This window comes from Mucilaginibacter sp. KACC 22773, assembly GCF_028736215.1.
GTDB lineage: Bacteria > Bacteroidota > Bacteroidia > Sphingobacteriales > Sphingobacteriaceae > Mucilaginibacter.
In genome coordinates this window covers 5,996,260-6,111,602 of sequence record NZ_CP117883.1, presented here as the reverse complement: position 1 = coordinate 6,111,602, position 115,343 = coordinate 5,996,260, and the positions used below count along the sequence as shown (strand labels likewise).

Annotated in this window: 97 protein-coding genes (2 of these 97 only partly in view); 50 read left to right on the top strand and 47 right to left on the bottom strand. The window is 44.1% G+C overall.

The features are described from left to right. From PQ469_RS25345 to PQ469_RS25335, 3 genes are all read left to right on the top strand, one after another. Nucleotides 1-979: the 3' portion of an NAD(P)-dependent alcohol dehydrogenase gene (locus PQ469_RS25345; protein ID WP_274210172.1), read on the top strand. Its footprint begins 80 nt before the window's first position; 979 of the gene's 1,059 nt are visible here — the last part of the coding sequence; the start codon falls outside the window, past its left edge; its stop codon occupies nucleotides 977-979. A gap of 196 nt (nucleotides 980-1,175) precedes the next feature. Then, nucleotides 1,176-1,754 (top strand): flavodoxin family protein, encoded by a 579-nt coding sequence (locus tag PQ469_RS25340; protein WP_274210171.1) that lies wholly within the window; start codon nucleotides 1,176-1,178, stop codon nucleotides 1,752-1,754. A gap of 10 nt (nucleotides 1,755-1,764) precedes the next feature. Beyond that, a complete protein-coding gene (locus PQ469_RS25335; RefSeq protein ID WP_274210170.1) occupies nucleotides 1,765-3,201 on the top strand; it encodes a carboxymuconolactone decarboxylase family protein in 1,437 nt (478 codons plus the stop codon). Nucleotides 3,202-3,509: 308 nt separating this feature from the next. On the opposite strand, the gene PQ469_RS25330 is transcribed toward PQ469_RS25335, so the two are convergent. From PQ469_RS25330 to PQ469_RS25290, 9 genes are all read right to left on the bottom strand, one after another. Next, nucleotides 3,510-4,631: an XdhC family protein gene (locus PQ469_RS25330; RefSeq protein ID WP_274210169.1), complete on the bottom strand. Its 1,122-nt coding sequence runs from the start codon at nucleotides 4,629-4,631 to the stop codon at nucleotides 3,510-3,512. Between the two features lie 43 nt (nucleotides 4,632-4,674). Continuing rightward, nucleotides 4,675-5,658 (bottom strand): GTP 3',8-cyclase MoaA, encoded by a 984-nt coding sequence (gene moaA / locus PQ469_RS25325; protein ID WP_274210168.1) that lies wholly within the window; start codon nucleotides 5,656-5,658, stop codon nucleotides 4,675-4,677. Between the two features lie 249 nt (nucleotides 5,659-5,907). Next, the gene (locus tag PQ469_RS25320; protein ID WP_274210167.1) at nucleotides 5,908-6,261 is read right to left on the bottom strand and encodes a cyclophilin-like fold protein; all 354 of its coding nucleotides are present in this window, start codon (nucleotides 6,259-6,261) and stop codon (nucleotides 5,908-5,910) included. Nucleotides 6,262-6,519: 258 nt separating this feature from the next. Further along, nucleotides 6,520-7,269 (bottom strand): SDR family NAD(P)-dependent oxidoreductase, encoded by a 750-nt coding sequence (locus tag PQ469_RS25315; protein ID WP_274210166.1) that lies wholly within the window; start codon nucleotides 7,267-7,269, stop codon nucleotides 6,520-6,522. Between the two features lie 130 nt (nucleotides 7,270-7,399). Next, nucleotides 7,400-9,994 (bottom strand): TonB-dependent receptor, encoded by a 2,595-nt coding sequence (locus PQ469_RS25310; RefSeq protein WP_274210165.1) that lies wholly within the window; start codon nucleotides 9,992-9,994, stop codon nucleotides 7,400-7,402. 144 nt (nucleotides 9,995-10,138) lie between these two features. Continuing rightward, complete coding sequence (locus PQ469_RS25305; protein WP_274210164.1) at nucleotides 10,139-10,474, bottom strand: winged helix-turn-helix domain-containing protein; 336 nt, start codon at nucleotides 10,472-10,474, stop codon at nucleotides 10,139-10,141. A gap of 435 nt (nucleotides 10,475-10,909) precedes the next feature. Further along, entirely contained in the window at nucleotides 10,910-12,085 is a 1,176-nt protein-coding gene (locus PQ469_RS25300; RefSeq protein WP_274210163.1) for a PQQ-dependent sugar dehydrogenase, read from the bottom strand. A gap of 562 nt (nucleotides 12,086-12,647) precedes the next feature. Continuing rightward, nucleotides 12,648-13,649 carry an aldo/keto reductase gene (locus PQ469_RS25295; RefSeq protein ID WP_274210162.1) on the bottom strand — a complete coding sequence of 334 codons (1,002 nt, stop codon included), beginning with the start codon at nucleotides 13,647-13,649 and terminating at the stop codon, nucleotides 12,648-12,650. Between the two features lie 48 nt (nucleotides 13,650-13,697). Continuing rightward, nucleotides 13,698-14,588, bottom strand: a complete 891-nt coding sequence (locus PQ469_RS25290; protein ID WP_337993768.1) for a helix-turn-helix domain-containing protein — start codon at nucleotides 14,586-14,588, stop codon at nucleotides 13,698-13,700. Between the two features lie 159 nt (nucleotides 14,589-14,747). Between PQ469_RS25290 and PQ469_RS25285 the strand changes: the two genes are divergently transcribed. The 4 genes from PQ469_RS25285 to PQ469_RS25270 all read left to right on the top strand — a co-directional run bounded on the left by PQ469_RS25285 (nucleotide 14,748) and on the right by PQ469_RS25270 (nucleotide 18,033). Next, entirely contained in the window at nucleotides 14,748-15,653 is a 906-nt protein-coding gene (locus PQ469_RS25285) for an MBL fold metallo-hydrolase (protein ID WP_274210160.1), read from the top strand. A 52-nt stretch (nucleotides 15,654-15,705) separates the two neighbouring features. Next, nucleotides 15,706-16,704: an alpha/beta hydrolase gene (locus PQ469_RS25280; protein ID WP_274210159.1), complete on the top strand. Its 999-nt coding sequence runs from the start codon at nucleotides 15,706-15,708 to the stop codon at nucleotides 16,702-16,704. A 29-nt stretch (nucleotides 16,705-16,733) separates the two neighbouring features. Next, nucleotides 16,734-17,129: a putative quinol monooxygenase gene (locus tag PQ469_RS25275; protein ID WP_274210158.1), complete on the top strand. Its 396-nt coding sequence runs from the start codon at nucleotides 16,734-16,736 to the stop codon at nucleotides 17,127-17,129. A 151-nt stretch (nucleotides 17,130-17,280) separates the two neighbouring features. Beyond that, the gene (locus PQ469_RS25270) at nucleotides 17,281-18,033 is read left to right on the top strand and encodes an SDR family oxidoreductase (RefSeq protein ID WP_274210157.1); all 753 of its coding nucleotides are present in this window, start codon (nucleotides 17,281-17,283) and stop codon (nucleotides 18,031-18,033) included. Nucleotides 18,034-18,206: 173 nt separating this feature from the next. Here the strand turns inward: PQ469_RS25270 and PQ469_RS25265 are convergent, their stop codons facing one another. The 8 genes from PQ469_RS25265 to pxpB all read right to left on the bottom strand — a co-directional run bounded on the left by PQ469_RS25265 (nucleotide 18,207) and on the right by pxpB (nucleotide 28,641). Beyond that, nucleotides 18,207-19,166 carry an arginase gene (locus PQ469_RS25265; RefSeq protein WP_274210156.1) on the bottom strand — a complete coding sequence of 320 codons (960 nt, stop codon included), beginning with the start codon at nucleotides 19,164-19,166 and terminating at the stop codon, nucleotides 18,207-18,209. A 6-nt stretch (nucleotides 19,167-19,172) separates the two neighbouring features. Further along, nucleotides 19,173-20,432, bottom strand: a complete 1,260-nt coding sequence (rocD, locus tag PQ469_RS25260; RefSeq protein WP_274210155.1) for an ornithine--oxo-acid transaminase — start codon at nucleotides 20,430-20,432, stop codon at nucleotides 19,173-19,175. 720 nt (nucleotides 20,433-21,152) lie between these two features. Next, nucleotides 21,153-21,728, bottom strand: coding sequence for an RNA polymerase sigma-70 factor (locus PQ469_RS25255; protein WP_274210154.1), 576 nt, complete (start codon nucleotides 21,726-21,728; stop codon nucleotides 21,153-21,155). A 671-nt stretch (nucleotides 21,729-22,399) separates the two neighbouring features. After that, on the bottom strand, nucleotides 22,400-24,964 hold the full coding sequence (locus tag PQ469_RS25250) for a M1 family metallopeptidase (protein ID WP_274210153.1): 2,565 nt from the start codon (nucleotides 24,962-24,964) through the stop codon (nucleotides 22,400-22,402). A 12-nt stretch (nucleotides 24,965-24,976) separates the two neighbouring features. Next, nucleotides 24,977-26,158 carry an NRAMP family divalent metal transporter gene (locus tag PQ469_RS25245; protein WP_274210152.1) on the bottom strand — a complete coding sequence of 394 codons (1,182 nt, stop codon included), beginning with the start codon at nucleotides 26,156-26,158 and terminating at the stop codon, nucleotides 24,977-24,979. After that, nucleotides 26,159-26,920, bottom strand: a complete 762-nt coding sequence (locus PQ469_RS25240) for a LamB/YcsF family protein (protein WP_274210151.1) — start codon at nucleotides 26,918-26,920, stop codon at nucleotides 26,159-26,161. A 6-nt stretch (nucleotides 26,921-26,926) separates the two neighbouring features. Then, the gene (locus PQ469_RS25235) at nucleotides 26,927-27,919 is read right to left on the bottom strand and encodes a 5-oxoprolinase subunit C family protein (RefSeq protein ID WP_274210150.1); all 993 of its coding nucleotides are present in this window, start codon (nucleotides 27,917-27,919) and stop codon (nucleotides 26,927-26,929) included. Continuing rightward, a complete protein-coding gene (gene pxpB, locus PQ469_RS25230) occupies nucleotides 27,910-28,641 on the bottom strand; it encodes a 5-oxoprolinase subunit PxpB (RefSeq protein ID WP_274210149.1) in 732 nt (243 codons plus the stop codon). The genes PQ469_RS25235 and pxpB overlap by 10 nt, the downstream gene beginning before the upstream one ends. Before the next feature lie 990 nt (nucleotides 28,642-29,631). Between pxpB and PQ469_RS25225 the strand changes: the two genes are divergently transcribed. Next, complete coding sequence (locus PQ469_RS25225; RefSeq protein ID WP_274210148.1) at nucleotides 29,632-30,210, top strand: sigma-70 family RNA polymerase sigma factor; 579 nt, start codon at nucleotides 29,632-29,634, stop codon at nucleotides 30,208-30,210. 752 nt (nucleotides 30,211-30,962) lie between these two features. On the opposite strand, the gene PQ469_RS31450 is transcribed toward PQ469_RS25225, so the two are convergent. Then, nucleotides 30,963-31,049 (bottom strand): FISUMP domain-containing protein, encoded by an 87-nt coding sequence (locus PQ469_RS31450; protein WP_490356163.1) that lies wholly within the window; start codon nucleotides 31,047-31,049, stop codon nucleotides 30,963-30,965. Between the two features lie 137 nt (nucleotides 31,050-31,186). On the opposite strand from PQ469_RS31450, the gene PQ469_RS25220 reads away from it, so the two are divergent. The 12 genes from PQ469_RS25220 (at nucleotide 31,187) to PQ469_RS25165 (ending at nucleotide 50,879) form a co-directional block, all read left to right on the top strand. Then, entirely contained in the window at nucleotides 31,187-32,158 is a 972-nt protein-coding gene (locus PQ469_RS25220) for a FecR family protein (protein WP_274210147.1), read from the top strand. A gap of 173 nt (nucleotides 32,159-32,331) precedes the next feature. Further along, nucleotides 32,332-35,691 (top strand): SusC/RagA family TonB-linked outer membrane protein, encoded by a 3,360-nt coding sequence (locus PQ469_RS25215; RefSeq protein ID WP_274210146.1) that lies wholly within the window; start codon nucleotides 32,332-32,334, stop codon nucleotides 35,689-35,691. Between the two features lie 5 nt (nucleotides 35,692-35,696). Beyond that, nucleotides 35,697-37,076, top strand: a complete 1,380-nt coding sequence (locus tag PQ469_RS25210) for a RagB/SusD family nutrient uptake outer membrane protein (RefSeq protein ID WP_274210145.1) — start codon at nucleotides 35,697-35,699, stop codon at nucleotides 37,074-37,076. A gap of 58 nt (nucleotides 37,077-37,134) precedes the next feature. After that, nucleotides 37,135-38,571 (top strand): redoxin domain-containing protein, encoded by a 1,437-nt coding sequence (locus tag PQ469_RS25205; RefSeq protein WP_274210144.1) that lies wholly within the window; start codon nucleotides 37,135-37,137, stop codon nucleotides 38,569-38,571. Nucleotides 38,572-38,765: 194 nt separating this feature from the next. After that, nucleotides 38,766-40,508 (top strand): trypsin-like peptidase domain-containing protein, encoded by a 1,743-nt coding sequence (locus PQ469_RS25200; protein ID WP_274210143.1) that lies wholly within the window; start codon nucleotides 38,766-38,768, stop codon nucleotides 40,506-40,508. After that, nucleotides 40,505-42,214 carry a trypsin-like peptidase domain-containing protein gene (locus PQ469_RS25195; RefSeq protein WP_274210142.1) on the top strand — a complete coding sequence of 570 codons (1,710 nt, stop codon included), beginning with the start codon at nucleotides 40,505-40,507 and terminating at the stop codon, nucleotides 42,212-42,214. The genes PQ469_RS25200 and PQ469_RS25195 overlap by 4 nt, the downstream gene beginning before the upstream one ends. A 234-nt stretch (nucleotides 42,215-42,448) precedes the next feature. Next, nucleotides 42,449-43,498, top strand: a complete 1,050-nt coding sequence (locus tag PQ469_RS25190; RefSeq protein WP_274210141.1) for a PLP-dependent cysteine synthase family protein — start codon at nucleotides 42,449-42,451, stop codon at nucleotides 43,496-43,498. Nucleotides 43,499-43,593: 95 nt separating this feature from the next. Beyond that, the gene (locus PQ469_RS25185; protein WP_274210140.1) at nucleotides 43,594-44,043 is read left to right on the top strand and encodes a protein-disulfide reductase DsbD domain-containing protein; all 450 of its coding nucleotides are present in this window, start codon (nucleotides 43,594-43,596) and stop codon (nucleotides 44,041-44,043) included. A 53-nt stretch (nucleotides 44,044-44,096) separates the two neighbouring features. Further along, a complete protein-coding gene (locus tag PQ469_RS25180; RefSeq protein ID WP_274210139.1) occupies nucleotides 44,097-46,946 on the top strand; it encodes a M16 family metallopeptidase in 2,850 nt (949 codons plus the stop codon). Nucleotides 46,947-46,977: 31 nt separating this feature from the next. Beyond that, nucleotides 46,978-48,612: a protein-disulfide reductase DsbD family protein gene (locus PQ469_RS25175; protein ID WP_274210138.1), complete on the top strand. Its 1,635-nt coding sequence runs from the start codon at nucleotides 46,978-46,980 to the stop codon at nucleotides 48,610-48,612. A gap of 327 nt (nucleotides 48,613-48,939) precedes the next feature. Further along, nucleotides 48,940-49,950, top strand: coding sequence for a thioredoxin-disulfide reductase (trxB, locus tag PQ469_RS25170; RefSeq protein WP_274210137.1), 1,011 nt, complete (start codon nucleotides 48,940-48,942; stop codon nucleotides 49,948-49,950). A gap of 470 nt (nucleotides 49,951-50,420) precedes the next feature. Then, nucleotides 50,421-50,879: an Lrp/AsnC family transcriptional regulator gene (locus PQ469_RS25165; RefSeq protein WP_274210136.1), complete on the top strand. Its 459-nt coding sequence runs from the start codon at nucleotides 50,421-50,423 to the stop codon at nucleotides 50,877-50,879. 58 nt (nucleotides 50,880-50,937) lie between these two features. Here the strand turns inward: PQ469_RS25165 and PQ469_RS25160 are convergent, their stop codons facing one another. Continuing rightward, a complete protein-coding gene (locus PQ469_RS25160) occupies nucleotides 50,938-52,344 on the bottom strand; it encodes a TlpA disulfide reductase family protein (RefSeq protein WP_274210135.1) in 1,407 nt (468 codons plus the stop codon). Between the two features lie 179 nt (nucleotides 52,345-52,523). Between PQ469_RS25160 and PQ469_RS25155 the strand changes: the two genes are divergently transcribed. From PQ469_RS25155 to PQ469_RS25120, 8 genes are all read left to right on the top strand, one after another. Then, nucleotides 52,524-52,751, top strand: coding sequence for a hypothetical protein (locus PQ469_RS25155; protein ID WP_274210134.1), 228 nt, complete (start codon nucleotides 52,524-52,526; stop codon nucleotides 52,749-52,751). A 205-nt stretch (nucleotides 52,752-52,956) separates the two neighbouring features. Beyond that, nucleotides 52,957-53,421, top strand: a complete 465-nt coding sequence (locus PQ469_RS25150) for a DUF1772 domain-containing protein (protein ID WP_274210133.1) — start codon at nucleotides 52,957-52,959, stop codon at nucleotides 53,419-53,421. A gap of 385 nt (nucleotides 53,422-53,806) precedes the next feature. After that, the gene (locus PQ469_RS25145; RefSeq protein ID WP_274210132.1) at nucleotides 53,807-54,784 is read left to right on the top strand and encodes a FecR family protein; all 978 of its coding nucleotides are present in this window, start codon (nucleotides 53,807-53,809) and stop codon (nucleotides 54,782-54,784) included. Between the two features lie 185 nt (nucleotides 54,785-54,969). Next, complete coding sequence (locus PQ469_RS25140) at nucleotides 54,970-58,371, top strand: SusC/RagA family TonB-linked outer membrane protein (protein WP_274210131.1); 3,402 nt, start codon at nucleotides 54,970-54,972, stop codon at nucleotides 58,369-58,371. A gap of 12 nt (nucleotides 58,372-58,383) precedes the next feature. Then, a complete protein-coding gene (locus PQ469_RS25135; protein WP_274210130.1) occupies nucleotides 58,384-59,772 on the top strand; it encodes a RagB/SusD family nutrient uptake outer membrane protein in 1,389 nt (462 codons plus the stop codon). Nucleotides 59,773-59,845: 73 nt separating this feature from the next. Then, nucleotides 59,846-61,333: a redoxin domain-containing protein gene (locus tag PQ469_RS25130; RefSeq protein ID WP_274210129.1), complete on the top strand. Its 1,488-nt coding sequence runs from the start codon at nucleotides 59,846-59,848 to the stop codon at nucleotides 61,331-61,333. A gap of 161 nt (nucleotides 61,334-61,494) precedes the next feature. Then, nucleotides 61,495-61,941 carry a protein-disulfide reductase DsbD domain-containing protein gene (locus PQ469_RS25125; protein ID WP_274210128.1) on the top strand — a complete coding sequence of 149 codons (447 nt, stop codon included), beginning with the start codon at nucleotides 61,495-61,497 and terminating at the stop codon, nucleotides 61,939-61,941. A gap of 411 nt (nucleotides 61,942-62,352) precedes the next feature. Next, nucleotides 62,353-63,780: an L-serine ammonia-lyase gene (locus PQ469_RS25120; protein WP_274213849.1), complete on the top strand. Its 1,428-nt coding sequence runs from the start codon at nucleotides 62,353-62,355 to the stop codon at nucleotides 63,778-63,780. A 119-nt stretch (nucleotides 63,781-63,899) separates the two neighbouring features. On the opposite strand, the gene PQ469_RS25115 is transcribed toward PQ469_RS25120, so the two are convergent. The 8 genes from PQ469_RS25115 to PQ469_RS25080 form a co-directional block, all read right to left on the bottom strand. Continuing rightward, nucleotides 63,900-64,292, bottom strand: coding sequence for a DUF2255 family protein (locus tag PQ469_RS25115; protein ID WP_274210127.1), 393 nt, complete (start codon nucleotides 64,290-64,292; stop codon nucleotides 63,900-63,902). Between the two features lie 23 nt (nucleotides 64,293-64,315). Further along, complete coding sequence (locus PQ469_RS25110; RefSeq protein WP_274210126.1) at nucleotides 64,316-65,050, bottom strand: carboxymuconolactone decarboxylase family protein; 735 nt, start codon at nucleotides 65,048-65,050, stop codon at nucleotides 64,316-64,318. Nucleotides 65,051-65,092: 42 nt separating this feature from the next. Next, on the bottom strand, nucleotides 65,093-65,581 hold the full coding sequence (locus PQ469_RS25105) for a (R)-mandelonitrile lyase (protein WP_274210125.1): 489 nt from the start codon (nucleotides 65,579-65,581) through the stop codon (nucleotides 65,093-65,095). A 278-nt stretch (nucleotides 65,582-65,859) separates the two neighbouring features. Next, entirely contained in the window at nucleotides 65,860-66,216 is a 357-nt protein-coding gene (locus PQ469_RS25100) for a hypothetical protein (protein WP_274210124.1), read from the bottom strand. A gap of 71 nt (nucleotides 66,217-66,287) precedes the next feature. Next, entirely contained in the window at nucleotides 66,288-66,689 is a 402-nt protein-coding gene (locus PQ469_RS25095; protein WP_274210123.1) for a putative quinol monooxygenase, read from the bottom strand. A 314-nt stretch (nucleotides 66,690-67,003) separates the two neighbouring features. Further along, on the bottom strand, nucleotides 67,004-68,794 hold the full coding sequence (locus PQ469_RS25090; RefSeq protein ID WP_274210122.1) for a RagB/SusD family nutrient uptake outer membrane protein: 1,791 nt from the start codon (nucleotides 68,792-68,794) through the stop codon (nucleotides 67,004-67,006). 38 nt (nucleotides 68,795-68,832) lie between these two features. Continuing rightward, nucleotides 68,833-71,925 (bottom strand): SusC/RagA family TonB-linked outer membrane protein, encoded by a 3,093-nt coding sequence (locus PQ469_RS25085; protein WP_274210121.1) that lies wholly within the window; start codon nucleotides 71,923-71,925, stop codon nucleotides 68,833-68,835. 225 nt (nucleotides 71,926-72,150) lie between these two features. Then, nucleotides 72,151-74,229 (bottom strand): beta-galactosidase, encoded by a 2,079-nt coding sequence (locus PQ469_RS25080; protein WP_274210120.1) that lies wholly within the window; start codon nucleotides 74,227-74,229, stop codon nucleotides 72,151-72,153. 528 nt (nucleotides 74,230-74,757) lie between these two features. On the opposite strand from PQ469_RS25080, the gene PQ469_RS25075 reads away from it, so the two are divergent. Further along, nucleotides 74,758-77,943 (top strand): ligand-binding sensor domain-containing protein, encoded by a 3,186-nt coding sequence (locus tag PQ469_RS25075; RefSeq protein WP_274210119.1) that lies wholly within the window; start codon nucleotides 74,758-74,760, stop codon nucleotides 77,941-77,943. A 14-nt stretch (nucleotides 77,944-77,957) separates the two neighbouring features. Continuing rightward, the gene (locus PQ469_RS25070) at nucleotides 77,958-78,731 is read left to right on the top strand and encodes a response regulator transcription factor (RefSeq protein ID WP_274210118.1); all 774 of its coding nucleotides are present in this window, start codon (nucleotides 77,958-77,960) and stop codon (nucleotides 78,729-78,731) included. A 73-nt stretch (nucleotides 78,732-78,804) separates the two neighbouring features. Here PQ469_RS25070 and PQ469_RS25065 read toward each other — a convergent pair whose 3' ends face one another. Next, on the bottom strand, nucleotides 78,805-79,251 hold the full coding sequence (locus PQ469_RS25065) for a hypothetical protein (protein ID WP_274210117.1): 447 nt from the start codon (nucleotides 79,249-79,251) through the stop codon (nucleotides 78,805-78,807). A gap of 476 nt (nucleotides 79,252-79,727) precedes the next feature. On the opposite strand from PQ469_RS25065, the gene PQ469_RS25060 reads away from it, so the two are divergent. After that, on the top strand, nucleotides 79,728-79,898 hold the full coding sequence (locus PQ469_RS25060; RefSeq protein WP_274210116.1) for an SDR family NAD(P)-dependent oxidoreductase: 171 nt from the start codon (nucleotides 79,728-79,730) through the stop codon (nucleotides 79,896-79,898). Nucleotides 79,899-80,132: 234 nt separating this feature from the next. Here PQ469_RS25060 and PQ469_RS25055 read toward each other — a convergent pair whose 3' ends face one another. The 4 genes from PQ469_RS25055 to serC are packed head-to-tail and all read right to left on the bottom strand — an operon-like array spanning nucleotide 80,133 to nucleotide 84,389. Further along, a complete protein-coding gene (locus PQ469_RS25055; RefSeq protein WP_337993747.1) occupies nucleotides 80,133-81,002 on the bottom strand; it encodes a sigma-70 family RNA polymerase sigma factor in 870 nt (289 codons plus the stop codon). Then, nucleotides 80,999-82,051: an NAD-dependent epimerase/dehydratase family protein gene (locus PQ469_RS25050; RefSeq protein ID WP_274210115.1), complete on the bottom strand. Its 1,053-nt coding sequence runs from the start codon at nucleotides 82,049-82,051 to the stop codon at nucleotides 80,999-81,001. Before PQ469_RS25050 ends, PQ469_RS25055 begins: the two co-directional genes overlap by 4 nt. Next, the gene (locus PQ469_RS25045; RefSeq protein WP_274210114.1) at nucleotides 82,026-83,237 is read right to left on the bottom strand and encodes a DUF1015 family protein; all 1,212 of its coding nucleotides are present in this window, start codon (nucleotides 83,235-83,237) and stop codon (nucleotides 82,026-82,028) included. Before PQ469_RS25045 ends, PQ469_RS25050 begins: the two co-directional genes overlap by 26 nt. A gap of 3 nt (nucleotides 83,238-83,240) precedes the next feature. Continuing rightward, nucleotides 83,241-84,389, bottom strand: coding sequence for a 3-phosphoserine/phosphohydroxythreonine transaminase (gene serC, locus PQ469_RS25040; protein ID WP_274210113.1), 1,149 nt, complete (start codon nucleotides 84,387-84,389; stop codon nucleotides 83,241-83,243). A 264-nt stretch (nucleotides 84,390-84,653) separates the two neighbouring features. On the opposite strand from serC, the gene fbp reads away from it, so the two are divergent. Together fbp and PQ469_RS25030 are read left to right on the top strand one after the other, a co-directional pair. Continuing rightward, the gene (gene fbp / locus PQ469_RS25035) at nucleotides 84,654-85,685 is read left to right on the top strand and encodes a class 1 fructose-bisphosphatase (protein ID WP_274210112.1); all 1,032 of its coding nucleotides are present in this window, start codon (nucleotides 84,654-84,656) and stop codon (nucleotides 85,683-85,685) included. Between the two features lie 4 nt (nucleotides 85,686-85,689). Beyond that, nucleotides 85,690-86,160 (top strand): Lrp/AsnC family transcriptional regulator, encoded by a 471-nt coding sequence (locus PQ469_RS25030; protein ID WP_274210111.1) that lies wholly within the window; start codon nucleotides 85,690-85,692, stop codon nucleotides 86,158-86,160. 318 nt (nucleotides 86,161-86,478) lie between these two features. Here PQ469_RS25030 and PQ469_RS25025 read toward each other — a convergent pair whose 3' ends face one another. From PQ469_RS25025 to PQ469_RS25015, 3 genes are all read right to left on the bottom strand, one after another. Next, on the bottom strand, nucleotides 86,479-86,814 hold the full coding sequence (locus PQ469_RS25025; RefSeq protein ID WP_274210110.1) for an RNA recognition motif domain-containing protein: 336 nt from the start codon (nucleotides 86,812-86,814) through the stop codon (nucleotides 86,479-86,481). A gap of 89 nt (nucleotides 86,815-86,903) precedes the next feature. Continuing rightward, the gene (locus tag PQ469_RS25020) at nucleotides 86,904-87,224 is read right to left on the bottom strand and encodes a hypothetical protein (protein WP_274210109.1); all 321 of its coding nucleotides are present in this window, start codon (nucleotides 87,222-87,224) and stop codon (nucleotides 86,904-86,906) included. A 127-nt stretch (nucleotides 87,225-87,351) separates the two neighbouring features. Further along, the gene (locus PQ469_RS25015; RefSeq protein ID WP_274210108.1) at nucleotides 87,352-87,603 is read right to left on the bottom strand and encodes a hypothetical protein; all 252 of its coding nucleotides are present in this window, start codon (nucleotides 87,601-87,603) and stop codon (nucleotides 87,352-87,354) included. Between the two features lie 571 nt (nucleotides 87,604-88,174). Here PQ469_RS25015 and PQ469_RS25010 point away from each other — a divergent pair. The 16 genes from PQ469_RS25010 (at nucleotide 88,175) to PQ469_RS24935 (ending at nucleotide 97,710) form a co-directional block, all read left to right on the top strand. Next, nucleotides 88,175-89,296 (top strand): adenine nucleotide alpha hydrolase family protein, encoded by a 1,122-nt coding sequence (locus tag PQ469_RS25010; RefSeq protein WP_274210107.1) that lies wholly within the window; start codon nucleotides 88,175-88,177, stop codon nucleotides 89,294-89,296. 404 nt (nucleotides 89,297-89,700) lie between these two features. After that, the gene (locus tag PQ469_RS25005; RefSeq protein WP_274210106.1) at nucleotides 89,701-90,093 is read left to right on the top strand and encodes a single-stranded DNA-binding protein; all 393 of its coding nucleotides are present in this window, start codon (nucleotides 89,701-89,703) and stop codon (nucleotides 90,091-90,093) included. A 48-nt stretch (nucleotides 90,094-90,141) separates the two neighbouring features. Further along, nucleotides 90,142-91,203, top strand: coding sequence for a DUF932 domain-containing protein (locus PQ469_RS25000; RefSeq protein WP_274210105.1), 1,062 nt, complete (start codon nucleotides 90,142-90,144; stop codon nucleotides 91,201-91,203). Between the two features lie 42 nt (nucleotides 91,204-91,245). After that, complete coding sequence (locus tag PQ469_RS24995) at nucleotides 91,246-91,488, top strand: SAM domain-containing protein (protein WP_274210104.1); 243 nt, start codon at nucleotides 91,246-91,248, stop codon at nucleotides 91,486-91,488. Between the two features lie 12 nt (nucleotides 91,489-91,500). Next, nucleotides 91,501-91,878, top strand: coding sequence for a hypothetical protein (locus PQ469_RS24990; protein WP_274210103.1), 378 nt, complete (start codon nucleotides 91,501-91,503; stop codon nucleotides 91,876-91,878). Between the two features lie 9 nt (nucleotides 91,879-91,887). Continuing rightward, nucleotides 91,888-92,355 carry a DUF1281 family ferredoxin-like fold protein gene (locus tag PQ469_RS24985; protein WP_274210102.1) on the top strand — a complete coding sequence of 156 codons (468 nt, stop codon included), beginning with the start codon at nucleotides 91,888-91,890 and terminating at the stop codon, nucleotides 92,353-92,355. Continuing rightward, nucleotides 92,352-92,645 carry a hypothetical protein gene (locus PQ469_RS24980; protein ID WP_274210101.1) on the top strand — a complete coding sequence of 98 codons (294 nt, stop codon included), beginning with the start codon at nucleotides 92,352-92,354 and terminating at the stop codon, nucleotides 92,643-92,645. The genes PQ469_RS24985 and PQ469_RS24980 overlap by 4 nt, the downstream gene beginning before the upstream one ends. 2 nt (nucleotides 92,646-92,647) lie before the next feature. Next, nucleotides 92,648-93,322, top strand: coding sequence for a DUF8835 domain-containing pootine (locus PQ469_RS24975; RefSeq protein ID WP_274210100.1), 675 nt, complete (start codon nucleotides 92,648-92,650; stop codon nucleotides 93,320-93,322). Between the two features lie 4 nt (nucleotides 93,323-93,326). Further along, a complete protein-coding gene (locus PQ469_RS24970) occupies nucleotides 93,327-93,917 on the top strand; it encodes a PRTRC system protein E (RefSeq protein ID WP_274210099.1) in 591 nt (196 codons plus the stop codon). Nucleotides 93,918-93,929: 12 nt separating this feature from the next. Then, nucleotides 93,930-94,148, top strand: coding sequence for a PRTRC system protein C (locus PQ469_RS24965; RefSeq protein WP_274210098.1), 219 nt, complete (start codon nucleotides 93,930-93,932; stop codon nucleotides 94,146-94,148). A 4-nt stretch (nucleotides 94,149-94,152) separates the two neighbouring features. Beyond that, entirely contained in the window at nucleotides 94,153-94,326 is a 174-nt protein-coding gene (locus PQ469_RS24960) for a hypothetical protein (protein WP_274210097.1), read from the top strand. Between the two features lie 11 nt (nucleotides 94,327-94,337). After that, the gene (locus PQ469_RS24955) at nucleotides 94,338-95,306 is read left to right on the top strand and encodes a hypothetical protein (protein WP_274210096.1); all 969 of its coding nucleotides are present in this window, start codon (nucleotides 94,338-94,340) and stop codon (nucleotides 95,304-95,306) included. Continuing rightward, a complete protein-coding gene (locus PQ469_RS24950; protein WP_274210095.1) occupies nucleotides 95,303-96,022 on the top strand; it encodes a PRTRC system protein B in 720 nt (239 codons plus the stop codon). Before PQ469_RS24955 ends, PQ469_RS24950 begins: the two co-directional genes overlap by 4 nt. Beyond that, nucleotides 96,019-96,873, top strand: coding sequence for a PRTRC system ThiF family protein (locus PQ469_RS24945; RefSeq protein ID WP_274210094.1), 855 nt, complete (start codon nucleotides 96,019-96,021; stop codon nucleotides 96,871-96,873). Before PQ469_RS24950 ends, PQ469_RS24945 begins: the two co-directional genes overlap by 4 nt. A gap of 4 nt (nucleotides 96,874-96,877) precedes the next feature. Continuing rightward, the gene (locus tag PQ469_RS24940; RefSeq protein ID WP_274210093.1) at nucleotides 96,878-97,060 is read left to right on the top strand and encodes a hypothetical protein; all 183 of its coding nucleotides are present in this window, start codon (nucleotides 96,878-96,880) and stop codon (nucleotides 97,058-97,060) included. A 137-nt stretch (nucleotides 97,061-97,197) separates the two neighbouring features. Further along, nucleotides 97,198-97,710 (top strand): hypothetical protein, encoded by a 513-nt coding sequence (locus PQ469_RS24935; RefSeq protein WP_274210092.1) that lies wholly within the window; start codon nucleotides 97,198-97,200, stop codon nucleotides 97,708-97,710. A 365-nt stretch (nucleotides 97,711-98,075) separates the two neighbouring features. Here PQ469_RS24935 and PQ469_RS24930 read toward each other — a convergent pair whose 3' ends face one another. The 7 genes from PQ469_RS24930 to PQ469_RS24900 all read right to left on the bottom strand — a co-directional run bounded on the left by PQ469_RS24930 (nucleotide 98,076) and on the right by PQ469_RS24900 (nucleotide 108,723). Next, the gene (locus tag PQ469_RS24930) at nucleotides 98,076-98,648 is read right to left on the bottom strand and encodes an RNA polymerase sigma factor (RefSeq protein ID WP_274210091.1); all 573 of its coding nucleotides are present in this window, start codon (nucleotides 98,646-98,648) and stop codon (nucleotides 98,076-98,078) included. 816 nt (nucleotides 98,649-99,464) lie between these two features. Beyond that, nucleotides 99,465-100,616, bottom strand: a complete 1,152-nt coding sequence (locus tag PQ469_RS24925) for a TlpA disulfide reductase family protein (RefSeq protein WP_274210090.1) — start codon at nucleotides 100,614-100,616, stop codon at nucleotides 99,465-99,467. Nucleotides 100,617-100,634: 18 nt separating this feature from the next. Then, on the bottom strand, nucleotides 100,635-102,071 hold the full coding sequence (locus PQ469_RS24920) for a RagB/SusD family nutrient uptake outer membrane protein (RefSeq protein ID WP_274210089.1): 1,437 nt from the start codon (nucleotides 102,069-102,071) through the stop codon (nucleotides 100,635-100,637). An 11-nt stretch (nucleotides 102,072-102,082) separates the two neighbouring features. Then, nucleotides 102,083-105,553 carry a TonB-dependent receptor gene (locus PQ469_RS24915; protein ID WP_274210088.1) on the bottom strand — a complete coding sequence of 1,157 codons (3,471 nt, stop codon included), beginning with the start codon at nucleotides 105,551-105,553 and terminating at the stop codon, nucleotides 102,083-102,085. Between the two features lie 288 nt (nucleotides 105,554-105,841). After that, nucleotides 105,842-106,972: a FecR family protein gene (locus tag PQ469_RS24910; RefSeq protein ID WP_274210087.1), complete on the bottom strand. Its 1,131-nt coding sequence runs from the start codon at nucleotides 106,970-106,972 to the stop codon at nucleotides 105,842-105,844. Nucleotides 106,973-107,581: 609 nt separating this feature from the next. Beyond that, nucleotides 107,582-108,388 (bottom strand): hypothetical protein, encoded by an 807-nt coding sequence (locus PQ469_RS24905; RefSeq protein ID WP_274210086.1) that lies wholly within the window; start codon nucleotides 108,386-108,388, stop codon nucleotides 107,582-107,584. A 35-nt stretch (nucleotides 108,389-108,423) separates the two neighbouring features. Further along, nucleotides 108,424-108,723 (bottom strand): hypothetical protein, encoded by a 300-nt coding sequence (locus PQ469_RS24900; RefSeq protein ID WP_274210085.1) that lies wholly within the window; start codon nucleotides 108,721-108,723, stop codon nucleotides 108,424-108,426. Nucleotides 108,724-109,134: 411 nt separating this feature from the next. On the opposite strand from PQ469_RS24900, the gene PQ469_RS24895 reads away from it, so the two are divergent. Further along, on the top strand, nucleotides 109,135-110,535 hold the full coding sequence (locus PQ469_RS24895; RefSeq protein ID WP_274210084.1) for a hypothetical protein: 1,401 nt from the start codon (nucleotides 109,135-109,137) through the stop codon (nucleotides 110,533-110,535). A 57-nt stretch (nucleotides 110,536-110,592) separates the two neighbouring features. On the opposite strand, the gene PQ469_RS24890 is transcribed toward PQ469_RS24895, so the two are convergent. The 5 genes from PQ469_RS24890 to PQ469_RS24870 form a co-directional block, all read right to left on the bottom strand. Next, on the bottom strand, nucleotides 110,593-111,405 hold the full coding sequence (locus PQ469_RS24890; RefSeq protein ID WP_274210083.1) for a hypothetical protein: 813 nt from the start codon (nucleotides 111,403-111,405) through the stop codon (nucleotides 110,593-110,595). Further along, the gene (locus PQ469_RS24885; RefSeq protein WP_274210082.1) at nucleotides 111,356-111,718 is read right to left on the bottom strand and encodes an HNH endonuclease; all 363 of its coding nucleotides are present in this window, start codon (nucleotides 111,716-111,718) and stop codon (nucleotides 111,356-111,358) included. Before PQ469_RS24885 ends, PQ469_RS24890 begins: the two co-directional genes overlap by 50 nt. A 126-nt stretch (nucleotides 111,719-111,844) precedes the next feature. Further along, complete coding sequence (locus tag PQ469_RS24880) at nucleotides 111,845-112,141, bottom strand: STAS-like domain-containing protein (protein ID WP_274210081.1); 297 nt, start codon at nucleotides 112,139-112,141, stop codon at nucleotides 111,845-111,847. A 29-nt stretch (nucleotides 112,142-112,170) separates the two neighbouring features. Further along, entirely contained in the window at nucleotides 112,171-113,097 is a 927-nt protein-coding gene (locus tag PQ469_RS24875) for an ATP-binding protein (protein WP_274210080.1), read from the bottom strand. 378 nt (nucleotides 113,098-113,475) lie between these two features. Beyond that, nucleotides 113,476-115,343: the 3' portion of a glycosyl hydrolase gene (locus tag PQ469_RS24870; protein ID WP_274210079.1), read on the bottom strand. It continues 1,096 nt past the right edge of the window; 1,868 of the gene's 2,964 nt are visible here — the last part of the coding sequence; its start codon lies beyond the right edge, outside the window; it ends in the stop codon at nucleotides 113,476-113,478.

Here is a 115,343-nt window from a genome sequence, read left to right as displayed (position 1 = left end):
ACCAACCCCAAAGGACGTGGAAATTGAAATTCTGTATTGCGGCGTTTGCCATTCGGACCTGCATACAGCAAGGAATGACTGGGGCTTTTCCGTTTATCCGACTGTTCCGGGGCACGAAATTGTAGGAAAAGTAACCCGGGTAGGAAGTGATGTTACCAGATACAAAGCAGGAGATACCGTTGCGGTTGGCTGCCTGGTAGACTCCTGCCGGACCTGCAGCAGTTGCGAACATGACCTCGAACAGTATTGTCTTACCGGATTTACAGGCACTTATGGCGGAACTGATAAACACTTAGGAGGAAAAACTTATGGCGGTTATGCCGAAAAAATAGTGGTTGACGAACACTTTGTTCTGCAAGTGCCTGATAATCTGGATTTAGCAGCCGTAGCGCCACTGCTTTGCGCCGGAATTACCACTTGGTCGCCGCTAAAACATTGGAATGTCGGAGAAGGCAGTAAAGTAGGAGTAGTGGGTTTGGGCGGCCTGGGACACATGGCTATCAAATTGGCAAAAGGACTTGGAGCAGATGTAACACTGTTTTCAAGAACACCCGATAAAACACAGGATGCTAAAGACCTCGGCGCTGACCATGTCGTAATATCTACCGATGAAGATCAAATGGAAGCCGTTAAAGGGAACTTTGATTTAATCATAGACACTGTACCTTATATACACAATATCAACCCGTATGTTGCTACTTTAAGCATTAGCGGAACGATTGTGCTGGTAGGATATTTAGGTGATCTGAACCCTATGCTCAATACCATTCCGATGATCATGGGAAGAAAATCAGTGGCAGGTTCTCTTATAGGAGGCATTGCGGAAACACAGAAAATGCTGAATTTCTGCGGCGAACATAATATCGTTTCCGAGATTGAAATGATAAAAATGCAGGATATAAATGATGCCTACGAAAGAATGCTGAAAAGTGATGTTCGCTATCGTTTTGTAATTGATATGGCGTCGCTTAAAAATTAATTACCAGCAGATATGTCCTGATACAGCGGATATACAATCACACTTTCCTTGATCGGCAGGCCTGCCGGATTACCGGTGGTCCTGCTTTTCTAAACAATTCCCGGAGATAACGAAACTACGCCTGGAATTATACAGCAATGCTCAAAAAACTATTTAGCATTACGCTCCAACGGACTAAATAAAAGTAAATACAATCATGTCAAATATATCAATCATTTACTTCAGCGGCGCAGGGCACACTGCAAAATTAGCTGAAGCTATCAGCAAAGGGGCGATCTCGGTTGCCGGTGTCAAAACGAATCTTATTCCCATTGACGGAAACGATATCATCAATGGTCGCTATGAAAATAATGCAATCATCAGCGCGCTGGATGCCAGCGATGCCATCATATTCGGCAGCCCAACCTATATGGGCGGACCTGCAGCGCAATTTAAAGCCTTTGCCGACGCTACCGTAGATAGCTGGTTCGGACAGAAATGGCGCGATAAACCGGCGGCAGGTTTCACCGTTTCGGGTACACCAAGCGGTGACAAATTCAGTACGCTGCAATACTTCCATACGCTGGCTATGGAACATGGGATGATCTGGGTTGGCCTGGGTGAAATGCCTATGCAGCCCAACGGCGTAAATCGCCTCGGAAGCTGGGGTGGAGCTATGGGTCAGGCCCATCAGGAACCGACAGACATTGCGCCAAACGAAGATGATAAATTAACAGGTGAAGTGCTCGGCAAACGGGTCGCGGAATTTGCAGTAAAAATGAAAGCCAGCTCTTAAAACAAAACATATGATGAAAGAAATCATAAACTACAAGCCTGTATTATGTGTGGTTACAAGCAACAGTGTAAAAGGTAAATCCGGCCAGCCTACCGGCTTCTGGCTTAGTGAACTCACCCATCCGCTGGCAAAGCTGGAAGCCGCCGGTGTGAAAGTGGAACTGGCTTCCATCAAAGGCGGAGAGCCGCCGATTGACGGCTTTGATCTGGCCGATCCTATCAACGCCCGTTTTTGGAACGATGAAAACTTCCGCGAAGCACTTCGGACAACGCAAAGCCTTGATGATGTAAATCCATTCATTTATTCAACGATCTTCTTTGCCGGGGGCCACGGAACAATGTGGGATTTCCCTGAAAGCTCCGCTGTACGCCGTGTAACACGTCAGATTTATGAAAACGGAGGAGTTGTTTCAGCCGTATGTCACGGCCCAGCAGCGTTGGTCAACGTTGTGCTGAGCGATGGCAGCTATCTGGTTTCAGGAAAAAGAGTAACCTCGTTTACAAATGACGAAGAGGCAGAGGTTCAGGCTACAGACGTCGTTCCTTTTTTACTGGCCGATGCATTGGCTGCCCATGGAGCCGTTCACTACCCTGCGCCCAACTGGAATTCTAATGTGATCGTTGACGGACGCCTGATCACCGGTCAGAATCCTGCATCAGCGGCCGGCGTAGGGGAGGCTATTCTCGGTTTGTTAAAAACCTACGCCCCTGCAACGCAGGTTGCGGAACAGTCGGCTGCTCCGCACTCCGCAATAACACCAGAAGATGTAAACAGGGTATCGCCGGCCCTTGCGAAATATACGCATGACGCAATTGTCAATGATTTGTGGAAACGTCCGGATCTGTCTCTCAGGGATCGCAGCCTGGTTACGCTTTCTTCGCTCATTATGGGAAACCGGATAATAGGGATGCTCCATTATTTTAATCTGTCACTTGACAATGGCGTTACGCCGGCTGAAATATCTGAGATCATTACGCATCTTGCGTTCTATGCAGGCTGGTCAAATTCTTTTTCAGCTATCGCCATGTTAAAAGATATCTTCGACCAGCGCGGAATTGGAGCTGATCAGCTTCCGAGCGCGTCGCCGGAACTTGTTCCGATCGAACTGGCTGTGCCGGATGAAGAGGCCCGTGTGGCATTCATTCACCAGAACATAGCCCCGGTGGCTCCTGGATTGGAACAATACACAGGCGACCTGCTATATCATGAAGTGTGGCTGCGCCCTGGCCTTACCCCCCGGGATAGAAGTCTGGTGACTGTCAGTGCGCTGATGGCTTCCGGATACACGCAGTTTCTTCCGTTCTATCTTAGCCGGGCAATAACGCATGGTTTAACGAAAGCTCAGATAGCTGAAATACTTACACATCTGGGTTTCTATTCAGGCTGGCCTAACGCCCTGTCGTCGACACTGGTTGTGAAGGGCTTCTTTGAAAGTACAGCGAACTAAAGAAAAAGGATCATAGCCCTTATAAACTATTAGGGCGATTGTGAGGTTGTCCATAAACGCAAAATTGCAGAATTTAAATAGACAGAAGGCTCTTTGGATAAATTCCAAAGAGCCTTCTGTCTTGGCTTTGATGGCGAAGCTGATAAATGACATTATTACCTAAGCAAATGAGTCTCCCGCTTGCCATCTATCCATTATCTCCCGCTGATTTTTTGTTTTCCAAATGGCAGATTGCGCAGGTATGAGCACCACGCTGAATAACATGATATCCTATTATATTCTAAATTCCAGGCAGGGCAGCTTCTGTGCTAATTATCCCGGTCATGAATTACCTGTTTGTTATACAACGGGCTTCCGTCCCTGTTATTGATGACCGATTGAATTTGCGCCAGTATAGAAAGCGCGATCTCTTCGGGATTTTCTGAACCAAGGTCTAATCCTGCCGGCCCGTAAACATGCTGCAATTGCTCCTGTGGAATTACGCGCACAGCATTTAATTCCTCCAGCATTCGCGTCAACCGCTTTTTTGGACCGAGTACGCCGACAAACGGCAGCTGTTCCGGGAGCAGATGCTCCAGCAAAGCCATATCATAGTTATAGTTATGCGTCATGAGCATAAATACGGTGCGCTTATCAAGGTTTAACCGGCCCGTTACTTCATTCGGTTTTGCAGCGATCAGCTGATCGGCCTGCGGGAAGCGCTCCGCTGTAATATAATTGGCACGGCCGTCAACCACCGTTGTCCGCCAGCCCAAAACCTTAGCCATTTGCGTTAAGGGTATAGCATCGTTACCTGCTCCGACAACGACGAGGGATAGGGCGGGCTGCAATAATTCAATAAAACAAGTGTAGCTGTTCTGGTAGACGTATGTTTTCGTCGCCGTGTTGCCGTTGTGCAGCACATCAAACGCATCAGACAGGATCAAATCGCTCATACCATGGTCAGGAGGCGAACCTAAGGTATGTCCGGCTTCATTAATTAACAAACAGGTACCATATTGTGGCGCACGCTTGTCGGTCATGTTAAAGACGGTAACCAGGACAACCGGTTCCCGTTTACTTAAAAACAACCTGAAAAAGGCCATGGGGTTAAGTGCCTGCTCCGGCATAATGGGCTCGATCAGGATGTTTATAATACCGTTGCAGCCCAACCCGACACCTAATTTGGCATCGTCGTCATCTGTCGTGTCGTAGGTGACCAGCATAGGCTGCTGCTGAACGATTACCAGCCGGGCTTTTCGCAGCGCGTCACCTTCCAGGCAGCCGCCGCTGATCGCACCGGTTAACTGCCCGTCTTCAGTGATCAGCATACGGGCTCCGGCCCGGCGATAGGAAGAGCCGTCTACATGAACTACAGTAGCCAGTGCCGTTTTCTTTCCCAGCGCGTCAGCCTTGTCAAAGGCACTTATAATCGCTTCTAATTCTTTCATCTTCCTTTTGATTGGCATGTCAATAACATGCAGATAATGAATGTTAACCCCCTAATGCCGACATGGAAGTACTGACCTGTCCGCCGCTTAACGCTTCGGCCTCGAAACCATCCCGTACCCGCCGGCTGACGGCTGCTAAAATTTCCTGTTCCAATATTGCCTGTGGCTTTCCGCTGCGCAGAAGATCACGAAGATTCAGTACCGGCGGCCCGTAAAGGCAGGTGCGCAGATCTCCGGTCGCCGATAAACGGATACGGTTACAGGTGCCGCAAAATGTGCGGCTGAACGAGGGGATAATACCAAAGGTTCCTTTATAACCGCTTATGCGGTAATTTACGGACGTGGAACTGACCGTATTGAACATCGGGATGATTTCGTTGTAATGCGCGCTGATATGGTCATAAATCTGCCGGTGATCCCATAGGACCCCGGCAGATTTATGACTGTTCCCGTTAAAAGGCATTTCCTCCAGAAACCTGACGGACAGCTGGTGATGTCTGGTCAGCTCAACAAAGGGAATAATGTCCTGAATATTCTTATTTTCGGCAACCACACAATTGAGCTTGATATCAAATCCGTCGTCCAGCAGTTTAAAAATACCGGCATAAACACTTTCAAAACTATCCCTGCGGGTAATTTGCGCGAACCGCTCGCGGGTTAATGAATCAAGACTGATGTTGATCCTGCGGATACCCATTTGCAGCAATTCCGCCTGGTATCGCTCCGACAAGGTGCCGTTGCTGGTTACCGTAATTTCACTCAGTCCTCCGGCAACATTCAGCTTTTTCAAAAAGGGCATAATACCGGCACGTAAAAATGGCTCACCGCCGGTAATACGGATCTTGGATACACCCAAACCGCAGAAAACAGATGATAACTGCAGCATCTCGTCAAAGCTCATCAGGTCCGCGCGCCGTGCAAAATCAATGCCTTCTTCTGGCATACAGTAGTAACATCTGAAATTACAGCGGTCCGTTACCGAGAGTCTCAGGTAATCCAGCTTTCTGCCGTATTGATCGATCAGCATAACCGGGGGGATAAATGGATTGTGTCAATCATAGTCTGCTGGTCTGTGTTCTGAATGCAGTCCGGCTATTGACGGACCACTAAAAATGAATACCAATGATGTTAAAATAAATTTCTTCTCTCCGCTCTTTATTTCAGGCAATTATCGCAAATACAGGCATTGAATTATCTGCCCTTTCCCTGAAAGCATATGTTGCCGGATAACACAGGGCTTTCCTGTATTCAGGAGCCGGCCTTGAAGACTTTGCGTTTAGTTCTCTTTTTTTACCATGTCAAAATTTACAGTTACACCTTTTGAACCTAATGCCGCAGCCAGTCCGGTAATATCATCGATATGTCCGATCCGGGTATAGCTGTATGGCGTAGAAAAGGTTTTATAGAAAAGAACCAATGTATTCGAACCATACAGCATCAGGTCACCGGCATGGATAGTTCCCGGATTAGACGCGTTTCGTACAAGATCTTCTGAGAGGTCAAAATATTTCTCGTTTCCGTTCAGCTCATTCATATTAATGGTCATAGGCAGCATCGCTTTGAATGCCGCCGCTGTTGGATTTTCAAGGAGTTTGGCTGTGAACGTCCTGGATGCTATGGTAATTTTCATTTGATCAGCTGATTTATTATTCTTAATGGCAAACCGATTGTTGCGTATCTCGGTCTTATCGGAAATAACTAAGCTTTCTTTACCGCATAAAGCAAACACCATCAAAAAAGCTGTTATCTTAAAATCAATTTTTAATACCTGTGTCATTTCCTTTTTGTTTATAATATTTTCACACCAGTCTGTCCGGCTGGTACAAGTGTTTACCTGCTGACGAATCCTGCACGGCTGAATACCCGGCTTCTCTGTCAAATTCCCGCGCTAAACAATTGTAAAGCCTCCGTCAACAGCAATTGACTGACCAACTATAAAACTTGCTGCAGGGCTGCAAAGCCATAGTACAGCTGCAGCCACTTCCTCGGCATGTCCAAGTCTTCCGATAGGCATTAACTTAATGGCCTCATCCAGGGGTAAATCTCCTGAATCGATCATTTTTTGTACCATAGGCGTTTCTATAGTACCGGGACATACCGCATTGATCAGTATTCCTTTTGCCGCATACTCCGCCGCTGCACTCTTGGTCATACCCAAAACACCGTGTTTAGCGGCGTGATAGGCTGCGCGTCCGGGCAAACCGATCAGGCCCCCTATTGACGAATTGTTTACTATAGCCCCGCTGCCCTGTTTTTTCATTTGTTGCAGCTCATATTTCATGCAAAGCCACACACCTTTAAGATTGATGTCCATAATACGGTCGTATTCATCTTCTTCCAGATCGGCTATATCGGTTGCAGGACTTTGAATCCCTGCATTATTAAATGCCGCATCTATCCTCCCGTAGATTTCTACCGCTTTATCAACCATCGACCGTACCTGTTCTGCATCTGTTACGTCGCACCGGACAGCTATGGCAGCCTGGCCTTTTGCGTTTATCTTCTGCGCCACAGCTTTTGCAGCTTCCTCATTGACATCTGCTACTACAACTGATGCACCTGCCTGAGCAAACATGATCGCTGCCGCTTCTCCCATGCCGCTTCCGGCGCCCGTTACTAATGCTACTTTACCATTCATGTCAGACTCTTTTTTGTTTTTACCTGTATTGACGATACAAAGTTACCGATTGGAGATTCCCACCGTTAAAACCATTCAAACAGAAAATTTAACATATCAAACAATTTGTAAAAAATGACTTTTACGCTGATCACAATCTGTAGGTCAGTGTGGTATAATACAATCCGCCTATTGACGGGCCTCCTAAAAATGAATAATAGTAGTGGTTAAGTAAGTTGGTAGCACCGATCTTGATATTCAGGTGATCATTGTAAAAATCGTAATTCGCCTGTGCATCGATATTACCATAGGCTTTAACATTGCCGTTTACCAGGAATGATTGCCAGTAAAAACCGCATTGATGCTTGTAAGTGACATTAAAACTGAGACTTTTAACGACGTGCTCACCGCCAACTGAAAAATTCATGATCCACTCAGGCGTATTAAAACCATCTTCAAACCCGTCATTGTTATCAGTACGGCTTAATTTAGCGTAGGAAACATTGCCGCCCAGCGTATAATGGTTGAGCAGCAAATAACTTAACCCCAGGCTGCCGCCATAATTGTATACTACGCTTCGCGAGTTGGTATAAATCCGGTAACGGCTTTGCTGGCTCCGGTTATTCAGATAGTATGGTATCGAATCAGGTTTGGTCGTGCCGGGTACATTCATCTCTACCTGGGCAATAAAGTTATTGTATTTATTATAATAAAAATCAGCATCCACTTTCAGGGTCCGGGCCAAAAACAAGCCTTTGTAGCCCAACTCAAATGAGTTGATATGTTCCGGTTGTAAATAGCTGTAATGATTTTTAACCAGCAGCCCTTTTTCCTTTTCAATTGCCGCAGCGGTGGACAAGCCGTTGTTATTAAAGTCATTGGTCACTGCCGCCTGGAACCGGTCAATCGAACTGCGCAGATAAGCGTTCTCAAACACGCCATCAGACATTACTTTTAAACCGCCGACCCTTCTCACTCCGCCGCTGTTAACGTTAGAAAATGCTTCAAATATACTCGGGAACCGGGAACCGCTCTGGTAAGACATCCTGATACTCTGGTGATCATCAGGGGTAACAACAGCAGTAAACCGCGGGTTAAATTTAGTATCGAAATAATCGTTTTTATCAGCTCTCAGAGTAGCAGTCAGTTTCAGCAGGTCATGGAATAAATTTTTGCCTGCCTGAACAAGGCCTCCTGTTTTCCCATAGGTAAAAGTCTCAAATGTTTTGCCCTGTGCCGGATTAATAAAATAATTACCGTCAGGCTGGATGATATAAGACTGATAATCGGCTCCGGCGAGAAGTTCCAGTCCGGTTTGCTGTTTGAACCGGTTGCCGATAGCTTTTGCAAGGTCCACCTGTGCCTCTCCGTGAACAAGATCATCCTTTACCCGTAATGCCGAACCGACATCCCAGTTATTGACATCAGCAAGCTCATTCAATGTATTTTTGAAGGCCGCGGTACCGGGTTGCAGCCTGCCCCTGTCAGCCGCCAGACGGGCCTGATTCAGCGCCTGTACAGTAGATGTGCCGGTCACTCCTATGGCGCTGTTAAAGGCATTGGTGTAATCGGCATACCAGTTGTCGTCAGACTTGAAGTGCCGGTCCTGGTTTTCGGCGGCCGAACGCAAGTTGTATGATTTGCCGGTATTTTCACTGGTGAGGAATGCTCTTGCCTGGAAGATATCGTTTTTGACTTCGACCGCATGCTGCTGCAGAATATAGTCTTTTAATGCAAAGCGGTTGGCACGCTGGTACACATTGTCCAGATCTGCAAACCGGTAGGTATAACTCAGGGTGGTTTTTGGGCTTAACTTATAATATAAGCCCAGATCTGCTTTAATATTCTGAATATTGTAATCCGTCACGTCCTTTTCCGCATATCCCGTCCTGGCTACAACATATCTCCTGCCCTGCATGGTAATCGTACGACGGTCGGAGGATTCATTGCCATAACCGTTAACGGGGTCGTAACCGGGGTTGTTAACACCGCCCGCGATCCCTACGCTGGTATTGGCACCGGCATTCAGGTCCGTCCGGTTATCCGCGATCCAGTCATACCCTTTGGTATAAGTGGCATTAATCTTAATGGCAAAGCGTTCCGACAGCTTTTCCGCGATCCTGAAACCGGTTTCAGAAAAAGGTTTTGCTTTTGAATTATTATCGCCGAGATGGTTAATGCCGGTTCTTTGCTGTACGGTGACCCCGGCGCTGGTAAAAGGATCTTTGGTAATAAAGTTAGCCAGGCCGTTAACGGCGTTCAAGCCATAGAGCGCTGAGGTTGTACCCGGAATGATCTCCACACGTTCGATATCGAGGTCACCCGGCCCCATCGCATTGCCTATCGGGGCTCCGATGTGCGGTGCCTGGTTATCGATGCCGTCAACCAGCTGCGTGAACCGCACATTGGTAGTATTGGCAAAGCCCCGGGTATTAATGATCTTGAAACCCAGGCTGGGCGTAAGCATTTGTACCCCCTTTACATTTTCAAGCGCGTCAAAAAATGAGGGAGACCCCGAACTCTTGAAATACTTGCTGTTCACATTTTCGATACTTACAGGAGACTTGAGTATACTTTCAGCAGTGCGTGATGCCGAAATAACGATTTCCTGCAGCGTATGGGTCCTGATGGAATCCACCCGCCTGGTGGTGTCTTTCACCGGCTTTGTCTGAGCAAACACTGCAGGTGACGTAATAAGCAATAAAAAATATAATGTGATAAAAAATGACCGGGTAATAATCAGCATAGGTTTGCAGTGTTAAAGCTTGTTTATATAGATAAATTATTGTTAGCGGTTAAATACAACCGGTTGTTTTCGTTTAAAACCAATCGTTATTCACAATAATGAATAACGAAAATCACACCATTCCGAAATCCGGGGTCAGCCTGTTTACAGGCTGATTTGCCTGCTGCTTTCTTCCAGAAACTCGTGAAATTTCTTGTAAAATACCTTGAACTCACCGATGACCTTCAGGCCTTTCGGCGTAACCTCGGCTTTGCCTCCGCCTTTTCCGCCGCGGACCGAAATCACTACAGGATCGCCCATATTCGTATTCATATGGTCGATGAACTGCCAGGCTTGACGGTATGACATATTCATCTGCATGGCCGCCTGCCTGATCGAACCTGATTCCTTAATTCTTTCAAGGAGTTCTACTCTTCCGGGCCCGATTACACGCTCCCCGTTAACCTCGATATATAATTTGCCGGTATACTGATAATCCATACAATAAATTTAAAGGATTAAAATCAAATCGCCGAAGCATAAATCCATATGGCAGTTTGCTCAGTGCTATTCCTTTAACAGGCAGTTTTTAGCTTAACTCCGGAAGTCCGTTTAACCGGAAAATAATCAGTTCAAAATTATGGCATTAAGGTTCTTTTTTGTAAAAGATATCAAACAGAAAATTAACGAAATCAAACTACATTTCTATCGCCGGTCAGATACCTGCGCAACCTTTAAATTACCTAATTAAGGGATGCTTAATTTGCGCAGTTTATACGCCCCGCTGCAGTGAGAAGTAATTCTTATTATAAAACCGGGTAATTTTTTAACCTGGCACCATTGTTTAGCGTTGTGTTTCCGGTAGTTTCCGGCGCGAATTATAAAACTCACTAAGTATTCCAAGCTATGATTTTATATACTCAACTTATGACTTCTTTATTGCCGGTCAATCCTGTATAGCCGCCCCTGGTCGGTAACCGCATATAATGCACCGTCCGTTCCCTGGGTAATATCTCTGAACCGCTGGTTTTGATCAGTCAATAACCTTTCTTCGCCCGCAACCCGGTTGTTCTCTATGACAAGCCGGACGATGTGCATTCCGCTCAACGCTCCGACAAAAAGGTTATTTTGCCATTCGGGAACACGGTTGCCGCTGTAGAACGTCATGCCGCTTGGCGATACTACCGGGTCCCAGTAATAGACAGGCTGCTCCATGCCCTGCTGCTGCTGGATACCCTGTCCCACAGGTTGCCCGCTATATTCGATACCGTAAGTAATAACTGGCCAGCCATAGTTGAACCCGGCCTGTATGCGGTTAATTTCATCACCTCCGCGGGGCCCCATTTCGCTTTGCCATACCTCACCGGTTACCGGATGAACAGCCAGTCCCTGCGGGTTTCTGATGCCCATGGCATAGAGCTCGGGGAGTGCGCCGGCCTGCCCGAAAGAGGGGTTTCCGGGAGCGGGTTGCCCGTTAGTAGTAATGCGCACGATTTTCCCTAAGGCTGCCGTAACAGACTGTGCAAGAGGTCGTGTGGCCATATCCGAACCTTCGCCGGTACTGACCAGCAGATTACCGGTCTGATCAAAAACGATACGCCCCCCGTAATGGGCACTGCTGGAACGTGCGGGATTGGCCCGGTAAATTATCGTCGCGTTTTCGATGGTTGTCTCATTATTGGATAACCGGCCTTTGGCTACTGCCGTAACATTGCCGCCGGAGACGGCTTCGGAAAAGACCCAGTACACCATACGGTTTGAGGTAAATCCCGGATCAAGGCGCAGGCCAAGCAGTCCGCCCTGCCCGGCCGGATTCACCTGCGGTATGCCGCCGATCGGCGCACTTACTGCTCCGGCAGCGGTAACAATTCGCATGGTGCCTGCTTTTTCGGTAACCAAAAGCCGCCCGTCAGGTAATCCGGTAATGCCCCATGGACTGGAAAGTGCAGTGGTTATCGGCACCGCCTCATAGGCGGTTGTGGTGTGCACACCATTCACACGGGTCTGCCCTGCGAACGCAGGACGATAAGCCGCGTTGGGACTATTGGTCTCAACCGATTGAGGATTTGAGTTTGCAATTGGATGAGCATCGCGGCTGCAGGCTGCAAACAAAAAACAACCAGCAGCAAATACCGCAAAAGAAAGCGTGTTTTTCATAATGACGATTTAAGAAAATAATTACTTCGCAGTTTTCATATCGATCACATAACGGAACCTGACTTAACAAAGTTAGTTACTGCTGCGTCCGTAAAATAATGACATTCAAATAGAATGTTAAGGATATCAAACATATCCTATAACAATTTTGCTATAGCTGATTGATTGTCTGGGTTAGGGTGAAGGGGTCGCAGTATCTATCCGGTTCATTTACAGCCGGATCGGAAAACCGATTTGACGACCATACGAAATGCATGCCATATCTGCTTTAATTCTATTTTAGAATTGCTCAGGCAGGTCCTCTTTTGAACAAGATTGTTTGATTTCTCTAATCATCTGTTTGATCGGTTTTTGTACCCGACCTTTCGGGCAGGTACTTTTATCTCATAACTAAATGATGGCTTAAGGAAGTAAGAAAGGTAAAGGCATGCGGCATAAATATTGCCTCAATTCTGTCAAATGATAATTTGAGTTATCATTGTTCTTGTATCAATTTTTCAATTTTATTTTTTTGCGCTTACCGGCCAACAAGTTTCGCCTGTTCTTCAGGATAACGGGCTCCCTGGATTGTGATCTTCGATGCTGCTTCTTGTATCTGGGTAAGATCTTCCGATGTCAGTTCAACTTCTGCTCCGCCAATATTTTCTTCCAGACGATGCAGTTTGGTAGTACCGGGAATAGGTATGATCCATGCTTTCTGAGCTAATAACCACCCCAGTGCGACCTGTGCCGGGCTTACTTTTTTTTGAGCGGCTATTTGATTAATCAGGTCAATCAATGCCTGATTCGCTTTTAAATTCTCAGGATTGAAACGCGGTACGGTACTACGAAAATCAGTCTTATCAAAAGTAGTGCTTTCATCCATCTTTCCGGTAAGGAAACCTTTACCAAGCGGGCTAAAGGGAACAAAGCCTATGCCGAGTTCTTCCAGCATCGGGATTACATCCTTTTCAGGTTCCCTCCACCAAAGGGAGTATTCGCTCTGCAATGCTGTAACCGGCTGAACGGCGTGTGCGCGGCGGATTGTATCTATGCCCGCTTCGGATAAACCAAAATACCTGACTTTACCTTCCCCGATCAAATCTTTTACTGTACCTGCTACATCCTCAATCGGCACATTCGGATCAACCCGGTGCTGGTAATACAAATCGATCACGTCTGTTTGTAATCTTTTCAGTGACCCCTCTACTACCTTTCTGATGTGTGCAGGGCTGCTGTCCAATACAGACCATCTGGAATTGGCCTCGGCTTCTGATGCCGGTTTGAGGCCGAATTTAGTAGCAATGACAACTTCGTTGCGGAAAGGCACGAGGGCTTCGCCAACAAGTACCTCGTTAGTGTGCGGGCCATACACTTCTGCGGTATCAAAAAAAGTAACACCCTTTTCGACTGCCGCACGGATAAGACCGATCATTTCCTTTTTGTCTTTAGCTGCTCCATAAGACCAGCTCATACCCATACAGCCTAATCCGAGTGCTGATACTTCTAAACCGCTGCTGCCTAATTTTCGTTTTTTCATGTCTGTATATTCCTGCATTATGGAAATCGTGTCTGATTCTTCTTCAATTTAATTCAATAGCCTGTAATCATGCGGCGACTGCCCGACCCATTGTTTAAATACCCGGGTGAAATGCTGAGGATATTTGAAGCCCATTTCATAGGCTATCTCGCTGATTGACTTGCCGGCATCAGACATCCTTTCCTTAGCCACGTCTATTAATTTGCGCTGAATGTATTCCTGAGCTGATTGGCCTGTTTCCTTTTTCACCAGGTCACCAAAATACTTTGCTGATAAATGAAGTTGTTCGGCGCAGTAAGCCACAGAGGGCAAGCCAAATGCCGTTGGTTTATCCGTAGTGAAATAGTGATCCATTAATTCTTCAAACCTGGTCAGTATATCTTTATTAAGATGTTCGCGGGTAATGAACTGTCTGTCATAAAAACGTTCGCAATAGTTAAGCAGCAGTTCAATATTGCTGGCGATCAGTTTTCTGCTGTGTTTATCGATGGGATGTTCCAGCTCATATTTCACTTTACCAAAACATTGCAGCAGTATCTCTTTTTCCCGCGCAGAGACGTGGAGTGCTTCCATGACATTGTAAGAGAAAAAATTATAATCCCTGATGAGCTTGCCAAGCGAGGTTCCCCTGATAAAGTCAGGGTGAAAGGCCAGCGCCCAGCCGTTTGGCTGTATCAGTGTATCTTCTTCATCGAAACCGGCTACCTGACCTGGTGCTATAAAGATGAGCGATTCTTCCTGGTAATCATAATGATTGCGTCCATACCGCAGATCGGCGCATTTTTCATTCTTCAGAAAAACAACGTAGAGCTCCGAAATAAAACGCGCCGGCCTGATTTGTTTTGATTCGGACTGATCCAATACGGTCACCAGCGGATGCAGGGTTTCCTGGCCTCTTTCGGTATTAAATTGTGTTACACTTTCCAGTTTTTTAATCATTTCCACGGCCCTCCGGTTAAGTCCAATCAAAATTACTACAAGAATTTGATGGAATGCCCCTTTCGCCTCATAATCAGGAATAATGGTAAGTAATTCAGGAATACGTATAAGTTGCTGACGGCAAATTAACAGGACCTTTGGGTTACCAATCATTAGATTATGAGAACAAAGCTTTTTGCAGTACTGCTTTTAATGCCTGTTATTACCACGATCTGCGTACATGCGCAGACAGGCGCTGACAGCACCGAAAAAAAAACGGTAAAAAAATATCAGGCGAAAGCTCCTCCAACTCAATCCTTCGGAGCGGAGGCTTTTAAGCCATCAGGCAAGACCGTCATCCGATGGATGGGCATGGGCGGATGGTTTGTTAACAGCCGGGGTACAGTCTTCATGGTTGATCCGTTGCTGGAAGGATTCGATATGAAGGTCATGATCGATTTTCCTATTGCTCCTAAGGATATCCCTCGTCTCGATGCAATTTTTGTAACACACAGCGATAATGATCACTACAGCATTCCGACCTGTAAAGATCTTTCCGCAGTGACCAAAGCTTACCATTCGACTGTCTATGTAGATTCTCTGATGAAAAACCAGGGGCTTCCTTCATCAGGTCATAATATTGGTGACCTGTTTACTATAGGAACGGTAAGTATCAAATTAACGCCGGTAGATCACGACTGGCAAAATTCTTTTAAAGGGGCAAGTACACGTCATTTTAAAAAAGAAGATGCCTGTGGCTTCTGGATCGAAACACCGGATGGCAGTATTTGGGCCACCGGCGACTCCCGTTTGATGCCGGAACACCTGCAGATGAAGACACCCGATGCCATATTCTTTGATTTTTCGGACAGCGAATTTCATTTCGGCCTGGCAGGAGCAGTTAAACTGGCCAATGCCTACCCCGACACCCCGCTGCTGCTTTCTCATTGGGGATCGGTGGATGCCCCTGACTTCACTCCATTTAATGGTGACCCTGCCAAGCTGGCCAAATTGGTGGTCAACCCGGATCGGATTAAAGTACTTGCACCCGGCGAGCCATATATTTTAAAACGGCTCAAAAAGTAGCCTCCTGATTCTTTTAAAATCATCAAACTCATTAAAGATAAAATCATTTAATATGTCACATTTCCTGTTAAAAACCGCATCTGTTTTATGTTTTACGATAACAAGTTCTATTGCTTTCGGGCAGGCGGACAATGATCATAAAATAGCCGATTCACCGCAGCTACCATCTTATATTGAGAAGCCGGCGGATGCATCGGGCATTTTTGCCATTTACCCGGCACACGGTATACCGCCCGGTTCCGAAAAATGGAACTGGCACGAACAGTCATCACAGGCATTGGGCGATAAAATGGTAAGGAATGTGGTTATTCCGACCGTAACTGTATTTGAACCGGCAGCCGGAACCGCGAACGGAACCGCTGTAATCGTAGCACCGGGCGGAGCATTTCATTTTCTGATGATGGAGAATGAGGGCTATCAAATGGCACGATGGCTGTCAAAGCTGGGTATTAAGGCCTTTGTGCTTAAATACCGGGTGCAGCATACACCCGCAGATGATACTGAATGGCGGAAATTTTCGGCAACCTTATTCAGTGAATTGCCAAGGGTCAGCCAGGGAGAGATTTACCCGCCAATGAGCCATCCGGGCGCCGAAGAGGCCAGGTTATGGGGAGAAGAAGATGCCAGGCAGGCCGTCCGTTATATCCGAACCCACGCTAAAAACTTTTCTATCGACCCCGGTAAAATTGGGATAGTAGGCTTTTCCGCCGGCAGCGGAATTGCGGTAAATGCGGGAACGCGATTTGATTTAACCAGTCGCCCGGACTTTATCGGGGCGATCTATGCAGGATACAGAATAGTCAGCCCGGTACCGCAAAATGTACCTCCGCTTTTTATCGCTATCGCAGATGACGATAAGAGCGTTGCGCCCATATCTTCCGCGCGGCTATTTGAAGACTGGCATAAACTGGGCAGACCCGTGGAATTGCATATTTTTTCGAATGGAGCCCATGGCTTTGGAACAAAACAACAAAATAAACTAACAGATCAATGGCTTGGCCTATTTAAAAACTGGATGAATATGGAAGGTTTCCTTCCTGCTGTCAAATAATTAAAATCTAAATCGATAAATTAATAACTATGAAAAATACGCTGCTTTTATCATTTGTTGTTTTGATGACATTTACATTTCTAAATATTGCAGATGCAAATGCCCAAAGTAAGGAGCCAATCGTCAGGCTGGCAAAAATTGACGTGGACCCCGCTCAATTGGATAATTACAAAGCCTTCCTGAAAGAAGAGATCGAAACTTCGATACGGATTGAACCCGGCGTTATAACGTTGTACGCTGTTTCCGAAAAGATTAATCCTACTCATATTACAATCTTTGAAACCTATGCTGATAACGATGCTTATCTGGCTCACCTGCAGCGACCGCATTTTTTAAAGTATAAGGCTGCGGTTAAGGACATGGTTAAAAAACTGGAACTTGTCGAAGTAACCACTATTGCATTGGATGGTAAGCCCAAAAGCTGACCGCATATATTCATGAAGAATATATTTACTCTCACGCAACCATTGGACTGATCTGGACTGTAATTATTTGAAATCATTACTTAATTATTTGATAACCTTTAACAGTCGAGCTCCCGGCAAGGGTAATTTTGCTTCATTAAAACATCTGACTATGGAAACAATGAAAGATCAGGTCGCACTTGTTACAGGCGCGGCAAGCGGTATGGGGCTGGCAGCAGCCAAAGCGTTTGCGGAGGCTGGTGCTACGGTCGTATTGGTGGACATCAATGAACCTGCAGCGCAAGCGGCACAAATCGTCGCAGCAGGTCACAAAGCCATTGCTATACGTTGTGATGTTACCGATGAAAAAAATGTGGAAGCCACAATCGGAAAGGTTGTGTCCACTTTCGGCCGGCTTGATGCCGCCTTTAACAACGCAGGCATACAAAGTCAGGCAATGGAACTTGCTGATGTAAGCGGCGAGGAATATGACCGCATTCTATCCGTTAATCTGCGTGGTGTATGGAATTTCATGAAATATGAACTTCAGCAAATGCGCAGGCAGGGAAGCGGTACTATCGTTAATAATTCCTCGTTGGGCGGTCTGGTCGGTGTGCCCGGACGCGCAGCCTACCACGCTTCCAAACACGGTATCCTTGGCCTTACCAAAAGCGCCGCCCTGGAATATGCAACCAAAGGTATCCGTATCAATGCCGTTTGCCCCGGAATTATTGCAACACCCATGGTTGAAGATATGTTGGCCAATGAAGCGGACGCTATGCAGGAAATGATGAAAGTCGTACCTATGGAGAGGCTGGGCCGTCCCGAGGAAGTAGCCGCTGTTGTGCTTTGGCTTTGCAGCCCGGCAGCCAGTTTTATCATAGGGCAGGCCATCGCTGTTGACGGCGGCTATACTGTGCAATAAAGGCAAATAAAAACAGCTCTATGAAGGCATTAATCACATTTGGTACCCGCTATTCTTTTTGTAATTGATATGGCATTGCTTAAAAAGTAAACTATAATCTTGAAAGTTTATCACCTACACTGTTTTGGATAAAAAAGTGTAGGTGATCTGTACATGGGGCGTTTTTTTATAGCCTACGGCTGAAGGTCAATAGCTATGGAGGTCTGCTCCAAAACTTCAAATGCCGTCTCTGCCATTTTGTTTCCCTTGTTATCCAGCAGAGGATTAACTTCAACTAGTTCGACACATACTACTTTTTGTGAACCGATGAGCTGTTTCATAATCGCCATTACTTCATACTGATCGAATCCTTTAGATACAGGTGTACCCGTACCCAGTGAAATGAGGTCACAATCCATACTATCAACATCAAAAGAAATATAAATCATGTCACAAACTGTTAATTTGTGTAGCGCTTCATCCACACATTTCACTAATCCCCTGAAACGTATTTCCTCAACCCTGTAATTTTTGATGCCCAAAGATTCTATGAGCCTGTCCTCTGCTTCTTCTGTATCGCGCACACCAAAATAAATTAAGTGTTCAGGCGTCAACTTAGCATCAGGAGTTCCGATTTTTTTGAGATCATTCCAAAAATGTCGGATCTCACCTTGGATGGGGTTTACCTGGCAATTCAAATTATCATTAGCCAGTGCCGCTGCTAAGGGCATTCCGTGTATATTTCCTGAAGGGGAAGTATAGGGTGAGTGCAAATCTGCATGGGCATCTATCCACACTACGCCAAGTGTTTTATCAGGAAAGGCCGTTTTAATTCCGCTAATTGTCCCCAAAGCTGAAGAATGATCGCCACTTAAAACCAGCGGAAAATATTTCTCAGACATGGTTCGGTTTACTGCCCCGGCGACCCTTCTGCATTGTTGCAAGACATGTTCAATTCTTTTAGCAAACGTGCTTCGGTCCTTATTGTATATCGTTTCATTATGTGTTTCGACATCGATAAATGGGAAAGTGTTAAAGTATTCACTTCCCTTATTAATGGCTGCGATTTCAATAGCGTCAATTCCTAAATCAGCACCTCTTGTCCCTGCGCCAATATCAGAACGATTTTTTACCAACTTGATCGATTTTTTCATAAATCTTTAAGCAAAGTTTAGCAACGATTTTTCGATGATCAATAGACATTCGTTTATTTGAGCTTCTGTGATGACCAAGGGAGGAGCCAGGCGGATTTTGTTGCCGTGCGTGGGCTTTGCCAATAATCCATTTTCCTTAAATTTCAAACAAATGTTCCAGGCCATGTCAGAATTTTCCGTGCTGTTTATGACAATTGCATTAAGAAGCCCTTTTCCTCTCACTTCCCGTATCAGGTTTGTTCGCTTAGCGATATCTTTAAGCCCTGATCTGAATATCCGGCCAAGCGTAAACGCATTATAAGCCAGATTCTCATCAACAACAACCTGTAAAGCCTCTTTTGCAACCGCGCATGCCAAAGGGTTTCCGCCATAAGTTGACCCATGCTCGCCGGGTTTGATTGTGAGCATGATCTCGTCATTCGCTAAAACAGCAGAAACCGGTATCACCCCTCCGGAAATTGCTTTTCCTAAGATTAATATATCCGGTTGGTCAGTTTTTTCCGCTGAATTTATATCGTAAGAAGCTACCATACTTCCAGTCCTTGCAATACCGGTTTGAATTTCATCTACAATAAATAGCACATTAAATGCCTTACACAAAGCTCTGATACGTGATAGGTAATCGCTATCAGGAACCACGATACCTGCCTCACCCTGGATGGGTTCTATGATAAATCCTGCTATATGCCGGTCTTCCTTCAATAAAGTATGAAAAGCATCCACATCGTTATAGGGAACTTGTGATATGCCCCCCACAAATGGCCCGAAATCTTTTCTTGCCGTTTCATCATCTGATGCAGATATCACCGAAATTGTTCTCCCATGAAAGTTGCCGGTTGCAAAAACTATTTTAGCCTGGTCTGGCTGGATTCCTTTCACTTGATAGGCCCATTTGCGACAAAGTTTCATAGCACTTTCTACCGCTTCAACACCTGAATTCATAATTAATGCCTTATCGAAGCCAAATAAATTACAAATAAATTCCTCGAAGTCGCCGAGTTTGTCATTATAAAACGCCCGGGATGTTAGCGTTAATCGTTCTACCTGTAGTTTCAAAGCATTGATTATCCGGGGATGACAGTGTCCTTGATTTACTGCCGAATAGGCCGAAAGGAAATCGAAATATTGGTTTCCCTCGACGTCCCAAACAAAAACGCCCTTTCCTTTCTCCAAAACCACAGGCAATGGATGGTAGTTGTGTGCACCGTATTTACTTTCTTTCTCGATTAGCGCGTTGCTAATATTTAATTCAGGAGAGTTTATCATTATATATAATCTTGAAATTTATTAGTCGGTATCTATAATTAAGATCACTAAGCAATCGGATCTTCATCGTACGTCCCGTTCCGCTTTCTTTATTCATCAGTCATGGGGCCGCCAATTCGTAGCCACAACTTTGTTCTGACATCAATCGGGGAGGATAAATCTAAATGACCGCTGCGGCCATTAACACATCTTGCCGTGCTGCCGCACTGTTGATAAACCTGCTACCGTCGCCTGGCGGATATCGCTCGCAGCCTGACAGTTATTTCACAACACGGCTGTTTACGCTTTTTTACCAACCCAATGATTTATATTATATCTGCCGCGACATAGAGTCGGCCAGATTAAGTAGCCGATGGAAACGATCTTTTTTTTGAACCTGTTTGCCTTCGTGATAGAAAATAAAGCATCAGAAAAAGGGATACTTCATACATTGGTTCTTTTGGTTGATAGCTTATAAATGGTTTATCGTTATTATACAGTAACGTAAGTCTACCTTTTACCCTTAGTGGCAATCAAAAAAAAGGAGAACATTCGTAGATTGGGAAGGTAATTTTACATCTTTAGTGTAGATGTTATAACATTCAATTTTGTTATGCTAATGCTGATTCTTATGGAATCTGCCAAAAAAATTGAATAACAGAAAATATACATAGACGATAACGGTTTAAGTTACGAAGCTAACCCTGACGTTAATCTATAAGGCATAAGATAAGAAACTGACTAAGAAATGAGATATACAAAGGAAACCAGCAGCACAAGGCTGGTGTTGCGAAGAGAGAGTTTGATAGACTTTAGCGCTTTAGTCAGATGTGCTTCAACCGTCTTTTCGGCAATGTTTAATTCAAAAGCTATCTGGGGAATGTTTTTACCCTGCTCCCTGCTGCATTTAAAAACCAGTCGGCATTTTTCAGGCAGTTTTTCTACTACTCCATTAATATATTCTTTTAAGAAATTAGCATAGATTTTTTCATCGTCAAAATCACAATCATTGCTGCCAAAGACATTAAAAGCAATTTCATTCCGGCGCCTTTCCCTATAAATGGCATTCAAAATAGTATATTTAACCGCAGTTACTAGGTATCCGGACAAGGAATCGATACTAACCTCCGCCCGTCTATCCCATAATTTTATTAATACGTCCTGAACAATTTCCTCGGCGGATGATTTATCCCTGAAATGATTGTAGGCGATCGCAAGCAGCTTTCGCCAGTATCGGCGATAAATTTCAGCGATAGCTGCCTCATCCCCTGCTTTGAGGGATAGAACCAGCTGCTCTTCACTGAAATTTTTGATCATAACAATTTAAAAATCTAATTTATTAAATTTACATTATATTTTAAATAAATTTCATGTAAATAATTGCAGAAACATCAATATAACCGCCAAAAAAATACTATTATATTCAAAAGTGTCGCGAGAAATAGAAAAAATCATTTTTTCAACCGCTGAGATAGGGACAAAATCGCCCTAAAATAGACAATCTTCCTTTAGCAGTAATTCTAACGCAATCGGACTTTACGGAACGATGGAGGCACTTTCATTAAAAACTGATAAGTATTCCCCGTCAAGAATTCAAAAGTTGTATATAATCATCATCAGGACTCATCGGATGTAAACTAAAGGGTTTATTTCTCTGGAAGATTACATCAGCGATCTTTCAGAATATTTGAGCGTTCTGAATGTTGATGGGAATGAATTTAACGGTTCTATTATCCAAGGTCTATTAGCAAGATGTTTATTGTTAAATTTTACGGCCCTAACATTCTGCGCTCAAACGTCATAGCTTGAGCGGACCATCATGAGAATAGGCACCCTTCCGTATAATGCGAAGGCCCCCTATAACTATTGTATAGGAAGGAGTTTCGCTATATCGTGGCACGAGTTACACGATCAATAAACGGGCATTTGACGGACAGATAAATATATTCTTTTCGATGTCGAACTCAATGGTTTTTACACCAATAAAATCAATTTTTGAGCAGTTTCTGCGCCCTGTACAAATTATCAGTAGCCTGCAATATTTTGTCCTTTAGCTTACTGTTATAATTTGGCCGCTGTTTTAAAAAAGAGGCCACAGTTTGGTAAGCTGCTTCGGATTGATATCTGCCAAATACTGCCCCCAGCCACGATTGGGGGAAGAAAACATCGCCTGTGCGTTGTATTTCCTCTACCAGTTCCAAGCTTTTTGGCAGGTATTTTATCGATGTATCTTGCCTTAGCGGATGGTTTAAGTAAGTCAACGCAGTGGCAACCCAGGCTTCTTTAGCGCGATTTTTACGATCGGCAAGGCCGTTAAAAAAAGCATCGCGTTCCTGGACATTTAACGATAACGCGGGCATTAAAAAACTCAAACGGGCTTTGCGTTCGGCATTGCTGATCCTGTCTTGTTGTTGCTTAAGTACAGATGTTGGCGTATCACTTTTCAAAGCTATCGAAAGGGCCATGCCCGTATAATCGTCTTCGGCAAGTTTAATGCCGGCTGGTGGTTTTTGTGTCAGCCATACCTGGTATATCCTTTTTTTTGCTTCGGCACTCAAATCAATGTTTTGGTAAGCGCCAAATAATATTTTTTTGTTATTAGCGGCGGTCTGCTGCTCCATCGATGCCCATAGGGAATGTTCCAATCCGGCGCTTAGTGCGAGGCGGTCTGAGGGTCGCAAAAATGTCCAGTATATATTGCCGATATAACCTGTAAGCAGGCGCAGGTTCATTTCATTGTTCTCATCAGCGATACCTTGCTGATATAGCTTCAATAATTCTGCCGGTATAAAAGCCCGGCCGGACAGCATGTTCTCGTAGGCATTGATATACGCCGATGCCCTTTGCAGCGGACTTTTTAAAGAGGACAGACTACCTGTCAAAGTTTTATCGACCGGGAACAAGCCGTATCCCATGCCATCCGAATTAAATAGTATGAATAACGGTTTGGCCAACCCCGCAGCAGCTTTTATTATGATTTGCCGTGCGTTCATATTCACCGCTATGGTTTTGCTATGATCGGCATAAACCATTGTGATACTAAAAACCTGCGGCCATATCCGTTGCGTTCCTACCTCGGGGTGCTGGTTGATGATCAGATTACCGATCTTATTGCCATCATAGCTTATTTTATATTCAAACACTGGCCTGCCTGGCTGATTTACCCAAACTTTGTTCCAGGTATATAGATCGTTGGTGGTGTATTTACTTAGAATTGCGATCAGGTCGGGCCAGGTCGCATTGCCGTAAGCATATCTTTTTAAATATACTCTTATGCCTTTTTGGAAGTTATCCTTACGCATCAGGCTTTCCAGTTGGCGCATCATAATAGGTGCTTTATGATAAATGATATTGCCGTAAAGTGAGCCGGCATCCTGCAAATTATCCAATTGCTGACGAATAGGGTTAGCACCCATAGTGCGGTCAATACCATAAGCAGCCGGGTAGTGGTCCAACAAAAACTTAAGGTTGAAGGTTTCGCTGCCCATTAGTTTTTCAGTCACCTTATCGGCCATAAAATTGGCGAACACTTCTTTCATCCAGACGTCGTTAAACCACTGCATGGTTACCATATCTCCAAACCACATATGGGCAGTTTCGTGCGAGATGACGCTTGACCGTTCTATCAATTCATCTTTAGTAGAACCTTCATCCAAAAACAATGTCGACGCTTTGTATTGAACTTCGCCTGGATGCTCCATACCCCCAAATTGAAAATCGGGAATGGCTACAAAACCTACTTTTTGAAACGGGAAAGGGATGCCTGTCCAGTTCTCCAAAAAATTGATCGCATCTAAATGGGCCTTAAAAATTGAATCAACGCTCAGTTTAATTTTGGTGGAATCTGTTTCACGATACAGGAATTCGGCGCTGCGCTTACCTATTGTCTGTTTTACATCCGTATACTTACCTGCGGTGAAAGAGAACAGGTAAGTGGGAAGTTTAGCTGTCGTGTTAAACTCATAATTGGTAAATTCTCCAGTTTCTGTCGTTTTTTTTATAGTCCCGTTAGCTAATACCTTCCACTCTTTTGGCACCTGTAGTCCCAAATGGAAAGTTGCCTTTAAATCGGGCTGATCAAAGCAGGGGAAAACAGTACGTGCCCGGTCCGGCACAAACAAAGCGTACAAGTAATCATTGTTACGATTTAATGATTCATTCCCGGCAATAATATCAATAGTTATACTGTTGCGTCCCAGGCTTAAATATTGAGGAGCAATAATGATATGCTCATTCCTGATCTCAAAATCAATTGACTTTCCGCCATCTAATATTATCCTTTTAACATGGTCTGCACCTTGCTTGAAATCTATTTGCAATGGTTGGCTGATATCTTTCAGATCAAATATGATATGAGATATACCTGTAATATCATCAGTGCGTTGTAAAGGCACTTTAAATTCTTCGATATACTCAATATTACTAATTGTCGAATGCCTGTACTGTGCCAGTTGATACGATACACCCGGCTCAACAGGTACAGGCTTGGCGTTTTGCTGACAAAAGGCAGCATTCGAAGTTAATAACAGTAATATTAGTTTAGATAGTTTCATTCCAGATTCAAATTAATGTCCTAACATTTGGGCGATAGCGCCAATGCTCATCCAAGTCATGGTGCCCACCACAATAATACCTAATATGGTTAACCAAAGCGGTTGTTTATATCCTCCAACAATCTTTAATCGATAGGCTGCTATCAGCATTACACCTAACGCTATGGGTAATATAAAGCCATTGATGGCCCCGACAGCCAGTAATATATTCACGGGTTTTCCTATGGCCAAAAATATACAACATGAAACAACGATAAAGGCTATAATGATCTCCCTGTTTCTTTTCAATATCATCGGATGAAAACTTTTGATAAATGATACCGAGGTGTAAGCCGAGCCCACTACTGACGAGATACCGGCCGCCCAAATGATAACTCCAAAGAGTTTATACCCCGGCTGGCCTGCCGCCAACTTAAACACCGATGATGCCGGGTTGGCCGGGTCTAGTTTGCCGCCGGCTGTTATAACGCCCAGCGCTGCAATAAATAGCAATAATCGCATGACTGATGCCAGGCCAATAGCGCTTATGGCACCGCGGTTAACCACAGGCAAGTTTTCCTGCCCGCTTATCCCGGCATCCAGCAAACGGTGTGCGCCGGCAAAGGTAATGTAACCGCCTACCGTACCGCCTACAATGGTTAACACCGCAGTAAAACTGAACTGCGTTGGGTTTACCGCACGGATGGCCGCCTCGCCCAGGGGCGGGCTGCTGACATAGGCTACATAAAGCGCCAAACCTATTTTAAGGCAGCCCATGCACTTAGCAAATAAATCCATCGCCTTACCCGATTCTTTATAAATAAATATGCCGATGGCCACAATGGCACTCATGATTGCCCCTTGCCCAACGCTTACACCAAACAACACATTCAAACCTAAACCGGCACCGGCAATATTTCCAATATTAAAGGCCATACCTCCCAGAAATACCAGGAACGAAATAAAATACCCTAACCCTGGGAATACCTGGTTGGCGATATCCTGCGCAGGTTTATCGGCTATGGCAATAATGCGCCAAATATTTAACTGCGCAATTGCATCCAGCAGCACTGAAAGCAAAATTACGAAACCAAAGCTGGCACCCAATTGGGCTGTAAACACCGCCGTTTGGGTAAGAAACCCGGGTCCAATAGCCGATGATGCCATCAGGAAGGCCGCACCGATTAATACGCTCCAGTTATTTTGTTTCTTCATTTATTGTGCCGGGGCTTTTAAGGTAATACCTTCGCTTTTTAGCTTCTGGCTTATCAATTGAGCGAACGCTACGGCATACGTACCATCTCCATGAAGGCAAAGTGTTTCGGCCTTTAAGGGGATAGTCATTTCATTGACCGAGATTACCTGCTGGTTTTTCACCATCATCAGTACCTGGGCTATTGATTGCTGCTCATCAGTGATCAGCGCGTTGGCCTGGTTACGAGGGGTAAGCGAACCATCATCCTGGTAAGTACGGTCTGCAAAAACTTCTGAAGCGGTGGTAATGCCCACTTGTTTGGCCGCACGGACCATTTCGCTGCCAGCAAGCGCATATATAATTAATGTTGGGTCAAAATCATGCACGGCCTGTACAATGGCGCGCGCTAGCGCGACATCCGTTGCGGCCATATTATACAAGGCGCCGTGTGCCTTCACATGATGCAACTTGCCTTCGGATGCTTTAACAAAACCCGACAGCGCGCCTATCTGGTAAAGTACCATCTGGTAGGCCTCGTTGGATGTGATTTTCATATCCCGACGGCCAAATCCCTGCAGATCGGGCAGACCAGGGTGTGCGCCAATAGCTACCTTCTTCTTAACCGCCACAGCAACGGTATGCTGCATTACCTCAGGATCCCCGGCATGAAAACCGCAGGCAATATTTGCCGATGTGATGTAGTCCATCAAGGTATCGTCGTTTGGCATGGGGTAATTGCCAAACGCTTCACCCATATCGCAATTCAAGTCGATGTTTTGCATGGTATTTTATAAAAATTTAGTTTGCACTGCTGTTGTTAAAAGTTGTAATTGCTGCTCTCGTTCAATGTACAGGATTTCTGCTTCGTGCCGGCTTATCTCTTTAAAATAAATGACGTCCCCGGGTTTTAGCTGGGCACATAAGGGCATATCTACGGAAGCAACCTGCCCTATGCGTGGGTAGCCTCCGGTAGTCTGGCAATCGGACATTAATATGATCATACCACCGTTGCCTGTGACCTGTATAGTGCCGGGCGTTACAGCGTTACTCAGCAGTTCATCGTTTTTTATACGCGTTATGCCAGGCCCTTTTAAATGATAACCCATACGGTTGCTTCGCTGGTCGATGATATACGGTGCCGATAAAAAATCCGCAACCGACCTCCCATCAAACCAAGAAAACTCACGAGCAGGCACTACCCTGATATTTTTTCTGTCGGAAGGCAAAAGCAATTGACGCGGTATATTCCATTCGGGGTAATTAATCCGATCTCCTCTGAGCTTACTAAATATTTTTTGTGTGATGTCGGAATAGCGGGTTTCTGCATTCAGCACATCACCTGCCTTTAGCGCGCGGCCATCCATCCCGCCAAAACCAACAGTTAAAAACGTGCTTTTGCTGCCCAATACATCGGGGACATCCCAACCGCCGGCAATTGCCAAATATGTTCGGCTGCCCGACGGGTTATTAATTAATTTAACAGTAGTTCCCGATGGAATAAATACGGGCCGCTCCTGCGGGATTTTTTGGGTACCTGCAATTAATTTCGCGCCGTCACCGGCGCAAGCAATTAATAAGTCGGCCTCGGCTGAAATAACAGCGTCGGCATAAGTAAATTCAATTACAGCGGCGTTATCATTATTTCCTATCACTTTGTTGGCGATGCGTGCCGACAGGGTATCCATAGCACCGGAGATAGGTACTGCTTGAGACAGATATGCATATCTCCCCATATCCTGTATGGTGCTGAGCAAGCCGGGTTTAAGTAATCTTATATGCATGGGCCGGCTATTTCTTTAAATTCATCGATACCTATAGGCTTAAAGATCACACGATCGCCGGCGTTTAATAATGCAGGCTTCACTCTGTGGATATCAAATAATTTCAGGGGGCTTTGCCCGATAATCTGCCAGCCGCCGGGCGTTTCTATCGGGTAAACGCCTGTTTGCAGTCCTGCAATACCAACCGCCCCGGCTGGTATTGCTTTGCGGGGGGCTGCCTTTCGCGGTGTGGCCAATTGAGCATCCATGCCACCCAAATAGGGGAAACCCGGTGTAAACCCGATCATATAAACTTTATAAGTGCCTGAGGCATGCAGGTGTATTACTTCATCGGTTGTTAATTTATTATGATTTGCCACCTCCTCAAGATCAGGACCAAAAATTCCGCCGTAGCAAACGGGGATAATGACTACTTCGCCACTCTCGGTGGTAATGGTATTTGATGGTTCATTTAAATTGTTGATATATATAGATACCTTATCAAAACAATCCCGGCCCACCATAGCTGATTTAAAGACTATTACAGGATCAAAAAAAACAGTCAAAGTCGTGTATGCAGGTACAATAGTTTTCAAACCAGGAAAAGGGTTCTTGTTGATCAGGTATATGAAAGCATTTAACTTATTAAATGCCACTTCCCCGATCTCCTGGCTGAGTTCAACCGTTACGGAATATTCACTGACCGAATAAATTTTATAGGAAGTGTTATCATTAACTTTCATAAGAGACAAGGTAATTAACCATTTATATAAAGTGGCGCACAACTCGAAGCCGCAGTGGGATATCGATATTTCTGTTGTACGCCACGGCGTTTACCGATTTAAGCTATAAAGATCTAAAACGACAATTTACGAATCAACCCCAAGGCTTATTATCAAAAAATATAGAGAGATGCTGGGGATTTACCGTAAAATATTCAGATTACGATAACTAATTCCACTGAAGATTATATTTTTTACAAATCAATCCTTAATTTTATTTGACTTTTACCTGATATACGCACCAACGGCGGATATCTCAGATGTAACATAACATGAAACACCGTTTCTGTTTCCGAAAATAGATAAAAAACAACCATTAAGGCGCCCTTCGCCGTAATTCGATCGGCAATTAAATGTTGAAAATGAAAAAAGAACTAAAAATTAGTATAAAAAAGTAGATTAACTGAAAATTTTATTAATAAAACTGTTAACATCTATAAAATTTATGCTTTTATCGCCTGATTATTGATAGTAATAATAAAATAACGGACATTTAATTATTATATAATAAGAAAAGCTATAGAATACAATACAAACAGCTAAGTTTAAATATAGAGCTAGGTAAATTATCCGTTAGCATGTGCAAAATAAGCTGTCAATAGATACGAGGGCGCTCAAAAGAGGTTTTATTCTTAGTGAAGACAGGATTTTATAAGATGTTCACCCTTTTTTGATTCAATAATATGGCCAAATCTCCATCTATATGGCTCAAAATTGTTGAAATTATAGAATGTTCTATTGTAATCTAAAACGGACTCTGCTCAATCGCTAAACGAACCGCTTGAAAAACTGGAAAGTGAACAGATATTAATGTATGAACAATAGTTTGATCGTGTGGTAAAGAACAACTTTTACACGTAGCTCGGTGAAGAATAAATCATTGACAACTTAGTTGGCTATTTAGAAGTAACAATCATTAAATGAAAAATTAATATATTGCATTATCAGACTATGACGGTAAAAAATTACAGTGACCCGCAACTTGTCGCATCTCTTCAAAAAGGTGAAGAAGCAGCTATGACTGAAATTTATGACCGTTACTGGAAAAAACTGTTGGGCATCGCATATAATCATACTCATGATAAATCCTCTGCCCAGGAAATCGTTCAGGAAGTGCTTATTAAGCTGTGGGACAGGCGTGACGATATCCAGATCAATTCCTTACCAAATTATTTGGCCATGTCTGTGAAATACATGGTAATCAACCATACCATGCGCGAGCGTAGAAGGAGCGAAATTGCCTATAATGTAATCGGAAAGCATGACCATAATTATGAGCATGAGCAAATATACGCCCAATTTCTCAAAAAATATATTGGTGGTGTGGTAGAAGTGTTACCAGAAAAATGCAAATTAGTTTTCAAAGCTAGCCGGGAAAGCGGTAAAAATATTCGGGAGATTGCTCAGGATCTCAATATAGCAGAGAAAACCGTCGAGGCCCATCTAACTAAAGCCCTGAAATCTATAAAGTATTCGCTTAAAAGCGCAGGAATTATGACTTTGTGCTATTTTTCTTTCTATATCTTTTAGTACTTTTCGAAGTTTAAAATACAATTCATAAATAAGACAGCTTGTGAGTTGTCAGTCACTGACAAAAATGGCTCACGGGGGTTTTTGCTGGGTTATTGTATCAGTATACGCACTGGATTAGGCCAGGTTGACGGGATTTAAAGAAAGCAGACTAAGCGGAGATTGCTTTTGTCATCATCTATCAGAACAGAGAACCCACTATCATACCATACTTCATTCAAGTGGTCACCCATATCTGTATTGATCAAGACTGGTATTTCCTGACCGATGTTTTTTCACCCCGAGCACACAAGCCTTCAATCATTCTGTGTTTGACAAAACGAGCGCGCCTTTAATAAACCTTTACTTAACACAGCAAAGACGCTGGGTATAGTTTTGGGCGAGATCACAACTGGTCATATACATTATTCACAGCATATCATACATTCTTTTAATCATTAGATAATGACAAAGCATTTGCACCCTTATGATCAGCTAATCTTTCAGGCACCGCACGGAAAAGCCATGATACCTTCCGCCATGATTCCAACCCAAAGCTTCGTTGTCAAATCGCAAATACCGCGCCCAGGCGTCCTTGTCGTCATACGCTGTGCTACTCCAAAATAATGAAGTACTATTGCTTGAAGGAATAAAGCCGCTTTTGCCGCGAAAACTGCTGTATAAAGCCGTAAATGCACTTGAATTTGTTCCACCTGCGTTTGGACTTGACCAAGATTCCGTACCTGTTGATTCATTTTTCCACCCGCTACAGATTAGCCACCAAGAAATTCTGCCAATATTGACCATTCTTTATCCGTTGGTACGTGCCAGCCTTTAGGGAGAAGTTTACCGGTGTTTATGGTATGCTAATTATACAAAGCACCTGTAGTATGATGAGTCGTGAATAATGACAAGTTTTTGGAATAATTAATAATTTTTTGGTTTCAACTAAGGGTAATAAGGAGACTTATGTAACTGTATATATAAACCTAAATTAATGGAAGAGAAACACTTGGAGTCATTGATGAATAAATTTCTTTTAGGCACCGCTAATGAATTCGAGAAAAAACAATTGAATGATTGGTATGAAGAAATGAATTCCCGGGATGTAACGTGGCAGGAGGATGCACCGAACGAGGCAAAAATGATCGAGGAGATGATGCGCAATAACTTAATTAAACATATGCGTAATAGTAATAAGCCAAAAACAATAAAAAGGGTAAGTACTCGATCCTGGTGGGCGGCGGCCGCCGTATTGACCGGGCTATCTATCGGCGCCTATCTTTACGAAAGCAATCTTCTATTTAGTACACCAATTGAGATATCAGCGGTGGCATCCCGTCAAAATACCGAGAATAAATATATTTTGCTACCGGATAGCAGTACAGTGCTGTTACATCCGGGAAGTCGCTTGCATTACAGCTTTAACAGGAATATTCGTGAAGTTACGCTGGTTGGTGAAGCTTATTTTGATATTAAACATAAAAAGCAACCATTTGTGATCCATACCGGGAAAGTTATCACTACCGTGTTGGGTACTGCTTTTAATATTAAAGCATATGCAGGTCGGAGCGTAATTGTATCAGTTACCCGTGGCAAGGTCAGTGTGATGGACGCAAGCAAAAAACAGCTTGTTATTTTGACTCCTAATCAGGAAGTGCAATATTCCACAGACACAAAATCGCTGACCCGGCAGAACACCCCTGCGGCAAAAGCCATCAGCTGGGTCAAAGCAGATATGCAGTTTAATGAAATAGCGTTCGGCGAATTGGCATCCAAACTGGAGCGACGCTATGGGATTCAGATAAAATTCAATAATCCCGACTTGCAAAATTGCCCGATCACTGGACATTTCAAAGGAACCGAGTCGATCGATGAAGTATTTAAGATCATTAGTGCTACGCTGTCTTCAACTTATGTGATTGATGGAAATTCCGTCACGATCGACGGCAAATCGTGTAAACAATAAATTTAAAATTTATACTTAAAACCTCAATTTAATATGGCAGACATTTACAAAGCATTATAGTTGATATAGATTGTGGCATACTGGATGTGTGTCACAAAAAAACTCCTCTGCATTGGACCGCGGTGAGGAGTTCTGATTAAAAATTATTGTTCATTTTTTAAACACTACAAATAATGCAAAAAAAACTTGCTTTTGCAAAAGGGAAGACTTACGTCCCTTTAATTAAATTCTTACGACTTAACGGCCCCTTTATCATGAAAGTTAGTATCTGTTATTCGGCTGTATTCATGCTTAGTCTTTCGCTGTTTGCTTCGACCAAGACGATAGGTCAAAGTATTAACAAGACAGCAATCTCTTTTCCGATCCGGCACGTTTCCTTGAAAACGGCGCTGCAAAAACTACAAGAACAAAGCGGTTACAATGTTTTTTACTCCACGCCAAAAGTAAATGATTACCAAAATATCACAATTGACGGAACATCACGAACGGTAGCTGAAACACTTGATAGGCTATTAAAAAATACAGACCTGGAGTATCAACAAGAGGGTAACAGCATTATTATTAAAGAAAAAATTCCCGCGAATGTAACATCTGCTATGCAGGCAAAAAGGATAAGCGGCATTGTCGTGGACGAAAAGGGACAATCATTACCCGGAGTTACTGTCCAATTGAGACTGGATAAACATACCAGGACCGCAACTGATGAGAACGGTGTGTTTCAGATAGATGTATCAAATGACAATGATATTTTGATTTTTAGTTTTGTTGGCTATGTTACTCAGGAAATTCCATTACCTCTTTCCTCGCACCTGAAAGTAACCATGAAGCCTAATGTAGGTAGTCTGAATGAAGTACAGATTATTGGATATGGCACGACAACAAAACGCTTAAATACAGGTTCAGTAAGTTCTATAACATCAGAGGACCTCTCCAGAGAAACCGTCGACAATCCGTTGCAGGCACTTTCCGGTAGAATAGCAGGTTTACAGATCGTTCAGAATAATGGAAATCCTGGGGCGAACCAGTCAATAAGGCTGCGTGGCGTTAATAACTTAACGGGCTCATTTGGACAGTCCAGTTCAGCGCCGTTAATTATTATCGACGGGGTACCGTCAGTGAACCTGAGCGGTTTTCAACCTCTTAACGATAACCTGAACCCTAATATCATCGGTGCAAACGGGGGGTTAACCCTTTTTGCAGGGCTCAATCCGCAGGATATTGAGCGCGTAGATGTCCTAAAGGATGCAGACGCAACGGCGATTTACGGCTCCCGCGGAGCAAATGGTGTTATTTTGCTCACTACCAAAAAAGGTAAGGCAGGCACTTCACAACTGAATGTGAACTTTTATAATGGTATAGAGAAGGTAGGCCATTTTGTACCTTTGCTAAATACACAAGAATACCTTCAGTTAAGAAAAGAGGCTTTTGCGAACGACGGTGTTACCCCGAGGGCGAGCAATGCCCCCGATCTGTTAACCTGGGATCCAAATGCTTACACGAACTTTCAAAAACTTTTGATTGGCGGAACATCTCATACAACTGATGCACAACTGAATTATACAGGTGGCAATGACCGCATTCAATTCTTTACGAGTGGAAACTACCACCATGAGGGCTCTGTTTACATGGGAAATTATGGAGACACACGTTTGATTGGTCGAATGACGCTTACCACGAATTCTTCAAACAAGCGTTTTAAGACCAATTTCAGTGTTAGCTATACAGATGAACAAACCAACCTTCCTTCGGCCGATGTATCAAACGCTTTAAGTCTTCCACCGAATTTCCCCCTATACAATCCGGACGGTACCCTATATTGGTTTGGAACAACATTTACAAACCCAATGGCAACGCTCTTGAAGCAGTATGGCAGTTCCACACAATTCTTTATCGCTAACGGCAATCTTGATTATAATTTCTTCAAAGGATTTAATTTTAAGCTAAATGCTGGTTATACGCGAAATGTATTGAACCAGACTTCTACCAACCCACTTTTGTCCCAAAACCCGATAACAGCTACAAGTAATTCAGCACAGTTCGCAACCTCTGTTGCAACCAACTATATCGTTGAGCCACAACTGAATTATAATTTACATAATGGAAAGAATAATTTATTGGCGTTGGTCGGCAGCACTTTTCAGCAGAGTGATAACTCATTCTCTAATATTTTTGCTTCCGGTTATGCATTTCCGGGGTTGCTAACCAGTATCAGCGGTGCAGGCACCTATACCGCTACCAGTGATGAGAACCTTTATAAATACGCTGCAGCATTTGGGAAAGTAAATTATAATTATGATAACAAATATCTGGTCGATATAACTTTCAGACGTGATGCTTCTTCACGATTTGGACCTAACCACCAATTTGCAAACTTCGGCGCCATCGGCGGCGGATGGATATTCACCGACGAACCGTTCGTAAAGAACAATCTTAAATTTTTAAGTTTTGGTAAACTGAGGGCCAGCTATGGTACTACAGGTAATGATCAGTTGCTGAATTATCAGTACCTGGCATTGTTTAGAAACGCCACAGCTTATCAGGGAAGCTCGGCCTTAACACTCAATGGCGTAGCCAACCCGAACGTTGAATGGGAATCGACTAAGAAACTTGGGTTTGGACTGGAATTGGGATTTTTTAAAGACCGGTTACTGTTCACCGCAGATGCTTATGTACACCGGTCATCGAACCTGCTTACCGCAACTAATCTTCCAAACCAGACCGGTTTTAACTCGTACTATGCAAACCTTGACGCGATTGTGCAAAACAAGGGTTTCGAGTTTACGATCACTTCAACAAACGTAGATACCAAAGACTTTAAATGGACCTCTAACTTCAACATTTCTTTCCAGACCACAAAGATGCTGAGTTTTAATTCAATTTCAACCGCATTTTATGGTAGTACCTTCTTAGTAGGTTACCCAGTTCCTCCAGCTTATTATTATTCATACGGTGGTGTCAATCCGAATACGGGTGCGGTGATTATCAATGATCGGGATGGTAATGGAACAATTAATACCGTAGACAGGTATCCTGCTGGTATCAGAAACCCTTATTATGGAGGCCTCACCAACACCTTAAATTATAAGCAATTCAGCCTCAATTTCTTTTTACAATTCAATCATGACTATGGGACTATCAACCAGGTGTTCGGCACCAGACCCGGTAGCTTGAGCAACCAGAATGTATCAGTATTGAACAGATGGCAAAAACCCGGCGACGTGAACACGTTATTCCCCGGAGCATCTGCTGTCTCCGGTGGTACAGGTGTTATCTATCCAAGTTATGCCACTTTTGGTCAGTCTGACTTTTATTACGGGGATGCATCATGGTTGAAATTGCGATCAGCAAGCTTTTCATACATGCTTCCGGCAGCCTTTACCAGGAAGATTAAGGTTTCTAATGCGCGTGTATATTTACAGGGACAGAACTTGCTGACATGGGCAAAAAACAAGTATGTCCTTGATCCTGAATCACGTAATGCCTTACCTCCGTTGAGAACTATTGTTGCCGGACTAAATTTCACTATTAATTAATCATCATGACAATTATGTATAAAATAAAATATTTGATAGGGGTGATTTGCATTACCCTCTTTATCTCCGCTTGTAAAAAATATGCGCAAATCACACCTCCTCCCGGTTCCATAGATGCCCGGCTCGTCTACGATGACAATGCCTCCGCGACAGCAGGCATATTATCGCTATATAGTTTATTCGATTACCGTGATGTAGTGTTATACAGCGCAGAGTATGGCGGCTTGTCTGCTGACGAACTTAATTATTTCGGCGCGCCTTTCTCGGGTTATCTAGACTTTCAGAGCAATTCCCTGACGCCGGAACCGCCAGCGTCACCTACTGTGATCTGGGGTGGCGCTTATCAGCAAATCCTGAATGCCAATATCGCTATCGACGGGCTCCAAAAATCAACAAAAGTTACCCCGGCACTGAAATCCCAGCTAATAGGCGAAGCTAAATTCTGGCGTGCACATGCCTTTTTCATGCTGGTCAACTGTTATGGCGCCGTACCACTGACGCTTTCAACAGATGCCACAGTCAACGCAGTATTGCCAAGGGCGCCGATTGATCAGGTCTACGGCCAGATCATTAGTGATTTGAAAGAAGCTAAAGACCTTTTATCTCCAACTTATCCTACTGCGGAACGGGCCCGGGTAAATCAGTTCGCGGTATCAGCATTATTAGCCAGGGTCTATTTGTATAATAAAGATTGGATTGGCGCTGAAAATGAGTCTACTAATGTTATAAGCAGCGGCGTTTACTCCCTATCATCACCGGATGAGACATTTTTAAATACCAGTAATGAAACGATCCTACAAATTTATACGCTGGAAGGCTTTACCCAATGGGGCACGGATTTCGTACCACCGTCCCCGGCAGACTATACTTTGTTTCTTAGGCCAGGCTTTGAGAATAGTTTTGAAGCCAATGACAAGCGCTTCACCAATTGGGTCGCACCTATCGGGACAACCGGCAACTATAGTGTTAACAAGTATAAATTGATAAACGCTACGGCAGGTAACGAATATTATATCGTTCTCCGGCTCGCCGAGCAATATCTCATTCGTGCCGAAGCACGGGCACATCAACAAAACTTAAGCGGGGCGGCCTCTGATATTAATGTTGTACGTACCAGAGCCGGCCTTGCCGGCACAACAGCAGCAACTTCAAGTAAGTTACTTGCAGCTGTTGAACAGGAACGTAAAATTGAGCTTTTTGCGGAGTATCCGCACCGCTGGTTCGATTTGAAGCGTACGCCAAGCCTTACTGACCCAACCAAAACGCGGGCGGATGATGTCTTAGCGCCGATCAAGCCCGGGTGGAAGTCAACCGCTGTATTGTATCCTATATCATCAGACGATATTATTGCTAACCCCAATCTGACCCAAAATCCAGGATATTAAAAATTCCAGGAATGGGAGGCTATGGCCTCCATTCCTTATGTATGTAAATTAATAAAATATGAAAAATATAAAATACTGTTTTGTCGTGCTTTTTATCTGTTATGGAATGTTGGTCAATGCCCAGCAGCGGCCCCAGCCCGATAGCTTAACGCTTTATTACCGGTCATTAGCAAAATCGGGAACCGACGCTGATAAACTTAAGATAATAGAAGGCCTAAAAAAAATGGCGGATAAAGATGAAAAAGGTATAACAAGGGCAACTCAAATTGCTGAAGCTATCAGGCAAAATGCACTGGCAGATTCATTAAGCGAAGTCTCCGTAAAACGCTACCCTAAAGGCCATGCTGCATTTGTAAAGTATTACAGCGATTTGGTATCTATGAATACTACAGCAGCCGAAAAGGAAAAAAAATACCAGGAATTGATACAGCAGTTTCCCGAACCGGCACAGGATGCAGATATAACATACGACTATGCCCGGGCGGAAGTGGCATATTTTTATGCTATGGAAGGAAACGCGGCAAAATGTGAGCAGTGGGTTGAATCGGTAAAATCCCCATCTTTTCAAAATACCATTATCTCAGTTGATGCACCTTTGTTAGAAGCGAAGAATGAATTCCCTACAGCAGAACGAATGATTAGAAAAGCAGTTGCGATCGCAAAGGCTGGGGCCGATAAAAATTCATCTGCAAAGGAAAATTACTATGCCAATGTTGCTGACCTGGCTTACGTATTATTCAAGCAGAAGCGATATAAGGACGCACTGATTTACGCCACAGAAGCTTATGAGGGCAGTACCCGCAAAAGCGGCAGCGTTAAAACAGTTTACGCGATGACTTTAACAGCTAACAAAAGGGGTAAGGAAGCGCTTCCCCTTTTGGTTGAAGAAGTAAAGGCGGGGCGGGCGACTGCTGAGATTAAAAACAGCTTAAAAGCTGCTTACATTCAGGACAAAGGCTCTGAGGTTGGGTATGCTGACCTTATGAGCAGTTTAAACGCCGATCTGCACAAAGAAGTGCAAGCCAACGTGGGCAAGAAAATGATATCTGAGAATGCACCAGAATTTGCACTTGCAGATGTCAACGGAAATAAAGTTTCACTAACCGAATTAAAAGGGAAAGTAGTAATACTTGACTTTTGGGCTACATGGTGTGGCCCCTGTAAAAAGTCTTTTCCAGCAATGCAAAGGGTAGTCAATAAATATAAAGATGATCCCAACGTAAAGTTTTTGTTTATTGACACTTGGGAGGATATCCCCAATCCGGCTAAAGATGTAAAGGCATTTATTGCAAAGAATAACTATTCTTTCCAGGTATTGCTGGACGACAAAAAGAGCAACGTTGTGGGCATGTTTGGCATTACGGGTATTCCTGCCAAGTTCGTCATAGATGGCAATGGAAAGGTAAGGTTTAAATTGACAGGCTTTGACGGGGCTGATGACGCCGCTGTTGAAGAGATGTCAACGATGATTGAGATGGCCAGAAAACAAGGTTGATGCAAAAGCTTTTCCATAAATATAAATCACAATATCAGCAATAAAGTGCGTTGCCGATGGCCAGCTAGCCTATCGTTAAATCACTAAATAATTGTAAAAATATATAGCGTTAATAGGCCCAGATGTTCAATATACTCCAAAACTGGTTCGTCAGATTAACAAAAGGTAAGGTCCGTTCATTAATATCCGCAATTATGAGATCAATAAATATTTTTTGCTTACTGGCCTTTTTCGTTTGCTGTTTAGTGCTGTTAAACCAACGAGTGGAAGCACAACATGCCGACCAGGTCAGCCTGGAAAAGCAAATAAAAAATGTAATTGCTAAAGTTGCGCCGGCCAGTGTCTTCCTGGCCGATTATGACCCCAAATTAAACATACTCACGGGTACCACATTCAGTGGTGTAGTCGTCACTAGCGACGGAGTCATCCTTACTGCGGCGCATGTTTGCCATCCAGATAAAAATTACATTGTTATTTTTAACAATGGACGTCGTGCAGTGGCAAAAGGGTATGGGCGTATTCAGTCGCTTGACTTAGCTATTATGAAAATCACCGAGCCTGGAGATTATCCATTTGCGCCTATCGGCTGGTCTTCCTCCCTGGAAGTGGACGAGCCCTGCCTCAGCATCGCCTATCCGGAAAGTCTTAATCGCGAATCCATGCATACCGCGCCGCAAAAATTCAAGACCCCTGCAGTTAGGTTGGGTTATATTGCGGAAACCGCCGTGGGTGGGGGCAAGCGGCTCAGGACCACCTGTTTGATGGAACCGGGTGATTCGGGAGGCCCGGTGTTCGACCTTCATGGACGTGTGATTGGCGTGCATAGCAGCATACAATCATCACTTGACGATAATTTCGAGGTTCCTGTTGATTATTTCCGAAAATATTGGAAGTCACTGAATATAGCTCAGGATTATCGGATGATACCCGACGCCGAAATCATACCCCCCGACCCATTACTTTCCGGACGACCAAAGACCCTCGCCATAAATCAGCTAGAATCCAGTTTTACCGCCTTGAAATCAGAATTGAGTGATTATAGCGTAAACATTGTTAGCATCATCAACGGAAAACCAGGTCAGATTTTGGGCACCGCAGTTTCGCCCGATGGGTTGGCACAGATGAAAGAGGTTAAACGCCGGGGGTTCGTGATCACTAAGAATTCCATGCTGGGCGACAGTATCAAAGTACAATTGCCTGACGGTAATTTCTTCGCTGGTAAGGTGATCACCCGTGATAAAAAAAATGATCTCGCTTTGATACAGATTGATGCGCGACTGAAAAAATGCATCCGTCTTAGCGCTGCAAGTACGGATAGCGTAGGCACAGATATGTTAGGCACACTACTACTGAGCGCTAAGCCTGGTAAAACCGGTATCGTAAGTGTGCTTGGGGGCCGGGAATTCGAACTGAGATACACCTATGCTACCGCTTACCTGGGTGCCCAGGCTGAAAATAAGAGCGGGGGGCTTTTACTGACAATTGTCATGCCTGAGGGACCGGCGGATCATATTTTAAAACTCGGAGACGAAATATTAACCGTTGACAACGTGAAAGTGACAACAGAAGAAGCCTATTTAAAGCAAATTCATATCCACGCCCCCGGCGATACCCTTATGGTTACGGGTATAAGGGACAAGGAGCCGTTTTCTTATCACATTTTACTCGGCAAACGGCCGGACGATCAACCCGATCATGTGGCATTACACTTTACGGGTGGTAGAAGCGAACGCTTTGACGGTTTTATGGATATGTTCATCCATGATGGGCGGATAAAACCTGCTGAATGCGGTGGCCCCCTGTTTGATATCCACGGCAATTTTATAGGGATAAATATGGCCAGGTTCAGCCGTACCACTACTATCGGTACCTCTGCACGTGGCATTCAGATATTTATACGATCCGCTCTTCCATTCATACTAAATACCGCTATATGATGCAATCGAAATTTAGATCTGTTTTATTCTTTTTTATCCTGTTTTTTCTCTCTGAATCGTCGAAGGCGCAACACCGGAACACAGGAGAGCTCGATAAAATGATCCACGCCGGTATAAAAAGAGCCTATTCGGCCAGCGTAAAAGTTATGGGGTGGGACACGATCAGAAAAGTGCAAAATAGTTCCCAGTTCAGCGCCGCGGTCGTTAGTCCGGATGGGTATATCCTAACAGCAGCCCATGCTATTCAGCCCGGTCGAACTTATAAGGTCTGGTTCCCGGACGGAAGAGAATGCCTTGCTGTTGGGCTGGGCAGAATAGATTTATCAGCCACGCCTACTCAGCCTGACGTCGCGATGATGAAAATCATTACCAGCGGAAACTGGCCGTTTGTCGAAATGGGCTGGTCTTCGGCCATCAGGAAAGACGAGCCTTGTATCAGCATTTCTTACCCGGAGACCCTGGCCCAACCGCTTCCGTCGGTTCGGTTCGGACATATTACCGATACCTTGAATGAGTGGGGCTTCTTCCAATCCACTTGTGCGATGGAACCTGGGGATTCAGGCGGGGCTTTGTATGATTACAAAGGCAGGCTGATCGGGTTGCACAGCAGATGTGATAAATCAGAAGATGTTAATATGGAAATACCCGTTGACTATTACAGGGAATACTGGACAGCGTTGAAAACAGCAAAAACCTATACCACGCTACCGGAAGTTACCGATGACATCAAGACCGATCCATTAAGGGAAAAACTGCAAAGCTTTTCTGAACTAAATGACTTAGCAACCTATTTCGGCCCTGTAGCAAAACCTTTGAGGGAAAGTGAATTGTATGTTCTAAGCGATGTTGGGGGTGTACCTCAGAAAATAATAGGTACGATTATAGCCCCCGGTGGATTGCAATTACGCAAAACGCCTGGCGGAAGTTTAATCATTAGTAAAAGTTCATGTGTTGGGGAACATGTGATGGTTAACATCAGCAATGGTGTAAGGGTTGAAGGGAAGGTTATTGCACGAAGTGAGCCTGACGATCTTGTTCTTCTTCAAATAAGTCAAAAGCTGAAAGGTGGGGTTAATATAGATCTTTCAAACCAGGATAGTCTTACTTTCAATTCTCTCGGCACTATTTTGTTATCACCGCTTATAGACTCTTTGCCACGGATAAGTGTGGTCAGCACAATGGGTATGAACCTGGCGCCAAAATTTAGTTCAGGTTACTTGGGCGCGTACGTCACTTTTTCCGAAGGAAAAGCGACTGTTACAAGGGTTCAGCTTAACTCGCCAGCGGGAAGGAACAGTTTGAGGATCGGCGATGAAATATCCAGTATCAATGGCGAGCAGTTATTAAAACCCGAAGATTTTCAGCGCATACTGCAAAGTTACCGGCCAGGCCAGGAGGCGCTTTTTAGATTAAACAGAAAAGGGAAGGAACTTGTGAAAAAGATCATCTTGGCAACAAAACCGGCCAGTGCAGATCCTAATCACCCTGCCGAGAAATTTTCTGGTGGAAAAAGTGCCCGGCGGGATGGATTTATCAAGGTATTCGCGCATGATGCACGGTTGCGTCCGGAAGAATGCGGCGGGCCGGTTTTCAATAACCTGGGTCAATTCTATGGTATTAATATCGCCAGGTATAGCAGGACCACAACTCTCGCTGTGCCTTTGTTGCAGGTCAGCAAATTTTTAAGATCGGCATTAATTAATTAAAGTAGTTCGCCTAATATTCCGTTTTTAGAGAGTGTTAAATGACTTTTATTGACCCATTATACTATTGTTATAATGTATGAAAATGAAAAATATCACAGTAGGACCCGATCCAATAAAGCAAAACCGAAAAAAATACAATGAACAGCCTCTCAATCTATAAAATTTATGGATTTTTTGATCTTCGTTGTTATGTAATTCTGCTATTTCGATATTTATCTTATAATTTTTTATAACATGATAACAGATTTGCACATGCCGGAACAACGAGCAGGATTGGACGAAAAATTCAGCCAACTATGGCATTTAGTTGGAAATACTCCTATGCTGGAGTTAAGATATTGTTATAAAGATGAGCCAGGAAGGATTTTTGTAAAGTGCGAACACTACAACCTTACCGGTAGCGTAAAAGACCGGATGGCGCTGTACATACTATATCAGGCATATAAACGGGGCGCTATTCAACCAAATGACGTAATTATTGAAGCCACCAGTGGTAACACCGGCATCGCTTTTTCAGCGATTGGAAAGGCGCTTGGTCATCAGGTAAAAATCATCATGCCCAATTGGCTGAGCAAGGAACGTATAGACATCATCAGGAGTATGGGCGCTGAGATAGTTTTAGTCAGTAAAGATGAAGGTGGCTTTTTGGGCAGTATCAAATTGAGTGAAGAAATGGCCGCTCTGGGCGGAGTTTTCTTGCCGCGGCAATTTGAAAATTTGTACAATGCCGAAGCTCACGAAATGACAACCGGGAAGGAAATTTGGGAACAATTGGCCAGTGTGGGTTTGCAGCCGGATGCTTTCGTTGCTGGTGTAGGCACCGGAGGTACGGTTATGGGCGTTGGAGCTTTCCTCAAACAGATGAATCCTAATGTGCTTATACATCCGTTGGAGCCTGCCGAGTCCCCCACCTTAACAACCGGGCATAAAGTTGGAAGTCACCGCATTCAGGGGATTTCTGATGAATTTATTCCGGCTATTGTTAAACTCGATCAGTTAGACTGCGTTTTACAGGCGCACGATGGTGACGCGATAATTATGGCACAGAAATTATCTAGCCAATTAGGTTTAGCTGTTGGAATCTCTTCCGGTGCTAACGTAATCGGCGCAATACAGCTGGCTCGGGAACTCGGGCCCGAAGCTGTTATCGTTACCATTCTAAGCGACAGTAATAAAAAATATTTAAGCACTGATTTGATGAAGGATGAACCGCCGCAGCCAGGGTATTTATCAAGTGCAACCAATTTTATCGAATACAATCCAATAAGCCGTTTGCATAAATAAAGATCAGCAAGGAATATAAATAAATTCAGGATGGCCTTTGCCTGGACCCAATAGATTGATTAAAGGCTATTAACTAAACATTTTATACTTATTCAATGAAAAAAATAATCTTATTATCTCTACTGCTGCTCGGTGGCATTTTCACCACTAAAGCACAGATTCTACAGCCGGTACACTGGAGTTATGCTGCAAAAAAGATAAATGCCACGGAAGCTGTCCTGTTCTTTAAGGCAAACATTGATGGTGGATGGCATGTCTATTCTCAATATCTGAAAGAAGGCGGACCTGTCCCGACATCTTTTTCTTTCAAACCTTCAAAGGACTACATGCTTACTGGAAAAACCAGTGAACCTAAACCTGTCGTCCGGATGGAAAAGGTCTTTGATATGGAGGTCGGCTTCTTCGAAAATGAGGTAATCTTTCAGCAAAAAATAAAGCTTAAAAATAAGCAAACCACCGTTTCAGGCACAATAAGCTATATGACCTGCAATGATCAAAAATGCCTTCCACCTTCAGACGCAGAATTCAGCATAGCTATTAAATAAATCCTTTAGAAAAAAACTTGTAGTCCGTCACAGAATTACATCATCCTTATCTTATGAATAAAATAATCTTAAACGCTCTTTCATTAGTTGGCCTTATCGCCGTTACGAACTGCGTCATGGCACAACAGGCAAAACTGGTCGAAAAAGTTTCGCGTAAAGGATCAGAAGTAGTCATTCCTTTTGAAAAATATGTTTTACCTAATGGCCTGACCGTTATTCTTGCGGAAGACCATTCCGATCCGCTGGTTCATATCGATGTGACCTACCATGTGGGTTCGGCCCGGGAAGAGATTGGTAAATCCGGCTTCGCCCACTTTTTTGAACACATGATGTTCCAGGGTTCAGATCACGTGCCGAATGGCGACCACTTTAAAATCATTACGGAAGCCGGCGGCTCGCTTAATGGCAGCACCAATCGAGATCGCACCAATTACTACGAAACAGTGCCTGTTAATCAGCTGGAAAAAATGCTTTGGTTAGAATCAGACCGAATGGGCTTTCTTTTAGATGCGGTAACACAGCAGAAATTCGAAGTGCAGCGTGCGACAGTAAAGAACGAGCGGGGCCAGAACTTCGATAATCGTCCGTATGGCCTGGCCTTCGAAAACACTTCCAAGAGCCTGTACCCTTATGGACATCCATATTCTTGGCTGACAATAGGTTATATTGAGGAATTGAATAAGGTAAACGTAAGTGACCTTAAAAATTTCTTTTTACGCTGGTATAGCCCCAATAACGCCACGCTGACCATTGGTGGTGATTTAAACGTTAAACAAACGCTGGCATGGGTTACCAAATATTTTGGAAGCATCCCCCATGGGCCGGAGGTGGCAAACGCCAGTTTTCCTTCACCTGTGTTAACGAAGGATAGATACGTGTCTTATACCGATAATTATGCACAGTTACCACTGCTGAATATTACCTACCCAGGCGTAAAAACATATGATAAAGATATGTCTGCACTAAATGCCTTATCAGAGATTATTGGCGGAGGGAAAAATTCTATTTTTTACAAAAATTTCGTCAAAACACGTAAGGCGGCTGAAGCTGCAATGTATTCGTCAACCTCTGAACTTGCAGGTGAAATTGGTTTTGAAGTAATGCCTTTCCCCGGCCTGACCTTGGCCGATGCAAAAAAAATCATTGCGAGTTCCCTGGCTGAATTTGAAAAAACAGGTGTAAGCAATGATGCACTAACCCGTTTTAAAGCAAGTGCCGAAGCTAATTATATCAACAGCCTTTCTAGTGTGAGCGGCAAAGTGTCTGAATTGGCCATGGCGCAGTATCTAACCGGTGAGCCTAACCAGATTGGCCGGGAGCTGGCTGAGATCCGGGCAGTAACTAAAGAGGACGTAATGCGGGTTTACAACAAATACATCAAAGGCAAACCTGCCGTAATCTTAAGTGTGTTACCTAAAGGTGGAACAGTACCGCCTGTAGCACCCGACAATTACACCATTAACACGTCAGGATATAAAGCACCGGATTACGGTTATGCCGGGTTATCGTATAAAAAACCGAGTGATAATTTTGATCGCTCTGTGCCCCCGGGTACGGGCCCAAACCCTGCTATTAAAGTCCCGGCAATATGGTCTGCAACAACACCGAACGGTATCCGTATCATTGGAACACAAAACAGCGAGACGCCATCAGTTTCCATCAACATTACCTTAGAAGGTGGCGGCTTATTTGCAGTGAATAATCCCTCAAAGGCTGGCTTGGCGGGTATAGTAGCCAGTATGATGAATGAGGAAACACAAAAGTATACAGCCGAGCAATTTAGTTCAGAACTGGATAAGCTGGGAAGTACCATTAACGTGTTCGCAGGTAATGAGGAGTTGATGGTCCTTGCTTCCTCATTAAGCCAGAACGTTTCAAAAACTATGTCACTGCTGCAGGAGCGCTTGTTACATCCCAAGTTCACGCAAGACGCGTTAGATCGTATTAAAAAACAGACTATCGAAAACCTGAAGCAATCAAAAACGCAGCCGGCATCAGTCGCTTCCAGTGTCTACGACAAGGTTTTGTACGGTACGGACAATGTCCGAACTTATGCAGCTGATGGTAACGAAGAAACCGTTCCCAATATCACGCTGCAGGATGTGCAGGCTTATTATGACAACTATTTTGTACCGTCACTTACCCGGATCGTTGTCGTAGGCGATATTAATGAAGGATCTGCCCGTAGTAACCTGGCATTTCTGAATAACTGGAAGGATAAAAAAGTAACTTTACCTGCTCCTGCCGGGGGTAAAACATTTGATAAAACTTCCTTATACATCGTAGATGTTCCCGGTGCGGCGCAATCTGAGATCCGTATAGGTTACCTGGATAACCTGAATTATGATGCAACAGGTGACTATTATAAACTGGGTATTGCTAATTACATCCTGGGCGGAGCCTTCAACAGTCACGTTAATCTTAATCTGCGCGAAAAACGGGGTTGGACATACGGCGCACGCTCCGGCTTCAGTTCGGGCAAATACGGCGGTGATTTTACGGCCTCTGCCGGCGTGTTGGCCGCCAGTACGGACAGTTCGGTAGTTGAGTTCATCAAGGAAATTCACAATTATCAACAAAATGGTATTACACCGGAAGAATTAAGGTTTACACAGGCCTCGATCGGTCAGAGCGATGCCCGCAGGTATGAAACAAATGCTCAAAAAGCGGCTTTCCTGTCTCGCCTGCTGGAATACAATCTCAAGCCTGACTACGTGGCTCAGCAGAACAGCATCCTGGCAAATATAACTCCCGCTGAGCTCAATCAATTATCATCTAAATACCTTAACACGGATAATATGGTAATTGTAATAGTTGGCGATAAAGCCCAAATCATGCCTGGCCTTCAGAAGCTCGGCTATCCGATACAGGAACTTGATGCGGACGGCAAGCTCAAACAATAACGGTAATCACTCACTGACAGCAAATCTAATAATGTCTTATATCAAACGAATATTCCTTACCCTGCTAATTCTTACGGGGCTATCTATTTCAGGAATGCCGGCAAGCGCGCAGGACACCATCTCTACAGCGGGCGTTGTATTCGCTCCGGCTCCGGCTGATACGCCAAAGCCGCAGGTTTCTCTTGTTAAAAACCCTGTAAAAAAACCTGTAAATGCGCCGGACAAAAAAGAAAAGAAGAAAACTTTGTTAGCCATTTTCCTCGCGGGCGTATTGGGCGGATTTGCAGCCTTGTTGATGCCCTGTATATTTCCAATGCTACCTATGACGGTAAGTTATTTTACCAAGGGCGCTGACAGAAGCCGGGGGATTAGTAAAGCGATAACTTATGGCGTAGCTATTATCGTTATCTACGTGGTACTGGGGTTGCTTATTACCGTTTGCTTTGGCCCGGATGCCTTGAACAGCCTTTCTACCAACGGAGTATTCAATTTTGCTTTTTTTCTATTATTAGTGGCATTTGCCGCTTCCTTTCTGGGGGCCTTTGAAATCACTTTACCCAGCAAATGGGTTAATAAAATGGACCAGGAGTCCGACCGCAAAGGCTTAGCCGGAATCTTTTTCATGGCGGCAACTCTTGCCCTGGTATCCTTTAGTTGTACAGGCCCGATTATAGGGACCTTACTCGTGCAGGCAGCAACGACGGGCGCCCTTTTAGGCCCGGCTATCGGAATGTTTGGTTTTGCCCTGGCATTAGCACTGCCTTTTGCTTTGTTTGCTATGTTCCCAAGCTGGTTAAATGCGCTGCCGAAATCGGGCGGCTGGCTGAACAGTGTTAAAGTTACTTTAGGATTTCTTGAACTCGCTCTTTCCCTGAAGTTCCTTTCCAACGTCGACCTTGCCTATCACTGGCATTGGTTTGACCGTGAAATATTCTTGGTGTTGTGGATTGTGATTTTCGCATTAATGGGTATTTATCTGTTGGGGAAATTAACGTTAAGCCATGACAGTGAATTAAAATTTGTTTCGGTGCCACGCCTGTTTCTGGCAATAATAGTATTATCATTTACGATGTACCTGGTGCCCGGACTTTGGGGAGCCCCGTTAAAGTCAGTAAGCGCTTTTCTGCCTCCTAAGGCCACGCAGGATTTTGATCTGTCTGGCGGATTAGCGGCCGCTGTAAATACTGTATCGGACAACGGGCCGCACAAATACGAAGGGTTATTTGATAAACCCAAAGGCTTTAATCCATTTTTCGATTATGCCGAAGGGCTTGCCTATGCGAAAAAGGTACACAAACCGGTGATGATCGATTTTACCGGTCATGCCTGTGTTAACTGCCGGAAAATGGAAGAAAATGTGTGGCCTGATCCCAAGATCTCAAAATTGATCAATCAGGATTACGTCCTCATCCAGCTTTACGTGGATGACAAAACTGACCTGTCAGCGGATGAACAAACCACTACCCCGGAAGGTAGAAGCATAAAGACCATTGGTAATAAATGGAGTTATTTACAAACTTCAAAATTCGGGGCTAATTCGCAACCATTTTATGTATTGCTCGATCCGGGTACCGAGCAACCAATGGTAGATCCAAAGGGCGCAGAGTATGACATACCCAGTTACCAGCAATATTTAGAAAGCGGGCTAAATGCCTTTAAAAGATAAAGACCAGTCGTCAAATGAAAAATAAATTTACTGATATGCGTATATCGACATTTAAGTGCAGGGTCGGATTGTTTTCAATGGCGGCGGTATAAAATTAAAAGTCTTCATTCGTTCTTTAGAGTTAGTTAATAGTTAATTTAATAAAAGCGTCCTCAGAAGCGGATGCTTTTTTATGATTTTAAAATCGCATTCGAATAAATCAAAAGTGCAAATGTCCATTTTTGATATATCCAAGATCGACAATTTGACTTTGAGTTCATCCCCCGAGCCACTGAGGGCACTTATATTATTAGCACCACAAAAAGAGAAAAAAATATATTAATTAAAATGGAAAGACACGCGTTGCTGACTGACGATCTTATAAAATTATCAAGTTGTAGTGAACACGTTAAATGCCTTATAATAGGCTCTGGACCAGCAGGGTATACGGCTGCAATATATGCTGCACGAGCTGATCTCAACCCGGTATTGTATACCGGGATCTTAGCTGGCGGGCAGCTTACCCAAACCACTGAAGTAGAAAACTATCCCGGTTATCCCGATGGCATCCAGGGTCCCGAAATGATGGAAAATTTCCGCAAACAAGCTGAGCGATTAGGCACTGATATCCGTTTGGGTTATATTACCTCTGTCGATTTCTCCGGCATGCCGCATGTGGTGGTAGTTGATGAAGCCAAAACCATTACGGCGGATACCGTAATTATATCCACAGGTGCATCAGCTAAATGGTTGGGGCTAGAGTCAGAGCAAAAATATAACGGCTTTGGCGTATCTGCTTGTGCGGTTTGTGATGGTTTCTTTTTTCGAGGACAGGATCTAGCCATTGTTGGGGCCGGAGATACCGCTGCTGAGGAAGCGATTTACCTGGCTAAGCTGGCCCGCAAAGTGTACATGTTGGTTAGGCGAGATGAGTTCCGCGCTTCAAAAGCGATGGTGCAACGTGTGCTGAATACGCCTAACATTGAGATCCTGTACAATACTGAAACCAAAGAAATCACGGGTGACGGCTTGAACGTTACCGGTGTAAAAGTGCAGAACAATAAAGTACAGGAAGAAACGATACTGGATGTCACAGGCTTTTTTGTTGCTATCGGTCACCAACCCAATACCCATATATTTAAAGGCTGGTTAGATATGGATGAAACAGGTTATATTAAAACCAAACCGGGTACCACCTATACTAATATTAGGGGGGTATTTTGCTGCGGCGATGCACAGGATCACGTATATCGCCAGGCGGTTACAGCTGCCGGTACGGGTTGTATGGCCGCCATTGACGCCGAACGATATCTGGCCGGCCGGGCGGCAGACCTTATTTTAGAGGAGGAAGCGACTTAAAAAGTGCGTTAAAACCATCACCCGTCTTTACTCGATACAGCCACCGAAGTGTTTGTGAGTAAATCTTTCCTTACTCCATCGGGTGCTATTGCATTTTTATCCTTGGTTTCGATGGTTGCTGCTTCTTCATTCCAGGCATTTTATTTGTCCAGATTCCTTTCCCCTTTGTTAAAGTCCGCAATCTAAGCTGGTAAGTTGGCAATCTATTAGTGGCGGTAGCCAAGTATAACGGTAGCCTGATGTCACCGAAATACCGGTCGGTTCTTCTGGAAAGCGGGAAAATATCCTTACAGGCCGATACCCCAATACATTGTTATTTTATTAAAAAAGCCATTTTGCTAATTTTTTCAATAACTATTTATATAATTTTAATAAATTTTACGGAAAAATAGCCATATTAAAAAAAAAATCACGATTCCTGGAAAATATTTTGCTTATTATTGCATAGGTCAAAATGAATAAAAAACATCATGGAATTAGATCCTACAGATAGAGAGATTTTAAAACTTTTGCAAAAGAATGCACTACTAACCAACAAAGATATTTCAGGAAAGATTTACAAATCTATAGCTACGATTTATGAGCGCGTCAGACGGCTTACAGAAAATGGGTATATATTACGCACAGTTGCCATTCTTGACAGAACTAAGATTGATAGAAGTTTAATTGCATTTAGCCAGGTATTATTAAATGACCACGCCGCCGGAACTTTAAAGCAATTTGAAACGGAGATAGCGAAATTCCCGGAAGTGATGGAGTGTTTTCAAATGACCGGTACCTTTGATTTCCTGCTCAGGATAGCAACGGCTAACATGGAGGCATATCATGACTTTTATCGCAATAAATTAGCTACGTTGCCTAATATTACTACGGTACAAAGCTTTTTTGTACTTTCGGAAACTAAAAGTGATACCGCCTACCCGCTGTAGTATTAAGATAGACGATATGCACAATTGCCCCAGTATTATTTAAAGTTGAACAGCAATTTTAACTGTCACCTTTTGCCAATTCAATCATTGCTGAAACTTCTTCGGCAGAAGCTTCATCACCTCCATTAAATCCTTCGATTAAAAATCTGATTCGACCGTTGCGGTCAATCACATATTTAGTGGGAATACCCTCTATCTTGAAAGCACTAACAGCAGGATTAGTCTTGGTTTTTGAATCATAATAATCCATGTATAGGTCAAACGTATAATTCTTCGACTTTAGATATTGTGAAGCGTCCTTCAAAGGCTCTTTAGCACTATGTTCCCAAGTATGAATAAACAAAAAAGCCACCTTCCCATCATTCTTGTACCTGTTTACAACCTGCTGCATAGCAGGAAATGAAGCTTTGCAGGGCACACACCAAGTTGCCCAGAAATCCAGCACGACAATTTTCCCTTTAAAGTCAGACAGCGATACCGTCTTGCCGTTTATGTCACGAACGGTAAAAAATGGAGTGGGATTATTGATCATGCTGGGAGCTACTTCCTGCCGGATACGTCTACTCAAGGCTTCATTAAGTGTTTTAAAAGAAGAATTCGTATCCTTGCCCATTTTCTGATATGCCACAGCTAATTGTGCTCTCATATCAGGTGTTCCCTTGCCTTCCAAAATGGCCGCTTCAAGTGCTGTAATGATACCGGTATAATCGTTTTCAGCACGCAGAATAGTTGTATAATCTCCAATGATTTCGTCGCTTCTGCGCATACCTGTGGATTCAGCATATACTTTTTTAATTAAAGGAGCAGCTTCTTCAATTTTGCCATTGCTGATGAGAATATGGGCATAGGTCGCGTCGATTCCGTTATTACGCTCTCCGGTCCCGGAATTGTTGGAGGATGATTTAATTTCCCTTAACATCTCTTCTGCCTTGGCAGGGTCCAGGGCATAAACGCCCCGGGCGGCTGATGCCAAAAGTGATGGGGTTCGGATCGAGTCAATATAAATAAAGGCGCCTTTAAGATCCTTATCAGCGATCCTCTTCATCGCAATAGAAAGTTCTACAAAGCCAGATCCCATGCGGTTATTGGCCGCATGAGCAAAGCGCTTGCGCATAGCAAGGTACTTTTCCCGCTGTTTTGCCGGGTCATTTTCGGCCATCACTTCCATGCTTGCGCTTTGAAATCCATAATCTCCCAGAGGAAACCGTCTTGCTGTTGAACGAAATGCGCTATCACTCATAGCCCTATTTTCTTTGACATTGTAGAAACGGACTAAGGCTTCCCCGTCCACTTCATTACCTGTTTTAAATAGCTGTTCAATCTTTTTTTGCCTCGCAACAGTATCGGTCATTTTAAGAAGGCCATCCAAAATGATTCCTGATTTGGTTGTATCTTTATCTTGGCCATATGTAGAAACGCAGGATAAAACCACAAGGGCGACCAGGGAAAGTATTATTTTTTTCATATGTTCATAATTTAATTGATCTATTGAATTACTTCTTTATTACCAGTTACATAAGTCTAGCTGTTACCCTTAGTTGATCTCAAAATAAATTTAAATTCAAGGCCGACTATCATTATTCACAAGTCACGCTGAAATGAAACGAGTGAACGCCTTGAACGGGACGGCTGCTGGGGAAAGGGATGACCATGCAGCTGCAACGAACAATACCGGGCGAGCGCGCGCAGTATGTGGCGGCGATCAATGCTGCAGGAAGATCACTCTATATTGAAAACCAGCATATGGACGTGCTGGAAATCATCGATAGCCTGCATCAGGCGCTTCACCGTGGTATTACAATAATATTACTGATGCCTGCCGCACCTAACAATGCCCTCGTGCCGCTACGGAAATTCGGCAGCAGGAACTAACACGGTAAGCACGGTGCTTATTTATATCATTCCGGCCATTTCTTAAAAAAAACAGACGGCATCTTGCCCCCTGACGTTCACATTATTTCAACGGCTTATTCAGTGGGGGCGTCCGTATAATACAGGAAATCTCAGTAAAGAAGGAGCAACATGCGTTCCTTAGCAGTTATTTAAAATATTTTCGCCGTACAATCGTCTTAACTATATGAGCCCTATCCACTTGCTTTTAGTTGCCACCCAATTTACACTATTCCTGGTCTGCGGCGTATTCTGGGGTTTGTATTTCTCGATCAGCAGGTCCTACCAGGTATTCACTGCGGGAGAACTGGCCAAAATTGCACGAACAATCGTAGCCAACCTGGAGGTTCCCATGCGGAATATCTCGCTGCTTTGCATCGTCCTGATGAGCCTCTCGATCTCATTTTATCCGGATAGAAGCGGCTGGAGCTTTTATGGCATAATAGCTTCCATGTTGTTCATTATTACCTCCCTGGTAATTACTACTGCTATTGAGGTACCCATCAATAACATGGTGGTGACCTGGACAGATGATGATAAACCGGCAGACTGGGAACAACTGCGCGGCCGCTGGCAATATTTTAACGTGGTTCGAACGATCCTGGCCCTGCTAAGCTTCGCCTTATTCGCCGCTGCGGTTGTCTTCGCTTAAATTCGGGAAAGGATTGGCAAAATGCTACTTTGCATTTCACCCATCGATCAGCTCACTGCTTATTCCAATGATTATATTCTGATCAGATAAGCGGAATGAGAGGCGCAGGCTACCCGTTAGATTAAAAATGGGTCAAACGTACGCAATTTATCCTGCAAGGACCACGATGCCTGCGAACGCTAACTTTGTAGTTTGCGTTTTTTAATAGGTAAGGACCCGTATGATCATTGATGACCAAAGTGTAAATCAACCATGGATAATGATCGTGGACGCTTTTGTTAATTTTCTCTTTTAAAAGAGAAAATTAACAGCTTTATAAAAATATATTTTTATCCACTAAGGGTAAACCACTACCTTATGTTACCTTACTTTAATTACCATAAAAATGGAAGAGCAACATTTGACCGACCTGATCGGAAAGTATTTAGCGGGGAAAGCGACTGATTCGGAGAAGAAAGAACTGAATGATTGGTATTCGCAGCAAAATGAAAGAGAAGCGGTATGGGAGAGTGATGTCGACAATGAGGAAAAAAGAGTAGAAGCAAGAATGCTTAGACAGATTAACGCACATGTTCAATCAACAAGGACCAGGGTATTTTACTTTAACAAGAGATTTATTCGCGGGGCCGCCGCGGTGTTTGCTGGTTTTTTTCTATTGTCCGGTATTTATTTTTTAGTTGCACCACGCCACAGCGGAAATAAAAATTTAGTAGCGGCATCAGTTAGCGCACCTGTTAAATTTTCTGAAAATAAATATGTGAAATTACCAGACGGAAGTATTGTGGTTCTTCATTCCGGAAGCAAAATACAATATAATTTCAACGGAAAAGTCCGGGAACTTTCATTGTTTGGTGAGGCGTATTTTGATATCAAGCATAAGACAGATCAACCGTTTGTCATCCATACGGGTAATCTAACGACCACTGTTTTAGGAACAGCCTTTAATATTGTTGCGTTTCCGGGGCAGAACATTACGGTTTCAGTGACCCGTGGAAAAGTAAGCGTTGCAGACAAAAACAAAAAAATTGTCGCGGTACTATTGCCCAACCAGCAAGTTACCTATAGCGACGTTACCAAAATGGGGAACCTTCAAATTGTTAAAGCAAAGGAGGTGATTACCTGGACGAAGTCAGATATGCAATTAGATGACATACCTTTCAAGCAGGTAGCTGAAAGGTTGAGCAGGCGTTATAGCGTCGAGGTAAAGTTCAAAAATCCGGATTTGGAAAAATGCCTGATCCATGGAAGGTTTGACGGAACAGAATCCCTGCAGCAAGTGTTGGATGTATTGACTCGAACAATCGGTGCTAGTTATACTATCGATGGACAGAATATTATGATAGACGGAACAGCATGTCAATGACAATAATTCTTTAACCCTATTTAAAAATTAAAAAAAACTATGGAAAAAATTTACACAAAAAGCTAAGTTATTAAACGTCGAGCTACGTAGGACGCATAGACTCCACAAAAAAACTCCTCAGCCTTGGACAGCAATAAGGAGTTCGAATAAAAAATTTATTTGCTCATTTTTTAAACATACAAATAATGCAAAAATTAACTGCTTTTGCAAAAAGGAATTTCTATCCCCTTTTTAAAATAAAATCTCGAATTAATTGGCTTTTTATTATGAAATTAAGCGTTTGTTGTGGAGCTTTTTTAATATGTAGCTTTACTCTGCTTGCTTCTACCCCTTCATCCGGACAAAGCCTCCATGGAACGAAAATATCTATGGAAGCTAAGGGCGAGTCTCTTAAGTCTGCGCTGCAAAAATTACAGGATCAGACAGGGTTTGTTATCTTTTATCGCTCAGATAAAATAAACAAATATCAAAGCGTAACGCTGGAAAATAAGCAAAGATCCGTAGCTGAAACCCTCGATTTACTGCTTAAAGGTACAAACCTTGAGTATCAACAGGATGGCAACAAGATTATTTTATCGGAGAAGGCAAAAGTAAGCGTTAGCCAGGCCACTGAGGTCAGCGAAATCACAGTTGCCGGTATTGTCAGGGACGAAAAGGACGATCCCCTGGCAGGTGTCACTATTTTGTGTAAACAAAACCATAATTTGGGTACGGCAACCGACCAAAATGGACATTTCAGTTTACCCGGTTTGCCTGAAAATGCGATTTTAGTTTTCAGTTTTATTGGTTATGAAACCAAAGAGATTCCTATAGGCGGATTGACAAGATTGGACATTCATCTTAAAGCTGCGCCCGGTTCTCTAAACGAAGTTCAAATCATTGGTTACGGTCAAACGACGAAAAGAGACAATACAGGGTCCGTTAGTTCGGTAACTGCAAAAGATTTAGGAAAACAGACCATCGATAATCCATTGGTTGGCCTCCAGGGCCGTGTAGCCGGAATGCAGGTCACCCAAGACAACGGATTGCCAGGAGCCGCTGTACGGGTTAATATAAGGGGCGCCTACAATCCTTTATCTGAGGCCGGTTATATTCCCTTATATGTCATTGATGGCGTGCCGTTTACCTTATTCAACGGCGCATCTCCAACATCAGATAATTTAAACGCATACGGTACTGCCGGGGCAAACGGCGGAGTAAGTCCTTTTAGTATGATCGCCCCTGAAGATATTGAAAGGATCGATATTCTGAAAGATGCAGATGCGACCGCTATATACGGTTCCAGAGGCGCGAATGGTGTAGTGCTGATCACTACCAAAAAAGGAAACCAGGGTAGGACAACTGTGAATGTCAATGTAAACAGCGGTATTGGAAAAGTACCCCGGTTTGTCCCCGTGCTAAATTTGCAACAATACCTTGATTTAAGAAGGCAAGCCTACGCAAATGCTGGAGCAACCCCCAGCGCCGAAAATGGCGGACTGGATCTGACAAGCTGGAGCCAAACAAGTTCAACTGATTGGCAAAAATACTTTCTTGGCGGAACTGCACATACCACAAATGCTACGGCATCAATCTCCGGTGGCGACGCGTCAAACACCTTTTTGCTATCTACAACTTATAGAAAACAAGGAACTGTGTTTATCGGAGATTATGGATCTAACTCTTTTTCCGGACGATTGAATGGCGGTCATACAAGTTTCAATAGGAAATTTAGTATCAACGCCTCGGCAAACTATTCCTACATGGGTACTGATTTACCGACAAGCGATTTTTCTGGTCCTTTTTCAGGGGTTACAGGTCTTGCCCCCAATTATCCGCTTTATAATCCTAATGGCAGTTTGAACTGGACCTCCAACAATCCGGTGGCTTATTTGATGCAACCTACTTTAGCGCAGACTACGAATCTGGTTACCAATGTTGACATGTCGTATCTTCTGGCAAAAGGCCTTACTTTAAAAGTAAATGCGGGATATACCCTGACAAGAATTAAACAGCAGCAACAAAAGCCGGCTAGTTCCCAGAACCCTTCTTTTGCGCCTACGAGCAGCCTGACCTATACAGACAATGATAATTCAAACTACATTATTGAGCCACAGGCCGGATATGTGCGTCAAATTGGAAAAGGCAAACTGGATGTAGTGGCCGGTATGACCTATCAGCAAAATAAATCGACCGGTGTATACCTGCTTGGTACTGGTTATGGTTCTGATGAATTACTGGGAAGTTTGATTGGTGCATCATTGGTTCAAACGCAGTATGCCAATTATTCTTTATACAAATATACAGCAGGCTTCGCCAGGGTAAATTATAACTGGGATAGTAAATATATCATCGACGGTACCTTTAGAAGAGATGGATCATCCCGATTCGGCGAAAATAAACGTTTTGGAAATTTTGGTGCCGTGGGTGCTTCCTGGATTTTTGCTGATGAAGAGTTTATGAAAAATATGAACTTTTTAAGCTTTGGTAAATTACGGGCGAGTTACGGTCTAACAGGCAACGACCAGATACCTAACTACCAATATTATGCGTTATATCAGGCAGTAGGTTCATATGGCGCCTATGACGGGTTTCCGACCCTTTTATCGACCAATATCGCCAATCCTGATTTGTCTTGGGAGACTGCAAAGAAGTTAGACATTGCCTTGGAGATGGGAATATTAAAAGATAGAGTTTTACTGAAGGTGGATTATTACCGCAACAGGACATCAAACATCCTGATGTATGAACCATTACCAAGCCAAACAGGTACGACTTCCCTATTAAAGAATGTTGGTGCTACATTTCAAAATAGAGGTTTTGAATTTGAGCTTAGTACAGTTAACGTTGCCAAGTCAAATTTTAAGTGGACGACCAATATCAATTTAACCATAAACAGGGACAAAATCCTTTCTTTCCCAGGCCTCGCTGATTCCTACTATGCTACTCAATTCATCGTTGGTCAGCCTGCCACTGTGCCATTATTATATCATTATACAGGACCAGATCCGCAAAACGGTCTTCCAACTTACCAAGATAAAAACGGCGACGGCGTTATTAATGAATCAGACCTGTCGCAAGCCCCTTATGGACACCCATTTTATGGTGGTATAACCAATAATATAAAGTATAAGTCTTTGGAACTGGATTTCACCTTCCAATACAATCACCGCATGGGGTATAAAGACGCGACACTCGCGTTCGCCTCATTGCCGTTTGGTTCAACTTATCAAAATCCTAGTACAGGAGCATTGAATAGATGGATGGCGCCGGGAAGTACAGGCTATTATCCTGTAGCAACCCTAAATTATGATCCTTCCTTTTCAAATCTGGATCTCTCGGATTATAATTGGGGTGATGCATCCTATCTTAAATTGAAAACAGTGAGTCTAAATTACTCTCTTCCCAAAATGTGGATAAGTCGAATTGGGTTCAGTAATGCCACAGTTTATTTACAAGGACAAAACCTTTATACCTGGGCTAAGCAGAAATACATTTATGACCCAGAGGTAGCAGCCGGCGGTGCCGGATCTGGGCCCGGGGTGGGTCGATTCAATGCTTTTCCACAATTACGGACTATCGTTCTTGGATTAAATTGTTCATTTTAAGCATCAAACATCATGAAATACAAAATTACATCAATTCACAACGCTACCTTCCTGTTAGCATTTATAACCATCGCCTTTGTATGCTCCTGCAAAAAATATGTGGATGTTCCCATTGCTCCCGGACTATTAACAACAGAAAAGGCCTTTGCTTCAGACAGTTCGGCCACCAGCGCAGTACTTTCGCTCTACAACTATTCTGCGACCAACAATAGCATACAGTATTATACCTGGACGGGGGGACTACAGGCTGATGAACTACAATATACAGGCACTGATCCCGCAACGATTCAATTTGAGCAGAACCAGATCTTCACAAATAACCCTATTTCTTCCGGTGGCCTATGGGGCTACCCTTATACGGCTATCCGGTTTGCAAATTCTGCTATTGAACAAATTAATATTTCAAAAAATATAACTCAGCCGACAAAGGATCAGCTTTCAGGAGAAGCGAAGTTCATGCGGGCATTTATGTTTTTCTATTTGTCAAACTTTTTCGGAGATGTACCGCTTACGCTCGACCCTAATCCGCTTAACAATGCAAAATTATCTAGGGCCACAAGTGCACAAGTTTATGACCAAATAATTACCGATCTTAAAAGTGCTCAATCCTTATTAACTGAAAACTATGCAGGAAACGCAGCTCACAGAGCAAGGGTCAATAAGTTGGCAGCAACGGCATTACTAGCCAGGGTTTACCTCTATCGAAAAGATTATAGAAACGCGCAGGAACAAGCGAATTTGGTCATCAATTCGGGAGCCTATGGCATGCCGGCATTAAACGAGGTATTTACCAACAACAGTCCGGAAGTGATCCTTCAATTTGCAACAAACAATGGCGTTTCAACGATTGGAAGTCAGTACCGGACCAACCCAGGAGATGCAACAAGCCCTCCACCTACCTATGTACTATTTAATAATTTTGTAAGATCATTTGAGCGGGGCGACAACCGCCGGACGGCATGGATTGATTCAACGAATTATAACAACACGACTTACTACCGGATTTATAAAAACAAAATTGCCGATCAATCACAGGGAAATAACGAGTACGACGTGGTTTTAAGATTGGCGGAGCAATACCTCATCAGCGCAGAAGCTAAGGCTCAACAGGGGAATGTGGCCGGTGCCGCGAGCGACCTGAATGTTGTACGAAGACGCGCGGGTTTGAGAAATACCACAGCCAATACACAAGCTGCCCTGCTAACGGCCATTCTTCAGGAACGCAAGGTAGAACTATTTGGAGAGTTCGCGCATAGGTGGCTGGACTTGAAACGTACAGATCAGGCAAATGCCGTATTGGGACCGTTAAAACCTACCTGGAAGCCAACAGCGGTTTTAAATCCAATTCCTAATCAGGATATTTTACTAAATAATAATCTTACACAGAACCCCGGTTACTAATAAGTTATAGACATTGCCGGCAGTAATGTCTGTACCGATGATTGCTTATCAAAGATAAATCAAATATAAAAAGATGAAAATCAGCATTTCAATAATAATAGCCGCGTCGGCTTTAAGTTTGTCAACCGCAAAAGGTTTAGCGCAAACAACCGTTAACCGAGATAGTACAAGAAAGGTTTTGCAAAACCTATTCATATCAAAAGACCCGCAGGACAAGGTTACGCTTAATGATAATTTAAAAAAACTTGCAGCAAGCGACAACGAAAGAGAGGTGATGCTGGCCGGTGATTATTATTATCAGCTTAAAAATCAAAAAGCGGCAGATTCATTATATCAACGCCAATTGGTGAAGTTTCCAATGGGCATGGCTGCAAGGGAAAAGGGTCAGCAGGCTATTTATGATCTAAAGACAGCGGAAGAACAAGAGGCGGCATATAAAAAATGGGTAGCTAAGTTTCCTCCTTCCCGATTTCCAAATATAGACCACGACCATCTTGTCTATGATTATGTAACTGTAGGCATCGCAATGCTGTATGCAGAGAAACATAATACCCGGAAAGCCCTGGCCTACATCAATATGGAAAAGGAGGAATTCTGGAAAACTAACGGATATTCCGGGCTTGCTGATGCTTTTGAAAAAGCCGGAGATAAACCTAATGCCAAGTTGTATGTCAAAAAAGCCATGGACATTGCCGGAAAATTCTATTACGCTAAAAATAATGATAATGCCGGAAAATTTGCTGCTTCAGGATACCCGGCTCTTTTAGCGAGATATGCGCAAATATTATTCGATGAGAAAAAATATACTGAAGCGTTAACTTATATAGAGAAATCTTATAAACTAAACAAGGAGGTTAACCCGGCAACCAGCTATTCCTATGCCAAAATGCTGATGAAGCTTGGCCGAAACAAAGACGCTTATTCGAAATTGGAAGGAGTGGTTAAAGCCGGCAAAGCTACTACCGAAATGGAAGCAACCTTTAAATCGCTTTACGTAAAAGTAAATGGCAGTAATAAAGGATATGACGCTTATGCCGCTGTAATCAGGAAGGGCTTTTTAGATAACCTCCAGGCAAAGTTGGCAAACGAGATCATGAATACGCCGGCTAACAATTTTACACTCAGTGATTTAGATGGAAATAAGGTTACACTGGCCGATTTAAAAGGAAAAATTGTAATTCTGGATTTCTGGGCGACCTGGTGTGGGCCTTGTAAGGCATCGTTCCCCGCAATGCAGATGGCTCAAAACAAATTTAAAGATGATCCAAACGTGAAGTTTTTATTTATTCATACATGGGAAAGAACCCCTAATGCTACCGAAGATGCAAAAGCTTTTATTAAAAGTAAAGGGTATAATTTCGAAGTGTTAATGGATTTGAAGGATCCTGCGACAAAACTGAATAATGTGGTAAGCAGCTATAACGTCGATGGAATACCTTCAAAATTTGTTATTGATAAAAATGGTATAATACGGTTTCACTTACTTGGCTTTGAAGGAGGTAACGAGGCTGCGGTTGATGAATTATCAATGATGATTGATATGGCAAAGGAAAAGTCTTAATTAACTAATTGAATTAGGATAAACAGATGATTACCGGCGAATTCATTTTCGCAACTATTGCCTGCCCTTAATTTTACCTGCTAAGGAAAATTAAGGGCTAACCTGAAGGGGAATCAGAACTATTTTAAACCTGGGTTGGGAAATCACATAATACGAAAAGAATGAAAAGGATATTAATAGCCGCCATCGTGATATTGTTCAGTATGCATACGAAGGCACAGATTTTAGCACCTGTCAAGTGGAGTTACGCAGCGAAAAAAATAAATAAAGAGGAAGCCGTCATATTTTTAAAAGCGACCATCGACAATGGCTGGCATATTTATTCGCAAAATGTAAAAGACGGAGGCCCGGTAAAAACCAGCTTTACTTTTACACCCTCAAAGGATTACACGGTTGCCGGTAAAACGGCAGAGCCCGCACCTGTAACTAAATTTGAAAAAGTTTTTAATATGGATGTCAGCTATTTTGAACACGCCGTGGTTTTTCAACAGAAAATTAAGTTAAAGGCAGGCGAAGCAATGATTAAAGGGCAATTGGAATATATGACCTGTAATGACAAGCAATGCCTTCCACCGGCAAATATTGACTTTAGCATTGCAGTAAAATAAACTAATAACATATTGAATCAATTATTCTGCTTACCAGAGCAGGTACTTATATATGCTATACAAGTTGACATAGGGACGACTGCATAACAGCGCCACTAAGTGCCAATACCCGGGAGCTATTTTGGGCCCAGCATATATAAAATACCTGGATGGCGGTCTTAACGTATATGGGGAAATATGAGGATCTATATGACAATATTGCCTTTGTCTTTGTAATTCTGGCTTTCATCCTGGCGGTGTACCTGATCGTCAGGATTTTAGTTAACCGATTCAGGGGAAGAGATGACCTGGATAGCTTTTAATTAGTAAAAGTCTTCATTTCGTTCTTTATTCAGTTATAGTTAATTAAAAAAATAAGGCATTCTCAGAAGCGGGTGCCCTATTTAAATGTTTAAAATGATAAAAGAGAAAATAGTAAAAGAACAAATATCTGTATTTGACATATTCAAGATCGGCATCGGGCCGTCCAGTTCCCATACGCTCGGTCCATGGCGTGCTGCTCTTCAGTTCGTGAAATCTTTAAAAAAGGGCAATAAGCTTGGTATAACTACCCAGGTGAAGATATTTCTATATGGCTCACTGGCTAAGACCGGCAAAGGACATGGCACAGATGTCGCTGTACTACTCGGATTGAGCGGATATGACCCGGTAACTTTTGATGTAGATCTAATTGATAGTAAGATAAAGCAGATCAGGGATTCTCGTGAATTAAGACTGGCTGAACAAAAAGTCATCGAATTTATTTATACGGATGACTTATATTTTCTTTATAATGAGATTTTATCCTATCATCCTAATGGATTGACCTTCCAGGCCTTTTTGAATTCCGGAAAAGTATTTTCAGAAACTTATTACTCGGTCGGTGGCGGATTTGTAGTTAAGGAAGGCGAAGAGGAAAACTTAGATAATCAGGTGGCGCTGCCATATCCTATTAATACAGCGGCGGAATTGTTAGCTTATTGCAAAGATACAGGTCTTCAAATCCACGAGCTGGTTATGGCAAATGAATTAACCTGGCGCTCTGAACTCCAAACCAAAGCGGGCTTACTAAATGTATTCAATACTATAAAAGAGTGTATTTATAAGGGGTGCCGTACAAACGGTATACTTCCCGGGGGCTTAAATGTAGCAAGAAGGGCCGCAGGAATTAATAGCAAGCTTTTAGGTAACGTCGATTACAAAAATTTTGATGAATGGGTTTTATTAATTAAAAACACGGGGAAGGAATTCAGCAATATTTTGGACTGGGTGAGTTGTTTTGCCCTTGCTGTTAACGAAGAAAATGCCTCTTTTGGAAGGGTCGTTACTGCACCTACTAACGGTGCGGCCGGGGTGATTCCTGCTGTTTTAATGTATTTCATCATTTTCTGTGACGAACAGTCTGAGGAAAGTCTAATCAGGTTTTTTTCGGTTGCATCAGAGATCGGTAGCATATTTAAGAAAGGTGCCACGATATCAGCTGCAATGGGCGGTTGCCAGGCCGAAATTGGTGTATCCTCGGCAATGGCTGCTGCAGCCTTGACCGACGGGTTGGGCGGTTCGCAGGAACAGGCGTTGATGGCCGCTGAAATTGCAATGGAGCATCATTTGGGGTTGACCTGTGATCCAATTGGTGGGCTAGTACAAATTCCTTGTATTGAGCGAAATACAATGGGTGCCATTAAAGCCATAGCTGCAGCCCAGCTCGCGCTTCAGGGAAATCCGGGACAAGCAAAAGTTAGTCTGGATGCGGTCATTAATACGATGTGGGAGACAGCACTCGACATGAACTCAAAATATAAGGAAACCTCTGACGGGGGACTTGCCACCAACATACCGCTCAGTTTACCCGAATGTTAATTCATTATTTGGTTATCTCTCAATACGCGAATATGTTTTAAACAGCGGGTATAGATTTTTCAATGCAAAGGTCTATACTCATCTCTTAGTGTTGATCTTTGTGTCTTATCTTGTAAGTTTTATCCTGCCCTTTGTGAAATTTTTATCGTAGCCGATTGTGCCCGGCTGCTGATCATATCGGCAAGATATGGGCTGTTCTTGTATTTTTTTTTATAGGCTTCATCGATATGTTGTTCTAAGGCGCGATCGTAAACAGGTTCAAAACCCACCTCTTTTGTCATGCCCGCGGCTATTATACGCCCGGCTTTCTGTTTCAGAGCGGCCTTGTGCCATCGTGACGCAATGCCGCTATAGGCGCGCACGTACAAATCCCCATCTACCACGACCGCCCATATCCATGTGGGCGTGCCGTATGTAACACCGTCTTCCCGATAGGGCGATATGTGCAAGTCATCAGCATCATCAATCTGTTTCAGGTCGTTTGGCGAAAACTGTTCATCATCTTTATTCATAATTGTAGCCACATAATTAAAATTTATTTTTCATTTTGCTTTATGGTAAGAGCCTTAGATAATATTTTACCAGCGATAGCGGCTTCGTTTTTACCGATACTGTCTTTAATCAATACGAGGGCCTGAGTCAATTGTTCCTCGCTAAGCCCCGTGTTTAAGCCAATACCAATATGCGATTGCAGCTGAGATTCAACGCCGCTCATAGCTGCGAGTGCAGAAATGGTGGCGAGCTCCCGTTGCTGATAAGAAAGTATATCCCGGCTGAAGATGTCGGCAAAAAGGTGCTCTTTTAAAAATGTATCGATCACAGGAGCAAATCCGTTGGCCCCCTTTTTTGGCCCTTTTTCTTCAACACCGGTGAGCGTTTGAAGCGTTTGCTTGCCCGTGAGGTATCTATTGTTATCGTTAACCGGGGATGCGTCGCGACCCGGTGCGTCAGAAATCCCTATAGCTTTGCGCTCATCAAGAACAGCCATCAAGGCATTAATACCATTAAGGCTTCGGGGAAAGCCGCAATAAGCATATAACTGAACAAGTACTTCCTTGATCTCGTTGATCGTAAGACCATCATCGAGGCCCTTGCTGAGACAAGCCTTCAGCCGGGGGATATCGCCTTTAGCCGTGAAGGCAGCGATGGTAACGATACGCTGTTGTTTTAGATCTAAATTTTGTTTGGCGACCATTTTGTTTTGTGCTTTAATGCCTGTATTAAAAAAGGAGAAAATAAGAATAAATGCTGCCGAAAATATTGTTTTCATAGTGCGGATATTTTAAAGCTGGCATGGACGATACCCTGTATGCTATCGTTTTAGCGCCCTGTATTCCTTGTCGGTTACTTCTTGTTTCCACACCACAATGCCATTTTGGGTGTTTGGATTCAGGGCGATGTGCGTCATTGTATCTGCAGGCGAGGCGCCATGCCAGTGGTCTATATTGGGCGGGCATTTGATAACATCTCCTTTATGAAAAACCTGAATTGTCCCGCCCTTCTCCTGGTAATAACAGGTACCGCCCGTGATATACAAAATCTGTCCGGCAGGGTGTGCGTGCCAGTGGCTACGGGCTCCTGGTGCAAAAGTTACCGAACCGGATACAAAGTGAAACACGCTGTCATTGGCTACCAGTGGCCAAACCCATACACTTCCGGTAAAATTTTCAGCAGGAGCGGGTTTGCCTTTTGGATAAAGATCATATTGACCGGCGGTTTTATCCGTATTTGCAGACTGCTGCGCGTTGCTGTTCAGGCTGAACAGCCATACCAGTGCGATTAATAATCCAAATGTTTTCATACAATCTGATCTTTTATTATTTAACAGTTAACTATTCTTCGATATGCAAAGCTACCCTTGACAACAGCCTAACTGTTAATAGCTATCAAATAATTAAGTAATGATATCAAATAATTACAGACAAGGTCAATCGCCATCACTGTTTGCCACGGGGACATCCATTTGGCAGCGTGCCGTCTTTTCTAATAGCTGGTGGGGAGTTTCCCGGACTTCACAAAACGAAAAGAGATCAAACGCTTTATCCTAAAGACCGGTTTAATTGCTCAGCAGACTAATGATCAAGCTGAATGCTGCCATATAGCTACGCTGCTGGGCGTCACTTTGCCGATCCTGATATCTTGGCATGATACGAGTTCGCAAAGCTGTATCGCGGCGCTTTCAAAATCATTATGGCCATCGCTAAGTAGTAGCCAGGCTGTATCAAATGTCTCGCCCTCATCAAACGTGAAATCAGTAATAGCAGGTAAGGTTATTCTCAAACTGGCACGATATTCCCGTTTTGCAGCGATCCGAATGCCGGTATGTTGCGGGGTCTTTCGGGTCTTCCGGAAGGTCAACGCAATCTTTTGATTAAAATAGATATAGAACATTTCAATAGCCGGCTTGACGATCACGCCGGCTGTCAGGTAATCCAACAGGAAATCGAAGTGATGACCCGGTTGTAGCTGTTAAAGCCCTCCATGATTAACCTTTTATCTTTCGCTACCTACATACCCGGCTTTTTTGCCGATCCGATTAATTCTACATCTGTAACTTCTAAGAAAGTGACCATGTGCTGAACGGTTTCCTTGTATTTCTTAAAATGCGGGGCCTGTATATGGGCTTTATAGGCAGTTGAATCAGCATATACTTCAAAAATCGTAATATGTGTCGGCTCCTTTTTATCGGCAACAGCATAATAACTTAGTACTCCCGGTTCTACACGGATAGCTGTAGTCATTTGCTCCTTCAAAGCAATGTTATAATTAACCAGCTGCGCCGGATCAACTTGAATTTTGGCAATTCTATATAGGTGATTATTCTGTGCCATAGCTGCCGCGCTTAAAAAAAATGTAAATATGATGAGTAGGGTTAACCAGGTGTTGCGGCTTCGTTGCGTTTGTGTCATTCTTTTGCGTTTACCCGAAGTTACTAAATATATCATCCAAATAATGCCCCAACAACTTTTGTACACCATGAATGTTATGTGTTTTCCCTATAACGTTAATGGGCATTCTGAAGGACGAATCTTTATTACGCCCGGTCAATCCAGTCAATAAAAAAAGTAATCCAGGAAATCCCGGATTACTTTTAATAACATTCTGCCATACGATGACTTGCGGGTTTTGCTTACAACAGGCAGCAAACTTCCTTTTGTTCTTCATCAATGATAGCGTCTTTTAAGCGGTACGACGGGATTGATGGATACCATAACAATGAAGATTAGTATAAGGGGTTTTGAATAAGTTTGGAATTTCTGTTCAACTCATCAATTTGAATGGGTAACAGATAAAATCTTGGGAGCCAGTTTCTGGCCTGCACCGTTTTCACGGCATAGGTACGGTTTGAAATAGTGCCATTTGCTGCCATATCTCCTTTTATCTCCACCCCGCTGGCGGCAGCATACGCACCCGCCGGGATCATCCATCGACGAACGTCAAAAAAACGCTGTTCCTCATAGGCTAATTCAATACGGCGCTCGTTCCTGTACCTTTCCGTCAATGCGCTGCCAGCATCATTAATAGCTGGCATTCCTGCACGCTTCCTGATCAGATTGATATACTGGCGGGCTTCAGATTCCTGGCCCAGGGCTATACAGGCCTCCGCATAATTCAGCAGAACCTCAGCATAGCGAAATCTTCTCCAGGGTAACTGTTGCTTTACATATTGATGATCGATGGACGGATCAATAAATTTACGCAGGTAATAACCGGTATAAGTGCCGTTCCAATCCTCAACAGGCCCCTTTCGGGTATCCAGGCCGTTAAAGGTCGATCCGTCGGCCTTTTTATAAGTACCTACTTGTACAATGCCCACCGGATCTGCATTTCTTACATCAGCTGGTCTTTGTCTCCACACAGCGCCGTCATAAAGGATACTGGCATAAAAACGGGGATCCCGGTCTTTATATGGGTCGGCTGCCTCGGTAGGATTGGACCAGCTGAATTTCGTTCCGTCTTTCATCTCGTATGAATCAACAAATTGACCAATGGGTGTATTGCCTCCCCAGTTGTGCCAGCCGTTTGGTCCGTTGAAAAGGCCGGGGCTCGGCGAATCCCATTGCGAGTTATGTAGATTATCGTAATACTGCAGATAAATATCTTCTTCATTACCATTATTCAGAAACAGGTCTCCATAATTCTTAGCCGCTTCTGTGCTTGTTGCAGGATTTTCTTTATAAAGGTGATAAACACCAAGATCCATTACGGCCTTGGCTGCATTTTTTGCGGCAGTCCACCGGGCCTCCCTGTTGCCCCCAACATACCCGATCAGCTCTTTATTTGAATAGGATGCAGCCCAAGCGCCATTGCTGTTGTAAAGATCAGAGGCGGCATATAACAGTACTCTTGCCTTTAAGGCAAGTACCGCCCCTTTGGTCGCCCTGGCTTTATCGCCGCTCACCGGTAACAATGCCGCAGCTTTGTCACATTCACTGCCGATGAAATCAATGCATTTTTCATAGCTGTCTCGGGGAGCTTCGAAATCATCATTGAGGCTATATGCTTTTGTGATCAAAGGCACACCCCCATACAGGGAAACGAGCTGATGATAAAAGTAGGCTCTTAGGAACATTACTTCACCCTTGAGCTGGTCTTTTCTGTTTTGATCGTCAAAGTTAACGGCATCGATCTTTTCCAGAAAAAGATTACATGCCCTGATGTTCTTATAGGTCGGCTGCCATGACATCGATTTTTCATGTATGGAAGGAACCCAGAAATTCGGATCCCAGATCGACAGGTAGCTTGGCGTAACAAGGCTGTTGGTCACGTTACTGGTCTCCCAGTCCCATACTGCCATAGATTCATCCACAGTGGATGATAACATCACAGCCGTGAATGGATAGGGAACGCCGTTATAAATATTATTCACAAAGGTTTGTACGAGTGCAGGGTCGGTCCATACCGCCTCATCTGAATACTTGTCAAGTGGCTTCAGATCGAGAAAATCCTTTTTACAGGAAGGGGTACTGCATATAAAAAGCAATGTTAAAATTATGTAGCTAAAGCGTTTCATCTTTCGTTAGTTTAATTATGTTTAACTAAATCGGTTACTTAAAAACTTGCGGAGATACCTAGGTTCACTATCTTTTGCAATGGATAGCTGTAACCTCTGCCGGAACTTAACTCAGGATCATAATCTTTCATACCCGGACTATAGGTCAATAAATTGAAACCGTTCGTATAGATCCTGAAGTTTTTGATCCCCCAGTTCTGGAATTTTACCGGAAGCGTATAACCCAATTCAACATTTTTTAAACGAACATAATCTGTCTTGGCCAGCCAGAAGGTATTGTTCTGATTCATCCAGTACTCATCAGAGCGGTTAAACGTGCGCGGGCCGGTGGAATTTGGATTTTCGGGCGTCCAGCGCTGATCGTAAAAGCTTTTGAGAAAGTTACCAAATTCCCCTGACTCAGGCGCCAGATACTGTACCGCACCCGCTGCACCCTGTACAAGCACCGACAAGTCGAACCCCTTGTACTGCAAAGCCAGCGTAAAACCGCCCGTCCATGTAGGAATATTGTTTTTGTTGATCCTGATACGGTCATTTGCATCGATAACGCCGTTTTTATCGACATCACTAAATTTAACATCGCCTAAGCGGGCTCCGCCCCAATGCGGATAATCGTCCAGGTCAGCCTGGGTACGAAAAACACCGATCGCGTCGTAATACAGCGTGGATCCGATGGGATAGCCTGTAGATCTTTGGTAATCTGGTGCACCTGGCGGCTCATCCCAGAAAACGACCTTATTTTTCGCGTAGCCGCCATTCAGACCTAACTGGAAATTAAGAGCGCCTGTATTACCCCGATACTCCACGCTGAAATCAAAACCCTTGTTGGCAGTTTTCCCGATATTTTCCGGAGGCAAAGTAATTCCGGCAGAATTCGGTACGGAAGCGTTTCGAAAAGCCAAAATATTAGACCGGGTATTGTAAAAATAATCAGCAGTAACCGACAATTTACTATCCAGGAACCTGACGTCAAATCCAATGTTTCTTTGGGTGGCTTTCTCCCACGTAGTATTTACATTGGGAACGCCTGTTTCGTACAAGGTTGGATTAAGCGTAGCACCGCTATTATTGATATAAGCCAGGCTGCCTAACCCATAAGTGGCAAGATACCGGAACGGATCTATCTGGTCGTTCCCGGTGCTTCCAACGGAGGCGCGTAATTTGAAATAATCAGCAAAAGACAGGTTATCTTTCCAGAATTTTTCTTCAGATATCACATAGCCTAAAGAAACACCCGGGAAGAATCCGAAGCGGCTTGATTTTTCAAAAATATAGGATGCCTGGTAGCGCCATACAAACTCCATCAGATATTTATTGGCAAAAGCGTAGTTAACCCTTCCAAAATAATTTAAACGTGAATTCTGATAGCCGGAACCATTATTGGTCAAAAACTGATCGACACCTCCGGCAAATAACTGATCAATAGCAGTCGAAATGAAGTTGCGCCTGTAGGCGGAAAAGTTATCGCCGCTGCCTTTTATTTTTTCCGCACCAGCAAGAAATTTGAAATTGTGCTTATCAAATGACTTTTCGTAGTTTACTAAAGCGTTGATCAGCGATCCTCCGTTGTCCTCCATATATTCATTGAGTTCCGGGCTGTCAAAACCTTTTTTATTTTTTGCCAGCACAGGGTTTCCGTCACTATCCCTGGTAGTACCGTCCCATGAATAGAGATACCAGGGCGTACGGAAGGTTTTATTAAAACGGATATTCTTATCAAGTGCCGCATTACCGGTTATAGACAGACCTTCCACGCCGGGAACCTTAAAATTCAGGCTGAAGTTGGTGTTGGTCACATAACGTTTATCCCTGTCATAACCCGTTGCAGAAGTACTGATGACTGCCGGGTTATTTCCGAACTCGATATCAGGACCCGGAAGGCCGTTTGGCCAGTAAGCAGGAAGGTTAGGCTTGCCGCGCATGGTCATGGCGAAAATATCACCGGATGACCGCGTCGGGAAATTCCTGTCTTCCATCCGTCCCGAGAGATCGACCGTTAAGGACAAATATTTGTTAAGCTTCGCGTCGAAATTTGACCGCAGATCGTATTGATTATACTTGGTTGCACTGTTACGATAGAAACCATCCTGGCTTCTGCCGGACATGGAAACGAAATATTTGAACCCTTCGTTACCGCCGGAAACCGTTGCGTTACCGGATTTTTGACCGGACCACGGCTTAAGTACTTCCTTGAACCAATCCGTATTCGGATGGCCCCAGGGATCGGCTCCTGATCTGTACAGTTCCAGGTCCTCCTGTGTATATTTAGCAGGGGCGTTACGGTACGCGGCAATTTCATTCAGCGCAGTTGCATATTCAGCAGCGTCGGCCATTTTTGGAAGACGCGTAGGCCTGCCGTATCCCTGGTTTAAACTGACCGTAATTGATGGACTTCCTGTCTTACCCCGTTTGGTGGTCACCAGGATAACCCCGTTTGCCGCCTGAGCGCCGTAAATGGCAGCGGAAGCATCCTTTAAAACAGTAACGCTTTCAATAGTAGCAGGGTCGATTCGCTCTAAGGATCGACCAGGCACGCCATCTACAACAATCAATGGATTGGCATTTCCAAATGTATTAACGCCGCGTATTCTCAGTGTTGAGCCGTCGTATCCCGGTTCACCACCCGAATTTACAGCTGTAAGCCCGGGTAAGCGTCCCACGAGTGAATTACTCACGTTAACATTGGGCGATTTAGTAAGTTCAGAACCCTTTACTGTAGCAACAGAACCGGATAAGGTTGCTTTACGCTGCGTTCCGTAACCAACGATCACCACCTGCTGCATCTCCGTTGACGAGGATTTTAACTGTACTTTGATATTGGATTGATTGTCAACTTTAATTTCCTGTGTCTCAAAACCAATGTTCGTGATGACCAGCGTTGCATTCCCGGGGGCGCTAATGATAAAGTCTCCGGTAGTATTGGTGCTCGTAGCGACTTTTGTTCCTTTAACTTGTACCGAAGCTCCAGGCACGGCAGCACCTGCATCCGTAGTTACTTTTCCCCGCACGGTCTGCTGTGCATACGCTGATACGATAGAAGTGAAAAACACACAGAGCATAATGAGCAGTCCAGAGGGGTATCTGAAGCGGCGCCTGGAAAAATGATGTAGTTTTAGTCGATGATTGTTCATAATTGTGTTGTTTAAATTAGTGATAGGAATCCCTTTTTAATTCAAGAAAAAGTTTTAAATATTTGATTTTCAATGGCTTTAATAAAATATTACCCGAAAATTTAGTCATGTCTATTCTGCCCATCTGAAATAGCTGTGACGTTTAATAAAAGATGTGTGTTAGGTATAGCCCGCTCGCGACTGAACTGAATTTTTTTTTAAGCAAAGATTTCCTCTTCGGTCAGGCTATTGCTGCTCGACAATTTTCACGTCCCATGGTTCCAGCTTGATTTCGCTGTTTGTATTTACTTTTTTACCCGAAAACAGTTCGTACCCTGATCCGAACGTATATTTGACAACCGCCGGCTGTGCCGAGTAATTCAGTAAATAACGAATAGTTCTGCCGCTCTGGTTGGTACCGTATTTGGTAATAACAGGAAAATATAAATTCTGGTCCTCTCCCCAAAGTCCTGCTTTCTTTACGGCATCCGCGAGGATTTTCTCCATGACACTGGCGCTGGTAACGCACCCTACATAGGTCGCCATGCCCTTTCCAAAGTTATTCTGCGTAACCGCTGCGTATTTCCCCCAAACCGGATGATCATAGTAAGCGAGTACTTTAGCGGTGGCCGGGGTGATCAGTTCCATCCAGGAACTAACCTGATTATCTTCGGGGTTAACCCGAAAGGGATTGTCTTTTAAGGCGACGTTTTTAGGTACCACGAACTGGCTATAGGAAATGCCACAAGCCTCACTGACAATTCCCGGTTGTAAAACACTTCTTACCTTAATATTTTGGTCGGAGAAACCGCTTCTAAGCGTGTACACAATGTGTCCGCCATTTTTTACAAAACGGTTTAGTCGCTGAAGCAGGCTATCAGGGGCGGCGTATAAAGCCGGCACAACAAGCAGCTTATAATTTTCAATATTGGTGCTTGTCGGATCAACGAAATCTACCCCGACATTCATCCGGAACAGGGCGTCATAAACTAACCGAACCATGTCATTGTAGCTTCTTTTCGTCCCCGATTCGAACCGAAACGAATTGAAACCGGTCAGCGCTTCGTTGCTGAATAATATGGCTACCTTATTCGTCTTTTTCAGGTTTAACAAATGCGAACTTAAACGTTGAAAATCCTTGCCGATAGTTTTCGCTTCATTATAAGTGGGGTTCGGCTGAAAATCATGGCTTAACAGCCCCTTCCAATAGGTCTCCGCGGAATTATGGATGGAGTGCCAATGCCAGTATTCGACCATATTTGCTCCCGAGGCAAGATGACTAAAAGCCTGAAGGCGTAACTGTCCCGGGTACGGGACCCATTGCGCAAAACCCTGGGCCTCCGTTTCAAGTAAAAGGTAATTCTTTCCGCCTTTCATGGAACGGGCAACATCACCACCAAAAGAAATTTCTGTCCCGGTAAGTGCGTCCTGTGATGGATGATAGATATCAACACCCGCTATATCCAAGGATTTCGCAGCGGCGAAATGGTCGACCTCAGACTGGATCCCATAGGAGTATCCTGCCCAGTCAAAGTCGAAATTCTGTGTTACAAATTGCCCCGGTTTTTTATATTCATTTACGATCCTTGCCTGCCAGGACAGATACTCCGTCACCAACTTGCGCTGAAACTTTGCAAACTCGGCATTTTGGCTCGCATTGATAGAATTAACCATGGATGGAAAATCCTCCCAGCTATTGATGCGGTTACTCCAGTAATCCAGCCCGAACGCTCTGTTGATGCTGTCAAGCGTGCCAAACTTGTTATGCATATAGCTAACAAACTTCTTTTGAACCTGCGGCCCGGCAGTGTTGTAAGCCTTGGTTTCATTGTCTATCTGGTAGCCGATAATAGCCGGCTGATCTTTAACATGTTCAAGTAATTTACGGATAACCCGTTCTGCATGGTCAAGGAAATCCTTATTAGAGATGTCCATGTTCTGACGGGGGCCATATTGATTGGGACCACGGGATGTAATTGCCAGGACATCCGGGTATTTGCGAACAAGCCAGGTTGGTACAGCATAGGTTGGTGTACCGATAATGACCTTGATCCCGGCTTTATGCATGGCATCTAAAACACGGTCGATGTGCTTAAAGTCAAATACGCCCTCCTGGGGTTCTAAAGTGCTCCAGGTCGATTCCGCGATACGTACGACATTGATACCCGCCTCTTTCATCATTTGAACATCTTTGTCCAGGCGATCGTAGGGCATGTATTCATCATAGTAAGCGACACCGTATAACAATTGATCTATGACAGATTGCTGTGCGGCAGTAACCTGCACAAGGGTGGTAAAAAAGAAAAAAAGTAGAAGTTTCCTCATATTGTCTATTATAAATGTTTAGCATATCTTATCAGTAAATCTGATTCGATATTGTTCAGATAATTGGTTGGCCTATTGATTAGGCACTTGGTTTATATGACGAAGGTATTGAGAACTCCATTCGCAAATTCTACCGGAAATACCAATAATTCAACCGATAGTGTCTTAATAGCGCCATGCACATTTACCGCAGCAAAAACCATTAATTTAGCCCCGCTGTGCGAATTTTCGCGAAGTTTTATATGCGCAAAGCATATAATGTATAGACTGAATTAAGTGATATATAGGACACTATGATAAAACGATACTTTTTTTCAGCAATGTGATTTCGCTTAAAGCTTGTAATTGACAAACAAGGGTGGTTAGAGACGCAGACTCCATAACGGCTCAAAATATCATTGTCCGGGAAGCTGTAAAAAATAGTTTTGTAAATTCTACACAAAATCCCATTTTTTCGACGATTAGTGCCAATTCTGCATTATTATGCTGGAAGATCTTATAATTGCATTATTAGCCTATTTTTTTTGCATGACCGGTAACCAATTTCTGCTACGAACGCTGATGTTTGTTGTACTCCTGATTTTTTGTAAATTCAGTGCGAGCGGGCAATCCTATCACTTTAAGAAATATCAGGTTGAACAGGGGCTGTCAAATAACGCGGTTGTCTCTATCCTTCAGGACAAGCGGGGTTTTATGTGGTTTGCTACGAAAGATGGGTTGAATCGTTTTGACGGGTACAATTTTAAAGTTTTTCGAAAAAAAGATGGTGCGGAAGAAACCTTCGGCAATAACTCGATCTATAGCCTGAAGGAGGACCAAAAAGGGAGGCTTTGGGTTGGAACCCAGGACGGACTATACAAGTATGACGACAAATATGAAGTGTTTACCTTAATTTCGTTGACGAAGGGACTAGCTGTATATGATATTAATGATGACCGGGCTGGGCACATATGGTTTTTAACAGATTCATCAGTTGCACAATATGTTATTGCAGAAGATAAATTTAAACAGTTTAAGCAGCGCGATTATTTTAAAGCTAATGGAATTTGTACCACACCCGATGGCAACACTTGGTTTTCGACAGAGGGAGGCCTGATAAAAAAGTATATTCCTAGCTATAATTCGTTTGCTACGTACAACATTTTCGGTGCCGGATATCCAGGCGATAGAAGGCTGGGTAATATGGCCCTGGTTGACGGCAGATATCTTTTTGTTTGCAGATCGGCCCCCGAAATAATCATATTTGATACTAAATCATTGACCCACACAACCGTAAAAATCCCGGTTAATTATGAACAAAATCTCTTTGTCCGATCAATTCTCCAAACGGCTAAAGATGAATTCTGGATTGCAACCGAGTTCGGAATATTCATTTACAACAGGAAATGCGGCAATTTTCAGCATTTAAAAAAGCGCTATGATGACGCCTCTTCTCTAAGTGACAACGCCGTCCATAGTTTATACAAGGATAAGGAGGGGGGGATTTGGGTTGGAACCTACTTTGGCGGCCTGAATTATTATCCAATGCAGTTTACCCCCTTTCGCCGTTTCAGCCCCAGGATCGGCGATAATTCCATAGGCGGAAACATTGTAAGGGATCTCGAACAAGACCATAATGGAGACATCTGGATAGGCACAGAAGATGCGGGCCTCAATAAAATGGACATAAAAACCGGGAGATTTACCAACTTTCTTTCCGGTAAATCAAAGTATGCTATATCCTATAATAACGTCCAGGGCCTTCTGGCCTCGGGAAATGAATTATGGATTGGCACTTTTGAAAACGGCTTGGACGTGATGAATATCAGGTCGGGCAAAGTCATTAAAAAATACAAATCAGGTAACGCAAGCGGCTTGTCGTCAAATTTCATTTATTGCTTATATCAGACACGTGATGGCAACAAAATCGTAGGGACCGCAAATGGCCTATATAGATACGAGCCAAAAACAGACAGATTCCTGCCGCTTACCGGGTTTCCAGGCAGAACATGGTATTCCTCCATTACAGAGAGCTCTGATGGAATAATCTATGCAGGCACATTTGCAAGTGGCCTTTTTTATTATGATCCTAAAACAAAAATTGCAGGGAGTTTTAAAAACGTGCCTAAAGATAGTACATCGCTCAGCAACAACTGGGTCAACGTTTGCTTTGAAGATAGTAAAAAAAACAGGTGGTTCGGTACAAATGAAGGACTATGTAAATTGAAGGTGCCGACCGGGCAGATGATCAGATACGGAGTAAAGAACGGATTTCCAAGCGACTACATATTAAGCATTTTAGAAGATGATAAACACTTTTTATGGATAGGAACTACTAAAGGTTTGGTCCGTTTTAGCCCCAAAACGTTAAAGTCGGAAGTGCTTACCAAGGCTAACGGCCTGCTATCGGACCAGTTCAATCACAATTCATCCTTAAAGACTACCGACGGAAACCTTTATTTCGGAAGCATGAACGGACTGGTTAGCTTCAATCCCGGCAATTTCACAAAAAACACCTACATCCCACCGGTTTATATTACCAGCCTGGAAATAAACAACAAAGAAGTCCCGATTGAAAAAAACTCACGACTTTTGACGAAATCTATCACCTTTGAAGACCACATTACGCTGCGACATGATGAGTCAAGCTTCAATATCGAGTTTTCATCACCGGGGTTCTCGATTCCCAACGGACAGCGTTACGCCTTTAAACTGGATGGATTAACAGATAAATGGACCTACCTGGACAAAAACCGGAAAGTGTTCTTTACAAGGATCCCCGCAGGTAACTATACTTTTAAAATCAAGACATGTAACAGCGGGGGATATTGGGGACCCGAGGAGAATAAGCTTCACATACAAATTCTTTCACCATGGTGGCTAAGCAAATCAGCCTATGGTAGTTATGCCGTGTTACTTTTGGTCATCATCCTGATCATTGCCAACGTTTATCACACCCAAATGGAACTAAAAAATCAACGAAAAGTTGCATTGATCCAACTGAAGAATGAGAAAGAAACCATTGATGCTAAAATTGAATTCTTTACCAATATTGCACACGAAATAAAAACGCCGCTTACCCTCATCAAAATCCCGCTCCGCAAAGTGATCCGGGAGTCCGGTAACAATCCCGAAATTGCCGGCAGCCTTAAAATGATCAGTAACAACACTGAACGGTTGATAGAACTGACAAGTCAATTCCTTGATTTCAGACAAACTGAGATCTCTAACTATAGATTGGATTTTAAAAGGAGTAATATTTCGGAGTTGCTAACGTCAACTTTCGATAGCTTTTCTGCGCTTGCGGATCAAAACAATCGCCGGTTTAAGCTTAAAATACCTGCATCTCCTGTTTATGCGCTCGTCGACATGGATGCATTACAAAAAATTTTATTTAACCTGTTTAGTAATGCGATAAAATACAGCGATACCTTCGTAGAAGTAACCCTACAAAAGACTGTAAAACCCAAGGCGCTTTTTGCAGTGAAAATCAAAAACGATGGGGAAATAATCCCGGAAAATCTAAAAGATAAAATATTCGAACCTTTTTTCAGGGTAATGCATCACCAGACCGTCTCAGGAACAGGTATAGGCCTCCCACTGGCACGCTCCCTGGCACAGTTGTCAGGAGGTGAACTAAGCTACAGTAATGAACAAAACACTATAAACTTATTTACCCTTAACCTGCCAGTTAACTATGACCCAAAAGACCTTGATTTAAAAACAAACCCCTAACAAATTCTTTGGAAATGAAGCCAGCTGTACTGTTAATTGATGACAACACCGAAATGTTAAAAGCTATAAGCGATGAATTGGTCCAGCTTTATGCAGTGATCACCACTACCAACGGTCAGGAAGCGCTGGAAGTGCTTAGGCATGAGGCTATTCAGCTCATCATCAGCGATGTAATGATGCCTGTTCTGGATGGGTACGAAGTTTGTAAATTTGTGAAGTCCAGTCTCGAATACAGTCATATTCCGGTGATCCTGTTAACTGCGAAGAATACGCTTCGCTCAAAGATAACCGGCCTGGAGCTGGGTGCAGACGCATACATAGAAAAACCATTTGATGTCGAATACTTATTGGTCCAGATGGCCAATCTCCTGACCAACAGGAATAAATTACGGGAATACTTCTTGCAGTCGCCCTTATCGCAGATCAGAAGTATTGCACATACCAAATCTGAGGAACTTTTCCTGGAAAAATTGAACAATGCCATACTTCTCCATATAGACTCCCAGTCCCTGGATATTGATAAGCTGGTTGCCCTGACAAATATGAGCAGAACCAGCCTTTTCAGGAAAATCAAGGCCATCAGTGGCTTAACGCCGAATGAACTGATCAATATCACGCGACTGAAGAAAGCCGCAGAATTAATGGCTGAAGACGACTTTAAGGTTTATGAGATCGCTTATATGGTCGGCTTCAATTCCCAGACCAGCTTTGGAAGAAGTTTTTTCAGACAATTTGGGATCACGCCAAAGGAATTTCAAAAACGTAAGCAAAGCGAAAAAAATAATTAAGGCGACATTCCATTAACGCCATACCATACCGGATAACATGAATAATCAGGATTTACCTTTTATCAGTTGTCCTTCAGTCGTCTATCAGGTCGATCTTTTTTTGCTCTTCTTCCGGAAATGAAACATACTTAGATAGGTCTTTAACAAATCTTCTCGCGAATACCGCGCTTTCTTCGCTGCTTTTTATCACGTCATCATCCCCTAAATCGACTTGCTCCCCGTAAATTGCTTTTTTTAATTCAACCCTGCTATGTATCTCATCAAACTTACTCCTAACTTTATCCACCATGGTATAATCCGGCACACCATTTTGCACCAGGTCCGCAAAATCCCGAAACGGCGAAAGGTCAACCCTCATCATTTTTTGCATAACCTCGCCCCACTGCAGGACTTCGTGCACCACAAATACTTTATTATTCCTTGACTGAAATTCCATCACCATGGCAAGAAACATTTCCGGCGTCCCGTTAAACCCCGGCTTGGTCCTGAATAGCTTCAAAAAGAAATTAAATAATCCCATAGCCCTTCACTGATTAAAAGATCCCCTTATTGTAAATATAAAGATTGTCGGAGTAATTTACCAACCATAATCTCATTCCAGCATTGGTATAACTCCTTAGGGCCGCGCTTTAGACGCTATCTTCTATCGACGGATATAGCTGCATGTCTTATCGCGAACTTCATCAACAAACCGAAAGGATGTTGGATCACTTTATTACTTCCTTCATTTTGGTTACGAATGTCCGTGATTTGGCTATGATGGCAAATGGTGCATACTGACTTTTGCTTTTTTTCCTTTATTCTTATGGAAAATCAGAACAGGTAATCAATAAATAACCATCCTGTTGCGCTGGTCACCGGTGCCAACCAGGGCATTAGTTTTCAAATCGCTAAAGTGCAGGCAGAAAACGGCTATAACGTACATGTCGGTTCACGTAACGCGGACAACGGGAAAAGCCGGCTGTTAAAATTTGCGCCAATGGGTACCCTATCCAATTGGATGTTACCCAGCAAGCAACCATCAGCGCGGCAGTAGAGCGTATCGAAAACGAAGCCAGCCGCCTGGACCTGCTGGTTAATAATGCAGGAATAGCGCATGCCGGGAAAGCCCGGGCGGTCACTGAAGGAAATGATAGCGGATGGCCATGCCAGTACCGCATTGCTTGACGAGGTGCGGGTCGCTTGGGAAACCACTGTTTTCGGCTTACCGGCTCAATGCGCAGCAGAACATCCATCAAAAGCTGATGGAAAGATCAAAGGAATTATTATCTTCCACTAAACTGACCGTCAGCCAAATGGCCTTTCAATTAAGATTTGTAAATCCGCAGTCCTTCAGCAGGCTGTTCAAAATAAAAACCAGGTTTTCGCCTCGCAGTTCAGACCGGCTTTTAATTGCCCCGTTTACATGGTGAGTTCAAGTAAGATGTTTTTTACGCATGCAATTTTCTCCCGGAGTTTGTCGAGCGCTATTAGTTTGATCTGCCTGACACGTTCTCCCGTCAGTCCAATAATCCCGGCTACTTCTGTCGGGCACATCGCGCGTTCGTTATTGAATCCATAACTAAGTTCTATAATGGTTTGCTCCCTGCGCGTTAATTGTTTTAACAGCCTGCCCACCAGTATCCGCAAAGACTCATTACTAAGCACTTCGATGATGCCCTCGTCCTGATTCCCCAGCTTTTCCAATAGGGTAAATTCATCTTCCGCGGATATGGGCGTATCATAACTTACCGTTCTTTTAGAATGACTGTAAGCATCAACTATGTTTTCTACCGGCAGGTTCATCACCTCGGCGAGCTCATCAGGTGTCGGTGTCCGTTCAAGCCTTCCTTCCAGTTCCCCGGTCACCCGGTTGATCTTTGTCAATAAATTCACCTGGTTGTGCGGAAGGCGCAGCATCCTCGTGTTTTCTCCCAGTGCCTCTAAAATGCTTTGCCGGATCCACCACACCGCACAGGAAATGAACTTAAATCCCCGCGTTTCATCAAACTTTTCCGCAGCCTTCAATAACCCCAGGTTACCCTCGCTGATCAGGTCGCTTAGCGGTAAACCCTGGTTGAGGTATTTTTTTGCGATGGAAACCACAAAGCGTAAGTTGGCGGTAGTCAGTCTTTCCAGGGCCGCCTTGTCGCCCTGCCTGATCTTTTGCGCCAGTAAAACTTCCTCTTCCGCGGAAATCATTTTTAATTTACCGATCTCGTGGAAATAATATTCCACGCACTGGCTTTCCAGGTTAGTGAATGACTGCGTAATATTCAGCTGTCTCATCATTCAGTTAGTTTGGTGAATACGTAGTTGTCTATCGGAAAATCCTGCTGAAAAGCCCAATTCTTAGGATTTCCCGGTAACGGAATCTCCTTTATCCGCGCAAGTTGCTGGAGCATGTCCTCCGTCATGTTCGTTAATTGATAGCCCGGCTTCCAACCCCAGTCTCTGAGCGCATCCGTGTCACAGATGCTGGCCGGCCAGCTGTCGGCGATGCCCTGACGGTAATCCGGCTCATAGCTGATCTTAAAATCAGGCAGATGATTTTTAACAGCCGCGGCAAGGTCGCAGGGGGCAAAAGACATGGCCGCAATATTATAGGATGTCCGGACGCTGATATTTTCTTTTGGCGCGTGCATCAGTTCCATGGTTGCCCGGATGGCATCTTTCATGTACATCATGGGCAGGCAGGTGTCTTCCTTCAAAAAGCAGGAATATTCACGTTTTTCCAGTGCCTGGTGGAAAATATCTACCGCGTAATCTGTAGTACCGCCACCCGGAGGGCTCAGGTAGGAAATGAGACCGGGGTAACGCAGGCTTCGGACATCGACACCGAATTTTTCGAAATAGTAGTTGCACCAGTATTCTCCGGTACGCTTGCTGATACCATACACCGTATTCGGTTCGATGATCGTTTCCTGTGGGCATTGATGCCTGGGTGATCCCGGGCCGAAAACCGCTATGCTGCTTGGCCAAAAGACTTTTTCCAGGCAGCATTCCCTGGCTATTTCCAGCACTGCCAACAAGCTCTGGACATTCAGTTTCCAAGCCATCGCCCGCTGTTGTTCTCCCGTCGCGGAAAGCAGGGCCGCCAGTAGATAGATCTGGGTGACCTCAAGTTCGCAAACAACTTGTTTTAATTTTAGCGTGTCCAGTACATCCAGTTCAATACCGTCAAAGCCCGGTTTGAAATTTTTATTAGCGGCAATTACATTATTCCTGCCATATTCCAGCCGCAAGGCGGTGGTCAGCTCGGTACCGAGCTGACCGGCTGCACCGATGATTAGTATAACTTGTTTCATCACTTCTTTAATGTTTAAAAAGTAAAAGTCCATACGGGATCTTCGGATCGATCCAGGTAGATTTTGGCGGAAGGTTGAAGCCTTCATCGGCCGCTTTGGTTAGTTGCTCCACCGTCATCGGGAAAAGCGTAAAGCCTATGGCCCGGGGATGCGCGCGGAAGATAGCTTCCATTTCCGCGATCGCTTTTTCACCTCCCGCATGTTTCAATCGTGGATCAGTACCTGGGTCAAGGATCTGGAACAACCGGGCCAGGATATGGTCCTGCAAAATCGACACATCCAGCAGCCCATTCATATTCCGGGAAACAGCCGTATCCGGCCTGGCCGTAAGGTGATACCATTCGCCGCCGATATACAGCCCCATTTGCTTTTCCGCCCATGGTTCCACAGGTTCATTATCACAGGTATGTTTGATACAAAAATCAGGTTGCAATTGCTTAAAAAGCCAACCCTTATCAACAGGTTGCTCCGGTATGACCGCGCGGTAGTATTGCCTGATCCTTAATTCCGACGTGGACATATATAGTGCCGAAATAGTTTCATATAACGGGCTTCCTGCTGCACGTTGTTCCTTTAATAAAAGTTTCGCTGACCGCTTGCGGTGATGGCCATCCGCCAGGTAAACATCATTTATCTCCGCAAATGTATCTGTCAATTGCCGCAGGATCTCCGGGGAATCAACCCGCCATAAATGATGCGTACCCGACGGGTTTTCATAATGAACGTCCGGCAAGCCGCATTTTGCTTCTGTGATGATGGCATTAACCCGCCTGTCGGGTGGGTAGGTCAATAAAATAGGACTACCTTCTAAACCGGTTTGTGCACGGTAATTTCTTATCCTGCGCACACTTTCATCAAAGGTAAGCTCATGGGTTTTAATGGGGTCCTCCAGGGAGGTCACCGCCCAGATCCCCGTCTGCTTATTTAGGCCGTGTCCTACCTCGTAAACATACATACAGGGCCTGCTGTCCGGCCACAAGCGCCCGGTTTCCAACAGGCTGGTAAACGTTTCATTAATGTCCTGGTAAGCCAGCGCCTGACCTTCCGCCGTTTCCGGCCGTTGCCTTGCCCCGGTTTCCAGCAGGGTCTTCAGCGGCGGCAAGGCCTCCGGGACCATGGTATTTCCGGCGACAGATTCCGACTGTGACTTGGTGAACACAAGTTGGTCAGCATAAATGGGATTCGGATGGATGGCCGTAAATGGATAAATCTTTGCCATATCCTAATAGGTGGGTTGGAAGTTATGCTGCGGGACAACTTTTTCGGCATAGGCCGTCATACACTGCACCAGTGCTTGGACACTCTCATAAGGAAGCGCATTATATAATGACGCACGAAATCCACCAACGGTACGGTAACCTTTGATACCAACCATTCCGCATTTAGCAGCATAGGCTAGAAAGTCTGCTTCTTCAGCCTGATCATTCATCCGGAAAGTAACATTCATCAGTGATCTTTGTCCACGGGCCGCGGAACCTTTAAATAACGGGTTGCGGTCTATTTCGTCATACAGTAATTGTGCTTTTCTGACGTTCTCCTTAGCGATGGACTTTACGCCGCCTTTCCCTTTTAACCATTGCAGGTTAAGCATGGCGGCATAGATTGCGAACACCGGCGGTGTATTATACATCGAGCCGTTATCCCGGAATACCCGGTAATCCAGCATGGAAGGAATGGCATGTTTTACGCTGTCCAGGAATTCGTTTTTGGCGATGACGATGGTCAAGCCAGCAGGCCCCGTATTTTTCTGCGCCCCGGCATAGATCAGGCTAAACTGGCTCACATTGATCTCCCGGCTGAAGATATCTGAGGACATATCACAAACGACCGGTACAGACGAAGTTACGTCTGCCCACAACTGTGTACCTTCGATAGTATTGTTGCTCGTGTAATGGAAATAAGCGGCATCTTCCGGGATCACATAGGCCTCCGGAATAAACGTATAGCCCGAATCCTTAGAGCTCGCCAGTACATTCACCTTGCCGAAAAACTGTGCTTCCTTGATGGCTTTCGCGCCGAAATAACCCCCGTCCAAATAGGCGGCGGTTTGCTTACTGCCTTGCAGGAAATTCATAGGCACCATGCAAAACTGCATGCTTGCCCCGCCCTGCAAAAACAATATGCTGTAACCATCCGGCACACTTAAAAGCTCTCGGACAAGCCTTTCGGTTTCATGAACAACGCTTTCGAATTCAGCTGAACGGTGGGAGATTTCCAGGATGGACAAACCTGCCCTGTCCCACGCTCTGACAGCCTCGGCTGCACGTTCTAAAACCGGTTGCGGCAGGATACACGGTCCTGCTCCAAAATTATGTTTTTGCGATTGCGTCATGGTTATAAATAATTGGCGATTAACAATACAAATCTTCATAGTTTCAGGTGAAATACCTATATAGAAAATAATCTTTGTGTGTTTCGCCTAAATAATATGTTAGTTGTAGGTGATTTACATTGTTTCGACCCGCCATAAGTTGGTTTATAGGTGTTTTGCCACTTTCATTACACTATGCAACATACCCATTTCGCCTTTTTTGGGCGGTGATTTTAGGTATTTCTTGCTATATTCAAGCTTTTGTATCTATCTTCGGTTTACCAATCAACGACCGATTAAAACTGTATTTTTTACACTAAGCCTATGAATAACTTCATGACCCTGGGCCAGTTCATTATTGAAAAGCAAGCCGAATTCCCATACGCTAAAGGGGAGCTTTCACGGCTCCTGCGCGACATCGGAATAGCCGCCAAGATCGTCAACCGTGAGGTCAATAAGGCCGGCCTGATGGATATCCTGGGGAGTTCCGGCACGACGAATATCCAGGGTGAACACCAGCAAAAGCTGGACGTCTATGCTAACGAGCAATTCATCGCGGCGCTCCGCAGCGGCGGCGAGTGCTGTATCGTGGCATCTGAAGAAAATGACGAAATCATCCGGATAGAATCAGCCGTTTCCGGGAATGCCAAGTACATTGTAGCCATAGACCCGCTTGACGGCTCTTCCAATATCGATGTGAATGTCCCCGTCGGCACCATCTTTTCTATCTTCCGGCGAAAATCGGCCGAGGGCCCAGCCCGGCTAAGCGATGTTTTGCAGAGGGGGACCGATCAGGTAGCCGCAGGCTATATCATTTACGGTTCATCGACTATGCTGGTCTACACGACCGGCTGCGGGGTAAACGGCTTTACGCTGGACCCATCCATTGGTGAGTTTTGTTTGTCGCACCCGGGAATGAAAATGCCGGAAAGCGGTGTGATCTATTCCATCAATGAGGGTAACTATATCCATTTTCCGCTAGGGGTAAAACAATATATTAAATACTGCCAGGTCGAAGATGCAGCGACCAAACGGCCTTACACATCACGTTATATCGGCTCCATGGTGGCCGACCTGCACCGTAACCTGATCAAAGGCGGTATATTTATTTATCCCAATACCGCAGCGGCGCCCAATGGCAAGCTAAGGTTGCTTTATGAATGCAACCCGCTGGCCTTTGTAATTGAACAGGCGGGGGGAAGGGCGACGGATGGTGCTAACCGCATCCTTGACCTGGAAGTGAACGAGCTGCACCAGCGTACGCCGGTCTTTATCGGATCTGCGCTGATGGTTTCGGAAGCCGAAAAGTTCATGGCGGCCGCCGGTGAAAACGTATTTGCCCAATCGGTAATTTAGCCTTATGAAAAAGAAACTGGACAAATTTGATATCGGTATCCTGAATGCATTGCAAAAGGACTGCCGGATCTCCTGCAAAAAGATCGGCGCCGAAATTGGCCTCTCCGAGACCCCGGTGCAGTTAAGAATTCAGCACATGGTGGAGGGCGGCTATATAAGGCAGTTTACGGCCTTGTTAGATCCTAAAAAAGCGGGCTACGGGCTCATTGGCTATGTCCAGGCAAAACTGGCAGAGCACACGGAAGAATGCCTGACAAGCTTTATGGCAGAAGCGGTAAAGCTGACCGAGGTAACCGAGTGTTATCATATGTCGGGCGCCTACGACTTCCTGATGCGGGTGGCCATCAGCGATATGGAGGAATACAGCCAGATATTGCTGAAGAAGCTCGCCAGGCTGCCCGGAAAGCCTCACTTTGAAAGTTTCTTCGTCATGACCGAAGCTAAAAGGGAAACTGGTTTTGCTGTCAGGATGTAAAACCTCAGCATGAATTAAGATACTCACCTCCAGTCGGGTGATCAGGTCTTCACGGCAAACCTATCCCTGGTGGCTTTACTATCAGGCATATTCGCATTCGCCCGCTTATATAACACCTCAACAAAAGCCGGCGTTTCGGCGTAGTTATGCCGGGGGTAAATGGGACAATTAGCGCCTTATGATACAACAGCTGGATGAAACCTATTGAAGTCAATTGTAGAAAATACCAATGGCATGACCCGTCAGCTAAGCGAAAAACAGCTATAAACAACAATGAACGACTATTAGCCCCTACCTGCCGATCTTAACGCGAATTTATCATGACCGCCTTGATCGCTTTGGCTTAATGGCCTGCGTCCGGTTGTCACGGGGTGGAAAGGGACGCTTTGGCGCCGTTGATTTTGCCACGGAATTTTCTTCGGCGAAACGGACGCTGATGGTTCTGTTCCCAAAAGTTGTGCCGTTTAGCGCTTCGATGGCCCGTTTAGCGCCTGTATCATCGTTCATCGTGATAAAACCATAACCCTTCGGTTCGACCGTATCCTTATCGGTTACCAGCGTAACCGTATTGACAATACCATGAATACTAAATAATTCGATCAACGCAATCTTTTGAAAATCCTTCGGGAACCCGACAATAAATAATGTAGCCATCGATTTAAATTACAGATACATTTTAAATAATTCCTGATGCCGCGATTTTCCGACCAATAACTTATCGATTATTGGAAACATAACTTTAACTAAATTATGGTGGGCTTATCGGATGTCGCAGCAGCGCGACGCCCGGCTTTATCCTTTTTCTTTTTTGCGGCTTTAAGCTTTTCGTTTTTTATTTTATCTTCGATTGAGGTCACTTCAAGGGGCGCTTCTCTTTTAAACCGTTTAATATAGATGCTTTGAATAAACTGCGGCAGAGGGGCTTTCCAGGGTTCCTGATCGTGGTTGTTCAAGGACCCGAATTTTTTCGGGTTGAGATTTAATTCGCGCGCCATTTGCACCTGCGCATCGGACAAGCCGAATTTCTTTTTTGCGATGAGCCATTGTTCGAGGTTCTTTCCCATAGCATCGTTGTCTATATTTTTATTTGCGGTTTTTTTTTCCGCCAGGTCGTTTTGCCCTTCAATTTCATAATTACCGTCACTTCATATCGTTTGATGCAGCGCTTTTTATGACGTTGGGCGGTGTGATTTAGTTAATGTTTTCCCTGCTTTTCTTGATCAATTCCAAGGCCCTGGTGTGTTTAATCACCGCATTTTGATAAAACTTCTTATTGTCATAATCTTTATCAAGTACCTCATATGAAGTAGCAATAGCTTTCAAATCCTCTTTAACGGTTTGTCGATCACAGTTTTCGATGAACTCAATAGCATCGGCGATGATCCGAAAAACAGGTAACGGCCCTAAAGTTTCTGCACTTACAAAAAGAATAAACTGCTCCATCCTTATAGCTGCTCGCGAACACGCCCACTTCTTCCGGGACAGATGAGTCATCGTTCACCGTAATGCCAAAAACTCGATCAGCACATTCAATTCAAAGAGCTTGCCTGTATAGGCCATCTATACTTCAGATTCATAAAAATCCTTTATAGACTGAACGCGAATACCCTTCGAGGCAAATAATTTTTCCATAAGCAAATATACAAGATCCGCACCAGCACAAAACACTGCACCATTCGAGCTGGCCATTTCGGCCGCCCATTGAAAAGCGCACCGGTCGATGAAATCATGGCATCCCCTTCGGACCGGGCTTTCCGCTATATCTTCTATCGAAGGATACGCTTCCAATCCCTGATGCATTTTCCTGCCTGCAAATCCCCCTTCAAAAAATAATAAAAATTCTGCATGTGCCGCAAAGTTCGGTCATGCACTTCGGAGCGGCCAAAAAATTCCGCCATAAACACAGCCCTGCGCTCACCTGCCCTTCATTTATTGCGTTGCTTTTTGGCCTTGCTCAAGCATAACCGGCTATAGCCTCCTCATTTGAAATTTTCACTATTAAAAATATGGGAGCATGAAAGCATTACAGACAAACTTATTTAAGACCATCGAGGAATTGGTCAGGCAACCCCTTATTGTAGCCTATGGTTTGGGTGTTGACAGCACAGCGGCATTGATAGAAATGTACAAAAGAGGCAACAGGCCGGACGCGATCCTGTTTGCCGACACCGGCGATGAAAAGCAGGAAACTTATAATTACCTGCCAATTATCAATGCCTGGCTATTATCAGCCGGGTTTCCGCAGGTAACGGTGGTCAGGTACCAGCCGGTAAACTTTAAGAACTGGCCCCCTTACGCGACATTGGGTGAAAACTGCCTGACTAACGGCACGCTGCCATCACTGGCCTTTGGCTTCAAAAGCTGCTCCCTGAAATGGAAGATAGTGCCGCAAAACAAATGGACGGACAGTTGGCCGATGGCGGTGGATCATTGGCGCAGCGGCGGCAAGGTTAAAAAGATGATCGGCTATGATGCCAGTCCAAAAGACAAAAAAAGATATGCGCACGCACGGGGATTGGAAGATGACAAGTATGAATACTGGTATCCATTGATCGAATGGAACATGGATAGGGAGGCTTGTAAACGGACAATCATAGCGGCGGGTTTACCGGTTCCGCCCAAATCTGCCTGCAAGTTCTGCCCCGCCACACAGCCTGAGGAACTGAAACAGCACCGGAAAGACTACCTCCGTTATATCGTGATTATGGAAGCCCGGGCAAAACCCCGCCTGGAGGGCTGCATGACAGCCGATGAATTGTTAGCGGATTACCAGGCTAAACACCTTGCATGGGAGTACCGGCTTAGTAATTCTGACAGAAAGAAACGTGAAAAACTGTTAAGGAATGAGCCCACGCTGAAAAAAGTGGGTGCAGGCTGTGCAGGCCTGTGGCGCAAGAGAACGAAAAGCAAGCCTGCCATGATGACGGAATATATCCGGGCTGAGAATTTATTACCCGCAGACGAGATCGCGCGACTACAGGAACAGGCGCCAAGGGACATTATCCATAACCAACAGGCATTTGCTGGTGGGGAGGATATATTGAACTGGCACGACTTCCTTGAAATGTTCTCCGAAGAAGATGCGCTGGATGAACTAAGGCATGATTGCATCAATTGCGGGTTGGCCGGTGATTAATTGATTTCCTGGTTATCCTTACCGGTTTACAGGCGGGGTGCCTGTCTTATTTTTTGGAGATCCTTTCACATGGCGTTTAATTACCTGTTTTCCTAATGATCAAGGTCATATCGCCTTCGGCTCCAATGGCATTTTTTTATTTAATCCATTATTATTTTAAACGAAACGGGTAAAAAGCGCAGCTAAAATCAAGCCCGGATCTGTCGTTGGGTTTGCAAAAGACTACGACATAAACGGCTGCCTCCCCAGAGGGTCCCCTCCAATTATTTCGTTTCCTTTTGCCCGGTGCCGGGCTTTACGATTTGCTTTCTTTTTTCCCTTTTTCTTTTAAAAATAATCCATCAGGCAAGGGCGACGAAAGGAAAACAACAAACAAAAATTTATTCACTAAAAAAGTAAATCGTATGCTATTCACAGGAAGACTGACCGCAAACGCCGAAGTAACAGCGGTCAAAGGGGACAAACAGGTCATCAATTTTACCGTAGCCATTAACCAAAAATGGAAAAATAAAGCGGGCGAAAAAAAGGAAAAAACCGCATTCGTTGACTGCGCTTACTGGCGCAACTCCGGCATTGCCGAGTACCTCACCAAAGGTGCCGTAGTGGAAATTTCGGGCTGGATGGAGGCGCAGGCCTACCAAACCCAAAAGGACGGGTTACGGGCAAGGCTGATCTGCACCTGCGACACCATCAAGCTGTTTTCATTAGTCACAAAAGCCAACGACCCCAGCAACACCGCAGAGGAAAAGGCAGTAACAACAGGCGCAGGAAAAGACGACGACGACCTGCCCTTCTAAGCAAACCCAATCATTAACAATTTTCAAAAGACTTAAAAAATTACCATCATGGCACATAACATCAATTTCAACGAGCAAACAGGACAACACAGTTTTTTCAGCGTAAAGCAAAAGGCATGGCACGGATTAGGGCAAATCGTACAGGACTATCCCACCAGTAAAGAAGCATTGCAGTTTGCAGGGCTTGATTATGAAGTAATCAAATCACCGCTGTTTACCCAAAGCAGGGCAATGACCGTAGGCAACGAAGGCGAACTCATTGCAGGGACGGACATTGTCGTACCCAACTACTACGCCACCATGCGCACCGATAACAATGCCATATTGGGCGTAGTGGGCAGGGATTACAGCATCGTACAGAACCGGGACGCGTTCAGCTTTTTTGACGCCATTGTCGGCGGGGACGGCATGCAGTACGAAACCGCAGGGGCTTTAGGCAACGGGGAGCGCATTTTTATTACCGCCAAACTTCCCGGCTATATCAAAGTCGGTAGCGATGATTACATCGAAAAATACCTTTTCCTGACCACTTCACATGATGGCTCGGGCAGTATCACCGCAGCATTTACCCCTGTCAGAATTGTCTGCCAGAATACTTTAGGCGCAGCACTCCGTAACAGCTCCAATACCATCAAGATACGCCACACCGCCAACGCAGAGGACAGGCTAAAGGAAGCGCACAAGGTAATGGGCATATCCAATAAAATGGCTGATGAACTGAACGGCATATTTAACCAATGGACAAAAGTACGTATCACCGATAAGGATGTAATGAAACTCATCCAACAGGCGATGGCACCAAGCAAGGAAGTTTTAAAGAGCCTGAAAACAGGAGAAGAACTTTCTACCGTGTTCAAAAACATCTGCGATAATGCCTTTATGTACGCAATGGCAAGCCCGACCCAACAGACCGAAACCACCAAAGGGACTTTGTTCGGGGCGTTCAACGCAATTACTGGCTACTTCCAAAATGTCAAGGAATACAAGGACGATGAAGCAAAAGTAAAATCCATCATAGGCGGTACTGGACAACTGCGCACACAAGCGGCATTTGATCTGTGCCTCGGCTATGCCAAAAGCGGAGCAGCAGCATTAACCCTCAACCAATAATCCAAAGGGGGAGCAATCCCCCTCATTTTAAAACAATAGCAGATGGAAACCAATAGCAACATCCCCAAATGGGTAATCGGTTCAGCGGTAACAGATTGCAAAGATGTGTACGAGTTCGCCTATAGATACCGCAAACCCGACCGATTTACCGGACGTGGCAAGGAAAACGAACAGGCAATTTTACAAAGCCACATAGACGACATCGCACGGCACGGCTATACGAGCATAGCACACCATGATAATATCGCAGGCAAAATACTCACCTATATACCCCAAACGAATTAAAGCATCAGCAAGATGAAAACATTACACACATTCAATAATGTAGAAAAGGCGAAACTATTACACGCTTTATTCCTACCCGAAATTCCCGGCTTTTTGACCTATGCACAGGAAATGTCAGCCTTTATGAAAGACCATCCCGACGAGGTGCGCAAAGTATGGAAAAACCAATTGTTCGGGATAGATTTTTGGTTTCAGCTATCTGAAGATGCCGACCGCAAAATCAAAAAGTATGGCAAGCAACTGGAGAAAAGCAGTGCGCTCTTTTCCGACCAGCTTTTTGACGGTTATGGTGCATTATTCCTACATCACTGCCTGACGAATTATACCGAACAGGACAAGCACACCGACCCGAAATTCAAAACAGCGGTAGAACTTTTTTTTAATCCTTAAAATCAAACAATGGCAAATATGTGCAGAAATATGGCGGTGTTCACAGGTGAACAAAGCCAAATAGATAAAATAGCTATGCTGTTCACCCACATGGCAATCAAAGAAAAACAGGAAGAAAAAGGACAAATGCCTGAGTTCATCACACCCGATAAGGATTGGTTCTTTAATATCGAATGGGACGGCGACCTGCTGTTTTACGATACAAGATGGACACCAAACTTCAACGCCCTCGGACAGGTAGCAGACTATTACGGAGTTGGTTTTATACTGGACTATACAGAAACGGGCAACCTGATTTACGGTCAGGCAACCTATGAAGCGGGGGAACTGCACGACATTTTCTTAGAGGCGTCCGATTTTGACCTGTACGATTATGACGAAGAAACGGACACCTACACTTTTGAAAACAACAGTTATGAGGATAACGAGCCCATACTCGAAATCCTTTTAGAGCGGAAGAAAGGGCAAGGGTTATGAAAACTTACACATTAAAAGGCAAAAACGGTAAGCCCGATATAGACTTTTCACTCGGTGACTTAATACCCGTCCGTCAAAAAAAGAAATATGATTTTAACGAGTTGGTTAACCTGATTAATTACCGGGACTATGAAGCAGTCACACCATTTCAGGATGGTGATTACAGGGAACTTTACCGCAATTACGCCAACAAAAGAAGCGACTTCTTTACCATACGGGACACAGGAATTATAGTAATTCCCGGCAACTGCATTTTTCCGACACTATTAACTGGAAATCAAATCATTTGACCATGAAAACGATAAAACTCAAACTATACAGCTTTAACGAACTGGACAAGGAAGCTAAAGGGAAAGCCCTGACCACCTACCGGGATTTGAACGTCAACTTTGATTGGTGGGACGATGAATTTGAGGACTTTGTTGAACTCTGTTCCTACATAGGGATAGCGGTTAGCAAAGACAGTATCAAATTTAGGGGTTTCTATTCGCAGGGCGATGGCAGCGGTTTCTCCGCTATGGTAGATATACCCAAACTGCTTACGGCGGTTGCTAACCAATCTTGGAAAGATTACGCCCCGATGCAGGAATTTGTATTCATAATCCCGCAGGTTGACCGCAGGGTAATGTCATTGGTCGCAAACGGCTTATTGCCAGGCGAACCCCAAATTATAGGCAGGTCACGGCAATTTGGCGTAGTAACCGATTTAGGTATCTCGGAAGTTATAAGGGATGGCAAAACACACGACAACATCTTTGAAGAACTGGACAAATTGGAAGAATGGTTACGCTCGGTTGCTGAAATCCTGAACCGTTACCTGTACAAATCCCTCGAAAATCAATACGACTTCCTAACCAGTGATACCGCCATTAAGGAAAGCATTTTAATGAATGAATACCTGTTTACCGCAGACGGCAGGTCGGCAAACCACTTAGTAGCATTAAACAAACGGACACCAAAAAATTAAAATCATGACAACGAACTTTTTTCAAAACATAGCAAGCCTTAATCTTCCCGGCACGTGGAAGTTAGTCATCCAAACCGATGCAGACGGCAATATGACCGTATCGGAACTTTTTAACGCTACCTGCGGGGATAAAGCCGTAAAGCTGATTATCCCGTACACGCTCACAGGCACAGCGCAGGATTTGGACGAGGCATTTTTTACCAAGATAACCGAGCCTGTAACCAAGACGGCTGAACTGCAAACCAATCTGGAAGCCCACCTCAAAAGCGTGGAACAGGCTAAAGCAGCTTCTAAAATGGAGCAGGATAAAAAGAACAAGGAAAAGGCACAGGCGACCGCTACCCCGAAAAAGACGGAAGATGCGGAATTGCCCGAACCGAAAATCAGCAAGGAGGACAAGAAAAAAGCCTATGATACAGCAATGGAAAATGTGACCGAACTGATAAAAAAACTCAAATTTTCCGAAGCCCTGACCGTCCTGCCAAGCGTGGAGGAACACCCCAACAAGGAAAACGAACTGAAAAAGAAACGCCAGTATTTAGAACAACAGGCGAACCTGTACGAGAAAGCACTCTTAAATTTTAACGCAGAATAAAACCCCAAAGCCATGTTAGCAACGAAATTACTACCAAGAGTTTTTGTCCACACCGAGAACGGGCAAAAGATACGCCTGACCGACCCCAACGAGGATTTCAGCCCCGAAGCGGTCTGCAACTATTACAGCAACCTGTACGCTATCCTCACCACCGCCAAAATCACAGGGCCGGAATTTGTAGATGATTGCAGGGAATATGAATTTGTGTCCACCATAGGGGTGAAAGGGTAAAACCATGAGAACAGCAAATGACAAAGGATTAATCAAAGAACGCAACCAACAGCTATGGAAACTACATCAGCAAATCGCACACTTCGCCAAAGACCTCGACAGGCTGCCCGATGCGCAGGAAGCAAGGCTCAACCGCCCGAAATCAGCACCGCAGCACCTGCTGCCAATGGTTTTTTAAGGCACAGCTTTATGCCCCTGTACAAGCCTGCACCCGATTTACCCAAAGCTTCAGGACTGGAAAGGGATTTTTTCAAATCTCTTTCCTACCTCGAAAAGCATTACGGGTTACAGCTTACGGATTACCGCTCCCTGCCATATCCCTACAATATCCTCATGGCAGAACGGGAAGCCAACCGCAAACTGAAAGCAAAAGGAAGGTATCGGGCTTTGCAAATTGTGCAGGAGGAGGATAGCCAAACATTCCTGACCGTAACGGAAACATTCAATAACGATTTCGGGCTGTACTATATCCCCGTTATGCCCATTTACGACCTGTGGCAAAATCCTGAACACGCCCATTGCGGTGAATTGCTCACCGCCGTTTGCGCCTACCTATACGCAGAAGCTGGTATAGATTATTACCGTGACGATGATACCTATATGTACCGCAACTACGAATGCTTGGAGGAATGGATCAATGAACGGGCTTTTGAAGCGGATGACGAAGAGGACTATTGCAGGCAGAAATACGATTATGATAATGCCGCATCACAGGGGGATTTTATTCAGGAGAAAATGATGGCGAGCGGTTTTCGCCACAGCCTCGACAGCCTGATAGCCAACTTTAAGGCGGCTACCGAATTTGAAAAGCAATGCCTGACCGTTGCCAAAACAACCTGGGAACTGTGGCAGTCCTTTTCCAACCAAAACCTGTATAAACATGCCAGCCTGCAAGGCTATGAACCCGAAGATTACGATGATGATTACGTGGGTATGCATGAATATTTCTCGTTTATCGGCAATGTACGGGACAGTATCAGCGACGACCTGAAAAACATGGTCAACGACGATTTTAACGAACGAACCCGTTATCAGGAACCTGAGATAGTCACCTTTTTTAACAAGCCTAAAGGTCTTTATACCGATGAACTCGCCTACGAGGAAAGGCTATTGAAACTGATAGATGATTTATGCACCCTTTTATACCATAAGCCATGAAAGAATTAACCGGAACATTTGGTAATCTATACGAGCCTGTAAAAGCCCTGCTCATCATGCAGAAAACAGGGGATGGTCACCAAAGCGATTTTTATATAGAAAGTTACGATATGGACGCAGCAGGCTGCCCCATCAACGGGCATCCCTTATCGATTGCTGAATGCAACAAATTGGCGAAAGCTTTACAGGCAAGCGAAAAGAAAGCGCAGGGATTTTTGAACCCTGCGGGACTGATGCCCAAAAATATCCTGACCATCAACAGCGGTTCATCGGGTTATGCGGTTTGGCACACGCCGCCCCAATCGGTCAAATTGTTGTTTACCGAAAACTTGGACATCTCATCGGGAATGGCGCAAATTCCCGCATTGGTTTGGAAGGCCGGAAAAAACAGCTTGCAGGTTTTTGCGGTAACTGATACCGATTTTACAGAAAACACCCCTTTATGCCATGCCCCGTTTTTTAATGTCTATCCTGACGGCAGGGTATGCATGGGAAATGTACGTATAGGCATTCCCAAAGACTGCGGACTGGAACAGTTCATGGAACGATGGCAGGACTATTTTTTTAACAGCTATTTCAGCCACCTGTTTAGCGGGCATCAGCCCGTGAGGGGCAATATCGTTCAGCTTTGGCAAAGCCTGACCGCTGGGCAAGAGCCGTTCCCAACCGATGTATTGATACCGAATAAGTTTCACCTGAAAAATTTACTAAAATGAAAACGCTAACACCCATACACATTACCGACAACTACCTCATCAATCCGACCAACCCGATTACTGTGAACATCATTGGCTGTGGCGGTACGGGCAGTCAGATGCTCACCAACCTCGCCCGTATGCAGCAGGCCATGCTTGCGCTTAACCACCCTGGCTTCATGGTTTATGCTTATGATGACGATACCGTTAGCGAGGCCAACCTCGGCAGGCAGCTTTTTGCCGAAGCGGAATTAGGCTTATCAAAAAGCGTGGTGCTTGTTAACCGGATCAACCGTTTTTTTGGTACGAATTGGAAAGCGGTTACCCGCCGCTATGATGCGGACTATGTGGAAAGCCAGTCCAACGAAGGCAAAGCCAATCTGTTTATTTCCTGCGTGGACAATGCCGTTTCCCGATTTGAAATTGCTGCCATGCTGCAAGAGTTTAGCAGCTACAATACCTACGAACGAAACCGACCCTTATACTGGATGGATTTAGGTAACAGCAAGGATACGGGGCAGGTAATTCTTTCGACCATCGGCAAACATAAGCAGCCGGAATCCAAAAAGTACGCACCAGTAGGAAATCTCCCTTTTGTTACCGAAACCTTTAAGGATTTATTGGCAACGGCAGATGCTACCGACGATACGCCAAGCTGTTCCTTAGCGGAAGCCCTGACCAAACAGGATTTGTTCATCAATTCGGCCTTAGCCACTATGGGTTCATCCCTGCTTTGGCAGCTATTCAGGGAGGGAATACTTTTCAACTGCGGCTTTTTCATGAACTTAAAGGATTTCAGGACAACGCCCATCAAAATCACTTCTCCTGTAATAAAAAATCTGAACGGAGAACAGCAATCACAAGCAGCATGATTTTATGAATATCGTGGATAAAAACGGTCAGGTGATGACCATCGAAAATTTGGATTTAGCCATCCTGCAGGCGGACGATTACCGCCAGTACAGGCATCACCACCCCTCGTTCAAAACACTGGATGAGGGATTGCAAGCCTATTGGGAAGATGTGTGCCTGAAATTGCTCAGGTTAAAAAACGAATAAAAAATCGCGCCATCCTGCCACTTGCTGCTTTCATCCGCAACAGGCAGGATGGCGTGTTGGGTAGCCAGACTTTCCTAAAAGCATGCCCTCCTACGGCCAGCTTGCTTTTCTGAAACTCTGGCAATTTCAAAACTAAAATGATGGTGAAGATTAAAGAGGGCTATGTGATGAATGCCCGTGAAAAAGCCGAATATGATAAGGTAAATGCCCTGCCACGTAAGACATCGGGTCGGGTGGATTTTTATTATAAACCACAGACCAAATACCCGCCGCGTATCTATGTGTATATGCACGCCGAAGTCTGGTGCGACCGCAACCGCCGCCCGATGGGACTGTATTACGCCATGCCGTTCTTGTCACGGCCAATGAACCGGGAGGAAATTGAATATCATCATTTCGACATACGGCTATTCTATCACCAATATGAGGATTGGGATAAGCTGATCTACGCCGAAGAACAGGAAGCGGAGCTTTTAGATCGGGAAACTCCCGGCGCAGGCACAGCATTTTTACAGCAATTGAAAGCTTTTCGTGAGCGATGCCCAATAGGCTCGCCTACGGTGAAACCCAGATCAGTTACTGGTTCATCCGAAGAAAGCGTAGTTATAGTTATTAATGACCTGGCGGCCGCTGGATTTGTTTTTTGGTAGTGAGCCTTTCGAACGGATGTCCGTTGCGACCCCCTAATCTCCCATTTTCTTTGGTAAAGCGTTAGCTGGCATCATTAAAACCGTAATGGAATTGTGGCCCGAACGACGCAGGGAAATATTTCGCCTGCGCTACTCGGAGAATTTTACACCGAAGAAAATTACCGAAATGTTATTACTATCCCTGAGTTCGATACACAGCACTTTGCAGGCCATTATAATGGGTTTAACTCCCATCCCCCGAAGATTGACACTGGTTTGTGTGCTAACCGGCCATTTGGATTTATTCCGGAATTAAATACCTGAATAAATCATGTTACCCAAAACAATCATTTTTTACACCCGTGAGGAAAATGACTAGAAGTATGTTACAATATAAAAGCGGTGAAAATCGCTGTTCCAAGTTTGGAGCGTAATACCTTCAATGAATTATTCACCTGTTTTTTTACCGTTTTTTCAGATAGGCCAAGTAATTCAGCAATTTCTTTATGCGTAAAGTTTTGCTTTCTGCTGAGTTCAAATATCTCGCGCATCCTGGGAGGAAGCGCGGCAATTTCGTTTTCGATCATCGCGTTTAATTCCTTTTCTCTAACCAAGTGATCGGTGATACAGTCATCTTGTTCAATAAATTTACCAATAGATTGAATGTATTTAGACTCAACATCCTTATGCGAAATAAAATCAAATATCTTATACCGGGCAGAAGTATATAAATAACCGGATAAGGTTGTCTTTAATGATAAATTCCGGCAATTATACCAGAGACTGCTAAATAACTCATGCACGATATCCCTTGCTTCCTCGCGATTGCGGAGTTTATTAAATACATGGATATATAATGCCCCATGAAAACGGTTATAAATTTCAGTATAGGCCAATTGATCGCCTGATTGGAGCAATTCGGCCAGTTCAAAGTCACTATACGATTTATAATCAACCATTATCGGGGAAAATCCAACTATAAAGATACAGAATTGTTGCTATTTTCACTAAGATCGGCTTAATCCTGAAAATCTGAATTAAGTTCAAAAAAGGCATTCGTGTCTTTTTGATTCAATGCTGCGATTGAACCGGGATTCGTATGGTGAAGGATGGAGAATTATAGGAAGCGTACGTGTCCCAAAAATTAGAGGAATTATACTTAATAATTAAAACCCCGATAAAATCGGATGATGGGATTATCTTTTCGCCATCATCCAATAAGACCCTCTATCTGTTGAAAAAAAAGAAACAGCTTGCTTGTCCAGTTTGATGAGTAACTGCCGCTTGCTGTTTCTCCTGAATTATAAAATGAAAACCTAAACCACGGAAGTGTTATTATATCATTTTCCTTTAAATCACCGGTTTCTTTTCCCTGTTATCATCATTTAATAATTTAATTGACGGTTTTTTTCGACTGGGGCGGGAATTGACGGAGATTTCAGATCTGATAATGAGACCGAAGCTGGTACCACCCCTTGCATAGGCGGATACTAATTTCAGCTTTTGTATAAAAATGGCTTCGTTTTCGTAAAGGAGCACATCCGGGTAGCTTATCACCCGGCGCGGCCGAAGCCGGCCCCCTGTCTAAAAACAGGAGTCCGGCATGATGACCGAACCCTTCCAACCCCGGTAAAAAATACCGGGTGAAGGAAGAGCAATTGTATTTTCATTATTTTTCATCGACTGGTTTATTAATTTCTGGTATTATAAAATAATCAATTTCAACAGGTTACCGGTTTTTTTCGGAGATCAGAGCAAAACTAAAGTCTTCCGGTTTATTTATTAAAAATCTCAGCAAGCTTTTTGCTCAAACCATCGCCATGCAGGTCCTTGCCGATTATTGTACCATCGGGCCCAATTAAAAAATTTTGAGGAATGGCTTTTACCGCATACAGTTGAGCCGCTTCATTCTTCCATCCTTTCAGATCGGAAACCTGTGTCCATTCCAGGTGATCGTCATGGACGGCTTTGACCCATTTATCTTTGGCATTAGGCTGATCCAGTGATACCCCCAACACTGTAAACCCTTTATCTTTATAGGCATTAAAATTCTTTACGACATTGGGATTCTCTGCCCTGCACGGGCCGCACCAGCTTGCCCAAAAGTCAAGCAATACATATTTCCCCTTATAATCATGAAGGGAAACTGCTCTCCCTGAAGTATCCGTTTGGGTAAAATCGGGGGCAATGGCACCAATCGCTGTTCTTTTCATTCTGGCAATTTCTGCACCATACTCTGTTCCCATTTTGGAGGAGCGTACACTTACCGAAAGGGTGTTAAATACAGGTTCCACCTGTGCAACATCAGGTACGGCGCCGGCGTAGATTTTTAACGCAAAAAGGCTGACTAACGAATTAGGGTTACCTTTAATAAATTCAAGATAAACCGCTTTTTGCTCCTGTCGGAGGGCGCTGCTCTTTTTATCAATAGCCTCGCTGAACTCTTTTGATTTTCTTTGTTCCTCCGATGCTGCCTGGTATTCCTTTTCCAGTGCAGCGGTTTTGGCGGTGGATGGCGTCAATGCTTGTATCAGTTTTGCATTATCCGTGTTTAAAAGGCCTCCGGCAATGCGTGCCTTATCCAGCAGTCCAGGGCTTGTTACATGGATCAACCCCTTTTCAAGATATAAAGAGGTATAGCTGATTTCAGGGATATTGATACCGGTACCCTTTTTGTTGATGATCAAATAGGCGCTTTCGGGTTGATCTATCTTTCCTTTAAAGCTGAAACTTCCATTTTTTATGGCGGTTGAATCGGTTTGATTACTCCCCGCAATGCTGCGCATTAAATACGCTTTTGCCGTGGCAGGTAATGCCCCTACTTTTCCTTTTACTGTATAGGTGAAGGTTTGCGCCCGCAGGATGGCCGGTGCCATGAATATGGCCGCGGCGATGAATAAACGATAATTTCTGAAGATATTTTTCATATTTTTAATGGTTATAGTTTAATAAGAGTAGCCTGGGTTTTGTGGCCCGATAGTCGGGTTCGATTGATATTCTGAAGATGGAATAGGAAGAATATATTGCGCAGTTGAAGTAATGGTAGGCTTCAGTTGGGTTACGGTAGCCAGCGGAAATCGCAGCATCGCCATCCAGTCAGCACCGTCTTCGCCTACCAGATTTCTCGAAATTTCATCATAATTCTGCAAGAGCAGCGCATCCGCTGTTGACGCATTGTCAACCGCAGAAAAATCAGTGACACCGGCTTTGGCCATGACCGTCTTGATCAGCGCTTTGGCCGTGCTCAGGCTGCCGCCCGACCTAATCGTGGCTTCCGCCTCCAATAAGTATACTTCGGATAAACGGAAGGCATAAGCTGTTTCTGATACCTGGGTAGGCACCGTAGCATAAGCAATATACTTGGTGAAATAATAGGTATTGGGGCTGTAAGCATTGTATCTACTCGCCGGCCCAACCATCCATGATCCCCGCGGATCATTTTGAAGTAAATCCTTTAATGCCTGTTTGGCAACCCAAAGGCCACTGCCCCCCGGGTAATATTGATAGCTGAGATTATAGTAAAAAGTTTCCTGGCCGGTATTGGGTTTGATACCCAATATCACCTCTGAACTGGCTAAACCTTTCGTGTAAAATATATCCTTCAGGTTATTTTCCAATGCATAAATGTTCGATTGCTTTATATTTTCAGCTAAAGTGATGACCTGAGCGTAATCGCCCTGTTGTCCCCGGCTCATTAACACGCGCATCTTTAAAGCCATAGCGGCCCACTTAGTTGCATAGTAGTTAGGGTTGCTTGACGGTGCGTTAGCAATGGCGAAATCACAGTCGGTAATGATGAAGTCATAACTGGACCTCACATCACTCCTGGCCTTAACAATATTGCTCAAGGTCGAAGGAGCGTCCCTGATCAGGATACCATATTTGCTCGAAATATCATACCATTGGGCAAAGTAACTTAACAGCCGGTAGTTGGTGTAAGCCCTTAGGAAACGGGCTTCACCAAGCATCTCGTTCTTCCTGTTCCCTGTAAATGCATTATCAGCAAGAGCCGTTATCCCGCTTATCGTACCGTTGGTTGCTTCAACCAGTTTATAACAATCATCCCAGATCCCCTGGCTAAAAGTGCTGGCTTGATTGCTATTGGATTCATCCTGCATAACTCCAAACCCATAGCCTAAGTAACCGGTAAAAACACTTCCCGTAACTTCATGAAAAGACCAATTGGTAAAATTGCTGCTGTTTGCGTTAGCTAAGCGGAAATAGGCGCCATTTAAAACGATTTGAGCTTTGCTTTGACTGGTTACGGCGTTGATGTCAACTACCTCATTTCTTGGCGGAGCGCTAAGCTCCTTATTGCACGAGCATAGTATCAATGATGCGACACTCGCTAAAATTCCTTTAATAAGTTTTCTATTGAACATAAGTTTAATTTTTAAAAGCCCACCCTTAATCCAAAACTGTATTGACGCACTGTCGGATATGATGCGTCGTCGGTATATCCACCGATCAGGCTGTACGGATTATTACTAACCTCCGGATCCGGACCCGGATACTTGGTGAGGATCAGCAAATTGTTACCTGCCACATACACAAAAGCGTTATGAATATGCAGTTTATCCGTAAAGCTTTGAGGCAGTTGGTAACTGAATGTTAACGACTTTAGTTTGAGGTAGGAAGCGCTGAATACATCCAAGGTGGAAACCGCGTCTGATTGTGCTATTTGGGATACGCCAAGCACCATTCTCGGGTTATTCGAAGTCGTATTGGAGGCACTGTAATGATCTAAGATACTCAGGTCGTGATTGGTTTGATCGCCCAGTCCGATATTATTTATTCTTGGCTGATACAGCAAATCTCCCCCGTAGGAGAAGGTCAACAGGGTCATCAGGCTAAAACGCTTATAAGTAAAGGTATTCGTAAAGCCGCCGAAGAACTTTGGCTCTGCATGTCCGATTACCATCCGTTGTTCGAATCCCTTATAATTTCCATCAGTAAACAACTGATATTTGGCATCTCCTATCCCCAGGTATGGCCGTAAACCGTATTGAGACAAAAGATCAATCTTTTTATACTCGTCTACTTCCGCCTGGGTCCTCAATACGCCAAGATATTTAACGCCGTAGATCAATCCCACCGGTTGACCGACCGTTAAGATAGAATTACCGAGGAATAGCGAATTTCCAACAGGATCGGTTGTCTGCGGAATTCCTAACGGGTCCGAAACGCTCTGGTTAAGCCGGAGTACCTTGGACCGGTTGGCTGATATATTGAGGGCGGCGTTCCACTGAAAATCCTTCCCTTTCAGAATGTCGCCGCGCAGATCAATTTCGATCCCGCGGTTTCTGATCGTTGCGAAATTTTCAAGGACAGAAGAAAAACCGGAACTTGTAGCAACAGGAAGTGCCATCAGCAGATCTGTCGACCGTTTCTCATAATACCCGATTGAACCCTGCAGCCTTGACCCAAACATCGCAAAATCAAGGCCCGCATCTTTTTGCAACGTGGTCTCCCACTTAATTTTGTCATTGCCCAGCTGTGACGCGATCAGGGAATTGGCACCAGCATAGCTGCCTGGGGTATAGAGCGTATAAAAGAGATTATCCCCTATATTCTGGGTTCCGGTATACCCGGCACTGATACGAAGTTTTAACAGATTGAGCCACGATACATTTTTTAAAAAACGCTCTTCGTTCAGCAACCAGGCCAGGCCAGCTGATGGAAAATACCCCACCCGGTTATTCACCGGGAATTTGGAAGAAGCGTCCGACCTTCCCGTAACAGTTAAAAGATATTTCTCCTGGTAAGCATAATTTGCACGCAGGTAAAAACTTAGCAAGGAATTTTGATTATTGACCTGTTGTGGGGGCAGGGGGAGTGCAGCCGAAGATAAGCCTGTAAGCAAATCATTATCAGGAAATCCTTCACCGGATGCAGAAAATGAATTGCTTTTCGACTTTTGCCAGGAGGTTCCTCCCAATAAGGTGATCCGGTTGTCGTTGTTAAATTGTTTGTCCCAGGTTAACGTATTTTCGTAAAAGACATTGGTCTGCTGCGTCTGTCCCTGTGTAGCGATGCCGCCATTGGAACTCGTATTCGTTCCCGAAATATAAACGGTACTGGGAACGTAATTTTGCTGGTGGTAATTGGTGTAATTAACCGAAGCGGTACTTTTAAACTTCAGTGTGTTTGTGATACTATATTCTAATGATAGCGAACCTAACAGCAAATCTGTATTGGAATAGTTCTTGCCCTGAAGCAGGTTAAAAGGATTCTGGACACCAGAATAGATACTGCTTCCGAAACTGGTTGGAACAAATATCTTTGGCGTTCCATCGGCATTGAACGGTGTTAAAATGGGAGGCGCCAATAAAGCAGACGTATATATCCCATTGGTGATATTATTTTGCGTGAAACCATAATCCAAATTCGTAATCAAACGTAAACGATCCGTAATTTCGTTGTCGAGATTTACTTTGCCCGCGATTCGGCTAAAATCGGTGCCCAGTAAATTTCCTGTCTGATGATTGTAGGATAACGATGTATAGTAGCGGGATCCGGTTCCACCACCGCGAACACTGACATCAGCGTTTTGAGTAACACCTGTTCGGGTAACTAAACCGATCCAGTTGGTATTTGCCGTTCCAAAATAAGTAGGGGACTGTAAAATAGAATCAGCAATTGGATTTGAACTCCTGCCCAAATCAGCCAGCGCCTTATTTAAATTGGTGGCCCCTTCTTTTAGCAATGCTGCATATTGACTGGCATTCAGGACTTTTTGGGTCCTGGCAGTACTGTACGCTTGAAAATAATTCGCTTCCAGCGTGGGCTTTTGATTCTTTAAACCCTTTTTGGTTGTGATAATTACTACACCGTTGGCTGCTTTTGAACCGAATATAGCCGTCGCAGAGGCATCTTTAAGGATATCAATGGATTCAATATCATTAATGTTTAACCCCGCCAGGGTATTGAGGCCACGGGAAAATGACGAACCCACCGATGTACTTCCTGAAGGGTCGTTCGTTAGGTTTTCAACGGGGTTTGTGATATCCGCCCCGGCTTGAATATACCTGTTTGTGATCGTCATTTGTACGCCATCAATAACATAAAGCGGATCGTTTCCCCCGATCAGTGAGGCACCGCCGCGAATACGGATTTTGGCCATACCTCCCGGTGATCCGTCCCCCTGTACAACCTGAACGCCTGATGCCTGACCGGACAGCGCCTGATCAATGGTTGCAAACGGTGTGTTTTTAATATTATCCATTTTTACCGAGGATACCGCACCGGTTAGATCTTTCCTTTTAGAGGAGCCATAGCCCACCATAACGACCTCATTGAGAACATTGGCCGTTTGCTTTAACACAACTGAAAGTACATTGCCCTTGATTTGTGATATTTTAAAACGCTGGGTTCCATACCCAATAAAACTAAATTGCACTTCAGCATCTTTATCCAGGTTTCGCAAAGCAAAGCGCCCTGAACTATCTGTCGCGGTTTGGGTTCGGGAACCCAGCACCGTTACGGTAACCCCGGCCATTGGCTTTCCGTTTTCGTCAGTTACTGTTCCGCTTATTGAAGATGTTTCGGATCTTATCCTGTCTGACGTTTGAGGAGGCACTTTGACAACAACGGTTTTACTGCTAATGATATAAGTCAGTGGTTGCCCTTTGAAAATTTGATCCAGTACGTCATCAATTTTACCGGAATTTACATGAATGGTTACCGGTTTCGTATCTCTCAGATCGCCTTCAGCATAAATAAAATTATACCCGGTTTGGGCCTTGATCTCTTTGAATAATTTTTTGAGCGGAACGTTATTATACGAAAGGTTGATGTTTTGCGCTTTGATTTCAGCGCTGGCCTGCATTAATGTTATTAAAATAAGGAAAGTAGTTATTTTCATTATTAATAAATACTTCTTGGGCCGCCATAAAATTGACGTGCCTGTGTGAAAATGAGATATTTTCATACTTTTGTAGAGTTTTGGGTTAAAACAAGATTGACCAAATAAAATTTCACCTGCGATGCAGATTGAAAAGGGCTAACTCAAAACATTTGGCGTGAAGATGGTGGGACATCTTCGCGTTTTTTTTTGGACCCTTGTCGCCAGAAGGGGTTATGTTTGTAGCTGTTTCTTCATCGATTATTGTTTTTTGTTTAAGTGAATAATGATATATTTAATTAGGGTATATTATTTTGATACGATTATTTTTCTGCCTTCTATTTGAAAATGAACTTTGCCGGTAAGCTGCAGGATGTTCAATAATTCAGAAATATTTTTAAAACGGGAAACGCCACCGCCAAAACTATCATTTGGGACCTGCCCTTTATATTCCACATCCACATCATACCACCGGGAAATGATTCGCATGATGTATTGTATGTTGTCATCCTGGAACATAAACTGACCGTTCTTCCAGGCAACCGCCTTCTCCATATCTGCCGCGCCGACCTTAAATCCGTCGCCATTTAATGCTGTTTGCTGGCCAGGTAACAGATATCTGACCGCGTTATTGGCCATTGCAGTTACTTTCACCTTACCTTCAAGCAGCGTAGTTTTAACATCAGGCTCATCATCATAAGTATTAATGTTAAAATGGGTTCCCAATACTTCCACTATCTGCTTAGCGCTTACCACCCGGAATGGTTTTGCCGGGTTATGCACAACCTCAAAATAAGCCTCACCGGCCAGTTCGACCTTTCGTTCATCACCTGAAAAAGCTGTCGGGTAACGCAAAGAAGATGCTGCGTTCATCCAAACTTTGGTGCCATCGGGCAAAATTACCACCTGGTACTCCGCACCACGCGGAACAGTGACAGCATTATAACTTTTTTCTGCCTGTGGATATTCCGGCTCAGCAGCTTGCTGGTACACCACCGCTCCGTTAACGGATCTATTGACCACACTGGCGCCCTGCCTGGCCAATAAGCCATTTTGATTGTTATCCAAAATGATCGTTTTGCCGTTCGCTAAAGTAAGAACGGGTTTATTTACACCCGGCACAATGTCATGAATGGTATTTTCAGAAATTTGCGGTTTGGGGATATCGCCGCGAAATAACAAATAGGCCCCTGCAGATAAAAAAAGTAATATGGAGGCCGCAGCAGCAAGACGAGGCCAAACAGATTTACGCGCGACCTGCAACAAAGGAAGGCCCTGACCTATTAATGTTAAATCTTCTGCAAACTGTTCGTTGGATAAATCTTGTATCCCGGGACTATCTTGTTTCAGATACCAGGTTTCCAAAAGCGCCTTTTCACGCTCCGTAGATTCTCCGTTCCGGTATTTACTTAATATATCCTGAATTTCCTGTTTTTTCATGTATTTAATTGATTTTACGCTAATAGTTATCAATTGAACCTATAGTCGGTAAACACAACCCTTGGGCGTAGATGATGTTAAAGAAAGTTTAACAAATTGTGATTTTTATCTTTTAATGAGACGTTTTTGATGTTTCGACGGGACATCAGGAATTGGAATGGTTTCGGCCAGCATATTACAGCTTTTGACGGACGCTATGCCGGAGACTACCTTTGTTCACTTTAAAGCATTAAAAAAACTACCCCGGTAAACATGGCTACCGGAATTTCTTTGCCCCTGTAAATAGCCGGTTTATACAGAAGATATGTTGCAATCTGATCGCTGGGAAAACTTGTTCAGAAACTAAAACGGTATCCGCAGACGAAAAGGAGTACCATGCCGTTTGCCGGCGCATAGCGTTCCCGGCCAAGGCGCACCCCAACAACTTACCGATAACGCTATCCTTAAAAAAAGGTTCTCGTCTATTATCTTAACTGGAAGATTCGGGACACGGTCATTAAATCATTCCTAAAGCTGGCCAACACCAAAGAAATATCCCTACCGGAGTTGGGTAAAAAACATGAAGAAATTACGGACAGCACTTATAGCTGCTAAATAACCTCATAGGATTCAAAAAATCGTTTTGATGAGTTTGTCGGTTCCTTCTATCAGATCATTGGCCTCTTTGGCTGTGGGCATCTCTTTCTTGTTCCTGCAACAAAGCGTCCACAAATCCCCTAAGTACTGGATAAAGCGCCAGGTTTCAAACGAATAGATTTCCTGTTTCTTAAGCAAATCATTGTAATCTTTAATGGTCATGGTCTTTTTGGCTAACTTGATCTGATGGATTTGACAAAGCTGATCGAGATGTTTTTCAAGTACAATGCCGCAGATCGCGCCCGCAGATCGCAGGAACTGATTTTTCGCCAGCTGGCGTGCAGACTGTAGCTGCTGATCGAGTAATTCTGACTGTAGTACTTGCTGCATCTTAAAAAGCACATTGTCCAGACGATCAAAAACACTATTCAGGATATTGATCTGCTGTTGGAAAACCGGGATGGCATCCTCGGGCCCTGCCACAACCTTTTTGTCGAAACCGGCAGTAATGACCACTTTTTTCAGGTAATCCTCGATCACATAATTATCCGCCCTGATCTCCTTTCTTCCCTTGGGTTGTTCATAAAGTCCGTTAAAGTCAGCGAGGCGACCGGGCAGGAACTGCCTGACGACGGCCTGGGTTGCCGAATACCAACCCTGGTAAGCCTGGGTAAATATCGGCAGGGTTTTAACGAAGCTCTGGTAATCTTTTTTTAACACCTGGGTGAAATGTTGTTCCATTTTCTCGGGGAACTGCTCCACCTGCATGGCGTTAAAAAGGTTTACCCCCTGGTTAGAGAGTCTTTTAAGTTCAGTTTTGATTTGTTCTGTGGCTGTCATGGAAAGCCAAAATTAAAAACTTCGGGGAGGAATATTTATAACAAACGATTAATGTTTTCAGCAATCTTTTTCAAGTGCCCTTCGATTTGGCGCTGTATAGCCGGATGTTCTTGTAAAAAAGATCTGCCGTCATATTGTGCCTTCAAAACAAGGGGCACATCTATCATCCCCCAAATATTAAGCTCCCCGCCGGTGCGGTTTGTTTTAACTACAAAGTCCAATGAAATGATGTTCATGTCCATCAGCGTCGCTGCTCCTGTATAAGTATAGCTTAATTCATCATTTGCTGTTAAAGCGTCGATGATCAGCCGCATGATCTTTTGCCTTCTGTCCATAATGCGAAAATATTAGAAATCTTTTGGATCGCATGGTAAATTTTAAAACCTTGTTGCAGGGATTCTTTTATCATCATCAACGGCAACTGGTGACCAGTCGTTCGCTAAGAAAACGGTGCCGGCCCAAAACCGGATTTATAAGCGTTAAATACCTGTGTCGTAAAAATTCCTTAATTTCTCTTGCTAAACCCGCTCCATGGAACCCTTTCAAACACTGTACCCTCAACTGCAGGCCTGGTTCTTCCAGATCGAAAGTGCGCGGTAATTCATCGTTCCATTTCCATTTTAAATCGCATGATTTAATCCCTACTTTTATCAGAAATAAACCTTGCGCCACCCCTGATGTCACTACCCTTTAAAAATCTTAAATCAAGCCTCTTAAAAATCGACGCTTTAAACAGCGACACGACGATGATCTTAAAAACAGATCATGTATTGCTCAAAAACCGCGAAGTTCATATCAAAAAAGTGGATGATGGATTTTCAGTTAAGATCCGGTTCACACCAGCTAAGGGGTTTTCGTCCACGATGCTGAATTCAATTAAACTGAAGGAGCCGGTTGAGTTGAAAAGTGGTTCCACAAAGTTTTACCTCCCGGAACATTCCTTACTGATTTCCGGGCATACCTCGTCTTTTGAGACATTTGAATACGCCCTCACAGGTACGATCACCCAAATAACTACCATCAAAGATGAACTGGCATACCCGTCAACCCATACCCGGATCATTATCCCGATAAAAAAAGGCCGCCCGGATTTAATGCTGGTCCAGGGGTACTTTTTTGAGAATGATGTCAATAATATGCACCATCCGCTTGTTAAAATAACGATTGAGGATGAAGAATTTCATTTTTATGAATTTCAAAACGATGGTTATTATTTAGCAGTTGAGTCCGTCCAGCCTGTTTCCCTAAAGAAATTTCAACATATAGTAAGGGCTATCAGTAATGCCTACGGTTTCCTGTCGGGGAACCTTTTCCTGGATGAAGGTTATTTTCTGTTTTCCGACACCGCTGATTTCGCTGTCCTGAAAGATATTTATTACACCACATTCCGGGACTCGATCAAAACATCCTACGCCCTTTATACCACCAATCCTTATTCGCTTTATCCGATTACAGCAACAGATAAAGCCGGCATCCTTAAACAGTCGGAAGAAATTAAGAATTGGTATGAAAAGGTACCTGAATTTTCACCGGAGGTTTTTTCGAAGTTATGCGAGCTTTTCTATTTGAAAGAACCATTTTCCCGGGCTGCGATCGTTATGGTACAAGCCAATACTCTGGCCCTGGAGATCAAAGGCTCCGCTTACAGCGTGGCGCTTGAAACCATTACCAACCAGTTATTAAAGGATAACGGTATAGATTTTCCCAAGCCTATTGAAGATTCTAAGCAGGCAGAAGATTTCATCAATAAATTAAAGGCACTTGCGGATGAAGCTTTTCCCGGCGATAACCAGGATCATAAAACCTTACGCCGGATTCTCCACGGCAAGTTCAATTATATAAACGCGCCTACCAATGCCGATAAACTGAGTAAGCCATTTGCTCTTTTTAATTATACCCTGCTGCCTTATGAACTTAAGGTCCTTAAGGACCGGAACCAGTATCAGCATGGGAAGTTACCGGCCAGGACGGCCGAGGACAACGTGGTATTCCGGGAGGTTTATTTCTCCTGTGTTGTCCTGCACCGCCTGATCGCCATCCTGATCCTAAAATCAGCAGGCTTTTCGGGCTATATCATCAATTATCCTAAGCTGCATGAACATATTACGGGCACCGTCCTGGATGAAGACTTTTTCTATAAAATATAACCGATCTGCTTTTTCGGGATTCTTTCGACGTCGCTTACCGCTTTTTATTTCGACCTGTTATTGGTCGTCTGATGATTGATCGTCCTTTGTGATTGGAAATATAGGGTTGGTATCCGTCGGGACAAAATGTACCCCGATAATCTCTTCCGGCTTAAGTTTAGCGTTGAACAGCTTCCCCGATTTGGGATCATAAGCTTTCAGGTTTTTTAATAATTCGGGATCGGCGTTAAAATGTACCGTAGCCTGTTCGCCCTTTCTGAGTTCCCTGCTCGAAAAGTCCATAAGCTGCCGTTGATAGGCAATCTCACCCTTTGTTTTTTCAGTCAGGATTGGCGGGCAAAGCGGGATGGTCATTTCCTGCCCATTATACAGATGGACATTAATATCAGGAATATAAAAGGGCAGCGGGAAGGTATAGATCAGGTTTTCAAAGTACAAGGCAAAACTATGCGTCGGTAGCCGGATGTCCGGGCTTCTCTTTTTAAACAGGAATACAGCGGGTTTCATCAGACGGTGTTCCGGCGGCATTTGATAATAGCAGATCCTGGTAAAGTCCGTGAATTGTTCTTCCCACCTGGATTTCCTCAGGTATTCGATAACAACCTTATAATTAGCTGTTTCCTCTTCGGGAATAATGGACATGGCGATTTTCAAAAGGGCCTTATAGACATGCAGCGGTGTATAGGAATTCTTGGTATAGTTAATGGTGCTCTCCCCGATTTCCTTGTTCAAAACAAAATCTTCTACCGTCGTATCCTTCCGTTTAATTTCCGTGCTTTGTATACCGTAAAAGTCCTTATTCACCTTGGCCGTGATCAGTTCATTGGGTGATTTGAAAACCTGGTACAGCGCCTTTTCCCTTAGTGCCATAGAAAGTACGCATGATACCCAGTGAATAGGCTAGGTCGTTTTCATACCGGCCAAAATGGCTATTGCAATCGTCACATTCAAAATCTGAAACCAAATGGGTGTTGCCAAGCAGTTGCGGAATGATATGTGGTATGTTTTTGAATTTCGTGGCGTCGTTACTTACCCCGCAAAACCTGCAGGTGCGCTCTGCTTTGGGTTTGAGATTGTTTATTTTTTCATCCGGCGGAGATATGATCGTTTCCACATTGTACTGCGCGTGGAAGCTCGTCATTTCGTCTTCAAGTCCAGGAATAGTAAACACCTTGATATCCATATCATTTTTTGAATAACCCTAAAATACAAATAAATGGGAATACATCTTCAGACAGCCCCGAAAGGCTTATTGAAATTGCAGAAAAATCGGGTAGCGTTCCATCAAGATTTTCGCCTGGATTGCCGCTTAGTGTGTGTGCATGGCCTGTAATCTTTCCTTGAAGGAATTGGCAATGACCGCTTTTATAAAAGGGGAAGCATTTTGGAAAGTCGTGTGTTCCTTTACAACAGGCAAATCGAAATGGAGCATTAATTTTGCAAAACATTCGTCCGCAAACGAATTGGAAACGATATCCACACCGGCAAAATCGAATATGATCTTCTGATCATTTTCAATTCCTTCAATGATTTTTTCGCGCAAAGCGGCACCAGCCACGCGAGTGGAAAGTTGTCTGCCGGTATGTGAGAATGCAATGCGTATCATCTTAATTTATACAAAAATACAAATAAAATTTACCAAAGTTCATTATTCTCCCCGAAATACTTGTCAATAAAAAAGTCATAATCGTCAGGAAGCGTATGATGTGCGGGCATGATCGACTTGTAATCGACCGGAACATCAGTGTTGATTCTTAGCGATACCAGGGTGCCCTTATAGTAGTTTCCTTCATGGATCTGGTAATCTCCATGATGGGCAAGCAGGTAGTGATTGCCCGAATAGATCAGCAGGTCCCCGTCATTTTTTAATATAAACTGGGAAGTCGCGAATAAGCCAAATCCCAGGCCTTCTCCGTTTGTTACCCCACGCTGAATGCAAAGATCGAGCGCCTCCGGCTCAGTTACTTCTTTATACCTGCTTTTGGGATTGTGTGTGAGCGAATGGTGAATGCCATCGCCATGGTCACAGATGGTTAGCCTGATCTCATGCCTGTTCGGATAGTACTGAGCAGACACCCAGCCCTTTTCTAAACCGGAGTGCACAATAATGTTATCCATGATCTCACTCAGGCAATAAAATAGTAATTGCAGCACTTCTTTATTGATCCCGCCATTTTGGTAAAGGATCATGTTCAACTCGTCCTGTAAGGGATAAAGCGAATCCTTGTCGAATGACTTCAGTTCGATAAAGCGGCCGGCATTGTTCCTGCGGATAAATTGTTCGTTGAAGGGGACATCGATCAGCCGGTAAAAATTGATACGGCTGGCATAGGTGCTTTCTCCCTGGATGGTAATTTGAACATCAACACCATCCTGCCGCATATGATCTATCCCTGACGCAACGATCAGCAGGCTGTCTGAATGGACCATATTATTGGATAGCGATATTGACAGGTTTAACCTGTCACCGGGATTTAACTGGTAAGCAGGTGATAATATCCCAATGAGTTCACGATGGGCGATAGGCTGTGTGAAATTGATCGATAAGTTAAGTTCAGCCATAGGTAGATGCAACAAGGATGCCTGCGTGCAAAGATATTAAAACTGGCTATTCAATTGCTCTTAAGGAACCAACGTCTCTGTTTATTTTTTGTAAATACATGGAAATACAAAATGATTTTTATGTACTTGTATTTCCATGTACTTTTAAGATTATAAAACGCAATAGTATGAAGATCTCCGCAAGAAAATTCGTTATTATCTTCCTTGTGTCGCCGTTTGTGACATCTGTTTCATTTTTTTCCACTATAAGGATTGCTATTTCGCAAAACTCAATAATAGTTCCATTTGCCAAGCTTACGTCTTGAGGAGGTTCCCAAAAAGATTAGCTTATTTCGAACCATGCTCCGACACAAGGACCCACTTAAATAGGTTATTAATTTAATGTATTGTCGAAAATATCCTTACGGGCCCTATTAATCCTGATTTAAGCAATGGGGTATTAACGTTTAGCATATCGAACCGGAAAACCTCATGGGTTTTTGTAATTCGCTTTTCCTTGGGAAGGCTGAGGTCATGAACAACACGATTAGCCCATAAATTAATGACATCGACTTCCAATACGTTTCCTTTTTGTTTTACAGCGTTTGTAATTTCTACCCGCCATGGCGCACACCAGAGAATCCCCAACTTTTTCCCGTTCAGCCGTATTTCTGCTACATCCTTCACATCTCCCAAATCAAGAAATAGTTTTTCCGGCTTAATGCTTTTTTTAAGAATAGTTGCCGCTTCGCTATTCAAATCAAAAGTTTTGGAATAGGTAGCTTTACCAGAATAATACTTAATCCCTTCTTCGGGCCTTTCTGTCCAACTGATCAGTTTAGGGAACTTTGCATGAGCCGGCCCTCCCCATTTTGGGTCAAATCTCGCATTCCAATTGCCGTCCAGATTTAAAAATTCCGCCAGTTGGGGAAAATTATGATCTTCTTGTCCTTTCGCAGCTACAGCAACAGGCTTGCGAAAAACAACAAAATAAGAACTGAATTTATCGAGTTCCAGAGAGACGGTGGTACCGTTTCCGGATTGATGATAAGCTTTTGCATTAATAGTTTTACCGTTCACTGCATCCCATATTTCAGGTTGTTTGCCTGTTACCCTAAACGTGAAATCGCGTACTTGATGTTGGTTTGTCCGATTAATAACAAAATAGATCTCCGATTCACCGCTCTTCCGATGAATATAATCGAATTCATTTGGATTTTCAGCCTGTCCGTTAAAAGAAAAATCCTGGGCAACCCCATCAGCGACAAGGACCTCTCTTGGTGTTTTCCCCCAAATTACACGTCCTTTTCCAAATCTTCGTTCAGTTCGCGTCTTCCCGTCCAGGTCGCCCCAGATTTCCGAAGCTATTTTTTTTACTTCCACATCACATGCCGGATAATTTTTCAATTCCGCTGACATAACAGGTGGGGGCCCCAAAACAGTCGCTCCCATGTTAATCATTTCTCTTAACTTCTTTATCACTTGCAGCGACATGGCCTCTGAGGGGATGGGAGATACCGTAAGCCTCTGATATGATCCCACTTCTTTTGCGATCTCAGGAGACGGCGAAACACAGTTCTGCAAGACCAGAAGCTTATAAGACATACCATCAGGCAATACAACGCGGCCGTCTTTTACGCTCATCCTGGTCAATAATACTTCAGCGTTGCTATAGTCACAGTCATAACCTGTTCCAAGAGAAGGAATATTGTATTTTGGCGGTGCTAAAAGCGGCGGCCTTTCCCCGAGATAGAAGCAAACATCTCCTACAAAATTCCCCTGTTGCAGCATATACTGGCAGCGGGAAAGGTAGGAGAAAAATGCAGAAGACTGTTTCCACCAGGTAATATTAGGAGTAAAATGCTGCCCGGCACAGTATTCAAATCCCGGCTTTCCATCTGATGGCGGCTGACAGGTGGCGGCATGGAGCATCAGGCGATTTATTCCCTCACAAAATGCGTCATTGGCATAGGGCTTCAGATCGAATGGACCAAGGGACCAGTGAGTACCATCCTTTTCCTGCTCGGTAAACGCCTCTGCCTCTGCTTGCCGCTTCCCATAAACATGAGCGGCAGTGGCCGTTTGTTTAAGATTAAGACGTTCCCGCCTGTTTTTATTATATCCATCCGGAGCGTTACGATGTCCATTTACCCAAAATTCGCCGGCAAGGATATCGGATCTCCCAAAGTTCTTCAACACGTCCTGCGGTGGAATGTCGTTTGGGCCTCCGGCTTCATTACCAACCTTTATCCCACGCTCATGACACA

What these genes read in the sequence shown, in the direction of transcription:
- PQ469_RS25265 (WP_274210156.1), bottom strand. Translation starts at nt 19,166, where the DNA reads ATGAAAAAATCGATCAAGTTGGTAAAAAATCGTTCTGATATTGGCGCA.
- pxpB (WP_274210149.1), bottom strand. Translation starts at nt 28,641, where the DNA reads ATGAAAGTTAATGATAACACTTCCTATAAAATTTATTCGGTCAGTGAA.
- PQ469_RS25305 (WP_274210164.1), bottom strand. Translation starts at nt 10,474, where the DNA reads ATGGATTATCAGTATACCGGCAAATTATATATCGAGGTTAACGGGGAG.
- PQ469_RS25160 (WP_274210135.1), bottom strand. Translation starts at nt 52,344, where the DNA reads ATGAAAAAAATAATACTTTCCCTGGTCGCCCTTGTGGTTTTATCCTGC.
- PQ469_RS25270 (WP_274210157.1), top strand. Translation starts at nt 17,281, where the DNA reads ATGGAAACAATGAAAGATCAGGTCGCACTTGTTACAGGCGCGGCAAGC.
- PQ469_RS24990 (WP_274210103.1), top strand. Translation starts at nt 91,501, where the DNA reads ATGAAAACATTACACACATTCAATAATGTAGAAAAGGCGAAACTATTA.
- PQ469_RS25045 (WP_274210114.1), bottom strand. Translation starts at nt 83,237, where the DNA reads ATGGCAAAGATTTATCCATTTACGGCCATCCATCCGAATCCCATTTAT.
- PQ469_RS25165 (WP_274210136.1), top strand. Translation starts at nt 50,421, where the DNA reads ATGGAATTAGATCCTACAGATAGAGAGATTTTAAAACTTTTGCAAAAG.
- PQ469_RS25150 (WP_274210133.1), top strand. Translation starts at nt 52,957, where the DNA reads ATGAGCCCTATCCACTTGCTTTTAGTTGCCACCCAATTTACACTATTC.
- PQ469_RS25340 (WP_274210171.1), top strand. Translation starts at nt 1,176, where the DNA reads ATGTCAAATATATCAATCATTTACTTCAGCGGCGCAGGGCACACTGCA.
- PQ469_RS24880 (WP_274210081.1), bottom strand. Translation starts at nt 112,141, where the DNA reads ATGATACGCATTGCATTCTCACATACCGGCAGACAACTTTCCACTCGC.
- PQ469_RS25255 (WP_274210154.1), bottom strand. Translation starts at nt 21,728, where the DNA reads ATGATCAAAAATTTCAGTGAAGAGCAGCTGGTTCTATCCCTCAAAGCA.
- PQ469_RS24935 (WP_274210092.1), top strand. Translation starts at nt 97,198, where the DNA reads ATGATGGTGAAGATTAAAGAGGGCTATGTGATGAATGCCCGTGAAAAA.
- PQ469_RS25025 (WP_274210110.1), bottom strand. Translation starts at nt 86,814, where the DNA reads ATGGCTACATTATTTATTGTCGGGTTCCCGAAGGATTTTCAAAAGATT.
- PQ469_RS25285 (WP_274210160.1), top strand. Translation starts at nt 14,748, where the DNA reads ATGAGAACAAAGCTTTTTGCAGTACTGCTTTTAATGCCTGTTATTACC.
- PQ469_RS25050 (WP_274210115.1), bottom strand. Translation starts at nt 82,051, where the DNA reads ATGGACTTTTACTTTTTAAACATTAAAGAAGTGATGAAACAAGTTATA.
- PQ469_RS25110 (WP_274210126.1), bottom strand. Translation starts at nt 65,050, where the DNA reads ATGAAAACAATATTTTCGGCAGCATTTATTCTTATTTTCTCCTTTTTT.
- PQ469_RS25090 (WP_274210122.1), bottom strand. Translation starts at nt 68,794, where the DNA reads ATGAAACGCTTTAGCTACATAATTTTAACATTGCTTTTTATATGCAGT.
- PQ469_RS25215 (WP_274210146.1), top strand. Translation starts at nt 32,332, where the DNA reads ATGCAAAAAAAACTTGCTTTTGCAAAAGGGAAGACTTACGTCCCTTTA.
- PQ469_RS25190 (WP_274210141.1), top strand. Translation starts at nt 42,449, where the DNA reads ATGATAACAGATTTGCACATGCCGGAACAACGAGCAGGATTGGACGAA.
- PQ469_RS25130 (WP_274210129.1), top strand. Translation starts at nt 59,846, where the DNA reads ATGAAAATCAGCATTTCAATAATAATAGCCGCGTCGGCTTTAAGTTTG.
- PQ469_RS24940 (WP_274210093.1), top strand. Translation starts at nt 96,878, where the DNA reads ATGAATATCGTGGATAAAAACGGTCAGGTGATGACCATCGAAAATTTG.
- PQ469_RS24945 (WP_274210094.1), top strand. Translation starts at nt 96,019, where the DNA reads ATGAAAACGCTAACACCCATACACATTACCGACAACTACCTCATCAAT.
- PQ469_RS24905 (WP_274210086.1), bottom strand. Translation starts at nt 108,388, where the DNA reads ATGACAGCCACAGAACAAATCAAAACTGAACTTAAAAGACTCTCTAAC.
- PQ469_RS25000 (WP_274210105.1), top strand. Translation starts at nt 90,142, where the DNA reads ATGGCACATAACATCAATTTCAACGAGCAAACAGGACAACACAGTTTT.
- PQ469_RS25240 (WP_274210151.1), bottom strand. Translation starts at nt 26,920, where the DNA reads ATGCAAAACATCGACTTGAATTGCGATATGGGTGAAGCGTTTGGCAAT.
- PQ469_RS25225 (WP_274210148.1), top strand. Translation starts at nt 29,632, where the DNA reads ATGACGGTAAAAAATTACAGTGACCCGCAACTTGTCGCATCTCTTCAA.
- PQ469_RS24985 (WP_274210102.1), top strand. Translation starts at nt 91,888, where the DNA reads ATGGCAAATATGTGCAGAAATATGGCGGTGTTCACAGGTGAACAAAGC.
- PQ469_RS25080 (WP_274210120.1), bottom strand. Translation starts at nt 74,229, where the DNA reads ATGAGGAAACTTCTACTTTTTTTCTTTTTTACCACCCTTGTGCAGGTT.
- PQ469_RS25235 (WP_274210150.1), bottom strand. Translation starts at nt 27,919, where the DNA reads ATGCATATAAGATTACTTAAACCCGGCTTGCTCAGCACCATACAGGAT.
- PQ469_RS25280 (WP_274210159.1), top strand. Translation starts at nt 15,706, where the DNA reads ATGTCACATTTCCTGTTAAAAACCGCATCTGTTTTATGTTTTACGATA.
- PQ469_RS24955 (WP_274210096.1), top strand. Translation starts at nt 94,338, where the DNA reads ATGCCCCTGTACAAGCCTGCACCCGATTTACCCAAAGCTTCAGGACTG.
- PQ469_RS24975 (WP_274210100.1), top strand. Translation starts at nt 92,648, where the DNA reads ATGAAAACGATAAAACTCAAACTATACAGCTTTAACGAACTGGACAAG.
- PQ469_RS25095 (WP_274210123.1), bottom strand. Translation starts at nt 66,689, where the DNA reads ATGACACAAACGCAACGAAGCCGCAACACCTGGTTAACCCTACTCATC.
- PQ469_RS24915 (WP_274210088.1), bottom strand. Translation starts at nt 105,553, where the DNA reads ATGAAAATAACTACTTTCCTTATTTTAATAACATTAATGCAGGCCAGC.
- PQ469_RS25195 (WP_274210142.1), top strand. Translation starts at nt 40,505, where the DNA reads ATGATGCAATCGAAATTTAGATCTGTTTTATTCTTTTTTATCCTGTTT.
- PQ469_RS24970 (WP_274210099.1), top strand. Translation starts at nt 93,327, where the DNA reads ATGACAACGAACTTTTTTCAAAACATAGCAAGCCTTAATCTTCCCGGC.
- PQ469_RS25315 (WP_274210166.1), bottom strand. Translation starts at nt 7,269, where the DNA reads ATGAATGGTAAAGTAGCATTAGTAACGGGCGCCGGAAGCGGCATGGGA.
- PQ469_RS25010 (WP_274210107.1), top strand. Translation starts at nt 88,175, where the DNA reads ATGAAAGCATTACAGACAAACTTATTTAAGACCATCGAGGAATTGGTC.
- PQ469_RS24875 (WP_274210080.1), bottom strand. Translation starts at nt 113,097, where the DNA reads ATGGCTGAACTTAACTTATCGATCAATTTCACACAGCCTATCGCCCAT.
- PQ469_RS25075 (WP_274210119.1), top strand. Translation starts at nt 74,758, where the DNA reads ATGACCGGTAACCAATTTCTGCTACGAACGCTGATGTTTGTTGTACTC.
- PQ469_RS25200 (WP_274210143.1), top strand. Translation starts at nt 38,766, where the DNA reads ATGAGATCAATAAATATTTTTTGCTTACTGGCCTTTTTCGTTTGCTGT.
- rocD (WP_274210155.1), bottom strand. Translation starts at nt 20,432, where the DNA reads ATGATAAACTCTCCTGAATTAAATATTAGCAACGCGCTAATCGAGAAA.
- PQ469_RS25210 (WP_274210145.1), top strand. Translation starts at nt 35,697, where the DNA reads ATGACAATTATGTATAAAATAAAATATTTGATAGGGGTGATTTGCATT.
- PQ469_RS25175 (WP_274210138.1), top strand. Translation starts at nt 46,978, where the DNA reads ATGTCTTATATCAAACGAATATTCCTTACCCTGCTAATTCTTACGGGG.
- PQ469_RS24900 (WP_274210085.1), bottom strand. Translation starts at nt 108,723, where the DNA reads ATGGACAGAAGGCAAAAGATCATGCGGCTGATCATCGACGCTTTAACA.
- PQ469_RS25310 (WP_274210165.1), bottom strand. Translation starts at nt 9,994, where the DNA reads ATGCTGATTATTACCCGGTCATTTTTTATCACATTATATTTTTTATTG.
- PQ469_RS25335 (WP_274210170.1), top strand. Translation starts at nt 1,765, where the DNA reads ATGATGAAAGAAATCATAAACTACAAGCCTGTATTATGTGTGGTTACA.
- PQ469_RS24965 (WP_274210098.1), top strand. Translation starts at nt 93,930, where the DNA reads ATGTTAGCAACGAAATTACTACCAAGAGTTTTTGTCCACACCGAGAAC.
- PQ469_RS25145 (WP_274210132.1), top strand. Translation starts at nt 53,807, where the DNA reads ATGGAAGAGCAACATTTGACCGACCTGATCGGAAAGTATTTAGCGGGG.
- PQ469_RS25250 (WP_274210153.1), bottom strand. Translation starts at nt 24,964, where the DNA reads ATGAAACTATCTAAACTAATATTACTGTTATTAACTTCGAATGCTGCC.
- PQ469_RS25185 (WP_274210140.1), top strand. Translation starts at nt 43,594, where the DNA reads ATGAAAAAAATAATCTTATTATCTCTACTGCTGCTCGGTGGCATTTTC.
- PQ469_RS24910 (WP_274210087.1), bottom strand. Translation starts at nt 106,972, where the DNA reads ATGAAAAAACAGGAAATTCAGGATATATTAAGTAAATACCGGAACGGA.
- PQ469_RS25180 (WP_274210139.1), top strand. Translation starts at nt 44,097, where the DNA reads ATGAATAAAATAATCTTAAACGCTCTTTCATTAGTTGGCCTTATCGCC.
- PQ469_RS24980 (WP_274210101.1), top strand. Translation starts at nt 92,352, where the DNA reads ATGAAAACTTACACATTAAAAGGCAAAAACGGTAAGCCCGATATAGAC.
- PQ469_RS24920 (WP_274210089.1), bottom strand. Translation starts at nt 102,071, where the DNA reads ATGTTCAATAGAAAACTTATTAAAGGAATTTTAGCGAGTGTCGCATCA.
- PQ469_RS25125 (WP_274210128.1), top strand. Translation starts at nt 61,495, where the DNA reads ATGAAAAGGATATTAATAGCCGCCATCGTGATATTGTTCAGTATGCAT.
- PQ469_RS25330 (WP_274210169.1), bottom strand. Translation starts at nt 4,631, where the DNA reads ATGAAAGAATTAGAAGCGATTATAAGTGCCTTTGACAAGGCTGACGCG.
- serC (WP_274210113.1), bottom strand. Translation starts at nt 84,389, where the DNA reads ATGAAGATTTGTATTGTTAATCGCCAATTATTTATAACCATGACGCAA.
- PQ469_RS24925 (WP_274210090.1), bottom strand. Translation starts at nt 100,616, where the DNA reads ATGAAAAATATCTTCAGAAATTATCGTTTATTCATCGCCGCGGCCATA.
- PQ469_RS25220 (WP_274210147.1), top strand. Translation starts at nt 31,187, where the DNA reads ATGGAAGAGAAACACTTGGAGTCATTGATGAATAAATTTCTTTTAGGC.
- PQ469_RS25290 (WP_337993768.1), bottom strand. Translation starts at nt 14,588, where the DNA reads ATGATTAAAAAACTGGAAAGTGTAACACAATTTAATACCGAAAGAGGC.
- PQ469_RS25205 (WP_274210144.1), top strand. Translation starts at nt 37,135, where the DNA reads ATGAAAAATATAAAATACTGTTTTGTCGTGCTTTTTATCTGTTATGGA.
- PQ469_RS25065 (WP_274210117.1), bottom strand. Translation starts at nt 79,251, where the DNA reads ATGGGATTATTTAATTTCTTTTTGAAGCTATTCAGGACCAAGCCGGGG.
- PQ469_RS25155 (WP_274210134.1), top strand. Translation starts at nt 52,524, where the DNA reads ATGACCATGCAGCTGCAACGAACAATACCGGGCGAGCGCGCGCAGTAT.
- PQ469_RS24930 (WP_274210091.1), bottom strand. Translation starts at nt 98,648, where the DNA reads ATGGTTGATTATAAATCGTATAGTGACTTTGAACTGGCCGAATTGCTC.
- PQ469_RS25030 (WP_274210111.1), top strand. Translation starts at nt 85,690, where the DNA reads ATGAAAAAGAAACTGGACAAATTTGATATCGGTATCCTGAATGCATTG.
- PQ469_RS24995 (WP_274210104.1), top strand. Translation starts at nt 91,246, where the DNA reads ATGGAAACCAATAGCAACATCCCCAAATGGGTAATCGGTTCAGCGGTA.
- PQ469_RS25275 (WP_274210158.1), top strand. Translation starts at nt 16,734, where the DNA reads ATGAAAAATACGCTGCTTTTATCATTTGTTGTTTTGATGACATTTACA.
- PQ469_RS24895 (WP_274210084.1), top strand. Translation starts at nt 109,135, where the DNA reads ATGATCTTAAAAACAGATCATGTATTGCTCAAAAACCGCGAAGTTCAT.
- trxB (WP_274210137.1), top strand. Translation starts at nt 48,940, where the DNA reads ATGGAAAGACACGCGTTGCTGACTGACGATCTTATAAAATTATCAAGT.
- PQ469_RS25140 (WP_274210131.1), top strand. Translation starts at nt 54,970, where the DNA reads ATGCAAAAATTAACTGCTTTTGCAAAAAGGAATTTCTATCCCCTTTTT.
- PQ469_RS25105 (WP_274210125.1), bottom strand. Translation starts at nt 65,581, where the DNA reads ATGAAAACATTTGGATTATTAATCGCACTGGTATGGCTGTTCAGCCTG.
- PQ469_RS25085 (WP_274210121.1), bottom strand. Translation starts at nt 71,925, where the DNA reads ATGAACAATCATCGACTAAAACTACATCATTTTTCCAGGCGCCGCTTC.
- PQ469_RS25015 (WP_274210108.1), bottom strand. Translation starts at nt 87,603, where the DNA reads ATGGAGCAGTTTATTCTTTTTGTAAGTGCAGAAACTTTAGGGCCGTTA.
- PQ469_RS25245 (WP_274210152.1), bottom strand. Translation starts at nt 26,158, where the DNA reads ATGAAGAAACAAAATAACTGGAGCGTATTAATCGGTGCGGCCTTCCTG.
- PQ469_RS24885 (WP_274210082.1), bottom strand. Translation starts at nt 111,718, where the DNA reads ATGGATATCAAGGTGTTTACTATTCCTGGACTTGAAGACGAAATGACG.
- fbp (WP_274210112.1), top strand. Translation starts at nt 84,654, where the DNA reads ATGAATAACTTCATGACCCTGGGCCAGTTCATTATTGAAAAGCAAGCC.
- PQ469_RS24950 (WP_274210095.1), top strand. Translation starts at nt 95,303, where the DNA reads ATGAAAGAATTAACCGGAACATTTGGTAATCTATACGAGCCTGTAAAA.
- PQ469_RS25295 (WP_274210162.1), bottom strand. Translation starts at nt 13,649, where the DNA reads ATGAAAAAACGAAAATTAGGCAGCAGCGGTTTAGAAGTATCAGCACTC.
- PQ469_RS25115 (WP_274210127.1), bottom strand. Translation starts at nt 64,292, where the DNA reads ATGAATAAAGATGATGAACAGTTTTCGCCAAACGACCTGAAACAGATT.
- PQ469_RS25070 (WP_274210118.1), top strand. Translation starts at nt 77,958, where the DNA reads ATGAAGCCAGCTGTACTGTTAATTGATGACAACACCGAAATGTTAAAA.
- PQ469_RS24890 (WP_274210083.1), bottom strand. Translation starts at nt 111,405, where the DNA reads ATGGCACTAAGGGAAAAGGCGCTGTACCAGGTTTTCAAATCACCCAAT.
- PQ469_RS25005 (WP_274210106.1), top strand. Translation starts at nt 89,701, where the DNA reads ATGCTATTCACAGGAAGACTGACCGCAAACGCCGAAGTAACAGCGGTC.
- PQ469_RS25055 (WP_337993747.1), bottom strand. Translation starts at nt 81,002, where the DNA reads ATGATGAGACAGCTGAATATTACGCAGTCATTCACTAACCTGGAAAGC.
- moaA (WP_274210168.1), bottom strand. Translation starts at nt 5,658, where the DNA reads ATGCTGATCGATCAATACGGCAGAAAGCTGGATTACCTGAGACTCTCG.
- PQ469_RS24960 (WP_274210097.1), top strand. Translation starts at nt 94,153, where the DNA reads ATGAGAACAGCAAATGACAAAGGATTAATCAAAGAACGCAACCAACAG.
- PQ469_RS25320 (WP_274210167.1), bottom strand. Translation starts at nt 6,261, where the DNA reads ATGAAAATTACCATAGCATCCAGGACGTTCACAGCCAAACTCCTTGAA.
- PQ469_RS25135 (WP_274210130.1), top strand. Translation starts at nt 58,384, where the DNA reads ATGAAATACAAAATTACATCAATTCACAACGCTACCTTCCTGTTAGCA.
- PQ469_RS25020 (WP_274210109.1), bottom strand. Translation starts at nt 87,224, where the DNA reads ATGGGAAAGAACCTCGAACAATGGCTCATCGCAAAAAAGAAATTCGGC.